Source organism: Curtobacterium sp. Arg-1, assembly GCF_025643395.1.
In the GTDB taxonomy this organism is placed as follows: domain Bacteria; phylum Actinomycetota; class Actinomycetes; order Actinomycetales; family Microbacteriaceae; genus Curtobacterium; species Curtobacterium poinsettiae.
Genome location: NZ_CP095731.1, coordinates 2,221,104 through 2,336,446 on the forward strand (window position 1 = coordinate 2,221,104; position 115,343 = coordinate 2,336,446).

Consider the following 115,343-nt stretch of genomic DNA (forward strand, 5'->3'; position numbering starts at 1 on the left):
CCCGGTCGCAGGGGGGCCGCTGCGCGGTGACGTCGCGCTGCCCGGGTCGAAGTCGCTGACGAACCGGGAGCTCGTGCTCGCGGCCCTCGCCGACGGCCCCTCGACGATCCGGCTGCCGCTGCACTCGCGCGACTCCGCACTGATGATCGCCGGCCTCCGGGCGCTCGGCGTCGGCATCGAGGAACTCGCGCCCGCAGCCGGCACCGCCCCGAACCCCTACGGCCCGGACCTCCGGGTCACGCCCGCCCCGATGCACGGCGACGTCCGCCTGGACTGCGGGCTGGCCGGCACCGTGATGCGCTTCCTGCCGCCGCTCGCCGCCCTGGCCGTCGGGCCCGTCACGGTCGACGGCGACCCCTACGCCCGCAAGCGGCCGATGCACGCCATCGTGCAGGGCCTCGTGGACCTCGGTGTCGACGTCACGGACGACGGCGGGGGCTCGATGCCGTTCTCGTTCACCGGCACCGGCTCGGTGCGCGGGGGTGCACTGACGATCGACGCGTCGGCGTCCTCGCAGTTCGTCTCCGGGCTCCTGCTGTCGGCACCCCGCTTCGACGAGGGACTGCACCTGACCCACGTCGGCGAGCGTCTGCCGAGCATGCCGCACATCGAGATGACCGTCGCGGCGCTCCGTGCCCGCGGCGTCCGGGTCGACGAACCGTCGGTCGGCGAGTGGGTCGTGCACCCCGGTCCGATCGGCGCGCGCGACGTCACGATCGAGCCCGACCTGTCGAACGCCGCTCCGTTCGCGGTGGCCGCGCTCGTCGCGGGCGGTACGGTCCGCATCCGCACCTGGCCCACCGAGACGACGCAGGTCGGCGCCGACCTCGAGACGCTCCTGCCCCTGTGGGGGGCGACCGTGGCCCGTGACGGTGACGACCTGCTCGTCGACGGCGGCGTCGGGATCCGCGGCGGGGCCTCCTTGCCGGGTCTCGAACTCGACCTGAGCCGCGGCGGCGAACTCGCACCGGCGCTCGTCGCGCTGGCCGCGCTGGCCGGCGGGCCGAGCGAGATCACCGGCATCGGGCACCTGCGGGGCCACGAGACGGACCGCCTGGCCGCGCTGGCGGCGGACCTCAACCGGTCTGGAGGCGCAGTGCACGAACTCGACGACGGCCTGCGGATCGAGCCGGCGCCGCTCCACGGCAGCGCATGGGGCGCGTACGACGACCACCGGATGGCGACCGCTGGGGCGATCGTGGGCCTCGTCGTCGACGGCGTCGCCGTCGACGACATCGGGTCGACGGCGAAGACGCTGCCGCAGTTCCCGGAGCTGTGGGCGGCACTCGTCGCTTCCTCGGTCCGTGCTGCACCGGTGAGTGGGGACTGACGCATGAGCTGGTGGGACGACGCCGACGGTGACGACACCGACGCGGACGAGCCGTACGGGCAGTACGACGAGTCGAGCGTCCGGGTGCGTCCGAACCCGAAGGGCAACCGGCCACGCACGAAGACCCGGCCGACCTACGACGACGCCCCCGTCGGGTGGGTGACGAACGTCGACCGCGGGCGGTTCGGGGTGCTGATCGACGACCACGTCATCACGGCCACGAAGGCCCGCGAGCTCGGCAAGAAGTCCGTGGTCACGGGCGACCACGTGTCGCTCGTCGGGGACGTCTCCGGGGACCCCGGGTCGCTCGCGCGCATCGTGAAGGTCGCCGAACGCACCACCCTGCTGCGCCGGAGCGCCGACGACTCCGACGAGGTCGAGCGCGTCATCGTGGCGAACGCCGACCAGATGCTCATCGTGGTGGCCGCCGCCGACCCCGAGCCGCGCACCCGCCTGATCGACCGGTACCTGGTGGCGGCGTTCGACGCGGGGCTCGACCCGATCCTCTGCATCACGAAGACCGACCTCGCCGACCCGGCTGCGTTCCTGGCGCACTTCGGCTGCCTGGACCTGCGGATCGTGACGAGCCGTTCGGACGACGTCCCGCTCGAGGCGCTGCACGAGCTGCTCGACGACAAGGTGACCGTGACCGTCGGGCACTCCGGCGTCGGCAAGTCGACCCTGGTGAACGCGTTGACCGGGTCCACGCGGGCGATCGGCGTCGTGAACTCCGTGACCGGCCGGGGGCGGCACACGTCCTCGTCGTCGATCGCGCTGCGGGTCCGTGACGGTGGCTGGATCATCGACACCCCGGGCGTGCGGTCGTTCGGCCTGGGGCACGTCGACCCCGCGAACGTGTTCCGGGCGTTCGCCTCGCACGCGATCCCGGTGCTTCCCGCGCGGGACGGCATCCCGTTGGCGCAGGCGCACGACTGGGAGATCGTCGACCGGGTGCAGGACGGGGAGCTCGGGCCGACCGGTGTCGAGCGGCTCGACTCGTTCCGGGCGCTGCTGACCGGGATGGGCGCGTCGGACCCCGGTTCGGAGTAGCGCGAGGGGCGGTGGCTGCGGGCGCTGGTCGGCGGCCGGTCGGCGCTCGGCGGTTGGTCGGCGGCTGGTCGGCGCTCGGCGCTGGTCGGCGGCTGGTCACGACACCCCGCGGTGTGTGCGTCGAGCGGTCACGAACTGTCGGCTGGCGGCGCGGCATCCGACAGTTCGTGACCGCCCGAGCGCCGGCGCGCGGTGAGTCGTGACCACTCAGCCCGCGCCCGCCCCGTCGCACCGCGCAGACCTCGCACCGTGCGAGGGGCTCTGAACGGTGCGAGGTCGCGCGCTCCGTGCGGGCTCGCGGCCTCGCACGGAGCGGGCAACCTCGCACCGGACGACGACTCGACTCCGGGCCTGCGTCGACAAGCACGCACCGGCGTTGTACAGTTGGCGATCGTGTCCGAAGTTGCAAAGTACAACTTTGCGCCGACCCCCGCTGTCGACGCCCCGTCCCCGAGCACGACGACGACGTCGCACGCGCACCACTCCCCCACGCACAAGTCCTCGCGAGCCCCGAAGCCGCAGGGCTCCGACAGCATCCTGCGCCCGGCCGGCCTCGGTCGCGTGCTGCTGACGTTCGCCTCGCACATCCTCGTGCCGCTGTTCCTGGCCGCGGGCATGGGCCTGGCGTACCTCGGCGCCTTCCACGCCCCGGCGCCGCACGAACTCCCCGTCGGCATCGTCGGCCAGGGCGCCGCCACCCAGGTGTTCGCCCAGACCGTGACCGACCAGTCCGGCGGCGCCCTCGTGGCCCACGTCGTCGCCTCGACGAAGGCCGCCGAGCAGCAGGTGCGCGACCGCGACCTCGCGGCGGTCTACGCGCCCACCGCGACCGGTGCCACGCTCTTCGTCTCGACCGCCGCGTCGGAGACGACCGCGAGCGCCGCACAGAAGGTGTTCCTGCCGATCGCCTACGACCAGCACGTGCCGTTCCGGGTCGTCGACGTCGTGCCCACGGGCAGCCAGGACACCACCGGCCAGGGGCTGTTCTTCCTGCTCGTGGCCCTGAGCGTCGGCGGGTACGCGTCCGCGATCGCCGTGGCCTCGGTCGCGACGAAGCTCCGTACCGTGTGGACCGCGGTCATCGGCCTGGCCACCGCCGGGGTCGTCGCGGGGATCGGTGTGGTCGTCGCCGGCCCGGTCTACGGCGTCATCACCACGCACCACTGGCAGGTGTTCCTGTTCGCCTGGCTCTACGACGCGATCATCGTCGCGCTCGGCGTCGGGCTGCACCCCGTGCTCGGACGGTGGACCACCCCGATCCTCACGATGCTGTTCGTGATGCTGAACTTCACGTCCTCCGGCGGGATCTTCCAGCCGGCGTTCCAGCCGGGGTTCTTCGCCGCGCTGCACACCTTCTGGAGCGGCGCGGCGTGGTTGCAGGCCGCACAGGACCTGCAGTAGCTTCCCGGATGCGTCGCTCGGCCGGCCGTCCCTCGTGCTCGCCCTCTGGCTGGCGGCGGCGCTCCTGCTCTGTGCCGTCGTGCACGGGCTCGTCGCACGCCGGACCCGCATCGCCCGCGAACGCGAGGTCACCCGGCTCGAGGAAGAAGAGGTCGTCGCCGCGTAGCGACGGTAGGTTGGGCGACGTGGACCTCAGCGCCGACCTGGACTTCGCCCGCTCCCTCGCCGACACCGCCGACGCGATCAGCCTCGAGCGCTTCCGTGCCGCCGACCTGCACGTGACGAAGAAGGCCGACAGCACGCACGTCACCGACGCCGACCAGGCGGTCGAACGGGCCCTGCGCGAGCGGCTCGCCGCCGAGCGACCGGACGACGCGTTCCTCGGTGAGGAGACCACGGCCGACACCGGAGCCGAGGCCGTCAGCGAAGGGCACCGGCAGTGGGTGGTCGACCCGATCGACGGCACCGCCAACTACCTGCGTGGCGTGCCGGTGTGGGCGACCCTGATCGCGCTCGCGGTCGACGGTCGCCCGGTGCTCGGCGTCGTCAGCGCTCCGGCCCTCGGCAAGCGCTGGTGGGCGGCCGAGGGTTCCGGTGCGTTCTCGTTGGACGGACCGCTCCGGGTGTCCGGGGTCGCCGACCTGGCCGACGCCAGCCTGAGCTACAACAGCATCCAGCAGTGGGACGACGACGACCGCCTCGAGCCGCTCGTCGACCTGTCCCGCCGGGTCTGGCGCACCCGGGCCTACGGCGACATGTGGTCGTACATGATGGTGGCCGAGGGCGTCCTCGACGTCGCCGGCGAACCCGACCTGAAGCCGTGGGACATCGCCGCCCTCGTCCCCATCGTCGAGGAGGCCGGCGGTCGCTTCACCTCGCTCGACGGCGACCCCGGGCCCTGGCACGGCAGCGCCCTCGCCACGAACGGCCTGGTGCACGACGCCGTCGTCGAGGTCATCCGCCGCGAGTCCTAGGCCGGCGGCAGAGCGGATCGGCCGCCCTCGAGCGGATCGGCCGCCCTCGAGCGGATCGGCCGCCCTCGAGCGGATCAGCCGCGGTCGGCGGGCTCCGCAGCCGCGTCGGAACGCTCGGACTCCCCCTCGGACCGCCGCGCCGCCCGGCGACGTGCCACCAGGTCCGCGCCCGCCAGCACCAACGCCAGCGCCATCAGCGACACCGTGAACGTCGTGCCGCTGCGGAACGCGTCGTGGTACGCGTCGAGCCGGCTGCCCGGACCGGACCCGCCGGACCCCGACCCCGCCGTCTGGCTCCGGACGATGCCGTAGAAGATGCTCGTCGCGACCGCGGTACCGATCGCCGTCCCGACCCGCTGCCCGAGCTGCTGCATCGAGCCCGCGACACCGGACTGCTCGACGGGGATCTCGGCCAGGGTCAGCGTCTGGTTCGGTGACACCACGAACCCGCCACCGAGACCACCCACCAGGAACGCTCCGGCCATCGCCCACGGGGTGACCTCCGGCGGAGTGGCGACCGCGGCGAGCATGAGCAGCAGGAAGCCGACGACGACCATCCCGAGCCCGGCGACGACCAGCGCCCGCCCGACCCGGTCGACGATCCGTCCGCCGATGTACGAGCCCACGGCACTCGTCGCCGCGAAGGGGATGCTCACCATGCCGGCGAACAGCGGCGAGAGGCCGAGGCCCTCCTGCAGGTAGAGCGTCACCATGAGGAAGGACGCCGGCAGCGCCGCGAAGTAGACGGCGACGATCGACAGTCCGTTGCGGTACGACGACAGTCGGAAGAGCTCGAAGTGCACCACGGGCGACTTGCCCTGCCGCTTGAACCGCTGTTCCCAGAGCACGAACAGCACGAGGAACACCGCGAAGCCGACCAGCCAGAACCAGCGCGTCGCGGAACCACCACCGCCGCTGGTCAGCACGAAGGGCAGCATCAGGGTGACGATGGCCGCACCGAGCAGCAGGATGCCGACGACGTCCAGTTCGCGGTCCTGCGCCGTCCCCTGAGCCCCCTTCGGCAGCAGGCGGATGGCGAAGACGAGCGCGGCGATGCCGAGGGGCACGTTCATCCAGAACAGCAGCCGCCAGCCGGACTCCTCGCCGCCGATCGCGATGAGGCCACCACCGATGGTCGGGCCGAGTGCGGTGGAGATGCCGATCATCGCGCCGAACAGCCCGAACGCACGGCCCCGCTCCGGCCCCCGGAACAGCTGCTGCACGAGTCCGATGACCTGGGGCATCTGGATGCCGGCGGCGAAGCCCTGCAGGATCCGGGTGACGATCAGGACCTCGATGTTCGGCGCCACGGCGCACAGCAGACTCGATCCGGTGAACGCGCTGAGCCCCACGATGAACATGACCCGTCGGCTCTTCAGGTCGCCGAGCCGGCCGGCGGGCACGAGGGCGAGACCGAAGGCCAGCGCGTACCCCGCCACGATGAGCTGGAGCGACGAACTGGTGGCCCCGAGGGACTGCTCGATCGAGGGCAGCCCGACGTTCACCTTCGACAGGTCGAGGATCGTCAGGGCCGCGACCGCCACGCAGACGGCGAAGGCGCGCCACCGGGTGCGGTCATCGAGGCGGGCGTCGGTCGGTTCGGCGTTGGACATCCCGTCCGTGGTACACCTGCGGCGACGAACACGGTCCGGACAGCCCTGTACCCCGGTTGGCTCCGACGGCCCCGATCGGCTCGTTCGGACACCCCGCAGCGAGCGGAAGAGGGGCCCCCTCGTGGCCCCCCGTACTGGGGGCACGGATGTGGACATCCGTCCGCGCGAGTCCGCTCAGCGGGACGAGACCTGAGTTATCGTGCTCCAGACGGCAGGTCACGTGACGCCCTCGGATTCCCTAGATCCGAACGGTGGAACCGACCCGTCGTGTTCGTCCGAAGACCCTAACCCGAGGGGTGATACAGACGATGACATCATCGTTCCCGAGCGGAACCGAGTGCACCCTCACTCGACGACCGCATCCAATCCACGACAGTTCCGGCGCGCGCTCAGTCGCCGCCTCTCGTCCGCGCTCCGCCACGGTCACCCGCCGTGCAGCAGCCCGGTCCGCCGCAGTGCGCCCCGTCGCAGCGACCCCCGTGTTCGCCGACGCCCTCCTCGCAGCATCCGCCTCCGGACCCGGAGGCCGGTGAGTCATGGCACTCACCGGTCGACGTCTCGAGGTCGACCGGATCGCGACCCTCGCAGTGCTCCCACGGGAGTCCGCGATGGTCGTGGTCGGCGACCCTGGTTCCGGACGCAGCAGCGTCCTCGACGCGGTCTCGAACCGCGTTTCCCTGCCCATCGTCCGGGTCGGTGTCAACGGGAGTGAATCCCGCTGGCCACTGGCCGGGGTGACCTCCCTGTTCACCGCGCTGGACGACCCACGAGCGACCGCGCACATCGCCCACCTGCTGCAGGCCGGTGGGACCGCGGCCGCTGTGACGGCCGGACTGGCGGCGGCGCACGACTTCCTCGACGCCGTGCACGCTCTGACCCTGCCGCCGACGCTCGTCCTCATCGACGACCTCGACCGGATGGACACGGAGAGCCAGGAGCTCATCGCGTTCCTCGCCGGACGACTCGCGGGCACCGCCCTACGCGTCGTGGCGACGGTCCGCTCGGTGCCGTCGGACGGTCCGCTCGCGGCCCTGCCGACCCTGCGCATCGAGCCGCTGCCGTCGGACGAGGCCCTGCTCCTCGCCCGGTCCATGGCACCGGCCGAGGCGAACGACGGCGTCCTCGCCGTCCTCGCCGAGGAGACCGGCGGCAACCCCGGCGCGCTCCGCGAACAGCTCGCGGTGCTCACCCGGGAGCAGCTCACCGGTGCCGAGCCGATCGTGCTCCCGCTCCGCCCCACTCCGACCACCGAGGCCATCGCTGCGCTCGCACTCGAGCCGGCCGCAGGACGCGATCTGGACGTCCTCGCGAAGCTCGCCCTGGTGCCCGTCGCGAAGACCACGGCGTGGGACCGGGACGAGCTGGACGACCTGGTCGGGGCCGGTCTCGCGACCGTCCGCGGGCAGAGCGTCACCGTGCGGCATCCGCTGGTCCGTTCCGCGCTCTACTGGCGGATGCCCGCCCGTGACCGCCGCGCGGCACACGCCGAGCTGGCCACCGCGAGCGCCGAGACCGACCCGCGGTCGGCCGCGTGGCACCGGAGCTTCGTCGACGACGTCCCCGACGTGGTCGCACTGCTGCAGGCCGCACGGTCGTACGTCGTGGACGGTGCCGTGCACGCCGCGATCGCGCTGACCGAGCGTGCCCTGCACATCGGTGGCGGGACCGAGGACGAGCACGTCGCGCTCCTCGGGGTCGCGGAGGCCATGCTCGGCAAGCGTCTGCTCGGTTTCGCCGCGCGGTACCTGGCGGCGCTCCGTCCGTTCCGGACGACGCCGAACGAGGTCCGCCGGCTGCGTCTGCAGTACTCGGCCGAGTACCTCAGCGGTGACGCCGTGCACGCGGACGAGTTGCTCGTCCCCGTCGACGCGACCGACCCCACCGAGGTGGACGCCGTCGCCGGACTGATGGCCATGGTGGCGTGCTTCCGCGCCGAGGCGTGGGAGCTCGACCAGGCGAAGGACCTGCTGCACCGGATCGAACCGCTCGAGGCGTCGGCGTCCGCGCACACCCTCGAGATCACGACGACCGCGCGCGAGCTCATCGCCGCGGTGGACGGCGTGCTGCCGCCCGACACCGAGCTGCACGACGGGCTCGCGACGTCGGCGCTCGTGGCGATGTCCGACCCGGCCCTGCTGCTCCTCGCCCACGCGCTGAGCATCGGCGAGCGCTACCGGAGCGCGCGACGGGTGTTCGCACTCGTGCTCGCCCGTGGGCAGGAGTCCGCGGCGGTGTGGAACGAGGCGGCCCGGTACCTGACGTCCGAGAACGAGGTGCGCTCCGGCAACTTCCGGCAGGCGCTCCGCGCGATCGACGTCTGGGAGTCCGGCTCGTCCGTCGCCGAGCGGCTGCGTGAGCCGTCCCGGGCGATCGCCGTCGCGTGGCGGCACTTCGCTGAGGGCCGGTCGGCCGAGGCGCTCGACGTGGTGGACCGGTGCCTCGAGCACCGTTCGACGAGTCGGCTCTGGGGTGCGACGGCGAAGCTGCACGCGCTCCGCGGCAAGGTCCTGCTGCTCGACGGTCGGCTCGACGAGGCAGCGACCGCGCTCGAGGCCGCCGACGCGATCGGCCGGTCGCTCCGGAACCCGGCGGTGCTCCGGCACCTCGGTGACCTGGTCGAGGCGTACGTGCGCCTCGGTCGGATCGACGATGCCCGGACGATCACGGCCCGTCTCGCTGCGGACCACCACGCCCGCCCGGGTCGGTGGGGTGCCCTGGTGCTGGCGCGGAGCCTGGCGCTCGTCGCCGACGACACCACCCGCGAGTCGGCTCGTCGCCGCGCGCTGGAGCTGTTCCAGCCGCACGACTCGCAGTACGAGCGGGCCCGGACGTTCGCGGCGCTGGCCGCGGTCGGCAACCCCGCGGAGCGTCCGCGCCTGGGTGCGGCGGCCGCAGCGGCCTACGAGGCGGCGGGCCTGCGTCGTCCGCTCGTGACCCCGGCGCCGGCTGCGGCGATGCCGCCGTTCGGCACGGGCTCGTCGTCGGTCCGGTCCGCGCCGGTGCTGTCGCCGGCGTTCCCCGGGACGCCGCGCAGCGCGCCGGACGCGTCGGCGGTGCTCACGTCGCTGACCGCCGAGGAGCGCGCGGTGGTGCAGAAGGTCACCGAGGGGTACCGCAACCGTGAGATCGCGTCGTCGCTGTTCATGTCGCAGCGCACGGTGGAACTGCGGCTCACGCAGATCTACCGCAAGGTCGGCGCGCGGTCGCGATCGCACCTGGTCGCGCTCCTCACGTAGGAGACGCCACCACAGGATGAAGGGGAGGCCCGGTACCAGCTGGTACCGGGCCTCCTGTCCGTCTGCGCTCCACGTCTTCACGCAACCGACCTCGCAGGCTCGGTCGGCGCTGGCGCCGCGCGCCGCTGGCGCGTCGCTCCACGCGAAGCGCGCGCGGTTGCGGGAGTCCGCACGCGCCCGCAGGGCGGTGTGCCCCCGCGCGCGGGGAACCGCAAGAGCGGCCGACCGGTGTTGCCGTGGGGTCGGCGGCGGGTGAGGCTTCTCCTGCACCGACCGCCGTGCCCCTCCCCCGGGGCCAGCCCGCGGTACCCCCGTCCGGTACCCGAGCCCCTCGGCCCAACGACACCGACGTCCGTCCTCGCCTGATCCGAGGACGGGCGCCGGTTCCCTCGCCCAGGGGACCCGGACGCGCGGCAGACCCGACGGCGGTCGGTGCAGCCCCACCGCCCCGTTCCACCCACCCTCGCTCCCCCGAAGGGACAACCGATGTGCGGCATCATCGCGGCCCGCGTGTCTGACGACGCGACCCCCTACCTGCTCGACGGACTCGAACGACTCGAGTACCGCGGGTACGACTCCGCCGGCATCGCCGTCCGGACGGCCGTCGGCGGCGCCGAGACGATCCGCTCGGTCTCCCGCGTCGGCGACCTGCGCACGCTCGTCGCGGCCCGTTCCGGCGACGCGCTCACCGGCATCGGCATCGGCCACACCCGCTGGGCCACGCACGGTGCGGTGCGTGAGGCGAACGCACACCCGCACGCCGACTGCACCGGCCGGATCTCGATCGTGCACAACGGCATCATCGAGAACGCGGAGCGGCTGCGGCAGACGCTCGAGGCGCAGGGGCACCGGTTCCGGTCCGACGTCGACTCCGAGGTCATCGCCCACCTGGTCGAGCGGGCCCTGACGGTCGACCCGGACCTGATGCTCGCGGTGCAGATCGCGACGGCGCAGCTCGAGGGGTCGTGGGCGATCGTGGTGCTGGACGCCCGGGACGGCCGGATGGTCGTGGCGGCGGACCGTTCCCCGCTGGTCGTCGCCCGCTCCGGCCGCGGTGACTTCGTGGCGAGCGACATCGGTGCGATCGCCGAGTGGTGCGAGACGTTCGTGGCGCTCCGCGACGGCGACGTCGTCGAGCTCGGCGAAGCCTGGACCTGGTCGTCCGACGGCATCACGGTGCCCGTGCCGTTCCCCACGGCGTCCCCGTTCGCCGCGGCCGCGCTCGACCTCGGTGACCACACCGACCACATGGCCAAGGAGATCGGCGAGCAGGCCGACGTCGTCGCGACGATCCTGGAACGGGTGGCCCGGCGCACCGCCGACGGCAGCATGTGGGTGGGCCTCGGTCTGGCCGGCTTCCACCGGCTGGCGATCGTCGCCTGCGGCACGTCGTTGAACGCCGGTCAGGTGATCGCGACGGCACTGCGCGGGATCGGCGGGGTGCCGACCGACATCGTCGTCGCGAGCGAGGCCGACCAGGCCGTGCTCGGTCCTGGCACCCTGGTCGTCGCGATCAGCCAGTCGGGTGAGACGGCCGACGTGCTCCGCGCCCTGGACCGGTTCGAGGACCGCCACCCGGTGCTCGCGCTGACGAACAACATGCACTCCTCGCTGGCCCGACGAGCGGACGCCGTGCTCGACTGCCACGCCGGTCCGGAGATCGGGGTCGCCGCCACGAAGACGTTCACGGCGCAGGTCGTCGTCGGCGTCGCGGCGATGATCGCCGCGATGGTCGCCTCCGGCCGCATCGAGCCGTCGCACGCCCAGGTGCTCGTCGACGAGCTGCTCGACCTGCCCGCCCGGATCGAGCACGCCGCGCGGGTGTCCGCCGAGCGGATGCCGCTGCTGGCGTCGAGCGTCAAGGAGGCGACCGGATTCCTGTTCCTCGGCCGTGGCACCGGGCTGCCGTACGCCGCCGAGGGCGCCCTGAAGCTCAAGGAGCTCAGCTACCGCTGGGCCGAGGCCTACCCCGCCGGTGAACTCAAGCACGGACCGCTCGCCCTGGTGGACGAGGGCACACCGGTGGTCGTCATCGACCACGGCGAACCGAAGATCCGGTCGGCGATCGCCGAGGTCCGGGCCCGCGGTGGCTTCGTCATCACCATCGGCGGCGAGTCGGCGGACATCCCCGCGCTCGGCCGCCGTGGCACCGGTGACCTGGCCTGGGGCGCGATGACGGCGCCGTGGGGTCCGCTCGAGGCCGTCGTGCCGCTGCAGATGCTCGCCCGTGAACTCGCCCTGCAGCTCGGGTGCGACGTCGACAAACCCCGGAACCTGGCGAAGTCGGTGACGGTCGAGTAGCCGGGCGCCGACGCGTGAACCGCCTGACGGTGTTCCTCGCTGTCCTCACCGCCCTGGCGATCGCCAGCACCGTGGTCCTGGTCACGGTGGTGCTGACGACCGCCGTGCTCCCCTGACGCCGGTCCCGCAGGATCTTCCTGGGCGGGGCTGCGATGCTGGTGGCTTGACCACCGCAGCCCCGCCCCTCGTCTTCGTCGCGCTCCTCGTCGGCGCCGTCCTGCCGTTCGTGCCGTTCGTCGGCCGTGTGGCACGCATCGCCGCCACCATCGCGCACGAGGTCGGACACGCGATCGTCGTCGTGCCGTTCGGCGGACGCATCCAGCGCATCGAACTGCACCCGGACGGCTCCGGCGAGGCCTGGGTCCAACTCGGACGGGTGCCCGGCGGCATCCGGTGGCTCGTCCGCATCCTCAACCTGTACGCCGGCTACAGCGCACCACTGTGGGCGGGTGTGCTCCTGGTCACCGGGGTGCTGCACGGCTCCCGCTGGCTGCCCGTGGTGGTGCTCGCGGTCATCGGCCTCGTGGCGCTCGCCTTCGTCCGGAACTGGTTCGGCCTGCTCGTCGTGCTCGGCTTCGACGCCCTCGCCCTGTGGGTGGCCGTCCGCCCGTCCGAGGTGACCGTGCTGGTGGTCGCCGCCGTCGGGGCCTTCTTCGTCGTCGACGGCCTGCGGTCGGTGGTGCAGGTCGGTCGCTGGCTGCTCACCGGCGCCCGGGTGCAGACCGACTTCCACATCGCCGCAGCCGAGATGCGGGTGCCGGCGTCGCTGTGGTTCGTGCTGTTCGTCCTCGTCAACGCCGTCGCGGTGTGGCTGGCGCGTGAGCCCCTGCTCCAGGTCTGGGACACCGTCGTCGCCGGGGTCCGCGCGCTCGTCTGAGGGGTGGCGGCCACGTAACCGGGGGCCGCAATCGCCTGTCCGCTCCGAGGGGCTGCGAGGCTACCGCCACACGACCCCCGGAGGTGTCCCATGGCGACCGACGACCACGGCTTCGCGACCGAACAGGTGCACGGCGGCTTCGTGCCCGACGCCGGGCACGGCGCCCGGGTGCCCGCGATCCACATGTCCTCCGGGTTCCTGTTCGACGACTTCGACCAGGCCCGTGACCGCTTCGCCGACACCGACGACGGCTACACCTACACGCGACTCGGCAACCCCACGAACGCCGACGTCGAGCGTCGCGTGGCGCTGCTCGAACGCGGGGTCCAGGCGATCCTGGTCGGCAGCGGCCAGGCGGCGGCGACCGTGGCGTTCCTCGGTCTGCTGCAGACCGGCGACCACGTCGTCAGCGCCCGGAGCATCTACGAGGGCACCCGCGGACTGCTGCTGCAGAACCTCGGCCGGCTCGGCATCGAGGTCGACTTCGTCACCGACGCCCGCGACCTCGACGCCTGGGCAGCCGCGGTCCGGCCGAACACCAAGGCGTTCTTCGCCGAGACGATCCCCAACCCGAAGAACGACGTCCTCGACATCGCCGGCGTCGCCGAGACCGCGCACCGCGCCGGGGTCCCGCTGATCGTCGACAACACCCTCGCCACGCCGTACCTGGTGCGCCCGGTCGAGCACGGTGCGGACATCGTCGTGCACTCGGCGTCGAAGTTCCTGTCCGGGCACGGTGCCGGACTCGGCGGGGTGGTCGTCGACGGCGGCCGTTTCGACTGGTCCGCCGCCCCCGAGCGCTGGACGCACCTGACCAGCCCCGAACGGTCCCTCGGCGGCGAGAGCTACGTCGAGCGGTACGGCAACCGGGCGTTCGCCGTGTTCGCCCGCGACGTCGTCGCCGCACGCATCGGTCCGGCGCCGTCCCCGTTCAACGCGTTCCTGCTCCGCCAGGGCATCGAGACGCTGTCGCTGCGGGTGGAACGCCACTGCGCGAACGCGCTGGCCGTCGCGTCCTGGCTGGACCAGCAGCCGGAGGTGACGAGCGTCGACCATGCGGGCCTGGCCTCCAGTCCGTTCCACGACCTCGCCCAGCGCTACCTGCCCCGTGGGGCCGGATCCGTCTTCGCCTTCACGCTCGCCGGTGGCGGAGCCGCCGCGCGCGCGTTCATCGACGCCGTGCAGCTGTTCAGCCGGATGACCCACCTGGGCGACGTCCGCTCGCTGATCCTGCACCCGGCGACCACCACCCACGCCGGCCGCACGCCGGAAGAACGCGCCGAGCAGGGCATCGACGACGGCCTGATCCGGCTGTCGGTGGGCATCGAGGACATCGCGGACCTGCTCCGCGACCTGGAACGCGGGTTCGCCGCCGTGCGGTCCGCAGCGACCACCGGCCTGGAGGCACGTGGAGCGTCCGACGCGCACCGCTCGTCGGTCGGTGGGCCGGCCCTCGACCGGCGGGAGTGCTGAATGGCCGAGCTGCAGCACTTCGGGTACTTCTTCTCGCGGGGCTTCGGCCCGCAGGCGTGGGGGCGGTCCGACTGGGACTGGGGCCACGACTGGACGAAGCCGGACCTGTACCAGCAGTCCGTCCGGACACTCGAGCAGGCCGGCATGGACCTGGTCATCGCCGAGGACGCCGTCTCGCTCGGGAACCCCGCGACCCTCGACCTGCGCATCCGGCAGGCGTACGGCGGCCCGAAGCACGACCCGCTGCTGCTCGCCCCGTACCTGTTCGCCGCCACCTCGCACATCGGCATCGCGCCGACCGTCAACGCGGGGATCACCCCGCCGTACCTGGCGGCACGGCAGTTCGCGACCCTGGCACACCTGTCCTCGGACCGCCTGGGGATCAACGTCGTCACCGACGTCGGCAGTGCACGGCACGCCGGCCTGCCGCCGCTGCCCCACGACCAGGCGTACGACCGCGCCGAGGAGTGGATCACGCTGCTCCGCCGGCTCTGGCACTCGTGGGGCGACGGGTACGTCGGGGCACCGGACTCCTGGCACTTCGCGGACGGGGACGCCCTCGACGCGTTCCACCACGAGGGCGCCCACTTCACCGCCGACGGGCCGCTCAACGCGTTGCCGCTCGCCTCGGACCCGGTCGTCGTCTCCCCCGGCGGCTCCGGTCGCGGGCTCGCGTTCGCCGGGACCCACTCGGACGTGCAGCTCGCGCTCGCGCCGTTGTCGGCCGCCGCGGTGACGGACTACCGAGCACGGGTGATCGCTGCAGCGGAAGCGGCGGGGCGCTCCGCGTCGGACCTGCGGATCCTGTTCGTGCTCAAGCCGGTGATCGTGTCCTCGCCGGAGGAGGCAGACCGCATCGTCGCGGCGTCCGAGCACCCCACCGACGACGCGCTGCGTGCGGCGGCCATCGCGTGGTCGAGCGACTCCGAGACCGACCTGCTCGCGCTCGACCTGGACGCCCCGGTGCCCGACGGGACCTTCGGTGAGCACGTCTCGGCCGGCACGATCCGCGGGCTGCTCGGGGACACCCCGGACGCACCGCTGCGGGAGCTGCTCACCCGCAAGGCACGGCAGGGGCGGATCGCGTCACGCTCGGGGTTCGTGGGGACCGCCGACGAGTTCGCGGACTTCATCGAGGAGCTCGGCAGCGACGCCGACAACGACGGGATCATCTTCTCGGGTGACCTGCACCCGGCGCAGATCCACCGGATGTTCGGCGACCTGGTGCCCGTGCTCCGGCGCCGCGGGCTGCTGCGACGGGACTACGGCGCCGGAGGGATCCGGGCGAACCTGTTCGACTTCTAGCGGGAGCGGCGGCGAGCTACTTCTTCTTGGACTTCTTGTCGTCGTCCTTCTTGGACTGCTTCTTGCCGTCGTCCTTCTTCGACTGCTTCTTCTTGCCGTCGTCCTTCTTCGACTGCTTCTTCTTGTCGTCGTCCTTCTTCGACTGCTTCTTCTTGTCGCCGTCCTTCTTCGACTGCTTCTTCTTGCCGTCGTCCTGCTTCGACTTCGCCTTGCTCGCACCCGTCGGCAGCGGGAGGACGGCCGACACGGCCTCCGTCTCCGCCTGCGAGGCGTCGGCGTCGGCGTCGTCGGACGCGGCCTCGGTCTCCGGCGACTCCACCCCGTCGATCGGCGCGACGACCACGGCGGAGCCGGTGTCCAGCTCGACGTCGACAGCGTGCTCCTCGAGCACCGGCGCCAGGGCATCGGCGACCCGTTCGACCGTGAGCACCGCGTCCGCCTCGGCGAGTCGGAGCAGCGCCTGTGCGGTCCGCACGCGGGTCGTGGACCGGCGCGCGAGGACGTCGGACCGTGCCCCCTCGAGGAACGTCCGCAGGGCGCGTTCCACGACGGAGCGGCCGCGCGGGGCAGCGCGGTCGAGCCGGTCGAGTTCCCCGGCGACCCCGGAGACGTCGTCGGCGACGTGCTCGTGCCGGACCGACTCGATGAGCGCGGCGATGGCGGCGGCGGCACGTTCCACCCCGGCGGAGCGCTGGTCGAGCACGACGAGCATCTCGACCACCGACCCGTACGTGACGGTCTCGAGCCGCACCGGTTCGGCACCGCGGCCGCGGACGACCAGTCGGGTGTCGGGGTTCGGCAGCCAGGCAGCGAGGGCGGCGACCGTGGCGACGGAGCCCACGATCCGCTCGTACTCGCTGAGCACCACTCGTTCTTGCTCCCGCAGACGGACACGGATCGCGATCTCCTGCACCACGTGCTGACCTCTCGTTCGGGTTCGACGCGAGCGTGTTCTGCGCGCCTGCTCCGCAGCGTAGTCCTCGGACGTGGCGGAACAGGAAACGCCCCGGCACTGTCCAGGGGACGGTGCCGGGGCGTTCAGGTGGCTCAGCGTGACAGCGGTTCGTCGTTCGGCGAATGGTGGAGATGGGGGGAATCGAACCCCCGTCCATCGCTGCAATTCGACGTCTTCTACGGGCGTATCCGGATAGTTCGTTCTGCTCGGCCCCGTCCTTTGCTACCGGCTTCTAGGACGACGGGCCCAGTCTCAGTGCAAGTCCCGCACGGCCCTGAGGCGCAACCGTGCAGCAAGTCCTCTGGATGACGTCGGGATCAGGTTAGGGGACGGTCACCTGGCCGACGGACTTCATGTGCTGGGCTGCTTACGCAGCGAGAGCGAAGTCAGTGCGCTTGGAATTGGCACTTGTTGGTTTCCACGGATCGTTAACGAGATAACCGTGGGTCCTCGGCCCGCTTCCCGTCGGCACACAGGCAATGTCGAAACCGATCATCCCCATGCGGGCCGGACGTGCGAACCGCTGTCACGCTGTTGAGTTGCCAATGCCCCGATCGGAGCAGTCCCCCAGTCTAGCCGAGGACGTGCGTCGGCGCTACTCGCCGACGCGGTTCCGCGTGCGCATGGCCCGCTCGGCCTCACGCTTGTCGGTCTTCTCGCGCAGGGCCTGGCGCTTGTCGAACTCGCGCTTGCCCTTCGCGACGGCGATCTCGATCTTGGCCCGACCGTCGTGGAAGTAGATCTGCAACGGCACCAGGGTGTAGCCACCCTGCGCCGTCTTGTGCGAGATCTTCACGATCTGCTGCTTGTGCAGGAGCAGCTTGCGCTTCCGTCGGGGCGAGTGGTTGTTCCACGTGCCCTCGGTGTACTCCGGGATGTGCACGGCGTCGATCCAGGCTTCGCCACCGTCGATGAAGGCGTACCCATCGACGAGTGACGCACGCCCCATGCGCAGGGACTTCACCTCGGTGCCGGACAGGACCATGCCTGCTTCGTACGTGTCCTCGATGAGGTAGTCGTGTCGGGCGCGACGGTTCGTCGCGACGATCTTCTCACCGCGTTCCTTCGCCATGACGACTCCTCTCGATGGTGACCGGTGCACTGCGCCGGACGGTTCCGCGCAGCCCTACAGACTACTCAACACGAAGCGGGCGGCGCACCTTCCCGGCGCGCCGCCCGCTGGCGGATGCTGCGCTGCGTCAGACCTTCAGGTACCGACGGATGGCGATCGATGCCGATGCCGCTGCGAGGAGCACCCCGATCACGATCACCGCGGGGACCACGATGGCCGCGTCCCCCATGCCGATGAACGCCGTGCCGGTGAAGCGCTCCGCCAGGAAGTTCCGGACGAAGAACCACACCACGGCGGTGATCGCGCCGCCGGCCAGGACGGCTCCGATGGCTGCGGCGATCACCCCCTCGAGCACGAACGGTGTCTGGATGAACCGGTTCGACGCACCCACGAGTCGCATGATGCCGAGCTCTCGCCGTCGACTGAACGCCGACAACCGGATCGTCGTCGCGATGAGCAGCACGGCCGCCACGAGCATGAGCCCCGCGATGCCGATCGCCGTGTACGACGATGCGTTGAGCAGGTTGAAGATCGGTTGCAGGTACCCGCGTTGGTCGACGACGCTCTGCACGCCGGCGACCTTCGACAGGCTTTCGACCAGGACATCGGCCTGCGACGGGTTCTTCAGGTTGACCCAGAAGGTCTCGTTCAGGTACTCCGGCTTGACGAACTCCGTCGCGGCCGAGTCCTTGAACTGCTCCTTGAACCGGGTGAAGGCCTGGTCCTGGTTCTCGTAGTAGGTCTTCTCGATGTAGGGCTTGAGCGTCGACGACTCGAGTTGCGCCTGGACCTGTTCGCGCTGGTCCGCGGTGGCCTTCGCGCCGGTGCAGTTGCCCGTGGTGTCGGTGTCGGTGCACAGGTAGACGGCGACCTGCGCCCGGTCGTACCAGTACCCCTTCATCTGGTTGATCTGCATCTGCAGCAGGATCGCGGTACCGACGAAGGTCAGTGAGATGAAGGTCACGAGGACGACGGAGACGACCATCGACGCGTTGCGCCGCAGGCCCGAGCCGACCTCGGACATGACGAGTCCGAGCCTCATCGGATGAGCCCCGGGATCGTCTGGATGCCGGTGGTGTTGGACACGGTGCCTCGCTGGATCGGGACGGCCTGGGTCTGGTAGCCGCCGGACTGCTCGTCACGCAGGACGGTCCCGTTCGAGAGCTCGATGACCCGCCGCTGCATCTGGTTCACGATGCTGGCGTCGTGCGTCGCCATCAGCACGGTGGTGCCTCCCTGGTTGATGCGTTCGAGGAGCGCCATGATGCCGGCGGACGTGGTGGGGTCCAGGTTTCCGGTGGGCTCGTCGGCCAGCAGGATCGCCGGCTTGTTCACGACGGCGCGGGCGATGGCCACACGCTGCTGCTCACCACCGGAGAGTTCGTGCGGCATGCGGGTGGCCTTGCCGGCGAGTCCGACGAGCTTCAGCACGTCGGTCACGGCTTCACTGATGAAGCCCTTGCTCTTGCCGATGACCTGCAGCGAGAACGCCACGTTGTCGAACACGTTCTTGTTCGGCAGCAGACGGAAGTCCTGGAACACCACGCCGAGGTTGCGTCGGAAGTACGGGACCTTCCGCGACGCCAGGGACCCGAGGCGCTGCCCGAGCACGTGGATCTGCCCGCTGGTGGGCTTCTCCTCCTTGAGCACGAGGCGCAGGAAGCTGGACTTGCCGGAACCGGACGCGCCCACGAGGAACACGAACTCACCCTTGAGGATCTCGAGGGTGAGGTTGTCGAGCGCCGGACTCGGGTTGCCCGAGTAGACCTTGGTGACCTGGTCGAATTTGATCATGACCGGATCAGGGTAGGTCGCCCCGCTTGGAAAGCAAGCGAGGCGCGCGGCTCACGGACCCCTAGTCGGCGACGGATTGCTTGCGCCAGCGGATGCCGGCGTTGATGAAGCCGTCCAGATCGCCGTCGAACACGGCTGAGGGGTTGTTCACCTCGTGCTCCGTCCGGAGGTCCTTGACCATCTGGTACGGCGCCAGGACGTACGAGCGGATCTGGTCGCCCCAGCTCGCCGTGATGTTGCCGGCGAGCTCCTTCTTCTTCGCGTTCTCCTCTTCCTTCTTCAGCAGGAGCAGGCGCGACTGCAGCACGCGCATGGCGGCTGCGCGGTTCTGGATCTGTGACTTCTCGTTCTGCATCGAGACCACGGTGCCGGTCGGGATGTGCGTCAGCCGCACCGCCGAGTCGGTCGTGTTGACGGACTGTCCGCCGGGGCCCGACGAGCGGAACACGTCGACACGGATGTCGTTCTCGGGGATGTCGATGACGGCGGTCTCCGGCATGAGCGGGATGACCTCGACCGCGGCGAAGGACGTCTGGCGCTTGCCGGCGGCGCCGAACGGCGACATCCGGACCAGGCGGTGGGTGCCGGCCTCGACCGACAGCGTGCCGAACGCGTGCGGGGCGTCGATCTCGAACGTCGCGGACTTGATGCCCGCTTCTTCGGCGTAGGAGGTGTCCATCACGGTGGTCTTGAAGTTGTGCTGCTCGGCGTACCGGAGGTACATGCGGAGGAGCATCTCGGCGAAGTCCGCCGCGTCGACACCACCGGCGCCGGCACGGATCGTGATGACGGCCGGACGGTCGTCGTACTCGCCGTCGAGGAGCGTCTGCACCTCGAAGTCGCCGATCATCTTCTGGATCGCCTTGAGCTCGGCGAGGGCTTCGTCGGCCGACTCCTGGTCGTCGCCCTCGTTCGCCATCTCGACCAGCACCTCGAGGTCGTCGATGCGCTGCTCGGTGTCGGTGATCTTCTTCAGCTCCGACTGCCGGTGCGAGAGCGAGCTCGTCACCTGCTGCGCGTGGTCGACGTCGTCCCAGAGGTCCTGGGCCCCGGCCTGCTCGCTGAGGTCGGCGATCTCACGCTGCAGGCGGTCGACGTCGACCACCGAGCGGATGTTGCCGAAGGTCTCGCGAAGGGCGGAGAGCTGCTCGGTGAAGTCCAGTTCGACCATGGTCATCGATCCTACCGGCGCGAGTCCGACTCGGCCGACCGGGGGTCAGTAGTCGATGTGCTCCGTCCGTCCCGACGACAGGGCACGAGTGGCCGCCTCGGCGATGGCCTGGGCCCTGAGCCCGTCCTCCAGGGAGACCGGCGGCTCGGATCCGGACTCGAGCGACGCGACGAAGGCGGCGAGCGTCGCGGCGTAGGTGGGCTGCACACGCTCGAACCAGCCGTCGTGGAGTCCGTCCGCGACGATCTGCCCATCGGTGTAACGAGCGACGTTCCCGCGGTGGTTCCGCCGCGACTCGACGAGTCCGGACGATCCCATGACCTCGATGCGCTCGTCGTAGCCGTAGCCGGTGCGCCGCACGCTGTCGATCTGCACGAGCGCGCCGGAGGGCATCGTGAGAGTCGTGACCGATGTGTCCACGTCGCCGAACTCGCGGATGGCCGGGTCGACGAGCGCCGAACCCGCCACCGCGACCGTCACCGGGTCCTCGCCGGTGATCCACCGCACGAGGTCGAAGAAGTGCACGGTCTGGTCGCGGAGCTGGCCGCCGGAGACCCGCAGGTAGTCGAGCGGCGGCATGGACGGGCCACGGGAGCTGAGCTGGAGGAGTTCGACCGCACCGATCTCCCCCGCGGCGACGATGCGTTGCAACTCGGCGTGGTCACGGTCCCACCGCCGGTTGAAGTCGAGCATCGCCGGCACGCCGCTGGCACGCACGTGCTCCACCACCGCGACCGCGTCGGCGTACCCGGCAGCGATGGGTTTCTCGCAGAGCACGGCGATCCCGGCGTCGGCGGCAGCGCGCAGGTGCTGCGCGTGGGTGTCGGTGGAGGAAGCGACGAAGACCGCGTCGACCTGCGCCGCGTCGAACGCCTCGTCCTGGGTGAGCGCCCGGGTGCCGTGGCGTGCCGCCAGCGACGCAGCGCGGTCACGATCGACGTCGTGGATCCCCACGAAGTCGACGTCGGTGTGCGCTGCGAGGGACGCGGCGTGCACAGCGCCGATGAACCCGGCGCCGACGAGGGCAAAGCGTTGCGTCATGATCAGCCCACCAGGATCGCGGTCAGGTCGTGCATCGTGCGTGCGACGACGGCGGGATCCTGTTCGTTCGCCCGGTCGGAGAACATCTCGGTGACCCACCATCCGTCGTAGCCGGTGGCCTTGATCGCCTCGACCCACTGCTGCAGCGGGATCGCGCCACCGCCGATCACGACGTTGCGGTGGACGGCTTGGTCGGGAACCGTCCGGTCGCGGTCCAGGTCGAACCCGTCCGACAGGTGGACGGCCTTGATGACCGACGCGGGCAGCGCTCGGACCTCGGCCAGCGTGTCCCCGGTCGTCCAGAAGTGCCAGGTGTCGAGTGCGATGCCGACGTTGTCGCGCCCGGCCTCCTCGATGATGTCCAGCGCGTGCCGGCATCGGTTGAGGTGCGCCCACGCGAGGGGCTCCAGGTAGACCTCGAGTCCGTGGTCCGCGGCGATGTCCGCCGCCAGACGGACGTTCGCTCCGGTGATGCGGACCGCTGCGTCCTCGTCGAGCCCCAGCGTCGCCCGGTACCGGGTGTCGTCGTCGGCCAGGCGGCCCGCGCGGTGGTCACGGACGACCGCGGAATCGACCGGCCCGGTGCACAGCTGCACGATGGGCGCCCCGACGGCGGTCGCCACACCGCACATGCGCTCGACCTCCGCCACGAAGTCGTCGCGACCGGCACCCTGACGCTCGATGTCGAGCACCGCACCGAGCCCCGTCACTTCGAGCCCCTCGAGCAGCGGCGGCAGCGTCCGGATGTCGTAGCCGGCGTCGAGGTACCGGTAGAGCTTCGGGCTCTGCAGCTCGATCCCGCCGTACCCGGCTTCCCTCGCCAGTCGGATGTCCTGGACGACGTTGCCGTGGAACGTCGTCGTGACGTTCATGGAGATCTTCGGGGGCATCTGCGCTCGCTTCGTTGGACAGCACTGGAATGAACTGGACCGGTCCAGAATAGGACTAGCCTGCATCCATGTCGAGACCGCACCACGCCCCGACCATCCGGGACGTCGCCGAGCACGCCGGGGTCTCGAAGTCGCTGGTCTCGCTCGCGCTCCGCGGCGACCCAGGGGTCAGTGACGCTCGTCGCGCGGCCGTCGAACGAGCAGTCGCCGAACTCGGCTACCGACCGAACCGCGCAGCCAGGAGCCTCGGTGAGCAGCGGACGGGCACCGTCGGCGTGCTGCTGAACGACCTGCGGAACCCCTGGTTCGTCGACCTGCTCGCCGGCCTGACCGCCACACTCGACACCGTCGGGCTGGCACCCATCCTGGTCGACTCGGCGACCACCCGGCGTGTGGGCGGCTCCCCCGTGGACATGCTCCTGCGACAACAGGTCGACGGGATCGTCGTGGTCGGCACCACCGAGGACGACGCCGCGCTCCGACGGGCCGCCCAGGAGATCCCGGTGGTCCTCGCCGGGACCTACGAGCCTGACGACCTGCACACCGACGTGGTCGTGAACGACGACCACGCCGGCGCGTCGATCGCGACCGAGCACCTCCTCGCACTCGGGCACACGCGGATCGGTCACCTCGTCGGCCCGGGGCGCGTCGGGGAGCTCCGCGAGCAGGGTTTCCGCACGACGATGACCCGCCACGGTGCCGACGCCGTCGTGGTGCCGGCCGGCATGAGCGAGGAGAGCGGGTACGCGGCGGCCCGACGAGTCCTGGCCACGGCTGACCGTCCGACCGCGCTCGTCGCCTACAACGACCTCGTCGCCATCGGCGCGTTGTCCGCGGCCGACGACCTGGGCCTGGCCGTCCCGGACGATGTGTCGCTCGTCGGCTACGACGACACGTACCTCGGCAGCATCCGGCACATCTCGCTGACCACGGTCGACAACGGGACCTTCGCGATCGGGGCCCAGGCCGCACGCTGGCTCGGGGAACGCGTGCACGGCCGAACGCCGGAGCCGCGCGTGCACCGAGTGCCGGTGTCACTGGTGGTGCGGCGCACGACGAGCAGTCCGAGACCGACGGCCGACGACCGCTGACGACGGACGCGCCGACCGTGCGGTGTCCCAGCGCTCCCGCCTGTCCGGCGCGCTGGGAAACGGCAGACCGGGAGGCCCGGCGCAGGTCCGTCACACCGGTCACGGTGACGTCGACCGGGGGCCTGCCACCCGCGTCCGCCCGCGGCGCGACACGCCGGCGGACGCCGCTGTGTCAGGATCGCGTCGCTGGCGACACTCCTGAGGTGAGAGGGGGCAACCGTGGATGACGGTGCCAACGCCGACGCAGCACTGAGGCGTCGACTCGCGAACGGCGAACGTGCGGCGTTGGCTGACGCGTTCGATCGGTACGCGCCCACCCTGACCCGCTTCGCATGGGCCCTGGCCTCCAGCAGCGAGGACGCCGAACGGATCGTGCAGGACACCTTCCTCACGCTCTGGCAGCGCGGCGGAACGCTCCGTCTGGCGACCGACGCCCTGCTGCCCTGGCTGCTCGTCGTGTGCCGCGACCACGCGCGCCGCCCCGGCACGGGTGACGGCGACACCGCAGGTCCCGACGCGGACGGTGCCCGCGTCGGACTGCGTTGGGTCCGCGACGAGATCGATGCGCTGGCACCCGTCGACCGCCGCCTCTGCGAAGCCTGCCTCGTCGACGGACGCTCCTACGCGGACGCCGCCGAGGCCCTCGGCCTCACCGTCGACGCTGCTCCCCGCGGTGCAGCCCGATCCCGTGCCCGACTGCAGAAGGCGGTGATGCACGATGAACACTGAGCCTCCCTCCGGCGACGACCTGCAGCGCATGCTCGTCGCGATGAAGCGCACCGTGCTCACCCGCGCGACCGAACAGCGCCCTGCGCCGCGCCGACGTGGTCGCCGCGCCGCGATCGTCATCGGTGTCGTCGCCCTGCTCGGCCTCGGGATCACCGGTGGTGGCGTCGCACTCGGCGTGATCCCGCAGCCGTTCCCCGCCGACCCCGCCCCCGTCTCCACGCCGGGGCCCACCGAACCGGCCACGACCAGCACCCCGGAGTCCGCTCCGGTCCAGGAGACCCCGGAGCCCACAGCCCCACCGACACGATCCACTGCCCCGACACCGAGCAAGGGCCCCTTCGCGCTCGACGACCCGTCCTCGTGGACCATCTCGGGCAACGAGGTCGGTCCGATCGCGCTCGGCGGCGCCACGGAGGCGGAGAGCGACGACCTCGCGCAGGCGTACCGTCTGGTGCCCGCGACGCCGAGCACGTGCACGGCTCCGGGAACGTGGGCGCGCGACGGCAGCCCGACGCTGCGGATCACCGAGGAGGACGACCGCGTGACCGGGGTCCTGATCGGCACCGAGGGTGACTCTGCCCGGACGACGACGGCTGGGCCGACGACCGCCGCGGGGATCGGTGTGGGGTCGAGCTCCGATGCACTCCGGGCCGCGTACCCGTCACTCACGGAACGGATCTCGACACCGGACGGATCCTGGTCGCGGTGGGACGTCCAGCTGCCCGGCGGCCTCGTCTCGTTCCAACTCGGCGAGGGCGGGGCGAACGTCGAATCGGTGTGGGTCAGCGCGGAGCAGAACCTGCCCACCGCGGTCTGCGACCTCTGAGCGTCGAGGTACCCGGACCGGACCGGCCGGTCATCCACTGAGCGCGGAGACACGACTGGACAGGTCTTGTACATGTACGCTCATGGCATGCCGATCACCTCGAAGCGACGTCTCGTCGCCGACGCGCTCCGCGACGAGATCGCGACGGGGCGGTACCGAGCCGGCGAGCGCCTGCCCGGCGAGCACGACCTGGCCGTGCGCTTCGCCGTCAGTCGTGGCACCGTCCGAGCTGCCCTCGCCGACCTCGCAGACGACGAGTACATCGCCACCCGGGGTGGGATCGGCTCGGTCGTCACGTTCGACGGCGCCTCCCTCGACCCCCGCGGCGGCTGGGCACGGTCCATCGCCGCTTCCGGGACCGAGGTGTCGACCCGCACCCTGCGCATCGAGCGGTTCGAGGACGCAGCGCTCCAGACCGAGGTCGATGCCGCCAGCGCGACGTTCGTCGCGGTCGACCGGCTCCGTGTCGTCGTCGGTGGCAGTCCGGTGTCCCTGGAGCGCAGCGTCGTGCCGCACCTGGGGCGCCTGGCGTCCGCGACCACCGACGGACTCGTCGACGGCTCCCTGACGGCCACGATCGCCGAGACCGGTCTGGTGCCGGCGAGCGCCGAGCAGTGGATCGACGTCGTGCCGCTCGACATCGACGACGCGGCCTTGCTCGACCGCACCGCGGGCACGCCGTTCCTGCGCAGCCGACGCATCGCACGCACGGCCGAAGGCGCGTTCGTCGAGCGTGTGGACAGCCTCCTCGACCCCGACCGCTTCCGACTGCACATGCGCTTCGGGACCACGTCACGACCCCACGACAGGACACCGTGAACCAGCACCGCCTCCGAGACCACGCCCTCGCTGCCCTGACGGGCCTGGCGATCGGCGACGCCCTCGGCATGCCGACCCAGTCGATGTCCCGCGCGCAGATCCTCGCCGACCACGGGGCCATCGCCGGGTTCGCCGACGCCGGACCGCACCAGCGCATCGCCACCGGCATGCCGGCTGGCACGATCACCGACGACACCGAACAGGCCCTGATGCTCGCCGAGCTGCTGCTCGAGGGCAACGGACGACTGGACCCGGTCCGCTTCGCCGAGGCGCTCATCGCCTGGGAGCGCGGGATGGAGGCGAAGGGCTCGCTCGACCTGCTCGGCCCGAGCACGAAGACCGCGGTGCAGCGGATCCTCGACGGCGTCCCCGCGTCCGAGGCGGGCTCGACCGGCACGACGAACGGGGCCGCGATGCGGATCACACCGGTCGGCGTCGCCGTGCCCTCGAACGACCTGGTCCGCTTGGTCGACGCCGTCCAGGACGCCAGCCGCGTCACCCACGACACCGGACTCGGCATCGCCGGAGCGAGCGCGATCGCCGGGGCCGTGAGCGCCGGCATCGACGGGGCGACCCGGTCCGGAGCGCTCGACGCCGCGGTCGCCGCCGCCACGATCGGCGCGGAGCGCGGCCACTGGGTCGCCGGTGCGGACATCGCTGCGAGGACGACGTGGGCGCGTGAGCACCTGCCGACCGTGCCCGCGTCCGCGCAGATCGACACGATCACGCGGCTCATCGGCACGAGCGTGGCCAGCCAGGAGTCCGTCGTCGCCGCACTCGCCCTCGTCGCCCTCGACCTCGACCCGTGGCAGACCCTCTGCGCAGCGGCTGCACTCGGCGGCGACACCGACACGATCGCCGCGATGGCCGGTGCGGTGCTCGGCGCCGTCCACGGGCCGGATGCCTGGCCCGCCGATGCCGTCGCCACCGTGACCACGGTCAACGACCTCCGGCTCGACCGGGTCGTCGACGGACTCCTCACCCTCCGCGCGGGCAGCTGACCCGCCTCCCCCCTCCCCCCACGCTGTGGCGTCGCCTGGACAGGCCGACGCACGGTTTCGCGCACCACCCTTCCGACGACGTAAGAGGAACCGAACCATGTCCCACACGCCCACCACGCTCAGCAGCGGCACGCTGACGACGATCGAGCAGCGGGGCATCGAGCCCGTGCCCCACGACGAACGGACCGGTACGCCCGGCGCGCTGTTCTGGGTCTGGTTCGCCGCGAACATCTCCATCCTCGGTCTTCCGCTCGGTGCGACCCTGGTCGCGTTCCAGGGCCTGACCATCTGGCAGGCGTTGCTCGTCGCGGTGATCGGCGCCGCAGGGTCCTTCGCGGTCGTCGGCGTGATCTCCGTCGCCGGCCGCCGCGGCGGTGCTCCGGGTCTGACCCTCAGCCGAGCGGTGTTCGGCGTCCGCGGGAACATCGGGCCGACGTTCGTGTCGCTGCTGTCGCGGCTCGGCTGGGAGACGGTGAACACCACGACGGCGGCGTTCGTGCTCCTGTCGCTGTTCACGATCCTGTTCGGGACGGGCGGTGACGCGAAGGCGAACCCGGTGTTGACGATCGTCGCGATCCTGGTGTTCGTCGTCGCCACGGTGCTGGTCTCCGGCCTCGGGCACGCGTTCATCGTCGCCGTCCAGAAGTGGGCGACGTGGGTGTTCGGTGCGCTCAACGTGTTCGTCGCGGTCTTCCTCGTGCTGCGCGTCGACTGGGACGTCGTCGGGTCCCAGCCCGCGGGCCCCGTCGCCGCGATGGTCATCGGCATCGGCACGATCGCAGCCGGTACCGGCATCGGTTGGGCCACGGCCGGAGCGGACATCGCCCGCTACACCCGCACCTCGTCGAAGGCCGGCGCGCTCATCGCGTCGAGTGCCGCCGGTGCGGGCATCCCGCTCGTCGTCCTGGTCGGCCTCGGCGCGCTCGTCTCCGCCGGAGACCCGACGCTGGCGCAGGCCGGTGACCCGGTCGCTGCGATCCGCGACCTGCTGCCGAGCTGGATGGCGATCCCGTACCTCATCGCGGCGTTCGGTGGCCTGCTGCTGTCGAACCACCTGTCCGTGTACTCGGCGAGCCTCACCACGCTGACCCTCGGCATCAAGGTCCCGCGCGTGTGGGCGGTCGCGGTCGACGTGGTCGTCACCACACTCGGCGCGATGTACTTCATGCTCGTGGCCGACGGTTTCTACGCCCCGTTCATCACGTTCATCTCCGTCCTCGCCGTCCCGATCACCGCGTGGCTCGGCGTCTTCACCGCCGACATGGTCCGGCGGCGCTGGTACGACCCGGCGGCGCTCCTCGACCTGCGCGCTGGCGGCCGGTACTGGTACCGCGGTGGTGTCGCCTGGGGTGCCCTTACCGCCTGGATCGTCGCGATCGTGATCGGCTTCCTGTTCACCGAGGTGCAGGTCGGTGACGCGGACCCCGTCTTCGTCGGTGCGTTCTCCGCGACCTGGATCGGCGCGAACGGACTCGGCTGGGTGATCACGTTCATCGTCGCTGCCGCGGTCTACCTGCTGACCGGCGGAGCACGCGGCCGGCTCACCGAGCACGAGCCGGCCACCACCACGGACGCCGGGGCGCGCGCCTGATGCCCCGCCTCGTCTCGGTCGGCAACGTCATCGTCGACATCGTCATGCGCGTCGACGCGATCCCGGATCCGGGCGGCGACGTCATCGCCTCCGCGTCGGAGATCACCGCGGGCGGCGGCCTGAACACGATGGTCGCCGCTGTCCGGGACGGACTCGACGTCGCGTTCGGGGGGCAGTACGGCAGCGGGCCGTTCGGCGACGTGGTGCGTCGCGCGCTCGCCACGTCCGGCGTGGACGTCCTGCAGCCCGGTCTCGACGACGTCGACAGCGGGTACTGCGTCGCACTCGTGGACGCCTCGACGGAGCGGACCTTCGTCACGAGCGTCGGCGCAGAGGGGCAGCTCGGCCGCGCCGACCTCGACCGGATCGCCCTCGTCGCCGACGACACCGTGTTCGTGTCCGGCTACGGCCTCGCGCACGCCGTCAACGGGCGAGCGATCGCCGACTGGCTCGGGGGTGTCCCCGACTCAGTCCGCGTCGTCCTGGACCCGTCGCCGCTGGTCGACACGCTGCCCCCGGCGGTGCTCGGCCCCGTCATGGCGCGTGCGGACGTGGTCAGCGCCAACGGACGGGAGGCGCGACTCATGGCTCCCACGTCCGCGGGACTCCCCGAGGCGGTCACCACGATCGCCGCGGCCGCCCGCGGGACCGCCCTGGTGCGCGACGGCGCAGCCGGCTGCTGGGTCGTCGAGCCCGGCGCCTCCCCCGTGCTGGTCCCCGGCTTCCGGGTCGTCGCGGTGGACTCCAACGGTGCGGGAGACGCCCACGGCGGAGTGCTCGTCGCTGCGCTGTCCCGTGGTGCGTCGCTCGTCGAGGCCGTCCGCCGGGCGAACGCCGCGGCGGCCCTCGCGGTCACCAGGAACGGTCCGGCGACAGCGCCGACCGCAGCCGAGACGGACGCGCTCCTCGCCCGGCTGGTGTGACGCGTCGACACGGGTTCCCGGGGGCGGCCGTGCGCTCGATCGGCTACCCGGGACGCCGGTGCGACCGGGAGACGGCGTACCGCCGGAGCCGCACTCCCTCACGCCGTTCGATCGACGACAGGACCGCGTCGTAGTGCTCCAGGACTCGGATGGACCCGGCGTTGTCATCGCGGCAGAGCGCGATCACGGGGTCGATCCCGACTCGCGAGGCGTGGGCGAGCACCTGGCCCAGCGCCCACGTCGCCACGCCGCGGCCCCGTGCTGACGGGCGGATCCCGTACCCGACGTGGCCGAACCGGTGCACGCCGGCGGTGTCTCCCGGAGCCCGGAGTGCGATCCCGCCCAGGACACGGCCGTCCTCGACGATCCACCAGAGCGCGCCGGGCCTGGCGTGCACTCGGCCGACCCAGGTGCGGAACCCGTCCTCGTCACTGACGTCGTCGTGCGCCGTGATCCCGAACCCGTCCTCGTGCAGACCCGGCCCCCACTCGGCATGCGCTTCAGCCCACGCCTCGTACAACGCCGTCTGCGGTCGCACCAACTCGAGCATGTCCAAGTATCACAACGATGCGGGTCGGTCGCGAGGCCCTCGTGGAGATCGCGTCGAGGACGGTCCTGTCGGATTACCATCGGGCCGTGGCTGGAACAGGTCTGCTCGCAGTGAGCATCGCGGTCTTGCTGGGCACCGTCGCGATCGTCCTGTGGCGCGTGCGGAACCCGGCCTGGGTGCGTGACGCTCGGCTCGCCCAGAACGCCAGTCCCGTGTCCAGTCTGCTCATGCTCGCCTTCGGTGCAGTCGTGACGACGCTCGTCCTCGTCCTCGGGGTCTTCTGGGTCGGGACCGGGCACGGCGTCGTCGGGTGGGCGATGGTCGGTCTTGCAGCGACCGGGCTCTCGCACGTCTGGGTCGGTGTGTGGATCCGACGGCAGCCGCTCCCGCAGCCGCGCGCGACCCGCACCCGCCGTGACCCGTAGAGTCGCGAGGCTCTCGACGTCAGGACGAGAACGATGTCCAGCACCGCAACCGTGCCCCGTGGCGTCCAGCCCGACGGAAGAGGCCCTACCGCCCGAGCAGCGGCTCCCGCGACGCCATCCCCGCGGCACCGGCCCGCGCGACCGCATCCGGCAGCGCAGCCAGGAACGCGTCGACGTCGGCGTCGGTCGTCGTGTGCCCGAGTGTGATCCGGAGCGCACCGCGGGCGTCCTGCTCCGACAGCCCCATCGCGAGCAGCACGTGCGACGCCTCGGGCACCCCGGCCTGGCACGCCGATCCGGTCGACACCGCGACCCCGGCGGCGTCGAGCAGGAACAGGAGCGAATCGCCCTCGCACCCGGGGAACGTGAAGTGCGCGTTGCCCGGCAGCCGGTCGGTGGGGTCCCCCATCAGCACGGCTGACGGCACGGCCGCACGCACCCCGGCGACCAGGCGGTCCCGCAGGGCGGCGAGCGCCGGGTGCGGCATCGGCTCGGCGACCACGGCGCCGGCCGCCACGCCGAAGGCCGCAGCCGCAGGGGCGTCCTGCGTGCCGCTCCGCACCTGCCGCTGCTGCCCACCACCGTGGATGAGGGGTTCGACGGTCGCCTTCCGTCCGAGCACGAGCGCACCGATGCCGACGGGCCCGCCGATCTTGTGGGCGGAGACGCTGAGGGCGTCGAGGCCGGACGCCGCGAACGACACGGGCACCTGGCCGTAGGCGGCGACCGCGTCGCTGTGCACGGGCACGCCGGCGGCGTGCGCGAGTTCGACGATCCGTGACACGGGCTGGATGGTGCCCACCTCGTTGTTCGCCCACAGGAACGTGACCAGGGCGACGTCCGAGGCGTCGGCGAGCCGCGCCTCCAGTCCGGCGAGGTCGACGCGACCCTGCGCGTCCAACGGGACCACGTCGACGACGGCCCCCTCGTGCGTCTCCAACCAGGTCAGGGTGTCGACGGTGGCGTGGTGCTCGCCGCCCGGGACGATGATGCGGGGCCGCTGGCGGTCACGCTGGCGAGCCCAGAACAGGCCCTTCACGGCGAGGTTGATGCTCTCGGTGCCGCCGGAGGTGAACACGACCTCGACCGGGTCCGCGTCGAGCGAGCGGGCGACGGCGGCGCGGCCGTCCTCGAGCAGCATCTTCGCGCGCTGACCGGCGCTGTGGATGGACGACGGGTTGCCGACGGTGCCCAGGGCATCGGTGAAGGCGGCGAGCGCCTCCGGCAGGATCGGCGTCGTCGCGGCGTGGTCGAGGTAGACCGACACATGCACCCCCTGGATCGAGCAGTGTCCAGGATACGCGCCGGTCCTCGTACCCTTGTCGCGTGCACGAGACAGCGATCGACCTGACGCCGGGGTTCTCCCTGGGCGGGACCGTCCCCCGGTTCACCCTGCGGTCCGCGACGGCGACGGGCGTCGTCCTGGTCGTGACGAGCGCGGGAAGCGCCGACGGCGCGGACGGGACCGACCGCTCCGACGGCTCCGAGGGCCGGCCGACCCGACACCCGCTCGAGCGCGTGCCGGACACGGACGTGTGGACCGGCGAGGTCCCCGGGGTCGTGCCCGGCGACCGGTACCACCTGCTCGTCGACGGCCCGGTCGGCCCGCGGCACGAGTTCGACCCGACGCGTCCGCTGCTCGACCCGTACGCGCGGGGCATCCTGCCGACGGGGAACGACGAAGCAGCCGGCCCGCGCTGGACCAGCGTCGTCGTCGACGACGCCTTCGACTGGGGCGGCGTCGTGAAGCCGCAGGTCCCGCTCGACCGCGCCGTCGTCTACGAGGCGAACGTCCGCACCCTGACGGCCGCGAACCCGCACCTGCCGGAACACCTGCGCGGCACGTACGCCGGGGTCGCACACGAGAGCACGATCGCGCACCTGCACCGCATCGGCGTCACCACGCTCGAGCTGCTGCCCGTGCAGGCCTTCGACACCGAGCGGTGGCTCCGCGACGCCGGCAGGCAGAACGCCTGGGGCTACAACACGCTCGGGTTCTTCGCCCCGCACGCCGCGCACGCCTCGGCGCCGGCGCAGCAGGAAGGCGCCGACGCCGTCCTGCGCGAGTTCAAGGGCATGGTCCGGCTGCTGCACGAGGCCGGCATCCAGGTCGTCCTGGACGTCGTCTACAACCACACCGCGGAAGAGGGCCTGGGTGGCCCGACGACGAGCCTGCGCGGCATCGACGGTGCGAACCAGTACCGCTGGGCGCACTCCGCCTCGCCGTACCGGGACGGCTACTACGACACCACCGGGTGCGGGAACACGCTCGACACCTCGGTCGAGGCGACCGCGGACCTCATCGTCGACAGCCTGGTGTACTGGGCGCGCGAGGTGCAGGTCGACGGCTTCCGCTTCGACCTGATGGCCGCCCTGGCCCGCGACGGCGAGCACCGGTTCGACCCGTCGCACCCGCTGCTCGAACGCATCCGGAACCACCCCGACCTGCAGGACACCCTGGTGGTCGCCGAGCCGTGGGACGTCGGCCCCGACGGCTGGAAGACCGGGGCGTTCGGTGCGGCCGGGGACCGCACGAGCGAGTGGAACGACGGCTTCCGGAACACGGTCAGGCAGTTCTGGCTCACCGACATCGCCGAGGAGCGCCGCACCGGCCTGCCGCAGACCGGGATCGGCCGGCTGGCTGAAGCGTTGTCGGGGTCGAGGAGTGTCTTCGGCGCCGACCGCGGCCCGCTGGCGAGCGTGAACTTCGTCACCGCACACGACGGCTTCACCCTGCTCGACCTGGTGTCGTACGACGGCAAGCACAACGAGGCCAACGGCGAGGACAACCGCGACGGGTCGAACGACAACCGCTCGTTCAACCACGGCATCGAGGGCGACACCGCCGACCGGGGGGTCCGCGCCGCGCGTGGTCGGTCGATGCGCAACCTGGTGGCGACGCTCATGCTGTCCGCCGGGGTGCCGATGCTCACCGCCGGCGACGAGCGGAGCCGCACCCAGCACGGCAACAACAACGCCTACGTGGTGTCCGACGATCTGACCCCGGTCGACTGGTCCGACGACGAGGACGCCGAGACGATGACCGAGGCCGTCGCCGCGCTGGCCCGGTTCCGGCAGGCGCACCCGTCACTCCGGCCCACCCGCTTCGGCGTCGAGGGCCAGGAGACACCGGGGGCCTCGCGGATGTCCTGGTACGGACCGGACGGGCAGCCGATGACGATCGAGGGGTGGGACCAGCCGGTGCACCGCGCCCTGCAGTACTTCGTCGAGTCGACACCGGAGCACGAGCCCTTCGACCGCGTCCTGGTGGTCGTGCACGGCAGCGGCCGTACCCGCGACCTGACCCTGCCGGTGCGCGAGGACGTCCTCGGGTACCGCCTGGCCTGGTCGAGCGAGAAGCACCGAGACCACGAGCGCCTCCGTCCCGCCGGGCAGGTCTTCACCGCCTACGGCCCCGGCATCCACCTGTTCGAGGTGGCGTAGCGCGAGCAGGCGGGTGCGGCCGGGCACAGCGACCGACAGGCGGACGGGAGGCTCGTGGCGGCCCCGCCACGGGCCTTGCGTCCGGTCCTCCACAGGGTCCACGGCGCGCCCGGCCCCTCCACAGTGGGCGGAATCCGGGGAACGCGGAGCCGCCCGCCGGGTAGCGTCGCTTCCGTGGCCACCGCAGACCGACCCCGACGCCCGAAGATCGGGCGCATCCCGATCACCGAGCTCGCCCCGAGGACGCCGAACGGCTTCCCCGGCAAGGCATTCGACGGCGAGGTGATCACGTTCGGTGCGACCGTCTTCCGAGAAGGACACGGCATCATCGGCGCCGACCTCGTCCTCGAACGCCCAGACGGTGGAACACGCACCGTCCCCATGACCCTCGGTGCCCCCGGCACCGACCGCTACGACGCCACGGTGCAGGTCGACCACGTCGGCGTCTGGACCTGGCACGTCGAGTCGTACTCCGACGACTGGGCGAGCTGGCTGCACGGCGCACGCCTGAAGATCGCAGCCGGCGTCGACACCGAGGCGACGCTGCTCGACGGCGCCGTGCTGCTCGACCGGCTGGCCGACGAGACCGGCTCCCCCGCCGCCACACGCGCCGCCGCACGGGTCCGCGACACCGACCTCGACCCGGCGGAACGCCTGGCCGCCGTCGACGACCCGCGCATCGTCGCCGAGGTCGAGGAAGCCCCCCTCACCTCGCTCCGCACGCACTCCGCCACCCAGCTGCTCGACGTCGAACGCACCCGCGCCGGCGTCGGCGCCTGGTACGAGTTCTTCCCCCGCTCCGAAGGCGCGAAGAAGAACCCCGACGGCTCCTGGAAGAGCGGTGACTTCCGCACCGCGGCCCGCCGCCTGCCCGCCGTCGCCCGGATGGGCTTCGACGTCATCTACCTGCCGCCGATCCACCCCATCGGCACCACCGCCCGCAAGGGGCCGAACAACACGCTCACGCCCGGGCCGAACGACCCCGGCAGCCCCTGGGCGATCGGCTCCCCCGAAGGCGGGCACGACGCGATCCACCCCGACCTCGGCACCGAGGACGACTTCCGCGACTTCGTCGAGACGGCGAAGAACACCGGCATGGAAGTCGCGCTCGACTTCGCGCTCCAGTGCTCCCCCGACCACCCCTGGGTCACCCAGCACCCGGAGTGGTTCACGCAGCGCGCCGACGGCTCCATCGCGACCGCCGAGAACCCGCCGAAGCGCTACCAGGACATCTACCCGATCCAGTTCGACACCGACCCCGAGGGCCTGGTCACCGAGGTCGAGCGCGTCCTGCGCCACTGGATCGCCTTCGGCATCCGCATCTTCCGCGTCGACAACCCGCACACCAAGCCGCTGTGGTTCTGGGAACGGGTCATCCGTGAGATCCGCGACGAGCACCCCGACACCGTGTTCCTGGCCGAGGCGTTCACCCGCCCGGCGATGATGCGCGCGCTCGCCGAAGCCGGGTTCCAGCAGTCGTACTCGTACTTCACCTGGCGCAACACCAAGGACGAGATCGAGGACTACTTCACCGAGCTCTCGCACGAGACGAGCGACTACCTGCGCCCGAACCTCTTCGTGAACACCCCCGACATCCTCACCGAGTACCTGCAGTTCGGCGGCCGAGCCGGCTACAAGGTGCGTGCGTCGCTCGCCGCCACCGGTGCGCCGACGTGGGGCATGTACGCCGGGTACGAGCTGTTCGAGGACGTCGCACGACCGGGCTCCGAAGAGAACATCGACAACGAGAAGTACGAGTACAAGCCGCGCGACTTCGCGCTGGCCGAGGCCGAGGGCGCGTCCCTCGCCCCGTACGTCACGATGCTCAACCGGTTCCGGGCGGCGCACCCCGCGCTGCGACAGCTGCGGAACCTGCACGTGCACGCCGCTGACGACCCGGCGATCGTCGTCTACTCGAAGCACCTGTCGGGTGACTTCATCCGGTCGGGTCGGCCCGACACGGTGATCGTCGTCGCCAACGTCGACCCGCACTCCGCCCGTGAGACCACCGTGCACCTGGACCTCGCCGCACTCGGTCTGCCGACCGAGGGCCTGTTCGACGTCCGTGACGTCGTGACCGGTCAGCGCTGGACCTGGGGCGCGTCGAACTACGTCCGCCTGGACACGTTCCAGGAGCCCGTGCACCTGCTCGTCGTGGAAGGACCCCACCGATGACCCCCGAACCGACCGACCCCACGAAGCGCGGACCGGCCGTGCCGCCGGTACCGCCTCCGCCGCCGGCCGTGCCGCGCTACGAGCCGAAGGTGTCCGCTCCCGCCGAGGACCTGCCCGGTGCCCCTCCGGCCGAGCGCGAGGCGCCCGACCGCGGCGTGGCGGAGTCCGCGACGCTCGCCGGACACCCCGCCGACCCGACGCACCCGCGGCAGCCGTCCGTGGCGGCAGCCTCGTCGTCGGACGACCCGCAGGCCCCGACCGGAGGCTCGGCACCGGTCGTCCGTCCGGCGTCCGTCGACGCCCTGGTCGCCCCCGGCGCCGCTGCCGCCTCCCCGGCTCCGGCCGATGCCCCGGCCCCGGCCGTCGGCACTGCCGGTGCCGCCACGGACCCGCGCCCGGCACCGATCGAGGACTGGCTGCGCCTGCAGGTGGCCGAGGGCCGGTGGTCCCAGCCGCACGACGTGCTCGGCCCGCACCCCGTCGACGGCGGCACGAGCGTCCGCGTCGTCCGCCACCTGGCCCGCGCGGTGCGACTCGTCCGCCCCGACGGCGACGACATCGAGCTCACGCACGAGGGCGACGGGCTCTGGGCCGGCGCCACGGCCGACACGCTCGGTCGGTACCGCGTCGAGTCGGAGTACGACTACGACGCGTCAACGGACGAGGACGACGCCACCTGGACCACCGACGACGCGTACCGGTTCGCCCCGACGCTCGGCGAGCTCGACCTGCACCTGTTCGGCGAAGGCCGCGACGAGCAGCTCTGGCAGCACCTCGGTGCACACGCCCGCACGGTCGACGGGGTCGACGGGGTCGCGTTCGCCGTCTGGGCACCGCGCGCCACCGCCGTGCGTGTCATCGGGGACTTCGAGGGCTGGGAAGGCCGCACCACCGCGATGCGCCGTCTGAGCGACCTCGGTGTCTGGGAACTCTTCTGGCCCGGTGCCGTCGTCGGCCAGCGCTACAAGTTCCAGATCCTCACCGACTCCGGCTGGGTGGAGCGGGCCGACCCGTTCGCCCGCGAAGCCGAGATCGCGCCGGCGACGGCCTCCGTCATCACCGAGTCCACGTACACGTGGTCCGAGGGCGACGCCGCGTGGATGGAGCGCCGTGCGCAGACCACCACGCACGACGCCCCCATGAGCGTCTACGAGGTGCACCTCGGCTCGTGGCGCCCCGGCCTGTCGTACCGCGAGGTCGCCGACCAGCTCATCGGGCACATGGAGTACACCGGCTTCACGCACGTGGAGTTCCTGCCGCTCTCCGAGCACCCGTTCGGTGGCTCGTGGGGCTACCAGGTCACCGGGTACTACGCCCCGACCGCACGCTTCGGTTCACCGGACGACCTGCGCTACCTGATCGACCGCCTGCACTCCGCGGGCATCGGCGTGATCATGGACTGGGTCCCCGGGCACTTCCCGAAGGACGAGTGGGCGCTCGGCCGCTTCGACGGCTACGCCCTGTTCGAGCACCCCGACCCCCGCCGCGGTGAGCAGCTCGACTGGGGCACCTACGTCTTCGACTTCGGGCAGCCGCAGGTCCGCAACTTCCTGGTCGCGAACGCGCTGTACTGGCTCGAGGAGTTCCACATCGACGGTCTGCGCGTCGACGCGGTGGCGTCGATGCTGTACCTCGACTACTCCCGCACCGACTGGCTGCCGAACATCCACGGTGGGCGCGAGAACCTCGACGCGATCGCCTTCCTGCAGGAGACGAACGCGACGGCGTACAAGCGGTACCCCGGCATCGTGATGATCGCGGAGGAGAGCACCTCGTGGCCGGGGGTGACCCAGCCGACGAGCGCCGGTGGGCTCGGCTTCGGGCAGAAGTGGAACATGGGCTGGATGCACGACTCGCTCGAATACGTGCAGCGCGACCCCGCCTACCGCAGCTACCACCACGACGAGATCACGTTCTCGTTCGTCTACGCGTTCAGCGAGCAGTTCACCCTGCCGGTCAGCCACGACGAGGTCGTGCACGGCAAGGGCTCCCTGTACGGCAAGATGCCCGGCGACGAGTGGCAGAAGCTCGCGAACGTGCGCGCCTACCTGGCGTTCATGTGGGCGCACCCCGGCAAGCAGCTGCTCTTCATGGGCCAGGAGTTCGCGCAGCCCGCGGAGTGGTCCGAGGCGAAGGGCCTCGACTGGTGGCTCCTCGACCAGCCCGGCCACCGCGGCGTGCAGGACCTCGTCGCCGAACTCAACCGCGTCTACAAGGACTCCCCGGCGCTCTGGACCCACGACTCGACGGCCGACGGCTTCGAGTGGCTCGAGGGCGGCGACGCACCGCACTCGACCCTCGGGTTCCTGCGGAAGGACGGCGATGACCGCGTCGCGGTGTTCGTCAACTTCTCCGGCGTCCCGGTGGAGCGTCGCTTCGGGCTGCCGACCGCGGGCGAGTGGCACGAGGTGCTCAACACCGACGCGGCCGAGTACGGCGGCTCCGGAGTCGGCAACCTCGGCGTCGTCACCGCCGAGGACACCCCGTGGGCGGGCCGCCCGGCCTCAGCGCACGTCGTGGTCCCGCCGCTCGGCGCCGTCTGGCTGAAGCTGGCCCGGTAACCCGGCCCGCGTCCAGGACGCGACCGACCGACAGACGGGAGGCCCGGTGCCAGCTGGCACCGGGCCTCCCGTCTGTCTCGTTGCGGGTCCGGGCGGTCCTGCTCGAGACGCCGTCGTCCTCGCGACGCCGTCGTGTCCGCGAGACGCCGCGGAAACGCCGAGACGCCGCCGGATCCGGCGGCGTCTCGGCGTGACGACGGCGTCTGCTGCGCCGCACGGACCCGGCAGGGGCTAGTACAGCGCGTTCGCCAGGCGGCGGCGGGCCGCGACCACGCGCGGGTCCTCGGAACCGATGAGCTCGAAGTACTCGACGAGCCGCACGCGCAGGGCTTCACGGTCATCGCCGAACACGGTCGGGACGAGGTCGAGCAGGCGCCCGAAGGCGTCGTCGACGTGTCCGCCCGAGATGTCGAGGTCGGCGACGGCGAGCTGCGCCTGGACGTCGTGCGGGCCTGCGGCTGCAGCGGCGCGGATCTCGTCGGCCGTCCGGCCGTTCAGCCGGTCGAGCAGCGACACCTGCGCGAGCCCGGCGACGGCCATCTGGTCGTGCGGGTCCTGCAGGATGGCGGTCTTGTACTCCTCGATCGCGGTGGCGTAGTCGCCCTGCTCGATCGCGTCGTACGCGGCCTGGTGGTGCGGCGGGAGCGGCTCCGGCTCCGGCTCGCCCTGCTCCGCGTCGACGTCCGCCGCTGCGCCGTCGACGGACACGCGACCGGACACCCCGTTCTGCTCGGCGGCCTGGAGCACCTGCTCGTAGACGTCGCGGACCTGCGCCTCGGGCAGTGCGCCGACGAAGAGCCCGAGCGGGCGTCCGCCGATCACGGCTGCGACGGTCGGGATCGACTGCGCCTGGAACGCCTGCACGAGCTGCGGGTTCGTGTCGGCGTCCACCTTGGCGAGCACCACGCGGCCGTCGTACTCGGCGGTGAGCTGCTCGAGGATCGGTGAGAGCTGCTTGCACGGCCCGCACCACTCGGCCCAGATGTCCACGATGACCGGGACGACGTTCGACAGCTCCAGGACGTCCTGGAACGTCGCGTCGGTGACGTCGATGACGAGCGACGGGACCGTCGGGCCGGCGCCGCTCGCAGTGCCGACGTCGGAACCGGGCGCGGCACCGCCTGCTGGACCCGCCGGGGCCGGAGCGCCGGACGGCTGGGGCGGCCGCTGTGCGCGGTCGACGAGGGACGACAGGTCCACGGCTCCGCGGAGCCCGGACGGGGTCGGGGGGATGTTGCTCATTGCACCTCACTTGCTGCGGTCAGGCCCTGCGTGAACCCGAGCAGGACCACTTTGCCATCCGAGGCGACCGGCGGCACGTAGAAGAGCAGCTGGACGCTGTAGGTGGCGCTGATGCCCTTCTTGCTCGTGTCGACGCCGGACAGTGCCTTCACGGCACCTTCGGTGTTCACCTCGGCGCCCGACGCGGTCGGGGTCACCTTCTCGATCTCGTCCAGGTCGGCGGAAACCAGGGCGCCGGCGTCGTCCGTCGCGATGGCGACGGCGGAGTCGGCGGGGACCTCGGACGAGTACTCGATCTTCGCCGTGTCCGGCAGCGCCTTGGCCTTCTTGTCCTTGTACGCCTTGCCGATGGTCGTGCGGAGTGCGTCACCCTCGGTGGTGAACAGGTCGGCGTACTCGCTGGCGGTGTCCTTCGACAGGATGTCGCCGTAGGCGGTCGCGACCTGGTCCGGCTGGATGGTCAGGAGCTTCGACTCCGGCGCGAGCAGCGCCGCACCGATGGTCGTCGGGGCGAGGCTCGGGATCTTCGCGTCGGCCTCGAGCGACACGTCGTACGCGACCTTGTAGGGATCACGGGCGCTGTCCTGCACCAGGGTCAGGGCCTGCGGCGCCGACTTGGCGTCACAGTCCTCGGCGACGATCGTGAAGACCGTCCGCGGCCAGGTGTCGGTCTGCTGCGGCAGCGCGACGCACACCTGCGCTGCGGAGATCGCCGGCGGCGCCTTGACGTCCGAGTCCTTGCCGCGGATCGAGTAGTTGGCCAGCCGGAGGTCGAGCGCCGCGCCGGAGAACCGGGTGCGGACCAGGTCGCGGTCGCGCGCCCCGTCGGCCTGCTTCGCGACGGCCGCGGCGCGCTGCACGATGCGGGTGATCTGCTGCTTGGTCGCGGCGGTCGGCTCGGTGGGCTCCGCCGCCCCCGTGGCAGTGGCCGTCGGGGTCGGCGTGGCCAGCGACGGGTCGCCGCCCTGCGGCCAGTAGTCCGACGAGCAGCCGGCCAGGGTCAGGGCACCGACGAGCAGCACCGGGACGCCGACGAACGCGCGGGTCCCACGACGACCGGGGCGAGGCACCTGCGCCCCGGCGGCGGCGGCACGGCGCGAGGCACGTACCCGCGGCGGACGGCTGCCACCGCTGCGACGGCGGGGACCGCGGCCACGGCGCTGGTGCAGGAAGGCGAGGACGAGCAGCACGAGGCCTCCGAGGACGAACACGCCGCCGGCCACGAGCAGCGGACCGACCGCCGGCGTTGCGGTGTCCTGCGGCCAGGTGACGGACACGTCGCTCGGTGCGGCGGCCTTGCCGTCGCTCACGACCAGGACCGAGACGTCCTGGGGCAGGCGGACGGTGAACTGTCCGGCACCGTCGTACTCCTGGTACCAGAGGTCGCTGCCCTTCGGCGACGGCACGCTCGTCTCGCTGCCCGAGGTCGACCCGACCAGCGAGCCCTTCTCGGCGTCGAAGCGGAGCGTGGTGTGCTCGGCGTCACCGATCCAGGCGTCGACGTCGGCGGTCTTGCCGTACGCCGCGAACACCTTGCCGGAGCCGGACACGTTGATGCGCTGGTAACCGGGGTTGGCGTTGAGCGTCGTCCCCGGGATCACCGTCACCGGGGCGGAACTGGTCGTCGAGCTCTCGGCCACGAGCGAGGACGGCGGCGCGAACACGGTCCGCTGCCCCACCGCCAGCACCACGAGCAGCAGGCCGATGACGAAACTGACGATCGCCAGGACGAATCGCACGAACACTCTCCCTACCGCGCCGGGGTGGGGATGTCGGCGCGCGAATCAGCGACTCAGGATAGCGAGCATCGCTGGACAGTGCATCAATCCGCGCTGTCGCCGGACTCAGACGACCCGCTCCGGCCGCCACTACAATCGACCGCGGGCCGATCCGGGCCCTCCGCCGAGCACCCAGGAGCGACACGTGGCGAACGACGAGGCCGAGTTCGGAACCGAGCTGCGCGGGTACCGCCGCGACGAGGTGGAGCGTTCACTGAACGACCTGCGCCGCGAGCTCATCAAGTCGAACAACGACCGCGCCGACGCCGCGAAGGAGATCCGTCTCCTGCAGGCCCGCGTGTCCGAGCTGCAGGGCGAGCTGGACGAAGCCGGCACCCCCACGTACAGCGGTCTGGGCACCCGCCTCGAGTCCACGCTGCGTGTTGCCGAGGAACAGTCGACCCGGCTCATCAGCCAGGCCGACATCGACGCCCAGCGGCTCCGAGCCTCGAGCCGCGCCGAAGCTGAGCGCACCGTCCGCGAAGCGCAGGAAGAAGCGCGCGACGCCCTCGAGGACGCCCGCACCCGCGCCACCAACGAGCTGACCCGTGCCCGCGCCGAAGCCGCCGACACCGTCGAGCGCTCCCGCGCCGAGGCCGGTCTGCTCACGCAGGACGCCCGCAACGAGGCAGCCGCCATCCGCGGTGCCGCGGTGACCGAGGCCGCCGAGGTCCGCTCCGTCGCCATCCGCGAGACGAACGCACTGCGCGCCCAGGTCGAGCACGAGGTCGCGGAGCTGCGTGAGATCGCCCAGCGCGAGTCCGCCGACGCCCGCACCGCCGCAGCCGAGCTCGACCGTGAGACCGAGCACCGCCGTTCGGTCTTCGAAGCCGACCACACCCGCCGTACCGAGGACCTCGACCGCGAGGAGACGAGCCGGCGCGAGGCCCTCGAGCGCGAGGTCACCGAGGGCCGCGCCGCCTGGCACCGCGAACGGGACGAGGAGCAGCAGGCACACGCGCTGGCCCTCGAGACCGGTCGCGCCGAACTCGAGTCCGAGGTCGCGCGTCGGCGGGCCGAGCTCGACAGCGAGATCGGTGACCGCCGCCGCGAACTGGACGAGGAACTCGCGGCCGCCCGCGCCGAGTGGGAGCGCGAACTCGCCGTGGCCCGCACCGACCTCGAGCAGGAGATCGAAGCAGCCCGCGCCCAGCTGCGCGTCGACGAGGAACAGACCCGCGTCGAGAACGCGCGCCTGGTGCAGGAGACCGCCGACCGGATCGCCCGCGAACTCGAGCAGCACGACGCCCGGATCGCGCAGGAGCGGGCCGAAGCCGACGCAGCAGCCGAGCGTGCCGTCCGCGAGCACGAGAACGCCATCGCCGCCCGCCGCGAACGCGAGCACGCCGAGGTCGACGCCGAGATCGCCGACCGCCGGACCGCCGAGCTCGGGGTGCTCGAAGCCGAGCGCACCGCCCTGCAGCAGGAGATCGACACCGCCCGCGCCGCCCTCGTGAAGGAACGCGACGAGGTCCGTGCCGAGATCGCCCGGGCACGCGACGAAGCCCGCACGACCCTCGAGTCGGAACTCGCGGCCCGCCGCGACGACGCCGAGCAGGACTACCTGCAGAAGCACCACGAGACCGTGACCGAGACGCAGAAGTACCTGGACGAGGCGAACCTGCAGCTCGCCGAGGCCACGCGCCGCGCCACCGAGGCCCGTGAGCGAGCCGAGCGTCTGCAGCAGGAAGCCGACGACCTCGAGCGCACCAGCACGGCCGAGGCGCAGGAGCACGCACGCACCATCGTCGCCGACGCTCAAGACCGGGTGCACCGGATGGTCGCCGACGCCGAGGAGCGCACCGCCGGTGTCATCGCCGAGGCCGAGGACCGCCTGGCGGCGATCCGCACCGAGCGCGAGGCCGTCGCGGGCTACCTCGAGAACCTCCGCGGGGTCCTCACGAACGCGACCGGCCTGCTCGGCACGGCGCCAACCGCAGCGTCCGCTGCGGACGAGCGCGACGACGTGGAGGCGACCGAGCGCTGACGGTCACCGGCCCGGAGGCCCGACACGCGCCTCCAGGCCGCCCCACCTGCAGCAGGTGGCGGGGCGCACGGCGTGCCGTGGGCGTTGCTCAGACCGGCCAGTGGGTCGGCAGCGGTGCGCTGCCCGGGACGACGAGGTCGGCGATCGCGTCGAGCACGATCCGCACGTACCGCTCCCCCACCCACAGGTGCTTCGCGCCCGCGACGGGCACCACCCGGACGTTGGGAGCGAGCGCGAACCGCGCGGCCGCAGCTTCGGGCTGCAGGAAGTCGTCGTGCTCCGGCACGAGCGCCACGACCGGGACGTCGACGGCGGCCCAGCGGGCGAGCTCGGCGTCCGACGTGCGGTGCAGCGGCGGTGACAGCAGGACGACCCCGGCGACGGTGCCGGCCTCGACGTGTTCGAGTGCGTGCTTGAGGATGACCTCGGTGCCGAACGACCACCCCACCAGCCACGGCGTCGGCAGCCCGCGGTCGACGACCTCGGCGACAGCGGCACGCAGGTCGAAGCCCTCGGAGACGCCGTCGCCGAAGCCCCCTCGGACGTGCCGCGCGGCGACGTGACGGATCGGAAGTTGAACCGCAGCACCGCGATGTCGGCCAGGGCCGGCAACCGGGCAGCGGCCTTCTTGAGCACGTGGGAGTCCATGAAGCCGTGTGCGGTCGGCAGGGGGTGGAGCGTGACGATGGTGCCGCGGGCAGGCGCGTCGGCGGGCTCGGCCAGTTCCCCGACGAGCGTCAGGTGGTCGTCCGTGACCAGCTCGACCTCGGTGCGTCGGGCGGGCAGCTCGGTCGCGGAGCGGATCTCGGTGTCGTGCGTCACGTCGCGCTCGGTCATGCGATGCTCCAGCAGTGGTTGTGCCAGTGCCGACGGGACGCCAGGTCGGCGGCGTCACCCAGGACGCCGTCCGCGCGCCAGACCACCACGTGGGCGGTGCCGGGCGACACGGTGCCACCGCAGCCCGGGCAGATGTACTCCTTCTGCGCCGACGCGGCGGAGATCGGCTGCACCTGGTACTCGCGACCGTGGCGGACCTCGGTGCGCTTCCACGAACTCATCAGCCGATCGAGGGTGGACTCCTCGTCAGGCTCGACGTCGCGACCACGGGGACGCCGCGGCCGATTGCTGCGCGGCACCCGAGCAGCCGATCAGTACCAGTTGTTGGCCTGGCTGTGACCCCACGCACCACAGGGGGTGCCGTACACGCCGGCGATGTAGTTGAGACCCCAGGTGATCTGCGTCGCCGGGTTCGTCTGCCAGTCGGCGCCGGCCGTGGCCATCTTGCTGCCGGGCAGGGCCTGCGGGATGCCGTACGCACCGCTCGGGTTGTAGGCGTTCACCCGCCAGCCGGACTCCTTGTTCCAGAGCGAGACCAGGCAGTTGTACTGGTCAGTGCCCCAGCCGCGGGCCGTGACCTGCTGCAGGGCGATCGCCTGCGCGCTGCCGGGGTCGGGGGTCGCGGCGGTGGCCGCGAGCGTGTTGGCGGCCGAGACCGGCTCGGAATCGGGGGCTGCGGCATCCGCGGCGTCGTCGGTGGCATCGGCGTCGTCGTCTTCGACGACGGGCTTCACGACCTTCGGGGCCGGCACCGTCACGCCGTAGCCGTCGCGGTCGGCAGCGGCCTCGCCGTAGGTGCCGTGTGCGGTGTACTGCTGGGGTGCCGGGGCCTTCACGAGCACCGGGGTGTCGACGGCGGCCTGTGCCACGTCGGCCTGCAGCGGGTTGAACAGCGACCCGCCGACGAACAGGAACACGCCGACGAACGACAGCATCGGGGCCGTCGCGCGCTTGCGGGCCACGGCGTTGACCGACGCGACACGGGCTGGCTCGGCCAGCTTCGGCGTCGTACGGCGCTGGACCGTCGCGGTGCGCTGCTTCGGGGAACGCTGCTCGGCGACGAGCGCGTCGTGGGCGAAGGACGCCACACGCTCGTCCGAGACGCGGTTCGCCGCGACCGACTTCGGCGTGGCCACCGGCCCCGTCGCCGCTGCCTGCGGGGTCACCCCGAACGCCGACGTCTCCGTCGTGCGGGTTCGCTGCATTGCCGCGCGGCGCTCACCGGAAGCCTGGAGGCTGAGGTGCTCGCGGGTATCGCGGTCGGAGCTTGAATCTGCCGTGTGCCTGCCCATGAGTAGGACCAGGGTAACGGAACGATCACGGAAAGCGAAGCACCTGGGGACAGCGCGTCGTCATCGGACAGCGAGCATCACTTCGACGACGGCGTCGAGCACCGCGTCGACCTGCGCCTCGCGGTACCCGCCGTGCTTCGGGCGGAACACGATCGAGCGCACCTCGGTGAGACTGAGCGGCTTGCCTTCGCGGAAGTACCCCGCGAGTCGGGCGGCGAAGGCATCGACGTCCTTCGGGTGGTAGCCGGTGCCGAGGACGCTCACCCGGCTGAACCGCTGGCCGTCGGGCCGCTCGAGGCGTGCCACGACGTCCGACGCCTTCGTCCGCGCCTCGGCGTACCAGGCCTTCTTGCCGACCTCGCTCATCTCCCGCTCACGCTCGCGCGCCGCGAAGGCGTCCTCCAGCCGCTCGAGAGCGGCGTCGACGTGCGAGGTGGAGTAGCCGCCCTTGCGCATCGAGAACGCCGTGGCACGGATCTTCGCAGCCTCGATGCCGGGGGCACTGTCGTCGGCGGAGTACGCGCGCCGGGCGTCCTCGAGGAAACGCTCGACTTCGTCGACGTCGTAACCGAGGGCGGAACGGGCTGCGGTCGGGAAGGTGGTGGCCACGGCGTCATTCTGCCAGTCCCGACCCGTGGCACAACCTGGACGCGCTGAGTGCCACGTACAGCCCGGCCCGGGGGCGGGTCAGTGGTTGACGACCAGGTACAGCACGTAGGCGACCGCGGCCGACGGCAGGATGCTGTCGATGCGGTCGAGCAGTCCACCGTGCCCGGGCAGGAACGACGAGATGTCCTTGATGCCGAGGTCACGCTTGATCATCGACTCGGTCAGGTCGCCGAGCGTGGCCGACCCGGAGATGAGCACACCCAGCACGACACCGGTCCACCAGGGCAGCCCGAGCATGAACACGGCCACCAGGATGCCGACGACGATGCTCGCCGCCACGGACCCGGCGAAACCCTCCCACGTCTTCTTGGGGCTGATGCGGGGTGCCATCGGGTGCTTGCCGAGGTTCAGGCCGGTCGCGTACGCACCGGTGTCGACCGCGACGACCACGAGGATGAAGCCGATCACCCAGAGGTTGCCGTCCCGCTGGGCGGAGAGCAGCACGACGCAGGCACCAAGCAACGAGATGTACGCCTGGACGAACAGCCCGTTCGTCAGGTCACGGACGACGTTGGCGGCCGGGGGCTTCTGCCGGGCGAGGGCGACCTCGACCAGGCGCCAGACGCTGATCAGGACGATGCCGCCGAGCAGCGTGAACAGCGCCGGGGCCTGCCCGTACAGGAACGCCGCCGGCACCACCGCGATCGCGACGGCGACGCTCGGGATCCGCGGGACGTCGCGGCCGGCGAAGCGCATCGCGCTCGTCAGCTCGTAGACGCCGACGCCCAGCAGGAACGCCGCGACCACCATGAAGGACGGCGTGAACAGGAGCAGCGTGCCGAGCATGACGACCGCGAACGCGAGCGCGATGCCGATCGCCGCCGGCAGGTTGCGCCCGGTCCGCGCCGTCAGTGCTTCGTTCCGCGCACCGAAGTCGGCCTTGCGCTGGCGGAGCTGCGCCTCGAAGTCGGTGCGCGCCGCACGTGCGCGCGCATCGAAGTCCTGGCGGAGCCCCTTCTTCACAGGCCCGCTCGTCGCGGGCCCGTGCTCTGCTGTGGGGCGGTCATCGCCCTGGTCGGAGCGACGCATCAGACCTCGAGGAGTTCGGCTTCCTTCTTCTTCAGCGCGTCGTCGATCTGGTCGACGTGCTTCTTCGTCAGGCCCTCGAGGTCCTTGTCGCCACGCGAGATCTCGTCGTCGGAGATCTCACCCTTGAGCGCGTCGAGGTCGTCCTTGGCCTTGCGGCGGATGTTGCGGATGACGACCTTGTGGTCCTCGCCCTTCGTCCGCACGAGCTTGACGAACTCCTTGCGGCGGTCCTTGGTGAGCTCGGGGATCGTCACGCGGACGATGTCGCCGTCGTTCGTCGGGCTGGCACCGAGGTTCGGGAACGTCGCGATGGCGCGCTCGATCTCCTTGAGCGCCGACTTGTCGTACGGCGTGACGATGAGCGTTCGGGCCTCGGGCGTCTGCAGCGACGCGAGCTGCGCGAGCGGCGTCGGGGTGCCGTAGTACTCGACCGGGATCTTCTGGAAGAGCGCCGCGTTGATGCGGCCGGTGCGGACGGTCGAGAAGTCGTCCTTGGCGACCTCGACAGCCTTCGCCATCTTCTCGGTGGCTTCGGTCAGGACATCACTGATCACGGTGTTACTCCTTCGGTACTGGCGTCGAGTCTAGTCAGCGCCGGGGGTCAGTTGCTGACGACGGTGCCGATGCGCTCGCCACGGATGGCGGCCTGGACGTTGCCGTCGCCCTCCATGCCGAAGACGTGCATCGGCATGCCGTTGTCCATGCAGAGCGAGAACGCGGTGGCGTCGACGACCTTGAGGCCCTTGAGCAGTGCGTCCTGGTAGGTCACGTGGTGCAGCTTCTCGGCCGAGGCGTCCTTCTTCGGGTCCGCGGTGTACACGCCGTCGACACCGTTCTTGGCGACGAGGACCTCGTCCGCCTTGATCTCGAGCGCACGCTGCGCCGCCACCGTGTCGGTGGAGAAGTACGGCAGACCGGCGCCGGCACCGAAGATGACGACCCGGCCCTTCTCGAGGTGCCGCTCGGCCCGCCGCGGGATGTACGGCTCGGCGACCTGGGTCATCGCAATGGCGGACTGCACGCGCGTCGCGGCGCCGGCCTGCTCGAGGAAGTCCTGCAGCGCGAGCGCGTTCATCACCGTGCCGAGCATGCCCATGTAGTCGGCGCGTCCGCGGTCCATGCCGCGCTGCGAGAGCTCGGCGCCACGGAAGAAGTTGCCTCCGCCGACGACGATCGCGATCTCGACCTCGCGCGCGGCGACGGCGATCTCCTTGGCGATGGTGCCGATCACGTCGGGGTTCACCCCGAGGGAGCCGGCGCCGAACGCCTCTCCCGACAGCTTCAGCAGAACGCGGCGTCGTCCGGTCTTCTCGTCGGTCATCTGGTCCGCACCCTTCGTCGTGGTCTCGTGGAAATGTACTCGCGGATGTGTCGCGCGCGTGTCGTGTCGGTGCGCGCGAAAAACGGGGCCAGGAACCTCGTTGGTTCCTGACCCCGTCACGGGTTCGTTACGCGCCGACCTTGACGCGGGCGAAGCCCTGGATCGTGATGCCGGCGTTCTCGGCGGCCTTCGCGACGGAGATCTTGTTGTCCTTCGCGTAGTCCTGGTCGAGGAGCGACACCTGCTTGATGTAGGCGTTCACCCGACCCTCGACGATCTTCGGGAGGGCGGCCTCGGGCTTGCCCTCTTCGCGCGTGATCGCCTCGACGGTCGCACGCTCCTTCTCGATGGCCTCGGCCGGGACCTCGTCGCGGGTCAGGTACGTCGGGTTCGCGAACGCGACGTGCTGGGCGATCGAACGCGCCTCGGCGGCGTTGTCACCCTCGTACGCGATGACGACGGCGATCTGCGGCGGCAGGTCCTGGCTGGTCTTGTGCAGGTAGATCTCGAAGGCCGAGCCCTCGACACGGCGGACCGTGCGGACCTCGAGCTTCTCGCCCAGCGCGGCAGCCGACTCGTTGACGACCTCGAGGACGGTCTTGCCGTCCAGCGGTGCAGCGTTGGCGGCGGCGACGTCGGCGGCACCGGCAGCGGCGACCGCACCCAGCACCTTGTCGGCGAGGGTCGTGAACTTCTCGTTCTTGGCGACGAAGTCGGTCTCGCTCGCGAGCTCGACGACCGTGGCGGCGCCGTTCTCGGAGGTCGCGACGACGACGCCTTCGGAGGTGGCTCGGTCGTCGCGCTTGGCGACGGCCTTGGCACCCTTGATGCGGAGCAGCTCGACGGCCTTGTCGTAGTCGCCGTCGGCCTCGACGAGCGCGTTCTTCGCGTCCATCATGCCGGCGCCGAGGTCCTCGCGGAGCTTCTTCACGTCAGCAGCGGTGAAGTTTGCCATTGACTGGAGTCCTTTCTGGACTGTACGTGTGTGGAGAGTGGAGTGCAGTCGGGGCGCCGGACCCGGTGGGTCCGACGCCCCGGCAGCTCACTCGGCGGGGGTGGTCTCCGCGGCTGCCTCGGCCTCGGCCGTCGGCTCCGCGTTCTTCGCCTCGTCAGCGATCGGCTCGCCGATCTCCTTCGCGGCGACCTGCGCGTCAGCGTTGTTCTCCTCGACGGTCGCACCCTCGGGGGCGGCGTCGGCGGACGGGGTTGCCGTCTCGCCACCGAGGAGCTCCTGCTCCCACTCGGCGAGGGGCTCGCTGGCCTCGTCCTCGTCGCCACCGTTGTGGCGGGTCTTCAGGCCCTCGGCCGCGGCGTCGGCGACGATGCGGGTCAGGAGACCGACGGAGCGGATCGCGTCGTCGTTGCCCGGGATCGGGTACGTGATCTCGTCGGGGTCGCAGTTGGTGTCGAGGATGCCGATGATCGGGATACCGAGCTTCTGCGCCTCGTCGACGGCGAGGTGCTCCTTCTTGGTGTCGACGATCCAGAGCGCGCTCGGGGTCCGCGTGAGGTTGCGGATACCACCGAGGGTCTTGTGGAGCTTGTCCAGCTCGCGCTTCTTGATGAGGAGCTCCTTCTTGGTGAAGCCCTTCGTCGTGTCGTCGAAGTCGATCTCCTCGAGCTCCTTCATGCGCGCGAGGCGCTTGGAGACCGTCTGGAAGTTCGTGAGCAGACCGCCGAGCCAACGCTGGTTGACGTACGGCTGGCCGACGCGGGTCGCCTGCTCGGCGATGGAGCCCTGGGCCTGCTTCTTGGTGCCCACGAAGAGGATCGTGCCACCGTGCGCGACCGTCTCCTTGACGAAGTCGTACGCGCGGTCGATGAAGGCCAGCGACTGCTGCAGGTCGATGATGTGGATGCCCGAGCGCTCGGCGAGGATGAAGCGCTTCACCTTCGGGTTCCACCGACGGGTCTGGTGTCCGAAGTGGACGCCGCTGTCGAGCAGCTGGCGGATGGTGACGACGGCCATGTGCCGTCCTCCTTCTGTGTTCTCGGCGCGCAGCCGTGCTCTCGCACGTCGCTGCGGACCTGTTGCGGTTGTGTCGATCGCGACCGTCGGTCGTGATCCCTGGTGTCCTGGCACGCGACCGCCCGCTCGTGAGAGCGGGACCGGTGGTCGGGTACCGAGCCGATGAGGGCCTGGTGGACACGCGAAGTCAGCGCGCATCAGCACGCTGCTGGATAGATGCTAACAGAAGGGAGGCCCGGATCACGCGCGCCTCGCGGCTGACGTGATCCGGGCCTCCTGTCCGGTCGATCCGGCGGATCTCCGCGGCTCCGGCCGTCCTGATCAGGCCTTGGCGTCCACCGTGTCGCCGTCGGCGGAGATGCCCATCTCCTCGAGCGAGCGGCCCTTCGTCTCCGGGATCTTCGCGATGACGAAGAAGAGCGACAGCAGCGCGAACAGCGCGTAGATGCCGTACGTGACCGTGAGGTTGAAGCCCGAGAGCACCGGGAACGAGATCGTCACGATGAAGTTCGCGATCCAGTTGGCGGCGGAACCGATCCCCAGCGCCGTGGCACGGATGCGGTTCGGGAACATCTCACCGAGCAGGACCCACATCAGCGGACCCCAAGTAGCGCCGAAGGACACCACGAAGAGGTTCGCGAAGATCAGCGCGATGACGCCCCACGAGCCGGGGAGGCTCGGGCTGCCGTCGACGATCGTCGCCTGCGAGAACGCGATGGCGACCATGGTGAGCGAGACGAACATGCCCGCGGAACCCGCGACCAGCAGCGGCTTGCGGCCGACCTTGTCGACCAGGAAGATCGCGATGAAGGTCACGGCGACGTTGACCACCGAGGTGATCGTGGAGATGAGGAACGAGTCCTCCTCCTTGAAGCCGACCGCCTGCCAGAGCGTCGTCGAGTAGTAGAAGATCACGTTGATGCCGACGAACTGCTGCAGCACCGCCAGGATGATGCCCACCCAGACGATCGGCTGGAGCCCGAAGCGGTTGCCCCGGATGGAGCCCTTCTTCTCGCTGGCTTCCTTCTTGATGCCGTCCTGGATCTCCTCCAGGCTCGTGTTCACGGTGTCGCGCGGCACGATCTTGCCCATCACCACGCGCGCGTCGTCGTCCCGCCCCTTGGTGAGCAGGTACCGCGGGGACTCCGGCAGCGTGATCGCCAGGACGCCGTAGACGACCGAGGGGATCACCCCGACCAGGAACATCCAGCGCCAGGCAGCCAGGCCCCAGACCTCGGCCGACGCGCTGCCCGCGGTCACGGCGAAGAGCTGGTCGGACAGGAGCGCGGCGAAGATACCGAGCGTGATCGCGAGCTGCTGGAACGAGGCCAGCCGCCCGCGGATCGCCTTCGGGGAGACCTCGGAGATGTACGCCGGTGCGATGACCGAGGCGGTACCGATGCCGAGACCGCCGACGAGACGCCAGACCACGAGGTCCCACGTGGCGAACGCGAACGCCGATCCGATCGACGAGACGAAGAACAGCACGGCGGCCCAGAACATGATCCGGGTGCGGCCGTAGCGGTCGGCGAGACGGCCCGCGAAGTAGGCGCCGAACGCGCAGCCGATCAGGGCCGAGGCGACCGCGAAGCCGCTGGCCGCGTCGGAGAGGTTGAACTCACCCTTGATCGCGTCGACGGCGCCGTTGATGACGGACGAGTCGAAGCCGAACAGGAAGCCACCGACCGCCGCCGCGATGGCGAACAGGGTGACCTTCCCCTTGAACGCACGGTCTTCGCCGTGCCCGGTGGTCGTGGTGGACACGATGCTCCTGGGTTCTGCCGCCGTGCCGGTGTGCAGCACGGTGCCCCGGCGGTCGGCTGGTTCGCCGTCCGAGCGGCGTTGCGTGTTCCGGAGCGGCCCCGACTGTACTCCTCGCCCGGGATGTGGTCATAACCGGGTGCGAGATCGGGACGACTGGTCGGCGTGCCGACGCGGAACGACGGTGTCGCTGTCGGACGACGTCGACTCCGTCGCATCGGCCGTCGCGTCGTTCCTCCCCAGGCCTGGAGGCGCGACTCCCCCTCCACGGATCGCCCCGTGTCCGCCACGGGGCCGGTTCCACGGCCGAGGCTGGGGACATGCGATCGAGCTCCCGTCCCGTCCTGCTGTCCGTGGTGTGCGCGGCGGTGCTGTGCCTAACGGCGGCGTTCGATGCGGGGGTGTTCGGGGCGGCGACGTTCGGTGCTGCGCCGTCGTCGGGGGCCGGGCCGTCGGTGACTCCTGCGGCCGACGCGGACCGAGCCGAGGCCCGCTGGGCCTGGCCGACCGGGTCACGGGTGGTCGAGCGTGCGTGGGAGGCGCCGTCCTCCGACTACGCCGCCGGCCACCGCGGCATCGACGTCCCCGCGGCCCTGGGGACGACCGCGTCGGCGGTGGCGGACGGCACCGTGGCGTTCGCCGGCGCGGTCGGCGGCCGCACCGTCGTGACGATCGACCACGGCAGCGGGCTGGTCAGCACGCTCGACTCGGTGACGCCCCTGGTCGCCGCCGGTGACGAGGTCGTGCAGGGCGATGCAGTCGGGCGCGTCTCGGTCGGGCACTGTCCGGCGACGGCACCGTGCCTCCACCTGGGTGCGCGGGTCGACGGTCGCTACGTCGACCCGATGCCGTACCTGCCGCCTGCCGAGTGGCCGGTGCTGCTGCCCGAGTCGGCGTGGCCCGGCTGAGTCCACCGGCGACCGAGCGTCAGGGACGTCGGCGAAGCGTCAGGCGCGCGGGTGCGCCGTCCGGTAGACCTCGCGCAGCCGCCCCGAAGACACGTGCGTGTAGATCTGCGTCGTCCCCAGGCTCGCGTGCCCGAGGAGTTCCTGCACCGCACGCAGGTCTGCTCCCCCGTCGAGCAGGTGCGTCGCCGCGGTGTGGCGGAACGTGTGCGGCCCGCTCGGGCCCTCGCCCGGCAGGTCGCCGAGCAACCGGGCCACCACGCGGTACGCACTGCGGACGCCGAGTCGGGCGCCACGGTCGCCGAGGAACAGCGCCGTGCTCGCCGGGCCGTCGCTCCGAGCAGCGAGGGCGGGCCGTCCGCGCTCCAGCCATGCCTCGAGCGCGTCCCGCGCCGGAACGCCGAACGGCACCACGCGTTCCTTGCCGCCCTTGCCGAGGACCCACACGGTCAAGCGTCCGCGATCGACGTCGGTCACGTCGATCCCGACGAGTTCGCTGACCCGGATCGCCGCCGCGTACAGGAGCTCGACGAGGGCCAGGTCCCGCAGCGCCGTCGGGTCGTCCGTCGCGGCCCGGGCACCGAGCCCGTCGAGCAGGGTGCGCACCTGGTCTGCGGACACCACTCGGGGCAGGTGCGCTCCACCCTTCGGCGCACGGAGCCGGACCCCGGCATCCTTCGGGGTCACCCCGGTCTCGCTCGCCCACCGGGTGAACGCCCGCACGGACGAGGACCGTCGGGCGATGGTCGACCGGGCCAGCCCCCGCTGGTCGGCGTCCCACAGCCAGTCACGCAGGAGCTCCAGCTCGACGTCGGCGACGCGGTCGACGCTGCGGCCGCCCGCGAAGGCGACGAGCTGCTCGAGGTCGTTGGCGTAGGCGCGGAGGGTCTGCTCGCTGAGACCCCGCGCGTGCCGCGCGTGTCCGAGGAAGGCGTGCACCGCCGCCTCGAGTCGATCGTCCGTCCGCGAAGCCACGACGTCAGCGTACGGCTGCAGACCGTCATGCCCGCCCCCACCCGCCGCCGCTCGGGACGACGAGCCCCTGCAGCTGCGCCAGCGCGAGCGCGTCGGCGACGTCCGCAGTCGACATCCCGGCTCGGCGGGCGATCTCGGCTTCGGGCAGCGCACGACGGCCGAGCGCGTCGAGGACCCGGACCACCTCGGGGTCCTGCCTGCCGGACAGCAACGGCTCGTCCGGCACCGCTCCCCCACCGGTCCCGGACACCGCACGGATCGCCGCGACCGGATCGCCGGGGTGCACGACGATCTCCGCCCGCCCCTGCGCGATGAGCCGGTGGCATCCGACCGACGCCGAGGACGCGAAGGCTCCGGGCACGGCGAACACCGGCCGCCCGAGCTGCGCGGCGTGGTGAGCGGTGTTGAGCGCCCCGGAGCGAGCACCGGCCTCGACCACCACCGTGACGTCGGCCAGCGCGGCGATCAGCCGGTTCCGAGCGAGGAAACGCCACCGCGTCGGTCGTGTCCCCGGTGCCGACTCGGCGAGCAGGGCGCCCTGCCGTGCCACGTTGTGGAGCAGCTGCGCGTTGCCCACCGGGTAGAGCTGGTCGATGCCACCGGCCAGGACCGCGATCGTGGGTGTTCCGGCAGCGACGGCCACGCGGTGCGCCACGGCGTCGATGCCGTAGGCGCCACCGCTGACGACGCGGAATCCGGCGTCCACCGCCGTCGAGGTGATCTCCGCGGTCGCCTCGGCACCGGCCACCGTGTTCGCCCGGGACCCCACGACCCCGAGCACCGGCGTCCCGTCGCCGAGGCGGACGCCGGGGCTGCGCGTCCACAGGACCACCGGGGCGTGCGGCCCGAGGTCGTCCAGCGACGAGGGCCACCCGTCGCTCTCCGGGACGAGCAGACCGGCGCCGACCGCACCGGCGGCCGCGAGGACGTCGCCCACCTCGACGCTGGCCAGCCGGGGCCGCCAGCGCTCCACCGCGGTCCGCAGCACCCCGAGCAGCACCGCGGGGTCCTCGGCTCCGGGGACCTCGGCCTCGACGCAGTCCCCCAGCAGCGCGTCGTGGTCGCCGTCCGCGGCGAGCAACACCCCACCGAGTGCGCGCTCCGGCCCGAGCCCGGCGAGGAGCTCGCCGGCGACGGAGTCCCCGGGTTCGACGATGGCCGACCACGCGACCCGTGCCGCGGCCTGCACCGGGTCGACCGCGGCGCCGCTGCGTCCGAGCAGGCGCGCCACGGTGTCGAGGAGCTCCGTGCCCGCCGGCATCACAGCGCGCTCCGCAGGGCCAGGGCACCCCGGATGTGCTCACCCGTGGGCCGGTCGACGGCATCGAGGTCGGCGAGCGTCCACGCCAGTCGCATCACGCGGTCCCAGCCGCGCATCGTCAGGGTGCCGAGGTCGAGTGCACGGTCGAGGTCCGCGGTCGACCCGGGTTCGATGCGCCCGTCGGCGCGGAGCCAGGTCCCGGTGACCTCGGCGTTGCGGGACCATCCCGTCCCGTGCAGCCGCTCCGCCATGCGGGCCCGCGCTGCCGCGACCGCTGCACGTGCGACCGCCGTGGTCGGCGTGCTGCCGTCCGCGGCGCGCATCCGCCCCGTCGTCACCCGGGGCACGAGCACGCGGATGTCCATGCGGTCGAGCAACGGCCCGGACATCCGCCCGAGGTACCGGCGAACGGTGCTCGGCGAGCACTCACAGGGTTGCCCGTGGGCACCACCGGCGTTCCCGCACGGGCAGGGGTTCGCCGCGAGGACGACCTGGCAGCGTGCGGGGAACTCGGCGGCGCCCGCCGCCCGGTGGACGGTGATCCGACCGGACTCGAGCGGTTGCCGGAGCGCGTCGAGCACGGCCCGGGGGAACTCCGGCGCCTCGTCGAGGAACAGGATGCCCCCGGTGGCGCGCGACACGGCCCCCGGACGCAGCACCCCCGACCCACCGCCGATGAGCGAGACCGCCGAGGCGGAGTGGTGCGGGGCTTCCCACGGTGGCTTCGTGCTCCAGGACGCGGGGCCGAGTCCGGCGACGGACCGGACCGCGGCGACCTCGAGCGCGGTCTCGTCGTCCAGGTCCGGCAGCAGCCCGGGCAGCCGCTCGGCGAGCATCGTCTTGCCGGCACCCGGCGGCCCGAGCAGCAGCGCGTGGTGTCCCCCGGCCGCCGCCGCGATCACGGCTCGGACCCCGACCGGGTTCCCCACGACGTCGGACAGCTCGGCCACGGGACGCGGCACCGACGGGATCGGGACCGGCAGCACCGGGTCGACCTCGACCTCCGGCAGGAGCGCCCCGGCGTCGATGGCCGCCGCCCGCAGCGAGTCCACACCCCGGACCCGCACACCGCTGACGACACGGGCCTCGGTCAGGTTGCCGACGGGCAGCACCACGCGGTCGACACCGGCGTCGCGCGCGGCGATGAGCATCGGGATCACCCCGGGGACCGGACGCACCCGACCGTCGAGGCCGAGCTCGCCGATGTACACGACACGCTCCGAGACGTCCGGCGCGAGTCCCGCGCCGGCGAGCACCGCCATCGCGATGGCCAGGTCGAACCCGGAACCGCGCTTCGGGATCGCAGCGGGGGTCAGGTTCACGGTGATCCGACGGGCGGGCAAGGGGCACCCCGCGTTCGCGGCCGCGGATCGCACGCGTTCCCGCGCCTCGCCCAACGAGGTGTCGGGAAGCCCGATGATGCTGAACGCCGGGAGCTGACTGGTGAGGTGGGCTTCGACTTCGATGCAGCGGCCGGTGACCCCCAGCAGCGCGACCGCGGCCGCGCGGCCGATGCCGGTCACAGCACGCCTGCCAGGTGTTCGACGACGATGCGGGGTCCGTCGACGTGGACCGCGACGACGTCCACGCGGACCGCACGTGCCGAGACCTCGGGATGCGCGTCGAACCACTCGGGGACGAGCCGACGCATCCGGGTGAGCTTCGCTGCGGTGATCGCCTCGAACGGGTGCCCGGTCGCCGCACCGGACCGGGTCTTCACCTCGATGAACGCGAGCGTGCAGGAATCCCACGCGACGATGTCGATCTCCCCGCGCGCACATCGCCAGTTCCGTTCGAGGACACGGAATCCCCGAGCTTCGAGCCAGACCACCGCGCGTTCTTCACCGAATCGCCCGAGTCGGCCGTTCCGGAGCGACCGCCCCGGTGGGCGTTGCACCTGTTGTTCCATGTCGTTGCCTCCACGACAACGATCTCGGGAACGAACAGCCGCATCAGTGACGATGCAGAATCTGTGGAATCAGTGCGAGCAGATTGCCACTGTGGAGGAAAGAAGAAGGACCCGGGCGATCGAGATCACCCGGGTCCTGCTGCGGCGAGCGTCAGTGCGCTGCTGCGTACGCTTCCTGCACCTGCGTCGAGATACGACCACGGGACGAGACTTCGTACCCGTTCTCCTTGGCCCACTCGCGGATCTTGCCGAGCTCTTCCGAGTTGCCGCGCTTGGGTGCGGACTTCGGGGCGGAACCGCCACCGGTCCGACGACCGGAGACCTTGCGCGCCGCGGCGACGTAATCGGAGATCGCCTCGCGGAACTTGTCGACGTTGTCGTTCGACAGGTCGATCTCGTACGACGAGCCGTCGAACGCGAATTCGACCGTCCGGCCTTCACCGGTGGTGATGGGGGAATCGTCGAGGTCGTCGACGAGCTGGACGGTGACCTTCTGTGCCATGGGGTGCTCCTGTTCGTGGGGCGGTTAAATCGCCATCAGAATAGCGCGAACAATTCCACGGCGCTTCGGATCACCGGCGATTCACCGAGAAAGCAGCAGAATGAAAAGCGACGATCACTCGTCGAGTGCGAGTTCCTTCGGCAGTTCGAGTTCCCGCGTCGTGAGCTCCTCGACATTCACGTCCTTGAACGTGAGCACGCGGACACCCTTGACGAACCGGTCGGAACGGTAGACGTCCCAGACCCAGACGTCGTTCATGGTCAGTTCGAAGTAGAAGTCGTGCTCCGTGTCACGGCGCACGAGTTCGACCTCGTTCGCCAAGTAGAAACGGCGCTCCGTCTCGACCACGTAACGGAACTGCGAGACCACGTCTCGGTACTCGCGGTACAGGGCCAGCTCGACCTCGCGGTCGTAGTCGTCGAATTCGTCCTCATCCATTGCGCCCACAGTCTACGGCGACGGACGCCCGAGCGGAGGACCGGTGAGGGCCGCGGGGGCGTCGAGTTCGTCGAACCCGTCCAGCGCGACGCTCGAGGCCTGGTGCAGCCACGACTTCCGGTGCAGGGTGTGCGCCCCGACCGTCCGGATCGCGTCGTAGTGCGCCGTCGACCCGTACCCCTTGTTCGACACCCAGCCGTAGTGCGGAGCGTCGTCGTGCGCCGTGATCATGACGGCGTCACGCGCGACCTTGGCCACCACGGACGCCGCGGCCACCGAGGCGCAGTCGCGGTCGGCCTTGACCCGCACGACGACCTCGAGCGGTTCCGTCGCCGGCCGGAGGGATGCGGGGATGGCCCTGCTCAACCAGTCGAACGAGCCGTCGAGCACGACCACTGCGCCGTCGAGGGACACCCCGTCTGCGACCAGGGAACCGAGCGCCTGCGCCCCGGCAGCACCGAGGGCGGGGACGATGCCCTGCTGGTCGACGAACTCCGCCGAGGCCATGCCGACCGCTGTCCGCGCCCAACGCTGCACGACGGGCACCAGGTCGGTCCGGCGCGCTTCGGAGAGCAGCTTCGAGTCGGCGAGCCCCTGGGGCACACGTCCGATGTCGAGCGTCACCGCGGCCACTCCGACCCCGACCGGACCGGCGATGGCGCCACGGCCGACCTCGTCCATGCCGATCACGGTCACGCGGCCCTCGGCCAGCAGCCGTTTCTCGACCCGGAGCGACGGACGTACGGCGGTCACTCGTCGCGCTCCTCCACGCCGGCGAACACCTCGGGGTGGTCGTCGAGCCAGGTCCACCGGCTCGCGGGCCAGGAGATGACGAACGCGCGGCCGGTGACGTCGGACATCGGGACGAAGCCCTTCGACGGGGTGTCGCCGTTGTACCGGGAGTCCTTCGAGTCGTTCCGGTTGTCGCCCATCACCCAGATGGTGCCCTTCGGCACGGTCACCGAGAAGTCGGTCGCCGAGGCCGGGGCACCGGCGGGCAGCTTCAGGTACGGCTCCTTGATGGGGACGCCGTTGACGGACATCTGCCCGAGGTCGTTGCAGCACGACACCTTGTCACCCGGCAGTCCGATGACGCGCTTGATGAGGTGGTCGTCGCTGTCCCCCGTGCCGAGCCCGACCTGCGTCAGGGCCCAGTCGATGGCCTTGGCGGGCTGCGTGTCCGGCGTGACGTTCGGCACGTCGGAACCGGTGAGCCATCCGCCCGGGTCCTTGAAGACGACGACGTCCCCCCGCTTCAGCGCCACGGTTCCGGGAACGAGCTCGTTGACGATCACGCGGTCGTTGATCTGCAGCGTGTTCTCCATCGACGCCGACGGGATGTAGAACGACCGGATCAGGAACGTCTTCACCAGGAACGACACGAGGAGTGCCGCGATGAAGATGATGACGAGGTCGCGGAGGAATGTGAGGACACCGTTCCGTTGCTTCTCGGCACGTGGCCTGCGCCCCGAATCGTCTGTCGTGTCCGTCATTTCCGCTCTCGTTCGAACCGCTCGCTCTGCCGCAATGGGAAGAGCCCCCCGTCGATGCACAACCGTACATGGACGAGGGGCTCGCAGCGTCGTCCGGCTCGCGGACGTTCACTGTGAAGGCGATCAGGCGTCGCGCTTCTCCTTGATCTTGCGGCGAGCCGCCTTGCCGCGGAGCTCGCGCAGGTAGTAGAGCTTCGCACGACGGACGTCACCCTTGGTGACGATCTCGATGTGGTCGATGATCGGCGAGTGCACCGGGAACCAGCGCTCGACGCCGACCTGGAAGCTCACCTTGCGGACCTTGAAGGTCTCGCCGATGCCGTGGCCCTGACGGCCGATGACGACACCCTGGAAGACCTGGATACGCGAGCGCGTGCCTTCGATGATGTTGACGTGCACCTTGATGGTGTCGCCGGGACGGAAGTCCGGGACGTCGGTCCGCAGCGATGCTGCGTCGACGTTGTCGAGGAGCTGGCTCATGGTGGGTTTCACTCTCTGCGGACGCACACGGGTCGCCGCGGATAGAAGGTTCGGAAAGTGGTGGTGCGTGCCCGGTGTCGGCGACTCCCCCGTGGCAGAGTCCAGCCAGGGCACAGCGTTCAATACTGCCACAGAGAGCGCGCGAGGCAAAACGACGAGGATGGACCCATGATCGAACTCCGCACCCCCGCCGAGCTGGACGGCCTGCGTGTCGCCGGCCGGTTCGTCGCCGACGTGCTCGACGAACTGCTCGAGACGGTCGACGTCGGCGTGAACCTGCTCGACCTCGACCGCGTCGCGGCCCGGATGATCGCCGAGCGCGCGGCCGAGAGCTGCTACGTCGACTACCACCCGTCGTTCGGGATGTCGCCGTTCGGCAAGAACCTCTGCACGTCGGTCAACGACGCCGCCCTGCACGGCCTGCCGCACGACTACGCGCTGCAGGACGGCGACCTGGTGAGCCTGGACTTCGCCGCGAGCGTCGACGGTTGGGTCGCGGACTCCGCCGTCAGCGTCCAGGTCGGGACGCCGCGTGCCGAGGACCAGGCCCTGATCGCCACCGTCGAGCGGGCGTTGGCGGCCGGCATCGCCCAGGCCGCCCCCGGCAACAAGCTCGGCGACGTCTCGCACGCCATCGGACACGTCGCGCACCAGGCCGGTCACGACGTCAACCTGCAGTTCGGCGGGCACGGCGTCGGCCGCACGATGCACGGGGACCCGCACGTGCCGAACGACGGCCGTCCGGGCCGCGGGCTCAAGCTCCGGCCGGGGCTGGTCGTCGCCATCGAACCGTGGCTCATGCAGACGACCGACGAGCTCTCCCAGGACGACGACGGCTGGACCCTGCGCAGCGTCGACGGCTCGCGCGCTGCGCACGTCGAGCACACCGTGGCGGTCACCGAGGCCGGACCCGAGGTCCTGACCCTGCGTCGCGCCCAGCGCGACCAGTAGCGGGCCTGGAGGCGCGGCACCAGCTGGCACCGCGCCTCCAGTCCGTCACGCGTCGCCCCCACCCCACCGAGGCGACAGACCTCGCGGGCCGCGGACCGTCAGAACAGCGAAAGCGACAGGTGTCCGCGGATGTTCCGCGGACGTCTGTCGCTTTCCCAGGACGGGTCGCGCTACGCGTCGGGCAGCAGGTCCGGACGGACGCGCCGCGTCCGCTCCAGCTGCTGCTCGTGCCGCCAGGCACCGACGCGGGCGTGGTGCCCGCTGAGCAGGACGTCGGGGACGTCCAGGCCGCGCCACGACGCGGGCTTGGTGTACGAGGGGTACTCGAGCAGACCGTCCTCGTGGGACTCCTCGACCAGTGACTCGGGGTTGCCTACCACGCCGGGGACCAGTCGACCGACGGCCTCGATGATCGCCATCGCGGCGACCTCGCCACCGTTCAGCACGTAGTCACCGAGGGAGAGCTCGACGACGGTGGCGCGCGATGACGCCCACTCGAAGACGCGGGCGTCGATGCCCTCGTACCGCCCGCAGGCGAACACGAGGTGGTCGGACGTCGACGCGAGCGAGCGCGCGATCGACTGCGTGAAGGGGGTGCCGGCCGGCGTCGGGACCACCAGGGTCGACGAGCCGTCGGGGCGGAAGAGCGCTTCGAGCGCCTGCGCCCACGGTTCCGGCTTCATCACCATGCCGGCGCCACCGCCGTACGGGGTGTCGTCGACGGTGCGGTGCCGGTCGGTGGTCCACGACCGCAGGTCGTGCACGTGCAGGTCGAGCAGGCCGCCGGAGCGCGCCTTGCCGAGCAGGGACACGTCCAGCACGGAGAAGAACTCCGGGAAGATCGTGACGATGTCGATCCGCACGGCAGCTAGTCCGTGACCGTCTCGGGGCGCGAGGTGTCCTCGGGGTCCTCGAACAGGCCCTGCGGCGGCGTGACCGTGACGGTGCCGGCAGCGATGTCGACCGCGGGCACGATGGCGGAGACGAACGGCACGAGGACCTCGCCGCGGGTCGGCGTGTCGATCGCGAGCAGGTCCTGCGCGGGCATGTGGTCCACACGGGCGACGGTGCCGACCTCGGCGCCGTCGCGCAGGACCTTCAACCCGACGAGCTGGTGGTCGTACCAGGCGTCGTCCTCACCGGTCTCGGCGTCGGCGTCCTGCTCGACCCAGAGGATGATGCGTGCCAGGGACTCGGCGCCGGTGCGGTCGTCGATCCCGGCGAAGAACGCGACGGGGTGACCGTTGTACCAGCGGAGTTCGTCCAGCTCGAGGGTCTTGCCCGACCACGGAGAGTCGTCGGGGACCTGGAGCGTGAAGGTGGCGCCCGGGGTGAACCGACGATCCGGGTCGTCGGTGTAGAGCTCGAGCTTGATGCCGCCCTTGAGCCCGTGCGCCTTCGTGATTCGACCCACCCGGAGCTGGGTCGTCTCCCTAGGAATCGGTGTCCACCACGTCGACCCGCACGCGCTTGCCGTCGGCCAGGGCCGTGACGAGGGTGCGGAGCGCCTTGGCGGTGCGCCCGGCGCGACCGATCACGCGGCCGAGGTCCTCGGGGTGCACACGCACCTCGAGGACCTCGCCGCGTGGGGAGGTGGAGCTGGCGACGCGCACGTCGTCAGGGTGATCGACGATCCCCTTGACGAGGTGCGTCAGCGCGGATTCGAGCAAGGACTACGCCTCGGTCGTCTCGTCGGCGGTCTCGGCGTCGTCGGCCTTGGCGGCGGGAGCCGTCTTCTCCGACTTCGGCTTGAGGACGGCCTTCTTCGAGGAGTCGACCTGGAAGGCCTGCTTCGGCTCGGCCACCTTGACCTTGGACTCGGTGTCCTTCTCGCCCTTGAACTTGGCCCAGTCGCCGGTCAGCTTGAGGAGGGCCGCGACCTGCTCGGTCGGCTGCGCGCCGACGCCGAGCCAGTAGAGCGCACGCTCGGACTCGATCTTGATGACCGAGGGCTCCTCGGTGGGGTGGTACTGACCGATCTCCTCGAGGACACGACCATCGCGCTTGGTGCGCGAGTCGGCGACGACGATGCGGTAGTAGGGCGCACGGATCTTACCGAGACGCTTCAGACGGATCTTGACAGCCACAATTGCTCCTGTTTGCTTTCGTTGTGGTTGAACTGGAACCGCGGGCGTGGGGGCACACACGGCGAAAGCTCGAGAGAGATCGCTCACAGCTGGATAGAGGGTCGAGCTGCGGCGATTCGACCGTTCATTCTTGCAGATTCCCGGCCGTGATGCGAGCCGACTCGCTACGGGGCGAGGCGCCGCACCGCTTCGAGGGCTTCGGACGTCGCCCGGACCGCGTCCACGCTCCGTGCGTCCCGCGCGCCGCCGACGACGGCGTACGGCACGCCGGCGGCCTGGAGGCCCGTGGCGAGTCCGTCGGGCGCGTCACCCTCGGTGTCGCTCGCCCGCTCCTGCCCGGCGCAGACCACGACGGTGTCCGCCGGCACGCCGACCTCGTCCCCGTGCTCGTCGCGGATCCAGAGCACCCCGGGTTCGATGCGCAGGTACTCCTGCACGCCGCCGACCATCCGCACGCCGGCGTCGCGCAGCCGACCGATCGCGACCCACCGCGAGGTGATGCCGATCCCGTGGCCGAACTTGCCCGATCGGCGGAGCACCGTCACGTCCGGCCCCGGTCGGGTGGTGCGCGGTGCCGCGGGGAGCCGCTGCGGGACGTCACCGACGAGTTCCTCGGACACGTCGAGGTCCCAGCGCGCCGCGAACCCGGCGGCCCGGACGGCCTCGTCGGGCGACTCGGTCAGGAACGCCGCGGTGTCCACCCCGATGCCGCCGCCGCCGATGATCGCGACGGTGCCCTCGGGGACGCCGTCCCGCAGCGCCCGCTCGTAGGACAGCACGTGCGGCAGGTCGCTGCCGGGGACGTCGATGCTCCGCGGGACCACCCCGGGCGCGAGGACGACGGCGTCGCTGTCGACGAGGTCCCGAGCCGTGGCCGGGCGTCCGAGGTGGATGGTCGCGCCCCGCTCCTCGAGCTCCGTGCGGGCGGACCGCACCGTGGCGGCGTAGTCCTCCTTCCCCGGGACGAGTGCGGCGAGGCCGAACTGGCCGCCGAGACGGTCGGACGCCTCCCAGAGGGTGACCTCGTGGCCGCGGCGGGCGGCGTCCACCGCCGCGGCGAGCCCGGCCGGACCGCCGCCGACGACGTCGACGCGCTTCGGGTCGGCCGTCGGGCGTGCGGGGAACGCGACCTCGCGGCCGGCGCGGGGGTTCACCAGGCACGACACCGGTGCGCCGATGATCGACCGGTCGAGGCACGCCTGGTTGCAGCCGATGCAGGTGTTCACGAGGGCGAACCGGCCGGCCAGGGAGCGGTCGACGAGTGCGGGATCGGCCAGGAACGGTCGGGCGAGGGCGACGGCGTCGAGCAGGCCGTCGGCGAGCACCGCCTCGCCGTCCCGCAGGTCCGTCATCCGGTTCGAGGCGATCACGCGGACGTGCGGGTGCGGGGACGCGCGCACCACCCCGGCGATCCGGGACGCGTACGCCAGCCAGGCCCCGTGCGGCACCGCGGCCTGCACCGTCGGGGTGCGGGACTCGTGCCAGCCGATGCCGACCGAGATGCCGTCGAGCCCGAGCGGCAGCAGGTCGTGCACGAGTGCGTCGACCTCGTCGTCGGTCGAGGAGCCGGGCATCAGGTCGGCGCCGGACAGCCGGATCGTCACTGCGAGGTCCGGGACGGCGGTGCGCACGGCCCGGACGACCTCGATCGCGAACCGCCGACGACGTGCTGCGTCGCCGCCCCACTCGTCGTCGCGCAGGTTCGTCAGCGGCGACTGGAACTGGTTGATCAGGTACCCCTCGGACGCCATGATCTCCACGCCGTCGAACCCGATCGCGCGGGCGGTGCGGGCAGCGGCGGCGAAGTCCTCGATGGTCCGCTCGACCTCGGCCGCCGTCAGCGCGGTCGGCACCACGCCCCGGGCGGCTGCCCACGGCAGGGCCGAGGGCGCCACGACGCGCTGCGGGTCCCCGTGCCGGTCGACCATCCCCGACGCCAGGGCGTACCGACCGGCGTGGAACAGCTGCGCCAGGATCGTCCCGCCCTCGTCGTGCACGGCCTGCACCGCGACCCGGAACCGCTCGTCGGCTCCCCCGACCCCGAACACCGCGAAGTCCGGACCGCCGCGGGCCTCGTCGTTGACCGCGATGCCGCCGGTGATGATGCACGCGGTTCCGCCGGCCGCACGCTCCCGGTAGAACGCGGCCATGCCGGCACCACCGTCGTCCTGCACCTCGAGCCCGGTGTGCATCGACCCCATCACCACCCGGTTCGGCAGGTGCAGGGGCCCGAGGGTCCAGGGTGACGCCACGCTCCGGAGCGACTCCGGGACGACGGGGGCGGAAGCGACGCTGCTCATGCGCCCATTCTGCGGGGTCCGTGCGACCGGCGGACGGATCGTTGTGCGTGTCCGACAACGTTCCGGGCAGGATGGACGGCATGGACATCCGCTTCACCGAGTCCCGCCCGTCGACCATCGGCGTCGAGTGGGAACTCCCGCTGGTCGACCTGTCGACCGGCGACCTCGCGCCCCGCGCCCCTGCCGTCATCGCCGCCGTGCACGAGCGGCTCGGTGACCCCGACCGCGTCACCGAGGAGCTGCTGACCAACACGGTCGAGGTCGTGTCGAGCGTCCACGATCGGGTGGGTGCGGCGACGAGCGAGCTGTCCGGCATCATCGGCGAGGTCATCGACGCCGCCGAACCGCTCGACGCCCAGGTGATGTGCTCCGGCACGCACCCGTTCGCCGTCTGGGACCAGCAGGAGATCACCCCGGACAGCGAGCACTACACGACCCTGATCGACCGCACCCGCTGGTGGGGACGCCAGATGCTCATCTGGGGGGTGCACGTGCACGTCGGCATCGACGACCGCGACAAGGCGGTCCCGATCATGAACGCGATGCTCGCCTACGTTCCGCACCTGCAGGCGTTCACGGCGTCGAGCCCGTTCTGGGGCGGGACCGACACCGGGTACGCCTCGAACCGTGCGCTCATGTTCCAGCAGCTCCCGACCGGTGGACTCCCGCCACAGCTCGGTGCCTGGGCGAACTTCGAGGAGGTCGTGGGCGACCTCACGCACACCGGCGTCATCGACAGCGTGAAGGACCTGCGCTGGGACATCCGCCCCTCGCCCGGCTGGGGCACCCTGGAGAACCGCGTGTCCGACGGCATCTCGACCCTGCACGAGGTCGGTGCCGTCACCGCGCTGGTGCAGTGCCTGGTCACCGCGTGCTCGGACCGGCTCGACGCCGGTGAGACCCTGCCGACGATGCAGCCGTGGTTCATCCGCGAGAACAAGTGGCGCGCGGCCCGCTACGGCATGGAGGCCGAGATCATCACGAACGTCGCCGGTGACGAGCGGCTCGTGACCGACGAGGTGCACGACCTGGTGCAGCGGCTCGACCCGATCGCGGAGCGGCTCGGCTGCCAGGACGAACTGCACCACCTCGACACGATGATCGAGCGCGGCGCCTCGTACCAGCGGCAGCTGCAGGTCGCGCGCGAGAACGGCGGCGACCTGCGCGCGGTGGTCCGCCACCTGGTCACGGAGTTCCGCGACGCGCTCTGACGCACCAACCCGGACCGGGTGTACCCGGTCCAATCGGGCGTACCTGGACGTTCCTTCCGACCAGGTACGCCCGATTCAGGTTTCCAGCGCGCGTGCGATGAGAAGGAACGTCGCGACCGGACGACGGACGGGAGGCCCGGTGCCAGCTGGCTCCCCTCCCTCGCAGGCTCGGTCAGCGCGCCCCGCGTGCCGCTGGCGCGTCACGCTGAGCGGAGCGCGCCCGTCCGTCAGGTGGTCGCGATCGCGAGCCGCGTCAGCGACCCAGGAACTTCTGCAGCGACGCGAGCTCTTCCTCGGTCGGCGCCTTGGAACCCTTGGCGCCACCGAGGCCGAGGCCGGAGCCCTGCGGGGCCTGCTGCGGTGCAGCCGCGGCACCGGCCGCGAGGGCCGCGCGCTTGGCCGGGTTGCCGACCTTCGACTTCTTCTTGCCACCCTGCTGCTGCTTCTTGCCGCCGTGCATGCCCGGGATCGGACCCATGCCCGGCATCTGCGGCACGCCGCCGCGGGCGACGGTCTTCATCATCTTGGCGGCCTGCTCGAACCGGTTCACCAGGGCGTTGACCTCGGTGACGGTCGATCCGGCGCCGCGCGCGATGCGCAGACGACGCGAACCGTTCAGCAGCTTCGGGAGCTCGCGCTCCTGGGGCGTCATCGACTGGATGATCGCCTCGGTGCGGACGATCTCGCGCTCGTCGAAGTTGTCGAGCGCCTCGCGCATGCCCTTGGCGCCCGGGAGCATGCCGAGCATGCCCTTGATGGAGCCGGCCTTGCGGAGCTGCTGCATCTGCTGCAGGAAGTCGTTCAGCGTGAAGTTGTCGGTCGCGATCTTGTCCGCGACCTTGCGCGCCTCTTCCTCGTCGAAGGCACCCTGCGCCTGCTCGATGAGGGACAGGATGTCGCCGAGGTCGAGGATCCGGCTCGCCATGCGGTCCGGGTGGAACGGCTCGAAGTCGTCGAGCGACTCACCCGTCGACGCGAACATGATCGGGCGGCCGGTCACGCTGGCCACCGACAGGGCAGCACCACCGCGGGCGTCACCGTCGAGCTTCGACAGGACGACACCGGTGAAGTCGACGCCTTCCTGGAACGCGCGGGCCGTGTTGACGGCGTCCTGACCGATCATCGCGTCGATGACGAACAGGACCTCGTCCGGGTCGACGGCCTTGCGGATGTTCGCCGCCTGCTTCATCAGCTCGGCGTCGACACCGAGACGACCGGCGGTGTCCACGATGACGGTGTCGTACTGCTGGTCGATCGCGGCCTTGATGGCGTTCTTGGCGACCTTGACCGGGTCGCCGACACCGTTGCCGGGCTCGGGCGCGAAGACGTGCACGCCGGCCTGCTCGCCGACGACCTGCAGCTGCTGCACGGCGTTCGGTCGCTGCAGGTCCGCCGCGACGAGCATCGGGGTGTGGCCGTCCTTCTTGAGCCACTTGCCGAGCTTGCCGGCCAGGGTCGTCTTACCGGCACCCTGCAGACCCGCGAGCATGATGACCGTCGGCGGCTTCTTCGCGAACTCGAGCCGTCGCTGCTGCCCGCCGAGGATGCCGACGAGTTCCTCGTTGACGATCTGGACGACCTGCTGCGCCGGGTTGAGCGCGCGGTTGACCTCGTCGGAGAGGGCACGCTCGCGCACCGAGGCGGTGAACGCCTTGACGACCTCGAGCGCGACGTCGGCGTCGAGGAGGGCCCGCCGGATCTCGCGGACGGTGCCGTCGACGTCGGACGGAGTCAGCCGACCCTTGCTCCGCAGATTGCGGAAGGTCTCGGTCAGCCGATCGGAGAGTGAGCCGAATTGCGCCATGATCCGTCGATTCTACAAGGCTCGCGCAGGCCGCACCGGTCCGTTCACCGCAGGAGGACACCCTCGGTCAGTTCGAGCGGTGCCCCGAGGCCCAGGTCGACGATCACCGGCGCGCTCGACGGACTCCGGTCACCGGTCGGGAACCAGCGCCGGTCGGGCGACACCAGGATCACGAGGCCGTCCACGTCGCCGACCGCGGCGAAGGACTCCCCCGGCGGGTTCGCGTAGGGCTCGAGACCGGCGCGTCGCAGGGCATCGACGGCGCCGAGGACGTCGGGGACGGGGACGCCGACCTCGCTGATGGAGACGAGCGGGACGACCGTGTTCTCGCCCGCGTCTGCGGGCAGGTCCCGCCGCTCGATGAGCTCGAGGAGCTGCTCGTCGGGCCCCTCGAAGTAGACCGACCGCGAGTTCCAGTTCGGCGGCCCCTCGAACTCGTCCTGGTCATCGGCACCGAGCACCGTCGTCAGTCCGGCGATCCAGGCCTTGGCCGCGTCGAACGTCCCGATGGGGATCGTGATCGCCAGGTGCAGGGCTCCGGTCATCTCGGGCAGTTCACGGAACACGAGGAGCGACGACCCCACGACGACGCGCACCGCGGCGTCGACGATCTCGACCGGACACCCCAGCCGTTCGTAGAACCGGGCGGTGTCGTCGAGGGAACGGGTGGCGAGGTGTACCTGGCGGATGTCCATGTCCACATCGGACCATCTCAACCATAGTTGAGGTCAAGGAGACGGTTGTTGGACGCCGTCCAGAAACTGTCGTACGCTCGCCGCATGCCGGAACTCGAGATCGTGCACCACCCCGGGCTGCTCGACTACGCCGACGGTCTCGCTCTGCAGCGGGACCTGCACGCCGCCGTCGTCGCAGGCCGTTCCCCCGGAGCCCTCGTGCTGTGCGAGCACCCGTCCGTGTACACCGCCGGACGCCGCACCGAACCCTCCGACCTGCCGACGAACGGCGCCCCCGTCGTCGACACCGACCGCGGCGGTCGCATCACCTGGCACGGCCCGGGGCAGCTCGTCGCCTACCCGATCGTCCGACTCGCCGAACCCCTCGACGTCGTCGCCTGGGTGCGCGACCTGGAGCAGGTCATCATCGACGCTGCTGCCGCCGTCGGAGTGCACGCCGAACGGGTCGACGGGCGCAGCGGCGCATGGGTGCCGGGCTCGGACGGCTCCCCCGCCGCCAAGATCGGCGCCATCGGGCTGCACGTCGCCGAGGGCGTGACGAGCCACGGCATCGCGATCAACTGCGACAACGCCCTCGACGCCTACCGAGCGATCGTCCCGTGCGGCATCGCGGACGCCGGGGTCACGACGCTGAGCGCCGCCGCGGCGCACCTGGGGCTCGCTCCCGTGACCGTCGACGACCTCGCACCCCTGGTAGCGCACGGCGTCCAACAGACCGTCGACGGCATGCACCGCGGCCACCGGATCAGCACGACAGCCCCCAGCACCAGCACCAGCACCAGCACGAGTACCAGCACCGCGCCCGCCCGACAGGAGACCCTCGTATGACCCTCGCCCCCGAAGGCCGCCGCATGCTCCGGGTCGAGGCCCGGAACGCCGAGACCCCGATCGAGACGAAACCCGGGTGGATCAAGACCCGCGCCACGCAGGGCCCCGAGTTCCGCGAGCTGTCCGCCCTGGTCAAGGACCAGCAGCTGCACACCGTCTGCCAGGAGGCCGGCTGCCCGAACATCTTCGAGTGCTGGGAGGACCGCGAGGCGACGTTCCTGATCGGCGGATCGCAGTGCACCCGCCGCTGCGACTTCTGCCAGATCGACACCGGCAAGCCGGAACCGCTCGACCGCGACGAGCCCCGCCGGGTCGCGGACTCCGTCGTCTCGATGGGCCTGAAGTACGCGACGGTGACCGGCGTCGCACGGGACGACCTGCCCGACGGCGGCTCCTGGCTCTACGCCGAGACGATCCGGCAGATCCACGAGCACTCCCCCGGCACCGGCGTCGAGATCCTGGTGCCGGACTTCAACGGCCGGCCGGACCAGCTCGGCCAGGTGTTCGACGCCCGCCCCGAGGTCTTCGCGCACAACGTCGAGACCGTCCCGAGGATCTTCAAGAGGATCCGACCGGCGTTCACGTTCGAACGCTCCCTGGACGTCATCGCCCAGGGCCGCGACGCCGGACTCGTCACGAAGTCGAACCTGATCCTCGGCATGGGCGAGGATCACATCGAGATCGAGGACGCCCTGCAGCGCCTGCACGACGTCGGCACGGACATCATCACGCTGACGCAGTACCTCCGCCCGTCACCGCGGCACCTGCCGGTCGCGCGCTGGGTCAGCCCTGCGGAGTTCGTCGAGCTCCGCCAGCTCGCCGAGCAGATGGGCTTCGCGGGGGTCCTCGCCGGACCGCTGGTGCGGTCGTCGTACCGCGCGGGTCGACTGTGGGCACGGGCGACGGTGGCCCGCGGCGGCTCGGTTCCCGAGCACCTGGCCCACCTGCTCGACGCGACCCCCGGTCGCCAGGCCGTCTGACGCTCCGGGCGACGCTCCGGACAGACGCCAGGCGCGGTGCCGGCTGGCACCGCGCCTGGCGTCCGTCAGGTGGTGACGGCTACTTCGCGTCGGCTTCCACCGACTCCTTCGGCTCACCCGACGGGGTGAGCCCGCGCTCCTGGCGGCGCTTCGAGACCACGAGCGAGGCGATCGTCGCGACCGTGATCGTCAGGGCGATGAAGCCCAGCGAGAACCAGATCGGGATCTCCGGCGCCCACTCGATGTGCTCGCCACCGTTGATGAAGGGCAGCTCGTTGACGTGCATGGCGTGGAAGACGAGCTTCACACCGATGAACGCCAGGATGACGGCCAGGCCCTGACCCAGGTAGATGAGGCGCTCGAGCAGACCGGCGATCAGGAAGTACAGCTGCCGGAGCCCGAGGAGCGAGAACGCGTTCGCGGTGAACACGATGAAGGCGTCCTGCGTCAGCCCGAAGATCGCGGGGATGGAGTCGAGCGCGAACAGCACGTCGGTGAGGCCGATGGCGACCATGACGAGCAGCATCGGGGTGAACAGGCGCTTGCCGTCGACGCGGGTGGTCAGGCGGTCACCGTCGTAGTGGTCCGAGGTCGGGATGAAGCGCTTGAGGATCCGGATGAGCCGCGAATCGCCCTCGTTGCCGTGGTCGTTGCCGCTGCGGGCCTGCGACCAGGCGAGCCAGAACAGCAGCGCACCGAACAGGTAGAAGACCCACGAGAAGTTCTCGATGATCGTGACGCCGAGGGCGATGAACACACCGCGGGCGACGAGCGCGATCGCGACGCCGACCAGCAGGACCTTCTGCTGGAACTCCTTCGGCACGGCGAAGCTCGACATGATGATGAGGAAGACGAAGAGGTTGTCGACCGACAACGCCTTCTCGGTCAGCCAGCCGGCGAAGTACTCACCACCGGCCTGTCCGCCGCCGAACACCAGGATCCCGATGCCGAACAGGATGGCCAGGCCGATGTAGAAGGCCGACCAGAACGCGGATTCGCGGATGTGGGGCACGTGCGGCGTGCGCACGTGCGAGTAGAAGTCGAACACGAGCAGCGCGAGGATGCCGGCGATCGTGATGAGCCAGACGAAGAGTGGGACGTCCACGGTTTCCTTCAGGTAGGGCGTGCCACTGGTGTGCGGGTACGCCGAGGCCTGAAGGTCTCTTCCGTCGCCCCGCACCGGAACCGGTGCCGCACGACCGGCGCCCCGGGGCCGGATCGTTCCGGACCGTACTGACGGGGTCACCGAGAGGGAATACTCCCCTTCGTGTCCCCGAGCATACCGGGCACAGCGGACATGTGCCGCGCTCTAAGCTGGGAGCATGGCGAGTTCTTGGTCACTGTCCACACGGCTGCGCGGCCTCTTCCAGCGCAAGACGATCGACGAGACCACGTGGGAGGACCTCGAGACCGCCCTGATCGGCGCCGACTTCGGCCCGGACATCTCCGAGGAGATCATCGAGGACCTGCACGCCCGCGTCGACCGGTACGGCACGACCGACCCCGCCGACCTGCAGCGCATGCTCCGTGAGGTCCTCGAGGAACGGCTCTCGAAGCTCGACACCACCCTGAAGCTCAGCGCGCGGCCCGCCGTGGTGCTCGTCGTCGGGGTGAACGGTGTCGGCAAGACCACGACGATCGGCAAGTTCGCCAAGTTCCTGAAGACCTACGACCGCACGGTGCTCGTCGGGGCGGCGGACACGTTCCGCGCCGCGGCGGTCGAGCAGGTCGCCACCTGGGCCCAGCGCGCCGGGGTCGACGTCGTCCGTCCGTCGCAGCCCGGGCAGGACCCCGCGTCGGTGGCGTACCAGACCGTCGAGAAGGCGATCCGCGACCAGACCGAGATCGTCGTCATCGACACCGCCGGGCGCCTGCACACCAAGGCCGGGCTGATGGACGAGCTCACCAAGATCAAGCGCGTCGTCGAGAAGCAGACCGAGATCAGCGAGGTCCTGCTCGTCCTCGACGCGACGACCGGCCAGAACGGACTCGCCCAGGCCCAGGCCTTCATCGAGGGCGCCGGCGTGACCGGCCTCGTCATCACGAAGCTCGACGGCTCGGCCAAGGCCGGCTTCGTGCTCAGCGTGCAGGAGAAGACCGGCATCCCGATCAAGCTCATCGGGCAGGGCGAGGGCATCAACGACCTGACGGGCTTCACGCCGCACGTGTTCGTGCAGAACCTCGTCGGCTGAGCGGGCGCGGTCCCGCCGCGCGAGCGAACGCGATGCGGCGCCGAGGAGTAGCGTCCCGTTCTGGTCCGGGCATCTGCTCGGTCTCGTTCCAGGGATAGGAGACCCTCATGCCCGCACTGCTGATCATCGCGATCATCGTCGGCCTCGTCCTGCTCTTCAGCGGCATCTTCGTCGGCGCCCTGAAGCTCCTGCTCTGGGTGGGCATCGTGCTCATCCTGCTCGGGATCATCGGCTGGCTGCTCCGGACGATCCGCGGTCGCGCGTAGCGACCCGGCGTCCTGTCCGGACGCACCTGACGGAACAGGAGGCGCGGTGCCAGCTGGCACCGCGCCTCCTGTCTGTCGCGGTCGCGACCAGGGCGCCTACGCGACCGCGTCCGCCGGCTCGCGCTTCTGCACCCGCTGCCCGACGACGGCGGAGACGCCGTCCTGCCGCATCGACACCCCGTACAGGGCGTCCGCGATCTCCATCGTGCGCTTCTGGTGCGTGATGACGATGAGCTGCGACGACTCGCGCAGGCGCTCGAACACGGTCAGCAGACGGCCGAGGTTGGCGTCGTCGAGCGCCGCCTCGACCTCGTCCATGATGTAGAACGGCGACGGCCTCGCGGTGAAGATCGCGACGAGGAGCGCCACCGCAGCCAGCGACCGCTCGCCGCCGGACAGCAGCGTCAGGCGGTCGATCTTCTTGCCGGCGGGCTTCACCTGCACGTCGATCCCGGTGCCCAGCAGGTCGGACGGATCGGTCAGGTTGATCGACCCCGATCCGCCCGGGAACAGGATCGGGAAGATGACGTCGAACGCTTCCTTCGTGTCGTTGAACGCGGACTCGAAGATCGTCTGCATCTTCGTGTCGAGCTCGTCGATGATCGTCAGCAGGTCCGTCCGGGTCTTCTGCAGGTCCTCGAGCTGCTCGGCGAGGAACGCGTGCCGCTGCTCGAGCGCCTGGAACTCCTCGAGCGCGAGCGGGTTCACCTTGCCGAGCTGCCCGAGGTCGCGCTCGGCGGCCTTGAGCCGGCGCTCCTGCTCGGCGCGGACGTAGGGGACGGTCTCGACGTCGGCGGGGTCGATCTCGTCGGTCGTGTCGAACTCGGGCAGGGCGGGGCCGCCGGGCAGGGTGGACGCAGGCTCGACGAGGGCCAGGTCGTCGGCCGGCTCGTCAGTGCCGTCGTCGGTGCTCATCTCGGCGTCTGCGTCTTCGTGCGCGTCCGCGCGGTCCGGCTCGGGCACGCCCGCGGCGTCGGCGGCGACGGCCGCCGCTGCGCGCTCCGCCTCGCGGTGCTTCCGCGCGAGCACCCGCGGGTCCACGAGCACGTCGACCGGCACCGGCACGTGCGGCCCGTACTCGGCCACCAGTACCGCCTCGGTCAGCCCGAGCTCGCTCTGCGCCCGGTCGAGGACGCCGGAGACGTGCAGCTTCTTCTCGTAGATCTCCATCTCGAGGGAGTGCACGCCGTCGGTGATGGTCTGCAGGCGGTCGCGGAGTTCACGTTCCTCGTTGCGGATCGTCTGCAGCTCGGTGTTGCGCTTCGACCGCTCGGCTTCCTCGGTCGCCAGCTGCACCCGCGCCTCGGCCAGCGAACGGTCGACCGCGCCGAGCACCCCGGGCAGGTCGGCGAGCACGGCTTCGGCGGTGCGGATCTGTCCGCGGCGGATCACCGCGAGCCGCGCGGCTTCCTCAGCGGCGGCACGCTCGGCCTCCAGCTGGCGTTCGAGCTGGTCGGCGCGGTTTCGTTCGGCGCGCACCCGCTCGCGCACGGTCTCGACCTGGATGCGCTGCTCGACCTCGGCGGCGCGCGCGGCCTCGAGCGCGTCCTGCAGCGCGGGGCGCTCGGACGCGTCGACCACGGGGCGGTCCTGCTCGGTGAAGGTCCGGTGGGCCGACTCGGCCTCGGCCAGCGCCGCCTCGGCGGTCTCGACGGCACCGTCGGTCTCCGCCAGCGCGGCGCGCAGCCGCTCGACCTCGGCCGCGGCGTTCTCCGCCTTCGCCCGCGTCGACGCACTCGTGCGGTCGTACTCGGCCTTCGCCCGCGTGTACGCCCGGGATGCCGCGTCGGCCTCGTCCGCACGACGGCGTGCGTCCTCGACGGCGCTGCGCGCGGCCTGGAGGCCCGTGGCGGCGTCCTCGGCGTCAGTCACGATCGCGTCGCGTCGGGTCACGGCGTCGTCGCGCTCCGCGACGAGCTCGATACGCGAGGTCACGCGTTCCCCGCCGCCGGTCACGCGGACCGCACGGACGAGGTCGCCGGACCGCGTGACCACCGTGGCCTGCGGGGCGGCGGTGAGCACCGCCTCCAGGTCGAGGTCGTCGGTCTCCGCGACCAGCGTGTCGCGCAGGATCGACGCGAGCGCCGGCGGTCCCTGCACCAGGTCGGTGGCACGGCGGACGCCGGCCGGCAGGGTCGCGGGCAGAGCGGTGGAGACGGGCACGGCGTCCGCGACGACGACGTCGATCCGGCCGAGGTCAGCGGCACGGGCGTGGTCGACGGCGTCGAGCGCCACACCGCGGCCGTCGGCGAGCACGGCGTCGGCGAGGCCCTCGAGCGCGGTGGCGATCGCGGCCTCGAACCCGGGCGACACGGTCAGGCTGTCGGCCAGGCGACCGACGATGCCCGCGCGGCCGGCGTCGATCAGGGCCTGCGAGCCGTCACGGACCTCGATCGACATGCCGAGCGCGGTGACCCGGGCGTCCAGGGCGTCCCGCTCGCGTTCGAGGGCGTGCAGCCGGTCGCGCTGCTCGTCGCGCGCGCTCTGGGCCCGTTCGAGCTCGGCGCGCGCCTGCTCGAGGGTCTGCGCGAGTGCGGCCTCGTCGACACCTTCGGACGGGTCGACCCCGAGTTCGGCGAGGGCCGCCGCAGCACGCTCGGCACGCTCCCCGGCCTCGGCGAGAGCCCGCTCCCGCCGTTCACGGTCGGCGACGGCGGAACCGCGCTTCGACCGCGCGACGTCGACGGCACTGGCGAGCCGCTGCGCCTCGAGGTCGTGCTGCGAGACCCGGGCGGCCTGCGCGGCGATCCGCTCGTCGAGGGCGTCGAGGGCGACCCGGGCGTCCTGCACGGCACGGGCCGTCGTCGCCGAGCCGCCCTGCATCTCGTCGGCACGGGCCGCGAGGCGATCGGCCTCGGCGCGGACCCCGGCCACCTGCTCCTGGGTGACGGTCGGGCCCTGCTGCGGGGCGTCGGCCTGCTGCGCCAGGAACATCAGGCGCTGGTTCGCCAGGCTCGACAGGCCGCGGAGGCGCTCCTGCACGCTCTCGAGCCGGTGCACGACGGTGCGGGCGCGGTCGACGTCGTCGCCGACCATGCTCTGCTCGACGTGCTGCTGGCGCACCCGGGTCTGGTCGAGCCGTTCGGTCAGGACGATGCGCTCGGACTTGCGGCCGGCCTCGACCTCCTGGTGGTCGTGCAGCTCGCGGCGCAGGCGCACCACGTCGTCGGCCAGGATGCGGGCCTTGGCGTCGCGGAAGACCGCGGCGACCGACTGGGCCTTGCGCGCGACCTCGGCCTGTCGCCCGAGGGGCTTCAGCTGCCGCCGGATCTCACCGGCCAGGTCGGACAAGCGGGTCAGGTTGGTCTGCATCGCGTCGAGCTTGCGGAGGGTCTTCTCCTTGCGGCGGCGGTGCTTCAGGATCCCCGCGGCCTCCTCGATGAAGCCGCGGCGGTCCTCCGGCGTGGCGTGCAGCACCTTGTCGAGCTGCCCCTGCCCGACGATCACGTGCATCTCACGGCCCAGGCCGGTGTCGCTCAGCAGCTCCTGCACGTCGAGCAGTCGGCAGTTCTCACCGTTGATGGCGTACTCGCTGCCGCCGTTGCGGAACAGCGTGCGCGCGATCGTCACCTCGGAGTACTCGATCGGCAGCAGGCCGTCGCTGTTGTCGATGGTCAGCAGCACCTGGGCGCGACCGAGCGGACCGCGGGTGGAGGTGCCGGCGAAGATGACGTCCTCCATCTTGCCGCCGCGCAGGGTCTTCGCCCCCTGCTCCCCCATCACCCAGGCCAGGGCGTCCACCACGTTCGACTTGCCGGAGCCGTTCGGGCCGACGATGCACGTCACGCCCGGCTCGAACGCGAACGTCGTCGGCTGCGCGAAGGACTTGAACCCCTTGATGGTCAGGCTCTTCAAGTACATGCGGTCTCCGGATGCTCAGGTTGGCGTCAGGCTAACGCGTGCGGGCACGGGGACGCGGTTGGCACACGGGACAGATGTGGCTCGACCGGTTCATGAAGGCCTCGCGGACGATCGTGGTGCCGCAGCGGGGGCACGGCTTGCCCTGCTGGCCGTAGACGTTCAGGCGCTGCGAGAAGTACCCGGACTGCCCGTTCACGTTGACGTACTGGGCGTCGAAGCTCGTGCCGCCGTCCTCGAGCGCCCGGCGCAGGATGGCGCGGACCTCGTCGAGCAGGCGTCGCAGGTCGGCGCGGGTGAGCCGGTCGGCGGCGCGGTCGTAGTGCAGCTTCGCCGCCCACAGCGACTCGTCGGCGTAGATGTTGCCGATGCCGCTCACGACACCCTGGTCGAGCAGCACCCGCTTGATGCCGCTCGAGCGCTTCCGGGCCATCGCGGTGAACCGGTCGTCGTCGAACGCGGGATCGAGTGGGTCACGCGCGATGTGCGACACCTGGCCGGGCACCCATCGGCGCCACACGGCGTCGGGGTCGGTCGCGTCGACCTGCCCGCCGAACCCGGCGGGAGCTCCGTCGATCGTCGGCACCATCGCGTCGATCGCCATCGAACCGAACGTGCGCTGGTCGACGAACTCGAGCTCCACCGGGGGTTCCGGCGCACCCGCACGGTCGGTGCCCGCGGGCTGCACGTCGATGAGGATCCGCCGGTGCTTCGCCGCCTGCCGACCACGGCCCAGCAGGATCTGCCCGCTCATGCCGAGGTGGGCGACGAGTGCCTCGGGGCGGTCCCCGTCGTGCTCGGGCTGCAGCGGCATCCAGAGGAACTTGCCCCGGCGGACGGCGGCGGCGATGGTGCGACCGGTCAGTCGGTCGGCGAAGTCCTCGGCGGGGCCGTCGTGCCGGGTCAGGGCACGGTCGTCGACCACGTCGACGTGCAGGACCCGCGCGCCGCTGACGGCGGGTTCGAGGCCGGCGCGGACGACCTCGACCTCGGGGAGTTCGGGCACGCGGTCAGGCCGCTCGACCGGACAGCCGCGTCCACGCGTCGAGCGCGGCGGCCATCTCGGCTGCCTTCTTGCTCGACCCGGTGCCGGTGGCGATGTCCTCGCCCTGCAGGACGACCGTGGCCGTGAAGGTCTTGTCGTGGTCCGGGCCGGTCTCGGTGACGCGGTACGCCGGGTTGCCGAGCGAGCGGCTCGAGGCGAGCTCCTGCAGGCTCGTCTTCGGGTCCATCGCGGCGCCGAAGCGGTCCGGGTCGATCATGAGCGGCTCGACCAGACGGAGCACGAGCTCGGTGGCCGGGTCGGGGCCGGCCGACAGGTACGTCGCGCCGATCACGGCTTCGACCGTGTCGGCCAGGATCGACGACTTGTCGCGCCCACCGGTCTGTTCCTCGCCCTTGCCGAGGCGCAGGTAGCGGCCGAGCCCGATCATCCGGGCGATCTCGGCCAGCGCCACGGTCGACACCAGGCTCGCTCGACGCTTGGCGAGGTCGCCTTCGTCGAGGTCGGGGAACGACCGGTAGAGCTTCACGGTCACGGCCTGGCCGAGGATCGAGTCCCCGAGGAACTCGAGGCGCTCGTTGTGCTTGATGCCGCCGTGCTCGTAGGCGTAGGAACGGTGCGTCAGGGCGAGCTGGAGCAGCTCGAGATCGATGTCGACCCCGAGGATGCCCTGCAGACGAACGACGTCCGGCCCCGCGGGGCGAGACCCCGCAGCGCCGGACGTTGTCGTCATGCGTTCGGTCCGATCAGACGTCGGCGACCTTGCGGCCCTTGTACTCCATGTACAGGGGCGTGCCGGCCGAGTCCTCGACGACCTTCGCGCGGTGCGGGAGGCTGTAGGTGACCTGACCGTTCTCGATCGTCTTGACGAGCTGGATCGGCGTGGCCTTCCACTGCGAACGACGGGCGTGCGTGTTCGCACGGGACTGCTTGCGCTTGGGAACGGCCATGGTGAATCTCTTTCGGTTGGTCGGTGGTCGGAACGGGGGCTGGCGGTGTCGGGACCTACTCGGTCTCGGCCCGCTCCTCGCCCTCGGTGGTCTTCGGTGCGGTGGTGTCACCGTCGGTGGATCCTGCAGCACTGTCGTCGAGAGCGATCCCGCTGAGCGCTGCCCACCGGGGGTCGATCACCTGACGAGCGGGCTGCTCGCCGAGGTCGGCCAGACGCTCACCCGTCACCGGGTCGAGTCCTGGGCAGTCCGGTCGGCAGACCGGCTGGAACGGCAGCGACAGCACCACCGCATCTCGAACGACCTGTTCGGTGTCCACGTGGTCATCGCGAACGAAGAAGTCGAAATCCTCCGAGGCATCATACGCGAACAGCTCGGCGAAATCGACCTCGATCGGTTCGCTGATGTCGATGAGGCAGCGCGAGCACTCCCCCGCGGCGTCGGCTGAAGCGTGCCCGGACACGAGGACGCCCTCGTGCAGGCCTTCGAGCTTGACGTCGATCCGCAGTTCCGCACCCTGGCGGACGGCGATCAGACCGGCCCCCATCGCGTCGGGCACCTCGATGTCGAGCGAGTGCTCGCGCATCTCGCCCGGCCGGTGCGCGAGGTCGCGCACGCGCAGGGCGTAGGGGCTGTTCACGGGGGAAGACACGATCGACAAGCCTAGCGCGATCCAGGCCGAGAGTCGAGGTGGCGACAGGCGTGTCCGGACGCGGTGCCGCCCCGGGGACGCTCAGCGGGCCGCGAGGGCGTCCGCGACGGTCTTCGGCACGTAGGGCGTGACGTCGCCGCCGAGGGACGACACCTGGCGGATGAGCGAGCTCGACACGTGCGCCCGCGATGCCTCGGGCAGCAGGAACACCGTCTCGACGTCGGCCAGGTGGCGGTTCATGATGGCCATCGGGGTCTCGTACGCGACGTCCTCGCCGGACCGCACGCCCTTCACCAGGACCTTCGCGCCGACCTGCCGGCAGTAGTCGACCAGCAGGCCCGACGTCCATTCGCCGACCGTGACCGTCCCGGGCGCGCCGACCTCGACCAGCGAGTCCCGGATGAGCCGGACCCGGTCGACCGCCTCGAACATCGCCGGCTTCTTGTCGGGGTTGTGCACCACGAGGACGTGCACCTCGTCGAAGAGCCCGGCCGCGCGGCCGATGACGTCGAGGTGCCCGAGGGTGACGGGGTCGAAGGAACCGGGGACCACCGCGATCTGCGCCATGGCAGCGACGATACCGCGCGCGCCGTCGTGCCCCCGGGTCAGTTCTTGCCGAGGAACGCCGCGTCGGACTCGTCGAGGCGCCGGGCGAGCGCGTCGCGGAGGGCCGGCGACCCCTCGAGCTCCGGGTCGGGTTCGAGTACCCGCTCGGCCTCTTCGCGCGCGTCGACGATGAGGTCCGCGTGCTCGACCACCCGGAGCAGGTTGAGCGAGGACCGCCCTCCGGACTGCCGTTCACCCAGGACGTCGCCTTCGCGTCGGAGCTCGAGGTCGATCCGGGCGAGCTCGAAGCCGTCGTCCGAGGCGGCCACCGCGTCGACGCGCTCACGCGAGGTGGTCTCGAGCTCGGCCGTGGTGACGAGCAGGCAGACACCGGCCCACTGCCCACGGCCGATGCGACCGCGCAGCTGGTGGAGCTGCGAGACACCGAACCGGTCGGCGTCGAGGACCGCCATCATCGCCGCGTTCGGCACGTCGACCCCGACCTCGATCACGGTCGTGGCCACGACGACGTCGAGGTCACCGGCGGCGAAGGACGTCATCACGCGGTCCTTCTCGTCGGCGGTCATCCGGCCGTGCAGGACCGCGATCGAGCGCCCCTCGAGCGCGGGCATGGTGCGCATCCGCTCGGCCGTGGCGAGGACGGTCGCAGGAGCGCGCTTCGGGGCGTCGGCCTCGGCTTCGGCGGGTTCCGGCTCCCCGTCGTCCTCGGTGTGGGCGTCGTCGATGGCCGGACAGACGACGAACGCCTGCCGGCCCTTCGCGAGTTCCTCGGCCATCCGCGACCAGATCCGGGGCTCCCAGCCGGGGTGCTCCGCGAGCGGGACGGTGAAGGTCTCGACGCCGGCACGCCCCGACGGCATGCCCGTGATGGTCGAGACGTCGAGGTCGCCGAACACGGTCATCGCGACGGTGCGCGGGATCGGTGTGGCCGTGAGCACGAGCACGTGCGGCGGGGTCGTGCCCTTGGTGCGGAGGGCCTCGCGCTGCTCGACGCCGAAGCGGTGCTGCTCGTCGACCACCACGAGTCCGAGCTCGGCGAAGTCCACCCGGTCGCCCAGGAGGGCGTGGGTGCCGACGACCAGCCGTGAGCTGCCCGACACCGCGGCGAGCAGGGCACGACGGCGTTCGTCGGTGGACTGCGACCCCGTCAGGATCACCGGTCGGAGTTCGGCCGCCAGGTCCGGACCGAGGAACTTCACGATGGACCGCAGGTGCTGCGCCGCGAGCACCTCGGTCGGGGCGATGAGCGCGGACTGCCCGCCGGACTCGGCCACGGTGAGCATGGCCCGGATCGCCACGAGGGTCTTGCCGGAACCGACCTCACCCTGGATCAGGCGGTGCATGGGCCAGGTACGGGCGAGGTCGTGGTCGATGTCGGCACCGACGGCACGCTGGTCGTCGGTCAGCGTGAAGGGCAGGGTGGCGTCGAAGCGTTCGAGGATGCCACCGGGAGCGGCCACGCGCGGCGTCGCCGCGGTGCGACGGGCCGCGATCCGGCGCTGCACCAGGGCGGTCTGCAGCACGAACGCCTCGCGGTAGCGCAGGGCGTCCTGCGCGCGCTTGAAGTCGGCGACCTTCTCGGGGCGGTGCAGCAGTTCGAGAGCCCGGCGGAACGGCACGAGGTCGAGCCGGGACCGCGCGGACGCGGGCACGGGGTCGGGCAGGTCCGGCAGGGTGTCGAGGACGATGCCGATGGACTTCGCGATCTGCCACGAGGTGAGCGAGGCCGTCGCCGGGTAGATCGGGATCGGCTGGCGCGACCACCGGATCGCTTCGTCGGAACCGGGGTCGGCGGTGGCCCGTGGGTCGTCCGGGTCGAACAGCTCGTAGTCCGGGTGGGCGAGCTGCCGGGCACCGCGGTAGTCGCTGACCTTGCCGGAGAAGATGCCGCGGGCACCGGGCACGAGGTCCTTCGTGCGCCATCCCTGGTTGAAGAACGTCAGGGTGAGCAGCCCCTTGCCGTCACCGATCTTCGCTTCGAGGATGGAGCCACGACGCGCGCGCATGGTGCGTTCGCGGACGTCGACCACCTCGGCCACGATGGTGACCGGTTCGCCGATCGCGAGCGAGTCGAGGGCCGTCAGCGCACCACGCTCGGCGTACCGACGCGGCGCGTGCTCGAGGAACTCCCCCACCGTGCGGTAGCCGAAGGCCTTCTCGATCGCGGTCGCCGTCCGACCGCCGAGGACGTTCGCGAGCCGCGCGTCGAGCGGCGCCGGACCGAGGTCGGGCGCGGCCGGCGCAGCGGGGGTTCCGGAGGTGACCACGGTCCAACGGTACCGGGCACGACCGACCCCACCCGCGCCTCCCGAACGGGCCTGTGGAGAACGCCGGAACGGACCCGCCGGGCCGATACGGTGGCTGCATGACCCGCATCATCGCCGGCGCCGCCGGCTCCCTGACGCTCCGCGTGCCGAAGTCCGGCACCCGGCCGACGAGCGACCGCGTGCGTGAGGCGCTGTTCTCGTCGCTCGAGGCGCGGGGACTGGTCGAGGACACGTCGGTGGCCGACCTGTACGCGGGCACGGGCGCGCTCGGGCTCGAAGCGGCGTCGCGCGGGGCCGTCGAGGTGGTCCTGGTGGACCGGGCGTCCGCAGCGGCGCAGGCGTGCCGGGCGAACGCGAAGGCCGTGCAGCAGCGGATCCCCGGTGTCCGGATCGACGTGCAGCCGCAGCCCGTGCTCGGGTACCTGCGCGGAACCGTCCGCACCTTCGACCTGGTGTTCATCGACCCGCCCTACGACGTCACGGAGCACGAGCTCGCCGAGGTGCTCGAGGCGCTGGCGCCCAAGCTGACTCCCGACGCCGTCGTCGTGGTCGAGCGGAGCAAGCGCTCCCCCGAACCCACCTGGCCGACGGGGCTCGCGCCGTTCAGCAAGCGCAGCTACGGCGAGACCGTCGCGTGGGAGGCCGTCGCCGCCGACTGAGGCGCGGCGCGCCTGTGCACGCGTTCTGCGACAGTGCACCTGTCGAACGACGCGTGTCCTGTCGCAACACGGTCCTGCACCGACCGGATCGGGTCAGCCGGGTCAGCCGGCGGCGCCGTCCCAGTCGGCGTAGGGGTCCCAGCCGGTCGTCGGCACCGGGGAGCCGGCGCGCAACAGGTCTGCGTCGCCACGCTCCCGCACGACGCCGATGCGGCGGAAGCCCCCGGGCAGGACGACGTCGGCGGGGAACGTGGCGAGGAGTCCGTGGTCCTCGCCGCCGTGCAGCGCGGCGTCGTCGAGTTCGGCCTCGGCGTCGATCTCCAGCGTGACGCGGCTCGCGCGTGCCATCCGGCCGGCATCGATCGCCAGGCCGTCCGACAGGTCGAGCATCGCGGTGGCCCCCGTCTGCGCGGCGAGCGGGCCGTCGGCGATCGGCGGGACCGGGCGACGCTGCCGTCCGACGTCGGGGTCCGTGTCGGCGCCGCTCGTCACGGTCGCTGCGCGGTCCGGTTCGCCCCGGTCGTCCACGCCGTCGCGGAACAGCCGGGACAGCCCACGTGCGGCACGACCCGTCTCGCCGGACACCGCGAGCACGTCACCGACCCGGGCGCCCGACCGCAGCACGGGTGCGAGGCCGCGCAGGTCGCCGAAGGCGGTGACGGTGACCGTGAACGTGGCCGAGGTGGAGAGGTCCCCACCGACCACCCCGCACCCCGGCGCGAGCGCGTCGACGGCGAGCCGGAAGCCGTCGGCGATGCCCTCGAGGACCGCGACGGGGGTGTCCTGCGGCGCTGCCAGGGCGATCACGAGGCCACTCGGCACCGCACCCATCGCCGCGACGTCGGAGAGGTTCGTGGCGGCGGCCTTCCACCCGACGTCCGTCGGCGACGACCATGCCCACCGGAAGTCCGGACCGTGGACCATCATGTCGGTCGTGACGACGAACCGACCGTCGGGTGCTGCCACCACCGCGCAGTCGTCACCGGGGCCGAGGATCGGCGTCCCGGTCGGCAGGCTGCTCGTGATCCGGTCGAGGACGACGAGTTCGCCGAGCTCCCCCACCGTCGGTCCGTTCCAGGCGTCGTCCGTCGCGTCCACACGAGAACGGTAGCCTGGACGGTGATGGACACCGCGCGCCGCACCCCTCGGACCCTCGCGATCGTCGGGGTCGTGATCACCCTCGCCGCCGGGCTGACCGGGTGCACGAACGCCGTCTCGATGACCGCAGCGCCGTCGGCCGACGCCGCAGCGTGTGCCGCCGTGCAGGTCCGACTGCCCGCGACCGTGGGCTCCGAGTTCGACCTGCGGAACACGAACGCACAGGCCACGGCGGCCTGGGGCGACCCCGAGGTGGCGATCTACCACTGCGGCGTCGCCGTGCCCACCGTGTCCGACCTGCCGTGCTTCTCGCAGGGCGGCGTCGACTGGATCCGCGACGACCGCGGCGACCAGGTCGTCTTCACCACGTTCGGACGGTCGCCGGCCGTGCAGGTCGTCGTCGACTCGACGAAGACCACGTCGGTCGTGCAGGAGCTGTCCGACGCCGTGTCGTCGCTGCCGAAGGACGGACACGAGTGCCTCGACCCGGCGGACGTGCAGGGCTGACCGACCTGGTCAGCGGACGGCGGCGCGACCCAGTTCGATGAGCTCGGTGACCAGCTCGCCGTAGGACACGCCCGACGCCGCCCAGCAGCGCGGGTACATCGACAGCGGCGTGAAGCCCGGCATCGTGTTGACCTCGTTCACGACGAAGCCGTCGTCGGTCAGGAAGCAGTCGACACGGGCCAGGCCCGAACCGCCGATGGCCTCGAACGCGCGCGCGCCGATCGAGCGGATCTCGTCGGTCTGCGCCTCGGTCAGCGGGGCCGGGCAGAGGAGCGACTCGTCGCCGCCCAGGTACTTCGAGGCGAAGTCGTAGAAGCCGTCCTCGGCCACCACGATCTCGCCGGGCAGGCTCGTCCGCGGCGCACCGTCGCGCCCCTCGAGCACGGCCACCTCGACCTCGCGGCCGATCACCCGCGGCTCGATGATGACCTTGGAGTCGTGCTCGAACGCCAGGTCCATGGCGGCACCCAGCTGCGAGGGGTCGTCGACGCGCGAGACGCCCATGCTCGATCCCGCTCGGGCCGGCTTGACGAACAGCGGCCAGCCGTGTGCCGCGACCGTCTCGGCGACGTCGACCGGGTCGGCCGCCCACTGCCGGCGGAGCACCGTGGTCCACGGGGCGACCCGCAGCCCGGCGTGCTCGAGCACGGCCTTGGCGACGTGCTTGTCCATCGCCAGGGCGCTCGCGAGCACGCCGTCGCCGACGTAGGGCAGCCCGGCGATCTCGAGCAGGCCCTGGATCGTGCCGTCCTCACCGAAGGGGCCGTGCAGGATCGGGAACACCACGTCGACCGGGATCGCGGTGACGGTGCCGTCGGGGTGCGACACGACGAGTTCGTTCGTGGCCGGGGACGTCGGGAACGCGATCCGCGTGCCGTTGTCGGCCACGGTCGGCAGCGCGCCGTCGCGGATCGTCCACTGCGCCGGGTCGTCGGACTGCAGCGTGAAGGCACCGTCCTGGGTGATCCCGATCGGCACCAGGTCGTACTCGGACCGGTCGACGACGTCCATGATGCCGCCTGCGGTCACGCAGCTGATCTCGTGCTCGCTCGATCGACCGCCGAAGAGCACGGCGACGGTGGTCCTGGGCATGGGGGTTCCCTCGGGGATCGTGGGCACGGGAGTCCCTTCGTGACTCGGTGCGGGACCGGTCACTCGCCCTGCGGCTCGTCGGTCTCGGTGAGGTGCGGCGCGATGTTGCGCGGATCGAGCCTACCGGCGAGGACCTCGCCCACCTGGCTGACGATGGGCATGTCGACACCGTTCGCCGCGGCCAGCTCGAGGATCGGGGCGACCGAGGCCAGCCCCTCCGCCGTCTGGTTCATCTGGCGGACGACCTCGTCGAACCGGTAGCCCTGACCGAGCAGCCGCCCGGCGGTGTTGTTCCGCGACAGCGGCGACTGGCACGTGGCGATGAGGTCACCGAGGCCCGCGAGCCCGGACAGCGTTGACGACTGCGCACCGAGCGACACCGCGAAGTCGGTCATCTCGGCCAGGCCGCGGGTGATGATCGAGGCCTTGGTGTTCTCGCCGTAGCCGACCCCGTCGACGATGCCGATCGCCACGGCGATGAGGTTCTTCAGCACGCCGCCGAACTCGGTGCCGATGACGTCGGTGTTGATGAACGACCGGAAGTACGGGTTCGTCGCGACGGCGGCGACGTCGGTGGCGGTCTCCAGCGAGGACGACGACACCACGGCGGCGGTCGGCTGCCGGCGGGCGATCTCGAGCGCCAGGTTCGGGCCGCTGGCCACGGCGATGCGATCCTGGTCGATGCCGAGGCCCTGCAGCAGGACCTCGCTCATCCGCAGCCCCGTGCTCTTCTCGACGCCCTTCATCAGGCTGACGACCGGCACGTCGGCGGGCAGCAGCTCGCGGATCGCGGCGAGGTTCGATCGCAGGGTCTGCGAGGGCACCGAGACGTACACCTGCGAGGCACCGTCGAGCACGCGCTCGAGGGACGTCGAGGCGGTCAGCGTGCGCGGCAGGTTGATGCCGGGCAGGTAGTCCGAGTTGCGCTTGGTCTCGGTGATCTCGCGGGCGACCTCGGGGCGCCGGGCCCACACCACGGTGGACGCACCGCCCTCGGCCAGCACCTTCGCGAACGTGGTGCCCCAGCTACCGGCACCGATCACGGCCACCCGGGGCTTGTCGGTCGACTGCATGACCACCCGGATCGCAGCGGTGTCGAAGGCCCCGGGAGCCGCCGCAGCGGGGTCGGGTCGGTCGTCGTGGGGGCGGAGGTCACTCAAACCGGCCGGTCTCCTTCTGGTTGTTCGCCGCCGGGTCCCAGCGGGTCGCGGGTGCCCGTTCACCACGGAGCACCTCGAGCAGCGCGGTGATCTCGCGCATGACGAGTTCGGTGGCCTCGCCGAGCATCTGCTGGTCGATCGGCCGACCGCGGTACGCCGACAGGTCGACCGGGTCGCCGATGATCACGTCGACGCGCGACGGCGGGAACAGCCGGAGCTTCTTGCCGTACCGCGCCATGATGTTCTGCGTGCCCCAGTGGGCCATCGGGATGATCGGGACGTCGTTCTCGAGCGCGATCCGGACCGCGCCCGTCTTGCCGCGCATCGGCCACAGGTCCGGGTCGCGCGTGAGCGTGCCCTCGGGGTAGACGATGATCGCCCCGCCCTGCTCGACGAGCGACCGGCCGCCGCCGAGCGGGTCGCTCAGACGCGTCCGGCCGGAGCGTTCGACCGGGATCTGCCCCATGCCGGACATGAGCTTGCCGACCACGGGGACCGTGAACAGCGACGCCTTCGCCAGGAACCGCGGCGCCCGCTTCGAGATGTACACGGCGGTGCCCACGACCAGCGGGTCGATGTTCGTGAAGTGGTTCGGCGCGAGCACGAACGCGCCCTCCGCCGGCAGGCGGTTCGGGCCGTGCCAGTGGTAGCGCGCCGAGAACCGGAACGTCGGGATGACGATGGAGGCGACGATGCGGAACGCGGTGTTCAGCTCGCCGCGGCGCCACCGGCGCCCACGCACGGGGATGCCGGTCGCGACCTGCGCGTCGGAGCCGCCACGGGCCTCCAGACCGTCGCCCTTGCCTTCAGCCCGCACGGTGCCTACCCAGCGAAGTCGAAGTCGGCGCCGAGCTTGCGCAGCTTCGGGATGAAGTGCTCGTAGCCGCGGCTGATGATGCCGACGTTGGTGATGTGCGACTCACCCTCGGCGGTCAGCGCCGCGATGAGGTGGCTGAAGCCACCGCGCAGGTCGGGGACGCGGACGTTCGCGGCGTGCAGCTTCGTGGGCCCGGTGACGACGGCGGCCTGCTCGAACGGTCGGCGGGCGACACGGCGGTCGTGGCCGGGGAGCCCCTCCTTGTGCACGACGATGTCGGCACCCATCTCGTTCAGGGCGTCGGTGAAGCCGAAGCGGTTCTCGTAGACGGTCTCGTGCACGATGCTCTGGCCGTCGGCCTGCGTCAGCGCGACGACGAGCGGCTGCTGCCAGTCCGTCATGAAGCCGGGGTGCACGTCGGTCTCGATGACGACGGGCTTCAGGGTGTCCAGCTCGCGGTAGAACCGGATGCCGTCCTCCTGGATGTCGAACCCGCCGCCGACCTTGCGGAAGACGTTGAGGAACGTCATGAGCTCCTGCTGGTTCGCACCCTCGACGAAGATGTCGCCGTTGGTGGCGAGCGCTGCGGAGGCCCAGCTCGCGGCCTCGTTGCGGTCGTTGATCGCACGGTGCGTGTAGCCGCGGAGCGACTCGACACCCTCGATGAAGATGACACGGTTCGGCTCGACCGAGACGATGGCGCCCATCTTCTGCAGGATCGCGATGAGGTCCATGATCTCGGGCTCGATCGCGGCGTTCCGCAGCTCCGTGACGCCCTTGGCGAGGGTCGCCGAGAGCAGGACCTGCTCGGTGGCGCCGACGCTCGGGTACGGCAGCTCGATGGAGGCGCCGGTCAGGCCGTCCGGGGCCGTCAGGTGGATGCCGTTGACCTGCTTGTCGACGACCGCGCCCATGGCGCGGAGCGCGTCGAGGTGGAAGTCGATCGGGCGGTCGCCGATGCGGCAGCCGCCGAGGTCGGGGATGAACGCCTCGCCGAGCTTGTGCAGCAGCGGGCCGCAGAACAGGATCGGGATGCGGCTCGAGCCGGCGTGGGCGTCGATCTCGGCGAAGTGCGCCGACTCGACGCGCGACGGGTCGAGGATGAGCTCGCCTCGTGCCGGATCGGTGATGCGCACGCCGTGCACCTCGAGCAGCCCGCGGACCACCTTGACGTCGGAGATGTCCGGCACGTCACGGAGGATCGACGGGGTGTCACCGAGCAGCGACGCCACCATGGCCTTGGTCGCGAGGTTCTTCGCCCCACGGACCTCGATGCGCCCCACGAGGGGCTTGCCCCCGCGGATGACGATCTCGTCCGACGTGAGGCCCACGCGCGCCCCTGCGGCCGCTGCGTCCTGTACGAGAGAGTTCACTACTTCACCGGCAATGTCTTCGGCCGCCAACTGGAGCGGCGGGATTCGAACTCCGTGATCGAGGTCTCGTCACGGAGGGTGAGCCCGATGTCGTCGAGCCCTTCCATCAACCGCCAACGAGTGTAAGCGTCGATCTCGAAGGGGACGTCCACATCCCCCAGCGACACGCGCTGCGTCACGAGGTCGACCGTCGCCTCGACGCCCGGGTTCGCCTCGATGACGGCCCACAGCCGCTCGACTTCCGGTTCGGTCACGATCGCGGTGACCAGGCCCTGCTTGCCGGCGTTGCCCCGGAAGATGTCCGCGAACCGGGGCGAGATCACGACCGAGAAGCCGAAGTCACGGAGCGCCCAGACGGCGTGCTCGCGGGACGACCCCGTGCCGAAGTCGGGGCCGGCGATCAGGACGCGGGCGCCCTGGTAGCGCTCCTGGTTCAGGACGAAGTCGGGGTCCTGGCGCCACCCGGAGAACAGGGCGTCCTCGAAGCCGGTCTTCGTGACGCGCTTCAGGTAGACCGCGGGGATGATCTGGTCGGTGTCGACGTTGGACCGCTTGAGCGGGGCCGCGATGCCGGTGACGGTGGTGATCTTGTCCATCAGAAGGTCCCCTCGGTGGCGGTGGCGGACGTCGCCGCCGCGATCTCGTCGTCGGTCTCCAGGTCCCACGGGCTGGACAGCGTGCCGCGCACCGCGGTGGCCGCGGCGACGAGCGGCGACACCAGGTGCGTACGGCCGCCCTTGCCCTGGCGCCCCTCGAAGTTGCGGTTCGAGGTGCTCGCGCAGCGCTCCCCCGGTGCCAGCTGGTCCGGGTTCATGCCGAGGCACATCGAGCAGCCGGCGAACCGCCACTCGGCGCCGAACTCGGTGAACACCTTGTCGAGCCCCTCGGCCTCGGCCTCGAGCCGGACGCGGGCGGAGCCGGGCACGACCATCACCCGGACGCCGTCGGCCTTGGTGCGGCCCTTGATGATCGACGCGAAGGCCCGCAGGTCCTCGATGCGCGAGTTCGTGCAGGACCCCATGAACACCGCGTCGACGGCGATGTCCTTCATCGGGGTGCCGGCGGTGATGTCCATGTACTCCAGGGCTCGGCGTGCTGCGGCCTGGTCGTTGGGGTCGCTGTAGCTCGACGGGTCCGGCACGTTCTCGGACAGCGAGACGCCCTGGCCGGGGTTCGTGCCCCAGGTGACGAAGGGCTCGAGGTCGTCGGCGTCGATGAACACCTCGGCGTCGAACACGGCGTCGTCGTCGGTGGCGAGGGTCTCCCAGTAGGCGACGGCGTCGTCCCAGTCCGCACCGGTCGGGGCGTGGTCGCGGCCCTGCACGTAGTCGTAGGTCGTCTGGTCGGGGGCGACCATGCCGGCGCGGGCACCGGCCTCGATCGACATGTTGCAGATCGTCATGCGCCCCTCCATCGAGAGCGCGCGGATCGCGGAGCCGCGGTACTCGAGCACGTAGCCCTGGCCGCCGCCGGTGCCGATCTTCGCGATGACGGCCAGGATGATGTCCTTCGCCGTCACCCCGGGGCGCAGCGTGCCCTCGACCGTGATCGCCATCGTCTTGAACGGCTTGAGCGGCAGGGTCTGCGTGGCGAGGACGTGCTCGACCTCGGACGTGCCGATGCCGAAGGCCATCGCACCGAAGGCCCCGTGGGTGCTGGTGTGCGAGTCGCCGCAGACCACGGTGATGCCGGGCATGGTGAGGCCGAGCTGCGGGCCGACCACGTGGACGATGCCCTGCTCCTTGTCACCCAGGGAGTGCAGGCGGACGCCGAACTCCTCGCAGTTGCGACGGAGGGTCTCGATCTGGATCCGGCTCGTCGGGTCCGCGATGGGGCGGTCGATGGCGAGCGTGGGGGTGTTGTGGTCCTCGGTCGCGATCGTCAGGTCGAGGCGACGGACCGGCCGACCGGCCTGCCGCAGGCCGTCGAACGCCTGCGGACTCGTCACCTCGTGCACGAGGTGGAGGTCGATGTAGAGGAGGTCGGGGTTGCCGTCCTCACCCTTGACCACGACGTGGTCGTCCCACACCTTCTCGGCGAGCGTCTTTCCCATGAGCCCGGCCCTCCTCGTCCTCGTCGTTGCGCCGCGACCGCGGCACGATCAGCCGACTCTACCATTGGTATACCAACGCGCGGCACCCCGCCCGTGGCGGGTCCGTCACCCCGCCGTCGCACGCCCGTCACCCCGTGACGGCGCGGCCTGGAGGCCCGAGGCGACTCCCCGACACCTGTCGCGGTGGGAAGATGGGGACGACATGACGACACCTGCGCACTCGACCCGGACCATCAACCTCGAGGGCGCGGCCCGCGCCGCGATCGCCGGTGGCGCACCGCTCGCGCTGCTCATCGCCCTCGGGATGCCCGGGTACGCCGCCTTCGCCATGTTCGCCGGGTTCACCGCCATCTTCGGTGCGACCGAGCCCTACCGGCAGCGTGCCGTCACCACCGGCGTCGCGGGTGCACTGCAGACGCTCTGCATGTTCGCCGGCGTCGGGGTCGGGCTCGTCGGGTCGCCGCTCTGGCTGCAGGCCGTGGGTCTCGTCGTCGTCCTGGTGGTCGCGGTCTGCACCCTCTCCGCGCTCCGGGCGATCCCCGCTCAGCCGATCTTCCCGGTGTTCGCGTTCGTCGTGTCCGCACTCGTCCCGATGCGTCCGGCGGACGTCCCGCTCGTCGCGACGATCATCGTGTGCTCGGTGGTCTGGGCCTGGCTCGTCGCGATGTCCGGTTCGGTGCTCCGCCGGGTGCTCCACCCGCACGCCCCGCACCGGTTCCGCCCGCTGGCCGACCGCAAGCACCGCTCGCTCGCGGTCCTCGGGACCCCGGCCCTGTGGGAGACCGTCGGGCTCAACGTCGTCGGGTCACTCGTCGCCGGTGCGGTCGCGGAGTCGATCCCCGGACTCGGCCACCCGTACTGGGCCGTCATCGCGGTGGTGTCGACGCTGCCGGCGATCCGGCAGCGGCACACCGTCGTCCGCGCCGGGCAGCGTGTGGTCGGCACGATCGGGGGCACCGTGGTCGCGGTCGGCGTCCTGCTGCTCGAACCGTCGGCGTGGTGGATCGTCGTGCTGGCCGTCGTCGGGCAGTTCTTCGCCGAGATCTTCGTCGCCCGGAACTACGCCGTGTGCCTGCTGTTCCTCACCCCGCTTGCGTTGGCGGTCTCGTGGCTGAGCCTGCCCGAGGCGCCCCAGCTGCTCGCGCTCGACCGGATCGCGCAGACCGTGCTCGGTGCCGTGGTCAGCGTGGGGCTGCTGCTCGTCGGGCGTGCGATCGAGCGCCGGCGCGGCCGTGCCCTCGGTGCGACGAGCGCGATCCGCACGGTCTGACGCACCCGGTCGTTCCGGGCGTTCCTGGTCATTCCTTCCGACCAGGGATGCCCGATTCCGCCTGCCATCGCGCGTGACAGGGGAAGGAACGGGCGCGGACGACGGACGGGAGGCCCGTGGCGGGGCCGCCACGGGCCTCCCGTCCGTCCGTGGTCACGACCACCGCGCCCTGCGAAAGCGACAGATCGCTGCGGAACAACCGCGGAAGTCTGTCGCTCTCGCGGACGGGACCGCACCGGGTGCCGCGGGTCTGTCGCTTTCGTGAGCACCGCACGCCCCACCAGCGCGTCAGTCGCGCGGCTGGATGTTCCAGGCGTCGATGACGGGGCGGCCGTGCTCGTAGCCCAGGACGCTGACCGAGGCGGTGCCGAGCTTCAGCACGGCACCGTCCTGCGGTGCGAGCCGGATCCACGCGGCGCCGAGCGCCCGCAGCACGTGGCCGTGCGCGATGAACACGGCGTCGTGGCCCTCGGCGAGCACCGGACGGGCACGGTTCAGGATGCGCTCGACGCGGACCCGGACCTCGGCGGCGTTCTCACCGGGCGTGTCGCCGGCGGGGACCCCGTCGGTCCACAGGTCCCACGGTCCGTGGCGCAGCACCTTGATCTGCGGGGTGGTGAGGCCCTCGTACGCGCCGTAGTCCCACTCGTACAGGTCCTCGTCGAGCTCCGGCTCGACGCCGATCAGGTGTGCGGTGTCGCGGGCGCGCTGCAGCGGGCTCGACAGCGCCAGCGCGAACGACCGGTCCCCGAGGTACCGGCCTGCGCGCTTCGCCTGCTCGACGCCGTTGTCGGTGAGCGGGATGTCGGTGCGGCCGGTGTGTTGCCCGCTCTTCGACCACTCCGTCTCTCCGTGACGGACGAGGACGAGTTCGCCGGGGCGTTCCGAGGTCATGAGTTCCTTCCGATCCAAAGGCCGAGCGCAGCTGCGCCGACTGAGACGACGAGCATCCCGAGGCCGTTCAGGACGGCGAGCCGGGTCTTGCCGGATCGGAGGAGCTGTACGGTCTCGACGCTCGCCGTCGAGAACGTCGTGTACCCACCCATCATGCCCGTCCCGAGCACCGCGACCGTCGAGGCGGGGATGGTGCCGGCCTGTCCGAGGCCCGTCAGCACGCCGAGCAGGAGCGACCCGGACACGTTGATGAGCAGCGTGCCGACCGGGAACCCGGCGAACCGCGAACGGGCCACGCGGCCCTTGACGAGCCCGTCGAGCACGAAGCGCAGCGCGGCGCCTGCTCCCCCGCCGACCGCGACGAGGAGCAGTTCGACGGGGCTCATCGGGCATCCTGCAGCGGTTCGGGGCGGGTGCGGGGCCGGGTGGCCGCGGCGACCCAGAGACCGAGGACGACCGCGGCGAGTCCGAGCACGACCGACAGCAGGGCGTACCCGCTGCCGGCCGTCCACCGGCCGAGGTCGAGCAGCTGCGCGGTGTCGTCCGCGAGCGTGCTGTAGGTCGTGAAGCCGCCCAGGACGCCGGTGCCGACGAACAGCCGGGCCGCACGACGACGACCGACGTCGGCGCCGCGGCGTGCGAGCGCGTCGAGCAGGAACCCGAGGCAGAACGCCCCGACGACGTTGATCGCCAGGATGGTCCAGCTGATGCCGTCGTGTGCGGGGAACGCCGCAGCGAGCAGTGCGCGGACGGTGGTCCCGATCGCGCCGCCGAGGGCGACCAGGGCGATGAAGCCCCATCGCAGGTGTGGTGGGCGCTCATCGGTCATCGGTACTCCTATCGCCGAGCACGCCGGATCGTCTCCGCGCGTGCGGTGTTCGGGATAGGGACCGTTGGCGGCTGGTGCGCGGTTGGGTCCGGCAGGCCCCACTGCCGGGTCTGGCGACGTCGACAGCGTACCGCCCCACCCGCGGCGCCCGCGATCGCCCGCACCTGGACGGTCTGTGGATGCGCACATGTGCCGAGCCGGGTCGACACCGCCTGTCGGAGGGGACGACGAAACCCCCGCAGAGCAGGAGCTCGACGGGGGTTTCGTGTGCTGGTGGGTGCTTGTCAAAACCCGAACTGGCGCGTATTGGCACGGATCGGCGATCCGCTTTCGGGCCCGTATGTACAACGCGACCCTCAGCGCTTGTACACATCGTAACTTTCCCCAGGTCAGGGCCCGGTGTTCGCCGCCGACCTCGCATATCGGGGCAGGTATTCACGGCGCGCCACAGGCCGGGAGTTCACAGCTCTGGCTGCGGCGTCGGGAGGGGGCCTCGGCACGCGTCGTCCGGGGCCCGGCAGCCCGTTCGCGATTGCGCAACTCCCAGCTTGCATCCACCCTCGCGTTGTCGACCTTTCGACCGGTCAGGTGCGCAGCATCGTGCCGACGAACGGAGCGACCGCCGTGTCGCACAAGTGACTCGACAAGTGCGCTTCCAGTCAGCCGATGTCGCGCTCCTCCGCACAGGCGTGCTCGGCGCATTCACCGCGTAAAGCAGCCTCGCTTCCAATGCTTTCGACCTCTCTTGCGGCACAAATAGCCCGGCACCCGTGGTGCTCGTCGCAGCACCGCTATATCAGCAGGGTTGGCCGCGGCCGCTATCCGGGAGCGCTCGCGCAGGCAAACATGATCGGACGGCTCATGGTCACTGTCCCGCCGGCGGCGACACCGAAAGATGCGCGGGGTTCGGTATCGCAGCGGACCGTTGACGATGGCAGCGAACTTGGCCAGACACGTAATCTTGACGCCATCCGCCGCGGCCGTGAGACGAAGGAACAGTTTTGACGTACGCCCCCTCGCCCTTTTCGGGCGATCCGATCGATCAGGCGGCATCAGAGGACCGCGACGCCCCTACACCGCCTCCACGATTGGATCCGTTCGACCCGCTGCCGCTCGGTCAGCTTGAGTGGCCCCGCTTCGAGCAGCTGCTGGTCGACGTCCTGGAGGGCGTCGAGGGCCTCAGCAACGTGCGCCCGTACGGTCGATCCGGCCAGAGCCAGGCCGGGTTGGACATCATCGGCGAGCGTGCGGACGGTTCGGTCGTCGGGGTGCAATGCAAGCGGTACCAGACCTTCTCCCCATCGCAGCTCGCAGACGCGGTGACGACGTTCGTGAACGCGGAGCGTCCGTTCCCAGTCGCGAAGTTTGTCATCGCGACCAGCAGCGCGACGGTGGACAAAGCGCTCGACGACGAGCGGCTGCGCCAGCAGCAGCGTATGCCGGACGTGCCGCTTGAAGTGTGGGGGGTTGAGCGGATCTCGCGGATGCTGCGTAGGGCCCCAGCGACGGTTCGTCGATACTTCGGTGAGCCAACCGTGCAAGCGTTCTGCGACCCGACCGTGTCGGCGCACCCGGTCCCCTACCCCGACGTCGACTCGGTGCAGCTCAGCGATGCCCTGTCACGGACACCGGAAGTTGAAACGGGCGCCAAGGCGCTATTCGACCAGGCGGCATCTCTGCCCGCCGCGGAGGCATTGCCGCTCGTCGAGGAAGCGCAGCAGCGACTCCAAAGCGCCGGTTTCGCGGTGTACTCGGCCGCACACGAGGCGGAGCGGAGTCGATTGCTCATGGAGCTGGACCGCGGTGACGAGGCCGGATCCCGCATCGTGGCGGCCCTCTGGAGCGCTGTGGACGGCGGCAGCGTCAGCCGACTCGGCACCATCCACGCTTCCCTCCACGGTGTCGCCGAGGATCGACCGTCAGCGCACATCCGCTCGCTGCTCACTCTCGTCAGCGCAGTGCAGCGTCTCATCGACGGCCCTGGAGCGCTACCGGCTGACGACGAACTGACGGTAGGGCCGATGTTCGACCGAGCCCGCCTGGTGCTCCTCGCTGCGGAGGTGGCCTTCGCGGCGGACGATGTCGACTGGATCGCTGGGCATCTCGACGTCGTGAGCGCGCACGTCGAGGAGCTGCGTGAGTATCCGCTGCTCCGGCTCCGCCTGAGGCTACTCATCGCCGAGGTCACCGAGGACTGGGTGGACCTGCTCCATGAGGCACGCACGCATCGCTCGGACGGTGGCCTCGACGGCGCCGCGCTCACCCTTGCCCGATGCGCACGCCACGTCGCGCTTCGCGAACGCTTCCGAGAAGCGGACGCCCTATGGGAGGAGGCCGCGATCAAGGCAACTTTGACTAAGCGTTGGCGTGATGCGGCGGCGTGGACGTTCAGCCGCCGCAGCTACCGGCTGTACTGGTCAGTGGGCACGGTCAACACGCTGCTCTCTCTGCAACAGACGTTCCGGTCCCAAGGCGACGCTGCGCGAATCGTTCCCGGTGATGACGAGGCGATCGAGGCGGCGCTGCGGATGCTGCGCGAAGACACTGTCGGGGCGGCCCGGCGTGGGCTGACGAGCGCGCGGCAGGCGTTGCGAGACGCGATGGTCCGCGGCTATTGGGGGCAGGAAGCCGAGGCGCGGCTCATTCTCGGCGACCTGCTCGCCAAGCTCGACGACCGCGAAGGCGCCGCCCATCAGTATGCGGTCGCCGCGAACAGCGCGGGCAAGAAACTGCTCAACGCGTCGCCCGACGCGTTCATCGACAATCTGTCTGACCTCACCAGCGGCAACTACTGGACGAGGGGGACTGCGTTGCAACTCCTCGCCACTGAAGCCGACATGATCCCGGACGATCGGGTTCCGACCGTGATCGCAGCGATCGAGGCGGCGATAGCGCGCGCGGACGCTGGTGCGCCCGATCAGCCAGCATTCGCGTTCTCCCACTACAACGGGGCTGTCGCCGCGTTGGCGGGGATCGCCGAGCGGTTGCCGGCCGAGTTCGCCTCCCGGATGCTTCGGCACTTCATGGACCAGCCACCTCTCGACGCAAACAGCTACCGCTTCCACGACGAGAATGAGGCGCGCGCCGTCGCGGGCATCGCGCAATCTCACCCAGCCTTGGCTTCCGACGCCATCGCACACCTCGTCCGGCTACTGGCGAGATCGCAGCCGGCACGGAATGACCAGACCTACCGAACTCTCGACGAGTTGCGGTCCATCTCGGAGCCGCTCCTACGCGACCTTGCAGGCGGCGGCGACCGGTGGGCTCGCGACTTCCTCGCCGGCGCCAGCGATCCCCACGTGGCCGACGCCGATGCATCGGCGGCGATGGAGCGACTCAGCACGCCGCTAAAATTCAGTCCGGGCGTGACGACGGTCGGCACGCGTGCTCCCGAAGATGCAGTGCTTGCGCTGGGGCGTCCGAAACCCGAGATCGACGCCGCGTGTCAGGAACTCGTGGCCCGCGGCAGCGACCAACGAGTTGCCTGGATGGACCGAGTCGATTACTTGCGCGCTGCTATCACCCTCGCACCAGGGCTCTCCGAGACGTCATGTTCCGCCCTCTTGCCAAAGGCGGAGCTGCTCGCAGTGGCACCTACCCCGACCGATGAGTCCGCCGGTCCGTTCGCATCGCCCGACTCGGTGACCGTCGACCGCTCTGGGCGCGTGCGCCTCGAAGCGATCCACCTTGCCGCGATGCTGGCACGATCGGACGTGGATCGCGCGCGTCTGAGGAGCATTGCCCTCGGCTTCGTCCGCGGGCAGAATTCCGATCGACAGGCCGTCCGAGCGTTGGACGTGCTCGGCAATCTCACCGAAGCCGACGTGGCGTTCCTCTCCGGACAAGGGGAATACGCGCGGGCGCGAGCGGCGATGGCGTGGGCAGACCAAGTGCAAGCGAATCCAGAGAGTCCCCTCGCACACCTCGGCGTCCGACTTGCCGTCGATCCACACCCGCTGGTCCGGCGCAGCCTCGCGAGGCAAGTGGCCGAGATCGTTGCGCCCGTAGCGGCCGTAGCTGAAGTCGGCCAACGGCTAGCCGACGATCCTCGGTTCAGTGTCCGGCGACTGATTGCACCGTGATCGTCGGTCTGACCACCGCGGCGCTCAAAAGCTGCCGCAGACCATGGCCCGGTAACTGGCTCCACAGCGGGGCGAGCGCTTCGAATCGGACTGCCGTTCGAATATTCGAGGTCTTGATGTTATGATAGAGCCATGCCTTCAGATCTTGCCGACCGCGCAGCACTCCTGCGCACCCTTCGGCTCGCCCATGGGCTGACTCAGGTCGACCTCGCTCAGGTGACCGGTGTCTCTCAAGCGGCCCTCTCGAAGGCGGAGCGGGGTCGCGAAGACCTTGAGGCTGACCGGTGGGCGACATTGGAGCGTGCCCTCGCCGTGCCCGCCGGGACACTCATTGATGCTCCTGGGCTCCCCACGGACGCACGCATCTTCCACCGCCGACAGAAAACCACCCCCGAAACGGCACTGAAGCGAGTGCGAGCCGAACTGGATCTGGTGAGCCTTCGGATGGGTGGGCTCCTTGGTGAGTCCGTTCCCCCGCTCCAGCTTCGTCGTCACCCGGTTCCGGACGACGGGTTCGACACCCCCGCCGATATCGCTGCGATGGTGCGCCGCGACCTCAACCTCCCCGACGGTCCGATCCTGGATCTCGTTGCCGTTGCTGAGGACGCTGGCATCGTCATTGTCACCGCCGATCTCGACTCCGTGCAGGTCGACGCGATCGCGGGATGGCCGGAACAAGCGTCGCCTATCATCCTCGTCTCTCGGCACGCATCCGCGGAACGACAACGTTTCACAGTCGCGCATGAACTGGGGCACGCGGTCATGCATTCTGCGGAACCGTCGCCGTCGCACGAGCACGAGGCAGATGCGTTCGCGAGTGCGTTCTTGATACCCGCGTCTTCCTTCCGCAACGACTGGGCCGGTTCCGACCTCGATGCGCTGCTGCGTCTGAAGCGGCATTGGCGTGTGTCGCTCGCCGCGGTGATCCGACGCGCGTTCGACCTCGACCTGATTAGTGACCGCGAGTACCGATCGCTGAACGTCACCCTGGCGACGACTGGGATGCGGCGACGTGAGCCGGAGCCGCTGCCCGTGGAGAAACCGCACATGCTTCGACGCGTAGTTGACGATGCCTTGAAGCGCGGCGCGACCTTGTCCCAACTTGCCCACAACGCCTACATGCTTGAACCCGAGTTCCGCGCCACCTTCCTGGAGGAGCAGGCCGATGCCTAACCAGTACAGCGTGATCAGCAACCAGAATCTCCGCTCTGCCATCCCGGCGCCGGCGTCACCTCGTCGAGTCGAAGTCGGTAGGGCGCGAGACCTCCTGCGAGGCCGTCAGCTCTTCATTCTCGGTGAGGACGTCGTCGAGGCCGCACCGTGGGTGAACACACCGTGCACCGGTATCGTCACAACCGGCGCGTACGGACCGCGGCAGGCACGGCAGCTGAAGGACGCACACCCCGATCAGGCACTGATCGTCGAGCCGTCGCGCATCGAGGGCGAACATGGCTACTGGGCCACGCCAGAAGATCCCTTCTTCCTTGGGAACTCGGACATGCTCATCCGCCCCACTCTCGGCGACGCACTGGACGAGCTGCGTGCCGCCCACAGCATGATCGCGATCACGCCGACCGGACAGATGCGCGCCGGAGACACAGAAGCACTCAAGGCTGCCCTGGCCCTCTCAAACGACATCGACCGTGAAGACACCGCGTTCTTGATCCCTATCGGCGGGAAAGTGCTCGATCGGGACGACACGGTCCAGCAGCTGATCGCGGTCATCAATCGCAGTCGTCACCCCGTCCTGCTCGCCCTGTCTTCGGACACGAACCCGGTGCACAACGACCGCCGCCGACGCGCCTACCGCCGCGTCTTCCAGGAAGCGACGAACATGGTCATCCCCTGGCGCACAGACATCAGCGGGTTCGACGCCCGCGCGTACGGCGCGGCTGGGATGGCGATCGGCGTCATCCCCTCGAAGCGGCGATTGACACCGGTCGGTAGGACCGGCGGACAGTCCGCAGACCCGTCCGACAAGGCCCCTCACATGTTCATCGGCGACCTGCTCCGGTTCGTTCGATCGACCGAACTGCGCCGGCACTGGTTTGTCGATGTCGAGAGCATCAGCTGCACGTGTGGAATCTGCGAGGGTCAACCAATCGACCGGCTCTTCCACAGTGACGAAGACCGGCTGATCGGACACCTCCACAACGCGTTGGACCTTCAGCGGCTGCACGCGCAGACTCTCGAGTTCATCGACGCCGATTTGCCGACCTGGTGGGCCGCGCAAGCAGCTGCGGCACTGGATGCGTACGCGCAGCTGCAATCACACCTGGGTCGTGCCGTCACGATTCCTGATGACGTCACGTTCTGGAGCCAGCGTTGAAGTGGTTGTCTTAGACGCCTCTAGCTGTGCCGTGGGTGCCGGATGGCGTGGGCGAACTGTCGGTACACCGTCTCCGCCACGAGCCAGCGAGACGTGGTGAATCGTCGCGGGGCGTAGTCGGCCGCTTCGACGACGTCACGGTAGCCAAGCGATTCCTGAATCGTGAGCCCAATGCCGTAGTAGCTTGCTTCGGTCGCCGCCGCCTGCTCGTTCCGAAGCGGGGTCGTCATCACGATGCGGCGCCGCCCGTAACCGTTCCACAGATGCGCTGTGCGGATCGCCCGGGCCCAGCGTGAGGCACTGATACGTATCTCAACGATGCGCACAGGGACGTCTGCCAGCCGCTGCCCCCAGACATCACCGTCCGGATCGGTCACAAGCTCGACTACTCCCTCGCGAGTGCTCGCGAGCTGCGCTGCCGAGTCCAGGAAACGCGAAGGTACCGCCGAAAGGTCGTGCATTGGCAGAGCCAGCAGCGTCGCGAGGTCCCGTTCGTCCTCAATCGCGGTCAGACCTACCCGCTCACGCCGCTTGTGCTCCGCCGCGTCGACGGCGTACATGATCGTCACCTCGGAGCCGAGGACAGACGCCGTGTGACGGCAAAGAATCTCGCCTGGGTGAAGCATCTCCGCGTCCTGGAGAGACACCGTTTCCAGCTGCACGATGTTCACCTCTCAGCCTCAAACGACGCGGTCGACAGCGCGATGGCAGCCTCCCAAAACGGATGCCCTTCCGCGCGACGATACCGTTGCGGCTCAGTGCGCGTACCGCGTTCCAGTCGGTCCAGCAACCGCACCGCCTCCAGGTCGACGATCACGCGTCGCACAGCGGGCTGTGTCAGTTTAAGGTCCGCTTGCAGGACAGTCGCATCGGTCTCCGCGGGCCCCTGGCCGATGGCAGTTGCTACACGCAAGAAGTGCACATCGTTGAACAAGGTCTTCGACCACGTTCGTGCGGTTGCTGCGTCTCGCTGTGACATGCCCTCATTGTAATACGAAAAACGTTTTTCGATTTCCGAACGATGCCGGTGACTCTTCGGAGGCGTCCGCCGCTCTCCCTCACCATGCACGAGGGCGCCGGCGAACTCGTGCGCGACACCTCGGACCGCCACAGCCGTCAGTGTCGGTGTCGGTGTCGGTCCCCAGGTTGCTTCGCGACGCTTACCGCGAGGATCCTCGATCGGAATGCGCTCCGGCCATGGGCTTAGTTCCGGTGCCGCCTCCTTGCTGAGCGCCCTCGTCAGTTCCGCGGTTGGGCTGCGCTCTGACTCGTCCGGCGCACCTCGCCCGCGCGCCTCGCCAAGCAGGTAGTCACGTAGCTCAACGACCTACTCGGCAGCCCGACGAACCGGCCGTCGTCGGCAGACCGTCAGGGCTCACCCTCGCAGAGCTATTGACTCACCGTTGTTGACCGCAACACCGTGAATCGGCGAGTTCGTCTGCGAGAGCGGACGGGCCCTGCACCAAGTCACCCCGGACGGATGAGAAGCCCCGGCCCGGACGCAGACGCCGTGTCCTCGCACGCCCGTGGTGGCGCTGTCCTTTCCGGGAAGCGACTTCGAAGCGATGTGGGCGACTGCTCCTGGAGGCCCTTGCCAAAGCCAGCTACTGACCGCCAGGGGCTTACGGCGACACAGGCCGCGCTCATCCTCGACCGCGATCATTCACGACGTGCTCAACTAAGAGCGCTGGGACAAGGACGAAGCCGTCTGCAGGGGTGGTCAGCTTGAGCGAGGGACTTCTTCCAAGGACCCTGCCACGAACGGCCCGGCCCTCAGCTCAGATGGCTTCACTCGCCCAGGACACGTCTCCGGGCAGGTAAAGGCTTCACCGTGTTGAACGCCTCTCGCCGCCGACGCCTTCTACAGGTAGGGTTGCCAACGCTGAACGCCTAACCGCGCGCGACCAGCCGAGCGAGCTTATGGGGGAAAGATGCAGTTCCGCTACGAGGATGGATCAGTCGTTCCCACGAACGAAACCGACGTACTGTTCGTCCGGCCCCTGAGGTGGAACGACTGGTGGCAATGGAAAACTTCCTTCTACGTCACCTACGTGGACCCCGACGGCACCAAAATTGATATCGGCGGAGTCAAGATAGCCAAAACCGACCAGGAATACGTACGCTCTACTCTTACAAACGGTGATCGAACTGAGCTCAAGTCTCGCTTCACCACCCTTAACTCTAGCTACTTATCAGTCGGCCAGGATGAGTCGTATTATCGTAATTTGCATTCCGCACTAGGCTCTGAGCGATTCCACCAGGTGCTAGGCGACCTCAAAGATATCGCATACAGACCGACTCTACTTGATAAGTACCGCGCAACGCCAGTTGTTCAAGAATCACTGCTGCGCGACGTTCCGGAGACTTCCGTCAGAGGAGTTTTCCGACGGATCATTGATGGGGTCGCTGCAGCAGCAACTTACCAGTTCAAATACACTCGCCCGAGTGCAGCACCATCATGGCTGGCGAATCCCCTCGAATTGGACTTCGAAGTTCGCCCGGAATCGAAGCCGCCAACAAACGTTCACGTGCTCATCGGACGCAATGGATCTGGCAAAACGACCTTGCTGAGTTCACTAACTCGCGTACTGCTCGGCATTGGCAACAAGATGGATGGTGAGGTTGTTGGTGCGGATGGGCAGCCGCCGCAACTGGCCAACCTTGTCCACATCGGATTCAGCGCCTTCGACGTAGTTGACGTACCGGTTCGCGACGATCCGCGCGCTTACAACATCGCGTATTCGTACGTAGGTCTTCATTATATTGGGAGTAAACGAAAAAGCGCGGCCGACTTTGATCACGGAGACACCGAAGACCTACGCCAATCGAAACGAACTCGTCCTGCAGAGGATCTCAATCGAGCATTCTCGGAAAGCGCTTGGCGCGTCATTGGAGCCAAATCGCGAGATCTCTGGCGTGACGCGCTCGGCAATCTCGAGTCCGATCCGAATTTCGCGGACGCACAAGTGAGCGCACTAGCCGACTATTCACTGGATGATGGAGAGCGAGCGTTCAAGGCTGACGCAAGCGAACTTTTCGGACAATTGAGTTCGGGGCACAAGATCGTGCTTTTGAGCGTCACGAGATTGGTTCAAACCGTCACTGAGCAATCTATCGTACTCATCGACGAGCCCGAAGGGCACCTGCACCCACCACTACTCGCAGCATTTATTCGCACCCTCTCGGATCTGATGCAGGTGCGCAACGGTATGGCGATCATCGCAACGCATTCACCGGTAATTCTCCAGGAAGTGCCCCGCAAATGTGTCTGGCGGGTTGGCAGAAATGGGAACATACAAACAGCCGACCGGCCAGATCGCGAGACATTCGGCGAGAACGTCGGAGTTTTGACCAGCACAGTCTTCGGGCTCGAAGTGACCGCATCCGGTTTCAACAAAATGTTGATCGACGAAGCTCTTACCCTTGGGTCCTATGACGCGGTAGTTCAAGCGTTCCACGACGAGCTTGGCTTTGAAGCTCGCGCTCTGCTCCGTGCTTGGTTCGCGAATCGTGTAGAACGATGAGGCGGCAGGAACCCCCGATTTTCCGGACAGAGCACGTCATCAGTGCTCTTGGCAATGGCGCACGGCTCAATCGGGTCAAGAAGGTAGCCGATGCCGTCATTGCGGGCGAGGTCGAGTATTTAGAGCGTGCGGCGCGGCTGGAGTTGAGCGCCACCGACATCCATCATTCGGAAATAACATCGCAAGTTGAAAGCGACATCGAGCACGTGTACGACAGTGCGATGTCGAACAAGAAGGGATCAGCGCGGACCTTCTATAACTTATTGCGTACCGTTCCCTATAACAAATGTCTAATCTGCGTTGCCCGCGACGCTGGGGCTCTTGATCACTATCTGCCCCGAGAGCGCTGGCCTCGTTTGGCGATCGTCCCGGCCAACCTGGTAGCCATTTGCGACGAATGCAATCGGCTGAAGGGGTCAAAGTGGGGGGATACCCCGGAGACGCAATATCTGCACCCGTATTTCGATGACCTGGGGACCGGAGCCTGGCTGCGAGCTGAGGTCTTGGAAGAGCCGCTTGCGCCGCTAATCTGGTCCGTGCAACGCCCGTCTGATTGGGACGATTCGACCTACGAGAAGGTGGAAAAACACTTCGAACGATTCGAGTTAGCCGAACTGTATGCACAACATTCAGCATCACTCTTGGCTTCTCTACGTCCTCGGATGATCGAGATCTATCAGGCCGGCGGTGCGGGCTCCCTGAAGGAAGACATTCTAGGGCATGCACGGAGCTTCCGGATATCAGCCGTGGACTATTGGTCAGCGAGTGCAATGCAGGCTTGGGGAGAAAGCGATTGGTTCTGTAACGGCGAGTGGGATACGGCATTCCACGAGCCCGTTACACCGGCAGATTCAGGTGCTGTGGCATAAGCATCAGGCTGTCTGGCTTCCATCCACGTGATGATCATTGGCGTTAGGCAGGCCGCAGTTCGACCTTCCAAACCATAGAAATTATAGGGGTTGGTGAGTTATGAAGGTCGTGGTCATTTTCGGTCGGTGCAGAACGGCGCGGCTCAGCGCTGGTAGAGACATCGCATGGGCATGCTGCTCGTAGCTGCTGAGCAAGCTGCTTGTCGACAGCTCGGTTCGCCGAGCAGATCTCTAGCGACCTCGGTCGCCGCAACTACATGCACGATGGTCCCGTGGATACGCGCCAAAGGTCGCCAATAGCTGCATCCGTTGCTTAAGCGGCGTGACGCCGTCGCATGAGCGCGGCGTCGCTCCCGCAGATTAGGCATCAACGCGACTCCGTCCGAGGAACCCAGGGAGGTGTTTGTCGGCAGGACGGGCATGGGACCTCGGCGATATCCCGGGAAGCGTTGCACCAGGTACATGTGTATGTCAGCGCGCTCGAAGCGTCCCCGTCCGCGTGATAGCGCACGGTAGCGTCGGTGTCGAGCTGCAGCTGCGCGGACGCGGCCGCGTAGTCGCCGGTTAGTTGCTCCGCTATCACGGCAAGCGCTGACCGGTGCGCGCTGCTGCCTGCAAGAGCTTCGTGAACGGCTGCAGACTCGCGCTCGGTGTTGGCTAGGACAGCGAGATACGAATAATACTGACCGGTCCACGATGGATGCGGAGGCAGGCGTGCGACACCCTCGGCGACCGGCGGAAGCTTCGCGTTTAGCACCAGCAACAGGGCCTGCTTCACGATCCACAGCGACTCGGACGTAAACGCCTCCACCAGTGCTACAGCGAGGTCGGCGGAAATCTGCTGGGCGCCGGAGATCGGAGTGAGGCTAGGAACGACCGCCAGGCTCGTAAACTCCGCCGCCTCATCCGCTGATGCCAGGACCGCGGCAGCTTCGGCCGAGACGTAGTGGCGGTTCAAGGTATGCGCGTCAATCACAGCCTCAAACCAGGTCGTGACGACGCGCGGATCCTCCTTAGCAGCGGCCCGCCACTCGGGAATCGATTCGTCCCCCCATCCGATGGCCTCGAGCAGCTTCAGCAGTTCGCGCATTCGCCACCGTTCAACGGGGCTCTCCGCCGGCGTGGCGTGACCGAGCGACACAACGACGCGGAGCAACCATCCCAGGCCGTGGAAGTCTTCAAACGCTTCCTGAAGCAACCGCACGATCGGAACGATTTGGGGTGGCGCGGGGTCGGTGTACCCCAAGTCTGTGAGGCGGCCACGAACGGTGTCATACGTCTTCATTGACAGCTGCTTCGCCATCGCGAACAGCGCGTCAGCCGCTCCTTCCCGCAGCTCGCCCAGGTGATCGACTGCAAGTTCAAGGATCTCGTCGACTCCCGAAACATACTGTTCCTTGCGATCGATTATCAGCACACCGTTCGTGGACTGCGAAGATACTGCTGGCATTGGTCGAGGTCCAAAGACGAGGCTCTCCAACGAGTTCCGCTCGTCATCGGTCAACAAGCGGCTGTGCTTGTGCGCGTGACGAAGGCCCGCGAGCAAGTTGACGAGTGCGCGCCGCGAGTCGGACAGGTCTAGCGCCGCGATCTGTTCGTCGCGAACCGTTGCGAGTTTTTCCGGAAGGTCAGCGCGTACCAGCGCAAGCACGCACCGCCACCCGTCCCCATCGGTGCGGCTTTGCGACCTCGCGATCCACGACGTCACACCGTGGTCCGCTTCGATCGGAGGAAGCTTGTTGCGTGCCCCAGCAGCAAGCGCGTGAATAATCCTGCGGGTAAGGGCGTCGTCTGCGGAACCCCAGGTGGGCCAAAGGTCGGCGATCCATTGCACAGCTTGAAGTCGTCCCATGGACTGATCGTCGCGCTCCGCGACCCCGACGAGCAGCTCGCGCAGAGTCTCATCCTTTTCGGTGGCGAGTTGCACGATGTTCTTCGAGTCTGCATCCTCCACCGCCGCGCTCACCCATGTCTGCTTTTCGGGCATCGGACATGTCTGAAGCCAGGTGACGGTTGCAAGCTCCGCGAACTGTCGATTCCGAGCGAACAGTTCATCGCCTTCGGAGACAAACACCCCGACGCGCTCATCCCAAAAGTGGACAATTTCGGCAGCGAGCTTCGCGCACAGACGCTCTGGATGTCCCCACCCCGTCAGTGTCGCCGCCACGGCCTTAGATGCAACCTCGATGCGCACCCGCGGGCTATCCGTGAGGAGGCGTCCGATCGCCACGAACCCGTCGGTAAGCATGTCACTGCGCAAGGCCAAGTCGAAATCGTCACGGCCTGCGGTTCTCTTAATCTCCCATCGCTCCACACTGTCGGAAATGACGTCTTGCAGCAGCTCTGCCGAGGAGGACGTAGCCGGTCGATCGCTCCCGATGCGGACCGTGGCGAGGCTGGCAAGCAGCGGGATTTTCCAGATGTCAGAGACAGAGTGGGAGGCGCTGGCGAGAAGGAGTTCGCGGCCAGTGAGCCACGCGTCGCGTTGCGTGTCGGGTTGGTCGGCTGCGAGTGCCACTAGCAACGCCCGCAATGAAACGTCGAGCCGTTGTGGAGGCTGCAAGCGCAGCACCGGGAGATCGAGGACTCGCAGCGCGTCGGCAGCGCTCGGGCGGGTCGACACGATGAACCCAACGTCGGTGGGCAGCTCGTCAAGGACCGCTTTCAGCCCTACCGCGACGGCACCTCGACGCTCTCGGGCTTCGTCGAGGCCGTCGACAATCAGGACGGCTTCGCCCCGTAGCACCGCATCGTGCAGCACTCGCACCATCACCTCCGCCGAGACGCTCGCTGCGGTCTCCGCCGGTTTTCGCAGCAGCGCCGAGAGCGTGATGTTTGTGCTGATGGCGGCAGCGAGCACGTCCTCTCGGAGATTGATGGCGATTGGCAACGGGGCTTCTGGATCCGCTGCCATCCGTGCCGCGATTTGCCGCAATGCTTCCGACTTGCCGACGCCGGGGTGCCCTGTGAGGCAGAACCGGTCATTCCGGCGCGCAACGTTCCACAGGTCGCTCGACGACTCCATGTCATGGCTCGTCACGTGCGGGCTGGTGGGTACGACAGTCCAGGAGTCAAGCAGCTTGTTGACCTGCACTGAGCCGACCCCAGGAGCGAGGAGCGACATGTCAAGTCGATCGAGCTTTGACGCGACCGCCGCTCGGTACGCCGTCAACGCTGCATGCTCCGCGGCTTCCTGGTTCCCTGGCGTTCCGTCGAGGTTGCGGATTACGTCGATGTCAGCGGCTGCGATCGCCCTGATCCAGTCCGCCGGCCCCGTCCACTCCTGACGGGCCGCGGCCTCTTGCATGAACGTCCGCAGTGCTCGGAACGCGGCGGGCGCCGACCGGTGAGAGACAATCGTGTCCGCGAGCAACGCCACAGCATTGTCGTGCTGCGCGTCCCCGTCCGCTTCCACCGCGCATTGCAGTAGCTGCACATGCGGAAGCAGCGTCGCCGCGTCGCCACCCCGCTGCGTCAATACCGCCGCGAACTTGTCGACGTCGGCCTGCGCCACCTTCCCAAGGTCGACTCGACGTCTGGAGACGCTTCGGTCGATCTTTGGCTGAAGGTTGCGCAGGATGCCCCTTAGCTCCCTCGACACCAAGGCGACGCGATCGTCCGGTTTCAGCGCTTGAGCGATCCATTGGTCGACCGCGTCCCGAAGCGCCTTATCGTTGCCGGCAACCCGTTTGCTTTGTATGAACCACGTCGCTCCCGATGCCATCTGGCATTCGATGTCATCCACGGCCGCACCCGATTCGAGGTGCAGCCCGACCGGCACTGAGTCGGGCCTGCCAGCGACATCCCTACCGACCAACCCGTGCACCGCCAACCACGCTGCAACGCCGGCACGGTGGATGCTGCCCAACTCGTCGGAGGCACCGCCGCTGCTGCTCCGTTGCGTCATTGAGTTCCTCCAGTTCCGTCGCAAGCTTCGCAACACGGCGAAGCTCCGGGACAGAACTCAGTATCGCAATGTCTAGCAGGCGCCCGTTAACGAGTCAGTGGATGCACCGCACCGCCCCCGCTCGCGTCTCACGGTAGCCATCGGAACCCACGCCCCCGGTAGAGCGGACTCTGCATCGCCGATGACAGGCTCGGTCTTGGGCCTCCTGACGAGCTGCTTCGGCCATCCCTTCCAGGGCAAGTACCGCTGTGACCAACGCCCCCGACACGAGCTGTTGAGTGGGTGCGGCTACGCGGACAACGCAATGAGTGACGAGCATTTGAGTTGCGGCGGTAGCCCCCAGCTCCGTCAGGGTCGTCACGCCCGGAAACAGCGGCAGCGACCCTCACTTGACGCTTCAAGTTGGCGCCAGCACCGTCCGCACCTGGCGGGCGCGCAGCTCCCGCCAGCCTGCGCCACCCATCCGCCAGCGGCAGCTATGAGGTCATCGCGTAGGCGCCGACCCTCGGAAGCGTCGAGACCGTCTTCCTCCGCGAGCTGAGCGAGGTGCGTGTCAAGTCGGGCCCCGTTCAATGGATGATGCGTCCAAATAGCGTCACGGAGGAGCGATGCGACGACGTCCTGGTCGAGGCCTTGCCTCAGACCATCGACGAGGGATGCCTCAACGGATCGATACGGGAAGTCACCGAATCGCCACACCGTGTCCTCCGGGGGCGTGATCACGTCAGGCTGAAGCGACACGAAGTCAGACGTGACTGTCGGCAGGCTCACACCAGGAGGGATGGAGAGGACCGTGTCGATCGGCGCGTAGCCGAAGCCCCACCGATCGTAGGCCGGTCCGCCGCCCAGCACCGGCGTCGGCGCTGGTTCATGTTGGTGTTTCACCCACCGTTCCGTGAGCGTCCTTGCCGGGTCGGTGAGGAGCCAGAGGGCTTCCGCTTCCTTGATCGGCGAGACGCTGGTTACCACTGCAGCGTGCGCCCATACACCCGGTAGAACCGGGTGTAGGTCGCCCGTCGAAGTCATCCTGCGAAGGGTCTGTTTCGTGGATCTGGTGCCATGGTGTGCCGCGATCTGCGCCGCGACCACCAGGCCGTGTTGCGCCGCGCAGAAGCGAAGGATGCTGTGTCGGGCGGTGGCGTCCATGAGCGGAAGAATACGCACAAGAACGTCTCGCTGGAATCACTCGCGGCTAGATGCGTACTTTACTCGCTGAGTCGGGAACAATGCATGATATTGACGTGACGGTTCGCCGAGGTGGTGACTGCGCGTATTCTTGTCGCACTTTTCTTCAAGCTTGCTGATGAGCATTGAGGTTGCTTTCGTCACTACCTTAGAGTCTAGCGCAAGATGAGAGGCGACCTGGCGATGACGCGGATGAGCGAAGACGAAGCGCGCGCGATTCGAGAGGGCCCGGCGAAGGCGATAACCGCGGGATGACATACAGCGAGACCGAACTTGAGAGGTGGGATCAGCAGCTCCGCCGTGCCCGAGCGCTTCCACTGCCTGACACGCTGACGCCCGCAGAACGCGACGTGTGGCCAACGGCCGATGGTCTGCCCTCTCACGACCTGAGCGTGGCGGGTGAGACACGCATCGCCGTCGCCGGGGATTGGGAATCGCAGGATCGCACCGTATTTCCCTTGCTCCGCCGCCTGAAAGCAGCGGCGCCGGACATCCGCACCATCGTGCAGCTCGGCGACCTGCAATGGCGACCGCCAATTGCACCTGCGAAGCGGAGCCGCCTCCAGGGTCAGAACTTCGTGCAGAGACTCGACCAAGAACTTCAAGCGAACGACATCGACCGCGTTATCGTGATTCCTGGCAACCACGACTGGTGGGAACGTCTACACACTGAGTTCAGTGCCCACCCCGACCGATTCCTCCGCGCCGGACAACGCATCTGGCTTGCGCCCCGCGGCAAGCGGTTCCAACTCGCAAACCATTCCTACCTGTGCATGGGTGGTGCCGCATCCCTCGAACGAGACGGCGGCCCATACGAGACACCGACCGAGGCAGACATCGACCATGCCATAAGTGGCGGATCCACGGACGTGCTGCTCACGCACGAGGCGGTGAACGCTGGAATCGGAGCAGTCGAGGACGCCATCAGGGCTCCTTCAACCTTCACCGCACACCGGCGGCACCGGTCACGCATCTCCCGGGCGAGGGTCACGCGTCTGTGGAGTGCGCTCCAGCCTGGGCTGACGTTTCATGGGCACATGCACGTTGCGGGGTCGGCTGTGCGGTCTGACGGCCGAGTGGTCCACAGCCTGAACCTGGTCCGCCAGCCCCGACATGTTGCCATCCTCACCCTCGCCGATCTCGGCGTGACGTGGCTGGACGACCTCTAGACGCTAGTAGCTCTCCGCCGTCCGACGCCCGCGAGTGCCACGCCGAGCAGCGGTCCACCTCACGTCGGCCTGAAATTTGACAGCGGGCGTGGGGCAAGTCAGCCTGAGGCGGAGCAGCTAGAAGAAATTTTTTGGCAAATCGTGCCGGCTTTCAATCGATCGCTCGATCCGCAGCAGCAAGCCGATCGGGGCGCTTGACGCCCCTCAGGACGCGCGGGAACGGTCAGTTCCGGCATACAGTACACATTTTGCACCCGTTGTCAACGCCACGATGATCTCCCTAACGACCTTACGAGGCTGAAGGGAGTCACGCCGGTGACGACGACGCTGCAAGCGGCCACAGAACGGCTGACCCGCGAACAGGTAGTTCTTCTCGCGGAGGAACAGGAGCGCTGCGCATCCGCTGGCGCCTACCCCTTCGAAATCGACTGGGTGCAGGTTCGCGATGCCATTCCGGGCGCAGCACCCCGGTCCCGGCACGCCCTCCGAGCGGCAGGCGTTCAAAACCTCGCCAACGAAGTCGCGCAGGCCGTTGAGGACGGCGTTCGCACTCCCCAGCAGATCACCGCGACGCTGCGCGCCCGATTCGGCGACGCGCTGCAAACGGACCAGATCCACCGCGCCCTCTACAAGCTTGTCCGCCAGGGCCTCGTCGTCCGGGTCGGACCTGCCCAGTACGAACCGACGAAGGGATAACCACGAACCCATGACCACCCGCCATTGTGCGGGGTGCGCGAAACAACAACCTCAACGACTGTGTCGGAGGCGGGCATGCGAAAGCCTCTCCGACTGGGTTACCGCCCATGGTGTCGAGAGAGGCTTTCAAAGGTCCTGGAACGGGATCTATCACCATCGTAGCGGTCGCACGCTCCGCTGGCAACGCTCGGCGAACACTTCAGCGCGCCCATTTCACCGCACCGCCATCGCCCGTCATACCCGAGCCCCGAATGCCACGAAGAGGGCACCAGGGCTGGGTACCGCATGAGCGCCCGGAAGCAGGGCGCATCGGTCACGCGGCAACCCGTCGCACGCCGGATCAACGGTGTGCTCTGCCGCACCGGCCTCGACGCGATCAACGCATGGCACCCGGAGAAGAAGCGCGCCGCGTTCTGGCGTCAGCACGCCGAGTTCATCCGCGCCGCGGCAGCGAAGGTTGCCTCCGAGTCCCCGCTGTCCGGCCAGAACCAAGTCCTCGCACTCGAAGCATTCGTCCGTTGGGCTGTTGAGTCGCACGTGTCCCTCGACACGGAAGTTCTCTTCCACCCGGACACCGTCGAACGCTACGCACTCCACGGTATGAGGCACCTGTCCCAGACCAGCCGCACCACCCGACGGTCCGTCATCGGAAAGATCGCAGCCGCGAACACCCGACGGGCGCCATGGTCTCCCCCTCCGAAGCGAATGGGCCGCCACGCCATCCCCGTCCCGTACACGGAACGGGACGTCGAGCTGCTGCTGCGCGCCGGACGCGAACAGCCCTTCCAACGGCGGCAACGTTCCGTCCTCGGGATGATCTACCTCTGCGCCGGCGCAGGCGTCTCCCCATCCGACGTTGTCCGCGTCCGCGGTGTCGATGTCATTGAAGACGACGGGTACGTGCGTGTCCGTGTCGGCGGGAAACACCCCCGCATCGTCACCGTCCGCGACCAGTTTGCGGCACCGCTGGTCGAACTCGCCCGCGATGCCGGCGACACATGGCTGCTCGGCGCGAACGTCGACCCCGACGGCAAGAGCCCACTCGAAGTGCATCTACACGGCATCCGCAAACCCCACTGGATGCCCAAGCTGTCGAGCCACCGACTCCGCTACACGTGGATGGTCGCAGTCCTCGATGACGGCATCCCTTTCGCCGACTTCATGGACGCCGCCGGCCTCACCACAGCCTCACAACTCGGTGAACTGCTGCCACTCCTCAACCGCCACGACACGAATGCCACCAACGCTCTGATGGCGGGCCGCCATGGCTAACGCGCAGAATCGCCGCCAGCCCCTGTCTACAACGTCAGCGATCCGCCTCGCCATCAAATGGGTTGATCGCAGCGGCCTTGTTCCCTTCCTCAACCAGCACCTCGTCAAGCGCACCGGCCGGCCCCTCACCCTCAGCTGGCGGGCGGTGCTCTACACCTACTGCGCGTACCTCCTCGCGAACCGGACCGCGGAATTCGTCCTCGCCGACCTCGACGAATGGGCGGACAGTCTCACCCATGGCCAACGACTCAACCTGCTCCTCCCCGGCAAACGGCAGGACTACCGCACCCTGCAACGCGCACTGCAACGCATCGGTGGTCTGTTTGACGAGCACACTGGCCTCTGCGTGAACCAACGCACCGGCGAACTGATGTCTACCATGACCATCGACGCGTTCAGCAACCGTCTCATCCAAGCCGCACTCCCCGACTGGCTGCCCACGCCCCGCACCGTCGCCATCGACGGCGTCGACCATGAGACCTGGGCTCGACGCCAATCCCAAGTCAAACTCGCCGACGTCGACCAGGACAACATCCCAGCCGACGCCAAAGCATCCCAGAAAACCCGACGCGAGTACGTCAACAACAAGTACGGACTCCCCCGACTCGGCCCGGACGAACGTCTCCAGCACTCACTCGACCCCACCGCACGAGAAGGTCACAGAACCGTCAACAACGGAGTCGGCAGCAGCGGCATGTACCTCGGACACGAAGTTCACGACGCCGTCCTCACCCGCGAACTCGACGGCCCCATCGTCCCCCACGTCGCCCTCGGCGCGGTCCTCACCCCAGCAGGCAGCAATCGCGCAGCCGGCGGCCTCACACTCATCGACCAGCTCGCCGTCCGACCCGACATGCTGCTCGCAGACCGCGGTTACACCTACCACCGATACGAGAATTGGGGCTCCAAGCTCCACGCGCGAGGCATCAGACAACAGTTCGACCTTCACCCAAGGCAACGCCGCGTCGAATCCGGCCCCGTACCCGGCACGCTCCAGATCGACGGCGCGTTCTACTCCGATGCCCTCCCCGAAGAACTCCGCGACCTCCCCACCCGCAACTGGCGCTCCACCATGGAAGCGAAAGTCGCCCTCAGCAAACGGTACGAAGAACGACGCCCGTACGAGTACCGTCCCTTCTCACACAAAGCGAACGGCAAGTACCGCATGCGCGGCCCCGCATGGACCGGACAAGTCCGCTGCGTCAACCACCCCGAGTCCATGCGCGGCAGCCTCAACCGCCCCACAACCAACTGCCGCCGCGGCACAAAATGCGGCTGCGACGGCACCTTCACCATCGACCCCAACACGTGGGAATCTCGGCCCGACATCGCATGGCGCGAACTCCAACAGCCGACCTACGGGACGGCCGAACACGCCAAGAGCTACTTCCGGCGCGTCGCCGTCGAGTCCTTCCACGCAGAACTCAAGACCCACCGCGGCAAACTCGGCCGCTACTTCACCCGCATCTTCGGCAAGAACC

At 70.0% G+C, this 115,343-nt stretch carries 99 protein-coding genes, 1 other RNA gene and 1 pseudogene (2 of these 101 cut by a window edge); 41 read left to right on the forward strand and 60 right to left on the reverse strand.

All coding sequences use genetic code 11. The annotated features are described in order from the left end of the window. From aroA to hisN, 5 genes are all read left to right on the forward strand, one after another. On the forward strand, positions 1-1,330 hold the 3' portion of the coding sequence (gene aroA, locus MXD64_RS10575; RefSeq protein ID WP_263136403.1) for a 3-phosphoshikimate 1-carboxyvinyltransferase. 56 nt of this gene lie to the left of the window's left edge; the window shows 1,330 of its 1,386 coding nt (coding positions 57-1,386); the start codon falls outside the window, past its left edge; the stop codon is at positions 1,328-1,330. A 3-nt stretch (positions 1,331-1,333) separates the two neighbouring features. After that, positions 1,334-2,380, forward strand: a complete 1,047-nt coding sequence (gene rsgA / locus MXD64_RS10580; protein ID WP_017888202.1) for a ribosome small subunit-dependent GTPase A — start codon at positions 1,334-1,336, stop codon at positions 2,378-2,380. Positions 2,381-2,773: 393 nt separating this feature from the next. Beyond that, on the forward strand, positions 2,774-3,781 hold the full coding sequence (locus tag MXD64_RS10585) for a hypothetical protein (RefSeq protein WP_263136404.1): 1,008 nt from the start codon (positions 2,774-2,776) through the stop codon (positions 3,779-3,781). Between the two features lie 34 nt (positions 3,782-3,815). After that, a complete protein-coding gene (locus MXD64_RS10590; protein WP_263136405.1) occupies positions 3,816-3,947 on the forward strand; it encodes a hypothetical protein in 132 nt (43 codons plus the stop codon). Between the two features lie 19 nt (positions 3,948-3,966). Beyond that, positions 3,967-4,755, forward strand: a complete 789-nt coding sequence (gene hisN, locus MXD64_RS10595; RefSeq protein ID WP_017888204.1) for a histidinol-phosphatase — start codon at positions 3,967-3,969, stop codon at positions 4,753-4,755. 74 nt (positions 4,756-4,829) lie between these two features. On the opposite strand, the gene MXD64_RS10600 is transcribed toward hisN, so the two are convergent. Beyond that, entirely contained in the window at positions 4,830-6,368 is a 1,539-nt protein-coding gene (locus tag MXD64_RS10600) for an MFS transporter (RefSeq protein WP_042539629.1), read from the reverse strand. A gap of 536 nt (positions 6,369-6,904) precedes the next feature. On the opposite strand from MXD64_RS10600, the gene MXD64_RS10605 reads away from it, so the two are divergent. From MXD64_RS10605 to MXD64_RS10625, 5 genes are all read left to right on the forward strand, one after another. Next, complete coding sequence (locus MXD64_RS10605) at positions 6,905-9,604, forward strand: helix-turn-helix transcriptional regulator (RefSeq protein WP_056068912.1); 2,700 nt, start codon at positions 6,905-6,907, stop codon at positions 9,602-9,604. A gap of 486 nt (positions 9,605-10,090) precedes the next feature. Further along, the gene (gene glmS / locus MXD64_RS10610; RefSeq protein WP_263136406.1) at positions 10,091-11,905 is read left to right on the forward strand and encodes a glutamine--fructose-6-phosphate transaminase (isomerizing); all 1,815 of its coding nucleotides are present in this window, start codon (positions 10,091-10,093) and stop codon (positions 11,903-11,905) included. Positions 11,906-12,068: 163 nt separating this feature from the next. Then, on the forward strand, positions 12,069-12,782 hold the full coding sequence (locus tag MXD64_RS10615) for a M50 family metallopeptidase (protein WP_017888209.1): 714 nt from the start codon (positions 12,069-12,071) through the stop codon (positions 12,780-12,782). A gap of 90 nt (positions 12,783-12,872) precedes the next feature. Then, positions 12,873-14,255 carry an O-acetylhomoserine aminocarboxypropyltransferase/cysteine synthase family protein gene (locus MXD64_RS10620; RefSeq protein WP_263136407.1) on the forward strand — a complete coding sequence of 461 codons (1,383 nt, stop codon included), beginning with the start codon at positions 12,873-12,875 and terminating at the stop codon, positions 14,253-14,255. Beyond that, a complete protein-coding gene (locus MXD64_RS10625; RefSeq protein ID WP_263136408.1) occupies positions 14,256-15,560 on the forward strand; it encodes an LLM class flavin-dependent oxidoreductase in 1,305 nt (434 codons plus the stop codon). Between the two features lie 16 nt (positions 15,561-15,576). Here MXD64_RS10625 and MXD64_RS10630 read toward each other — a convergent pair whose 3' ends face one another. The 8 genes from MXD64_RS10630 to MXD64_RS10665 all read right to left on the reverse strand — a co-directional run bounded on the left by MXD64_RS10630 (position 15,577) and on the right by MXD64_RS10665 (position 22,483). Beyond that, positions 15,577-16,476: a hypothetical protein gene (locus MXD64_RS10630; RefSeq protein ID WP_263136409.1), complete on the reverse strand. Its 900-nt coding sequence runs from the start codon at positions 16,474-16,476 to the stop codon at positions 15,577-15,579. 162 nt (positions 16,477-16,638) lie between these two features. Then, positions 16,639-17,015, reverse strand: a transfer-messenger RNA (tmRNA) gene (gene ssrA / locus MXD64_RS10635). Between the two features lie 95 nt (positions 17,016-17,110). Next, complete coding sequence (gene smpB / locus MXD64_RS10640; RefSeq protein WP_017888213.1) at positions 17,111-17,587, reverse strand: SsrA-binding protein SmpB; 477 nt, start codon at positions 17,585-17,587, stop codon at positions 17,111-17,113. A gap of 127 nt (positions 17,588-17,714) precedes the next feature. Continuing rightward, a complete protein-coding gene (gene ftsX / locus MXD64_RS10645; RefSeq protein ID WP_017888214.1) occupies positions 17,715-18,629 on the reverse strand; it encodes a permease-like cell division protein FtsX in 915 nt (304 codons plus the stop codon). Continuing rightward, positions 18,626-19,381: a cell division ATP-binding protein FtsE gene (ftsE, locus tag MXD64_RS10650; protein ID WP_017888215.1), complete on the reverse strand. Its 756-nt coding sequence runs from the start codon at positions 19,379-19,381 to the stop codon at positions 18,626-18,628. Before ftsE ends, ftsX begins: the two co-directional genes overlap by 4 nt. A gap of 61 nt (positions 19,382-19,442) precedes the next feature. Continuing rightward, complete coding sequence (prfB, locus tag MXD64_RS10655; protein WP_017888216.1) at positions 19,443-20,552, reverse strand: peptide chain release factor 2; 1,110 nt, start codon at positions 20,550-20,552, stop codon at positions 19,443-19,445. A 45-nt stretch (positions 20,553-20,597) separates the two neighbouring features. Beyond that, entirely contained in the window at positions 20,598-21,593 is a 996-nt protein-coding gene (locus MXD64_RS10660) for a Gfo/Idh/MocA family oxidoreductase (protein WP_194590475.1), read from the reverse strand. Positions 21,594-21,595: 2 nt separating this feature from the next. Then, a complete protein-coding gene (locus tag MXD64_RS10665) occupies positions 21,596-22,483 on the reverse strand; it encodes a sugar phosphate isomerase/epimerase family protein (protein ID WP_140448172.1) in 888 nt (295 codons plus the stop codon). Positions 22,484-22,551: 68 nt separating this feature from the next. Here MXD64_RS10665 and MXD64_RS10670 point away from each other — a divergent pair, with 68 nt between their 5' ends. The 7 genes from MXD64_RS10670 (at position 22,552) to MXD64_RS10700 (ending at position 29,463) form a co-directional block, all read left to right on the forward strand. Further along, positions 22,552-23,574, forward strand: a complete 1,023-nt coding sequence (locus tag MXD64_RS10670; protein ID WP_017888219.1) for a LacI family DNA-binding transcriptional regulator — start codon at positions 22,552-22,554, stop codon at positions 23,572-23,574. A gap of 285 nt (positions 23,575-23,859) precedes the next feature. Next, positions 23,860-24,303, forward strand: a complete 444-nt coding sequence (locus MXD64_RS10675) for an RNA polymerase sigma factor (RefSeq protein WP_228500798.1) — start codon at positions 23,860-23,862, stop codon at positions 24,301-24,303. Beyond that, the gene (locus MXD64_RS10680; RefSeq protein WP_214585170.1) at positions 24,293-25,129 is read left to right on the forward strand and encodes a hypothetical protein; all 837 of its coding nucleotides are present in this window, start codon (positions 24,293-24,295) and stop codon (positions 25,127-25,129) included. The genes MXD64_RS10675 and MXD64_RS10680 overlap by 11 nt, the downstream gene beginning before the upstream one ends. 87 nt (positions 25,130-25,216) lie before the next feature. Then, on the forward strand, positions 25,217-25,948 hold the full coding sequence (locus tag MXD64_RS10685; RefSeq protein WP_214519717.1) for a GntR family transcriptional regulator: 732 nt from the start codon (positions 25,217-25,219) through the stop codon (positions 25,946-25,948). Then, positions 25,945-26,949, forward strand: coding sequence for an ADP-ribosylglycohydrolase family protein (locus MXD64_RS10690; RefSeq protein WP_214533116.1), 1,005 nt, complete (start codon positions 25,945-25,947; stop codon positions 26,947-26,949). The genes MXD64_RS10685 and MXD64_RS10690 overlap by 4 nt, the downstream gene beginning before the upstream one ends. A gap of 97 nt (positions 26,950-27,046) precedes the next feature. Next, a complete protein-coding gene (locus MXD64_RS10695; protein WP_262117673.1) occupies positions 27,047-28,540 on the forward strand; it encodes a purine-cytosine permease family protein in 1,494 nt (497 codons plus the stop codon). After that, positions 28,540-29,463, forward strand: coding sequence for a PfkB family carbohydrate kinase (locus MXD64_RS10700; RefSeq protein ID WP_071250905.1), 924 nt, complete (start codon positions 28,540-28,542; stop codon positions 29,461-29,463). The genes MXD64_RS10695 and MXD64_RS10700 overlap by 1 nt, the downstream gene beginning before the upstream one ends. 43 nt (positions 29,464-29,506) lie before the next feature. Here MXD64_RS10700 and MXD64_RS10705 read toward each other — a convergent pair whose 3' ends face one another. Next, positions 29,507-30,001 carry a GNAT family N-acetyltransferase gene (locus tag MXD64_RS10705; RefSeq protein ID WP_201300461.1) on the reverse strand — a complete coding sequence of 165 codons (495 nt, stop codon included), beginning with the start codon at positions 29,999-30,001 and terminating at the stop codon, positions 29,507-29,509. Between the two features lie 98 nt (positions 30,002-30,099). On the opposite strand from MXD64_RS10705, the gene MXD64_RS10710 reads away from it, so the two are divergent. Further along, positions 30,100-30,438 carry a hypothetical protein gene (locus MXD64_RS10710; protein ID WP_139179675.1) on the forward strand — a complete coding sequence of 113 codons (339 nt, stop codon included), beginning with the start codon at positions 30,100-30,102 and terminating at the stop codon, positions 30,436-30,438. 85 nt (positions 30,439-30,523) lie between these two features. On the opposite strand, the gene MXD64_RS10715 is transcribed toward MXD64_RS10710, so the two are convergent. Then, positions 30,524-31,705 (reverse strand): cysteine desulfurase family protein, encoded by a 1,182-nt coding sequence (locus tag MXD64_RS10715; RefSeq protein WP_262117675.1) that lies wholly within the window; start codon positions 31,703-31,705, stop codon positions 30,524-30,526. A 59-nt stretch (positions 31,706-31,764) separates the two neighbouring features. Between MXD64_RS10715 and MXD64_RS10720 the strand changes: the two genes are divergently transcribed. The 3 genes from MXD64_RS10720 to glgB all read left to right on the forward strand — a co-directional run bounded on the left by MXD64_RS10720 (position 31,765) and on the right by glgB (position 38,618). Then, positions 31,765-33,882 (forward strand): glycogen debranching protein, encoded by a 2,118-nt coding sequence (locus MXD64_RS10720; protein ID WP_071250899.1) that lies wholly within the window; start codon positions 31,765-31,767, stop codon positions 33,880-33,882. Between the two features lie 174 nt (positions 33,883-34,056). Beyond that, positions 34,057-36,057, forward strand: coding sequence for an alpha-1,4-glucan--maltose-1-phosphate maltosyltransferase (locus MXD64_RS10725; protein WP_263136411.1), 2,001 nt, complete (start codon positions 34,057-34,059; stop codon positions 36,055-36,057). Further along, entirely contained in the window at positions 36,054-38,618 is a 2,565-nt protein-coding gene (gene glgB / locus MXD64_RS10730) for a 1,4-alpha-glucan branching protein GlgB (RefSeq protein WP_259552736.1), read from the forward strand. The genes MXD64_RS10725 and glgB overlap by 4 nt, the downstream gene beginning before the upstream one ends. 231 nt (positions 38,619-38,849) lie before the next feature. Here the strand turns inward: glgB and MXD64_RS10735 are convergent, their stop codons facing one another. After that, a complete protein-coding gene (locus MXD64_RS10735; RefSeq protein ID WP_056068945.1) occupies positions 38,850-39,860 on the reverse strand; it encodes a tetratricopeptide repeat protein in 1,011 nt (336 codons plus the stop codon). Then, on the reverse strand, positions 39,857-41,599 hold the full coding sequence (locus MXD64_RS10740; RefSeq protein ID WP_031260296.1) for a hypothetical protein: 1,743 nt from the start codon (positions 41,597-41,599) through the stop codon (positions 39,857-39,859). The genes MXD64_RS10735 and MXD64_RS10740 overlap by 4 nt, the downstream gene beginning before the upstream one ends. A gap of 184 nt (positions 41,600-41,783) precedes the next feature. Here MXD64_RS10740 and MXD64_RS10745 point away from each other — a divergent pair, with 184 nt between their 5' ends. Beyond that, entirely contained in the window at positions 41,784-43,625 is a 1,842-nt protein-coding gene (locus MXD64_RS10745) for a hypothetical protein (RefSeq protein ID WP_017888234.1), read from the forward strand. Positions 43,626-43,713: 88 nt separating this feature from the next. On the opposite strand, the pseudogene MXD64_RS10750 reads toward MXD64_RS10745, so the two are convergent. From MXD64_RS10750 to MXD64_RS10795, 10 genes and pseudogenes are all read right to left on the reverse strand, one after another. Further along, a pseudogene (locus MXD64_RS10750) lies at positions 43,714-44,462 on the reverse strand (alpha/beta hydrolase). Next, positions 44,459-44,761: a hypothetical protein gene (locus MXD64_RS10755; protein ID WP_031260297.1), complete on the reverse strand. Its 303-nt coding sequence runs from the start codon at positions 44,759-44,761 to the stop codon at positions 44,459-44,461. The pseudogene MXD64_RS10750 and the gene MXD64_RS10755 overlap by 4 nt, the downstream one beginning before the upstream one ends. A gap of 12 nt (positions 44,762-44,773) precedes the next feature. After that, positions 44,774-45,667: a transglycosylase SLT domain-containing protein gene (locus MXD64_RS10760; RefSeq protein WP_017888237.1), complete on the reverse strand. Its 894-nt coding sequence runs from the start codon at positions 45,665-45,667 to the stop codon at positions 44,774-44,776. 147 nt (positions 45,668-45,814) lie between these two features. Then, the gene (locus MXD64_RS10765) at positions 45,815-46,363 is read right to left on the reverse strand and encodes a DivIVA domain-containing protein (protein WP_017888238.1); all 549 of its coding nucleotides are present in this window, start codon (positions 46,361-46,363) and stop codon (positions 45,815-45,817) included. A gap of 78 nt (positions 46,364-46,441) precedes the next feature. Beyond that, entirely contained in the window at positions 46,442-47,386 is a 945-nt protein-coding gene (locus MXD64_RS10770; RefSeq protein ID WP_017888239.1) for a phosphatidate cytidylyltransferase, read from the reverse strand. Positions 47,387-47,451: 65 nt separating this feature from the next. Then, on the reverse strand, positions 47,452-48,006 hold the full coding sequence (gene frr, locus MXD64_RS10775; RefSeq protein ID WP_017888240.1) for a ribosome recycling factor: 555 nt from the start codon (positions 48,004-48,006) through the stop codon (positions 47,452-47,454). Between the two features lie 47 nt (positions 48,007-48,053). Beyond that, on the reverse strand, positions 48,054-48,773 hold the full coding sequence (gene pyrH, locus MXD64_RS10780) for a UMP kinase (protein WP_017888241.1): 720 nt from the start codon (positions 48,771-48,773) through the stop codon (positions 48,054-48,056). Between the two features lie 127 nt (positions 48,774-48,900). After that, on the reverse strand, positions 48,901-49,728 hold the full coding sequence (gene tsf, locus MXD64_RS10785) for a translation elongation factor Ts (RefSeq protein ID WP_027465873.1): 828 nt from the start codon (positions 49,726-49,728) through the stop codon (positions 48,901-48,903). Positions 49,729-49,815: 87 nt separating this feature from the next. Next, positions 49,816-50,742, reverse strand: coding sequence for a 30S ribosomal protein S2 (rpsB, locus tag MXD64_RS10790; protein ID WP_017888243.1), 927 nt, complete (start codon positions 50,740-50,742; stop codon positions 49,816-49,818). Positions 50,743-51,063: 321 nt separating this feature from the next. Further along, complete coding sequence (locus tag MXD64_RS10795) at positions 51,064-52,506, reverse strand: sugar porter family MFS transporter (protein ID WP_042539727.1); 1,443 nt, start codon at positions 52,504-52,506, stop codon at positions 51,064-51,066. Between the two features lie 317 nt (positions 52,507-52,823). Between MXD64_RS10795 and MXD64_RS10800 the strand changes: the two genes are divergently transcribed. Continuing rightward, the gene (locus MXD64_RS10800) at positions 52,824-53,411 is read left to right on the forward strand and encodes a M23 family metallopeptidase (protein WP_159557915.1); all 588 of its coding nucleotides are present in this window, start codon (positions 52,824-52,826) and stop codon (positions 53,409-53,411) included. A 39-nt stretch (positions 53,412-53,450) separates the two neighbouring features. On the opposite strand, the gene MXD64_RS10805 is transcribed toward MXD64_RS10800, so the two are convergent. The 9 genes from MXD64_RS10805 to rplS form a co-directional block, all read right to left on the reverse strand. Further along, the gene (locus tag MXD64_RS10805) at positions 53,451-54,383 is read right to left on the reverse strand and encodes a tyrosine recombinase XerC (RefSeq protein WP_263136412.1); all 933 of its coding nucleotides are present in this window, start codon (positions 54,381-54,383) and stop codon (positions 53,451-53,453) included. Between the two features lie 25 nt (positions 54,384-54,408). Further along, positions 54,409-55,644: a DNA-processing protein DprA gene (gene dprA, locus MXD64_RS10810; RefSeq protein WP_031260304.1), complete on the reverse strand. Its 1,236-nt coding sequence runs from the start codon at positions 55,642-55,644 to the stop codon at positions 54,409-54,411. Continuing rightward, positions 55,644-57,167 carry a YifB family Mg chelatase-like AAA ATPase gene (locus MXD64_RS10815; RefSeq protein WP_017888248.1) on the reverse strand — a complete coding sequence of 508 codons (1,524 nt, stop codon included), beginning with the start codon at positions 57,165-57,167 and terminating at the stop codon, positions 55,644-55,646. The genes dprA and MXD64_RS10815 overlap by 1 nt, the downstream gene beginning before the upstream one ends. Continuing rightward, positions 57,164-57,553: a YraN family protein gene (locus MXD64_RS10820; protein ID WP_042539661.1), complete on the reverse strand. Its 390-nt coding sequence runs from the start codon at positions 57,551-57,553 to the stop codon at positions 57,164-57,166. The genes MXD64_RS10815 and MXD64_RS10820 overlap by 4 nt, the downstream gene beginning before the upstream one ends. Before the next feature lie 151 nt (positions 57,554-57,704). Continuing rightward, entirely contained in the window at positions 57,705-58,055 is a 351-nt protein-coding gene (locus MXD64_RS10825; RefSeq protein WP_056068961.1) for a histone-like nucleoid-structuring protein Lsr2, read from the reverse strand. Between the two features lie 114 nt (positions 58,056-58,169). Next, positions 58,170-58,493: a DUF2469 family protein gene (locus MXD64_RS10830; protein ID WP_017888251.1), complete on the reverse strand. Its 324-nt coding sequence runs from the start codon at positions 58,491-58,493 to the stop codon at positions 58,170-58,172. Positions 58,494-58,505: 12 nt separating this feature from the next. Then, a complete protein-coding gene (locus MXD64_RS10835) occupies positions 58,506-59,246 on the reverse strand; it encodes a ribonuclease HII (protein WP_056068963.1) in 741 nt (246 codons plus the stop codon). Beyond that, positions 59,243-59,986 carry a signal peptidase I gene (gene lepB, locus MXD64_RS10840; protein WP_017888253.1) on the reverse strand — a complete coding sequence of 248 codons (744 nt, stop codon included), beginning with the start codon at positions 59,984-59,986 and terminating at the stop codon, positions 59,243-59,245. Before lepB ends, MXD64_RS10835 begins: the two co-directional genes overlap by 4 nt. A 123-nt stretch (positions 59,987-60,109) precedes the next feature. Beyond that, positions 60,110-60,466, reverse strand: a complete 357-nt coding sequence (gene rplS, locus MXD64_RS10845; RefSeq protein WP_017888254.1) for a 50S ribosomal protein L19 — start codon at positions 60,464-60,466, stop codon at positions 60,110-60,112. Between the two features lie 168 nt (positions 60,467-60,634). Here rplS and map point away from each other — a divergent pair, with 168 nt between their 5' ends. Next, on the forward strand, positions 60,635-61,417 hold the full coding sequence (gene map, locus MXD64_RS10850) for a type I methionyl aminopeptidase (protein ID WP_159557909.1): 783 nt from the start codon (positions 60,635-60,637) through the stop codon (positions 61,415-61,417). A gap of 170 nt (positions 61,418-61,587) precedes the next feature. Here the strand turns inward: map and trmD are convergent, their stop codons facing one another. The 5 genes from trmD to MXD64_RS10875 all read right to left on the reverse strand — a co-directional run bounded on the left by trmD (position 61,588) and on the right by MXD64_RS10875 (position 65,804). After that, positions 61,588-62,280 (reverse strand): tRNA (guanosine(37)-N1)-methyltransferase TrmD, encoded by a 693-nt coding sequence (gene trmD / locus MXD64_RS10855; protein WP_017888256.1) that lies wholly within the window; start codon positions 62,278-62,280, stop codon positions 61,588-61,590. A gap of 5 nt (positions 62,281-62,285) precedes the next feature. Next, positions 62,286-62,831, reverse strand: coding sequence for a ribosome maturation factor RimM (gene rimM / locus MXD64_RS10860; RefSeq protein WP_200942672.1), 546 nt, complete (start codon positions 62,829-62,831; stop codon positions 62,286-62,288). 19 nt (positions 62,832-62,850) lie between these two features. Beyond that, positions 62,851-63,087 carry an RNA-binding protein gene (locus MXD64_RS10865; RefSeq protein ID WP_017888258.1) on the reverse strand — a complete coding sequence of 79 codons (237 nt, stop codon included), beginning with the start codon at positions 63,085-63,087 and terminating at the stop codon, positions 62,851-62,853. Positions 63,088-63,090: 3 nt separating this feature from the next. Beyond that, on the reverse strand, positions 63,091-63,504 hold the full coding sequence (rpsP, locus tag MXD64_RS10870) for a 30S ribosomal protein S16 (protein WP_017888259.1): 414 nt from the start codon (positions 63,502-63,504) through the stop codon (positions 63,091-63,093). Positions 63,505-63,668: 164 nt separating this feature from the next. Next, positions 63,669-65,804: an oxidoreductase gene (locus MXD64_RS10875; RefSeq protein WP_263136413.1), complete on the reverse strand. Its 2,136-nt coding sequence runs from the start codon at positions 65,802-65,804 to the stop codon at positions 63,669-63,671. Between the two features lie 71 nt (positions 65,805-65,875). Between MXD64_RS10875 and MXD64_RS10880 the strand changes: the two genes are divergently transcribed. Beyond that, a complete protein-coding gene (locus MXD64_RS10880; protein ID WP_175470751.1) occupies positions 65,876-67,015 on the forward strand; it encodes a glutamate--cysteine ligase in 1,140 nt (379 codons plus the stop codon). 253 nt (positions 67,016-67,268) lie between these two features. On the opposite strand, the gene ffh is transcribed toward MXD64_RS10880, so the two are convergent. After that, positions 67,269-68,819 (reverse strand): signal recognition particle protein, encoded by a 1,551-nt coding sequence (gene ffh, locus MXD64_RS10885; RefSeq protein ID WP_017888263.1) that lies wholly within the window; start codon positions 68,817-68,819, stop codon positions 67,269-67,271. A 44-nt stretch (positions 68,820-68,863) separates the two neighbouring features. Then, positions 68,864-69,514 (reverse strand): hypothetical protein, encoded by a 651-nt coding sequence (locus MXD64_RS10890; protein ID WP_263136414.1) that lies wholly within the window; start codon positions 69,512-69,514, stop codon positions 68,864-68,866. 84 nt (positions 69,515-69,598) lie between these two features. Between MXD64_RS10890 and lipB the strand changes: the two genes are divergently transcribed. Both lipB and lipA read left to right on the forward strand, forming a co-directional pair. Then, positions 69,599-70,342: a lipoyl(octanoyl) transferase LipB gene (gene lipB, locus MXD64_RS10895; protein WP_263136415.1), complete on the forward strand. Its 744-nt coding sequence runs from the start codon at positions 69,599-69,601 to the stop codon at positions 70,340-70,342. After that, on the forward strand, positions 70,339-71,322 hold the full coding sequence (gene lipA, locus MXD64_RS10900; protein ID WP_263136416.1) for a lipoyl synthase: 984 nt from the start codon (positions 70,339-70,341) through the stop codon (positions 71,320-71,322). Before lipB ends, lipA begins: the two co-directional genes overlap by 4 nt. 79 nt (positions 71,323-71,401) lie before the next feature. On the opposite strand, the gene MXD64_RS10905 is transcribed toward lipA, so the two are convergent. Beyond that, a complete protein-coding gene (locus MXD64_RS10905; RefSeq protein ID WP_017888267.1) occupies positions 71,402-72,427 on the reverse strand; it encodes a TerC family protein in 1,026 nt (341 codons plus the stop codon). Positions 72,428-72,644: 217 nt separating this feature from the next. Between MXD64_RS10905 and ftsY the strand changes: the two genes are divergently transcribed. Next, on the forward strand, positions 72,645-73,514 hold the full coding sequence (gene ftsY / locus MXD64_RS10910) for a signal recognition particle-docking protein FtsY (RefSeq protein WP_017888268.1): 870 nt from the start codon (positions 72,645-72,647) through the stop codon (positions 73,512-73,514). Between the two features lie 107 nt (positions 73,515-73,621). Continuing rightward, a complete protein-coding gene (locus MXD64_RS10915; protein ID WP_017888269.1) occupies positions 73,622-73,780 on the forward strand; it encodes a hypothetical protein in 159 nt (52 codons plus the stop codon). A 96-nt stretch (positions 73,781-73,876) separates the two neighbouring features. Here MXD64_RS10915 and MXD64_RS10920 read toward each other — a convergent pair whose 3' ends face one another. The 7 genes from MXD64_RS10920 to MXD64_RS10950 all read right to left on the reverse strand — a co-directional run bounded on the left by MXD64_RS10920 (position 73,877) and on the right by MXD64_RS10950 (position 83,077). Further along, on the reverse strand, positions 73,877-77,641 hold the full coding sequence (locus tag MXD64_RS10920; protein ID WP_263136417.1) for an AAA family ATPase: 3,765 nt from the start codon (positions 77,639-77,641) through the stop codon (positions 73,877-73,879). Between the two features lie 31 nt (positions 77,642-77,672). Further along, positions 77,673-78,644, reverse strand: coding sequence for a bifunctional DNA-formamidopyrimidine glycosylase/DNA-(apurinic or apyrimidinic site) lyase (mutM, locus tag MXD64_RS10925; protein ID WP_017888271.1), 972 nt, complete (start codon positions 78,642-78,644; stop codon positions 77,673-77,675). A 4-nt stretch (positions 78,645-78,648) separates the two neighbouring features. After that, positions 78,649-79,374 (reverse strand): ribonuclease III, encoded by a 726-nt coding sequence (rnc, locus tag MXD64_RS10930; protein ID WP_017888272.1) that lies wholly within the window; start codon positions 79,372-79,374, stop codon positions 78,649-78,651. Between the two features lie 13 nt (positions 79,375-79,387). Then, positions 79,388-79,591: a 50S ribosomal protein L32 gene (gene rpmF, locus MXD64_RS10935; RefSeq protein WP_017888273.1), complete on the reverse strand. Its 204-nt coding sequence runs from the start codon at positions 79,589-79,591 to the stop codon at positions 79,388-79,390. A 55-nt stretch (positions 79,592-79,646) separates the two neighbouring features. Next, complete coding sequence (locus MXD64_RS10940; protein WP_017888274.1) at positions 79,647-80,231, reverse strand: YceD family protein; 585 nt, start codon at positions 80,229-80,231, stop codon at positions 79,647-79,649. A gap of 93 nt (positions 80,232-80,324) precedes the next feature. Continuing rightward, positions 80,325-80,810, reverse strand: coding sequence for a pantetheine-phosphate adenylyltransferase (gene coaD, locus MXD64_RS10945; protein ID WP_017888275.1), 486 nt, complete (start codon positions 80,808-80,810; stop codon positions 80,325-80,327). A gap of 38 nt (positions 80,811-80,848) precedes the next feature. After that, positions 80,849-83,077: an ATP-dependent DNA helicase RecG gene (locus MXD64_RS10950; protein WP_071251635.1), complete on the reverse strand. Its 2,229-nt coding sequence runs from the start codon at positions 83,075-83,077 to the stop codon at positions 80,849-80,851. 98 nt (positions 83,078-83,175) lie between these two features. On the opposite strand from MXD64_RS10950, the gene MXD64_RS10955 reads away from it, so the two are divergent. Continuing rightward, a complete protein-coding gene (locus tag MXD64_RS10955) occupies positions 83,176-83,736 on the forward strand; it encodes an RsmD family RNA methyltransferase (RefSeq protein ID WP_017887148.1) in 561 nt (186 codons plus the stop codon). A gap of 102 nt (positions 83,737-83,838) precedes the next feature. Here MXD64_RS10955 and thiL read toward each other — a convergent pair whose 3' ends face one another. Beyond that, positions 83,839-84,834 carry a thiamine-phosphate kinase gene (thiL, locus tag MXD64_RS10960; RefSeq protein ID WP_263136418.1) on the reverse strand — a complete coding sequence of 332 codons (996 nt, stop codon included), beginning with the start codon at positions 84,832-84,834 and terminating at the stop codon, positions 83,839-83,841. A gap of 24 nt (positions 84,835-84,858) precedes the next feature. On the opposite strand from thiL, the gene MXD64_RS10965 reads away from it, so the two are divergent. Next, positions 84,859-85,341, forward strand: a complete 483-nt coding sequence (locus tag MXD64_RS10965) for a DUF3515 family protein (RefSeq protein ID WP_071251633.1) — start codon at positions 84,859-84,861, stop codon at positions 85,339-85,341. Positions 85,342-85,350: 9 nt separating this feature from the next. Here the strand turns inward: MXD64_RS10965 and MXD64_RS10970 are convergent, their stop codons facing one another. The 6 genes from MXD64_RS10970 to leuC all read right to left on the reverse strand — a co-directional run bounded on the left by MXD64_RS10970 (position 85,351) and on the right by leuC (position 91,836). Beyond that, positions 85,351-86,433 carry a D-alanine--D-alanine ligase family protein gene (locus tag MXD64_RS10970; protein WP_042539679.1) on the reverse strand — a complete coding sequence of 361 codons (1,083 nt, stop codon included), beginning with the start codon at positions 86,431-86,433 and terminating at the stop codon, positions 85,351-85,353. Positions 86,434-86,492: 59 nt separating this feature from the next. Further along, entirely contained in the window at positions 86,493-87,506 is a 1,014-nt protein-coding gene (locus tag MXD64_RS10975) for an NAD(P)H-dependent glycerol-3-phosphate dehydrogenase (RefSeq protein ID WP_031259730.1), read from the reverse strand. Positions 87,507-87,585: 79 nt separating this feature from the next. Then, complete coding sequence (locus MXD64_RS10980) at positions 87,586-88,410, reverse strand: lysophospholipid acyltransferase family protein (protein WP_017887143.1); 825 nt, start codon at positions 88,408-88,410, stop codon at positions 87,586-87,588. A gap of 5 nt (positions 88,411-88,415) precedes the next feature. Further along, the gene (gene murA / locus MXD64_RS10985) at positions 88,416-89,783 is read right to left on the reverse strand and encodes a UDP-N-acetylglucosamine 1-carboxyvinyltransferase (protein WP_031259726.1); all 1,368 of its coding nucleotides are present in this window, start codon (positions 89,781-89,783) and stop codon (positions 88,416-88,418) included. Beyond that, positions 89,783-90,379: a 3-isopropylmalate dehydratase small subunit gene (gene leuD / locus MXD64_RS10990; protein ID WP_017887141.1), complete on the reverse strand. Its 597-nt coding sequence runs from the start codon at positions 90,377-90,379 to the stop codon at positions 89,783-89,785. Before leuD ends, murA begins: the two co-directional genes overlap by 1 nt. Next, positions 90,379-91,836 (reverse strand): 3-isopropylmalate dehydratase large subunit, encoded by a 1,458-nt coding sequence (leuC, locus tag MXD64_RS10995; RefSeq protein WP_056068985.1) that lies wholly within the window; start codon positions 91,834-91,836, stop codon positions 90,379-90,381. The genes leuD and leuC overlap by 1 nt, the downstream gene beginning before the upstream one ends. Positions 91,837-92,038: 202 nt before the next feature. Here leuC and MXD64_RS11000 point away from each other — a divergent pair, with 202 nt between their 5' ends. Continuing rightward, positions 92,039-93,106, forward strand: a complete 1,068-nt coding sequence (locus MXD64_RS11000) for an FUSC family protein (protein WP_042539685.1) — start codon at positions 92,039-92,041, stop codon at positions 93,104-93,106. 288 nt (positions 93,107-93,394) lie between these two features. Here MXD64_RS11000 and MXD64_RS11005 read toward each other — a convergent pair whose 3' ends face one another. Genes MXD64_RS11005 through MXD64_RS11015 form a run of 3 tightly spaced genes read right to left on the reverse strand, consistent with a single transcriptional unit; the run spans position 93,395 to position 94,829 of the window. Then, on the reverse strand, positions 93,395-94,000 hold the full coding sequence (locus MXD64_RS11005) for a histidine phosphatase family protein (RefSeq protein WP_017887138.1): 606 nt from the start codon (positions 93,998-94,000) through the stop codon (positions 93,395-93,397). Further along, a complete protein-coding gene (gene crcB / locus MXD64_RS11010; protein ID WP_042539687.1) occupies positions 93,997-94,386 on the reverse strand; it encodes a fluoride efflux transporter CrcB in 390 nt (129 codons plus the stop codon). Before crcB ends, MXD64_RS11005 begins: the two co-directional genes overlap by 4 nt. Further along, on the reverse strand, positions 94,383-94,829 hold the full coding sequence (locus MXD64_RS11015; protein ID WP_017887136.1) for a fluoride efflux transporter FluC: 447 nt from the start codon (positions 94,827-94,829) through the stop codon (positions 94,383-94,385). The genes crcB and MXD64_RS11015 overlap by 4 nt, the downstream gene beginning before the upstream one ends. A gap of 1,088 nt (positions 94,830-95,917) precedes the next feature. On the opposite strand from MXD64_RS11015, the gene MXD64_RS11020 reads away from it, so the two are divergent. From MXD64_RS11020 to MXD64_RS11030, 3 genes are all read left to right on the forward strand, one after another. Continuing rightward, positions 95,918-98,911: a restriction endonuclease gene (locus MXD64_RS11020; RefSeq protein ID WP_263136419.1), complete on the forward strand. Its 2,994-nt coding sequence runs from the start codon at positions 95,918-95,920 to the stop codon at positions 98,909-98,911. Between the two features lie 132 nt (positions 98,912-99,043). Then, a complete protein-coding gene (locus tag MXD64_RS11025) occupies positions 99,044-100,084 on the forward strand; it encodes a helix-turn-helix domain-containing protein (RefSeq protein ID WP_263136420.1) in 1,041 nt (346 codons plus the stop codon). Then, positions 100,077-101,240 carry a hypothetical protein gene (locus MXD64_RS11030; protein ID WP_263136421.1) on the forward strand — a complete coding sequence of 388 codons (1,164 nt, stop codon included), beginning with the start codon at positions 100,077-100,079 and terminating at the stop codon, positions 101,238-101,240. Before MXD64_RS11025 ends, MXD64_RS11030 begins: the two co-directional genes overlap by 8 nt. Positions 101,241-101,260: 20 nt before the next feature. Here MXD64_RS11030 and MXD64_RS11035 read toward each other — a convergent pair whose 3' ends face one another. Together MXD64_RS11035 and MXD64_RS11040 are read right to left on the reverse strand one after the other, a co-directional pair. Then, positions 101,261-101,911 (reverse strand): hypothetical protein, encoded by a 651-nt coding sequence (locus MXD64_RS11035; protein WP_263136422.1) that lies wholly within the window; start codon positions 101,909-101,911, stop codon positions 101,261-101,263. Next, positions 101,908-102,219: a hypothetical protein gene (locus tag MXD64_RS11040; protein ID WP_263136423.1), complete on the reverse strand. Its 312-nt coding sequence runs from the start codon at positions 102,217-102,219 to the stop codon at positions 101,908-101,910. Before MXD64_RS11040 ends, MXD64_RS11035 begins: the two co-directional genes overlap by 4 nt. Before the next feature lie 952 nt (positions 102,220-103,171). Between MXD64_RS11040 and MXD64_RS11045 the strand changes: the two genes are divergently transcribed. Beyond that, on the forward strand, positions 103,172-104,764 hold the full coding sequence (locus MXD64_RS11045; protein WP_263136424.1) for an AAA family ATPase: 1,593 nt from the start codon (positions 103,172-103,174) through the stop codon (positions 104,762-104,764). Continuing rightward, positions 104,761-105,633, forward strand: coding sequence for a hypothetical protein (locus tag MXD64_RS11050; RefSeq protein ID WP_263136425.1), 873 nt, complete (start codon positions 104,761-104,763; stop codon positions 105,631-105,633). Before MXD64_RS11045 ends, MXD64_RS11050 begins: the two co-directional genes overlap by 4 nt. Positions 105,634-106,000: 367 nt before the next feature. On the opposite strand, the gene MXD64_RS11055 is transcribed toward MXD64_RS11050, so the two are convergent. Then, positions 106,001-109,378: an NACHT domain-containing protein gene (locus tag MXD64_RS11055; RefSeq protein WP_263136426.1), complete on the reverse strand. Its 3,378-nt coding sequence runs from the start codon at positions 109,376-109,378 to the stop codon at positions 106,001-106,003. A 1,598-nt stretch (positions 109,379-110,976) separates the two neighbouring features. On the opposite strand from MXD64_RS11055, the gene MXD64_RS11060 reads away from it, so the two are divergent. The 4 genes from MXD64_RS11060 to MXD64_RS11075 all read left to right on the forward strand — a co-directional run. Continuing rightward, positions 110,977-111,894, forward strand: coding sequence for a metallophosphoesterase family protein (locus tag MXD64_RS11060; protein WP_263136427.1), 918 nt, complete (start codon positions 110,977-110,979; stop codon positions 111,892-111,894). Between the two features lie 315 nt (positions 111,895-112,209). Beyond that, on the forward strand, positions 112,210-112,590 hold the full coding sequence (locus tag MXD64_RS11065; RefSeq protein WP_263136428.1) for a hypothetical protein: 381 nt from the start codon (positions 112,210-112,212) through the stop codon (positions 112,588-112,590). 285 nt (positions 112,591-112,875) lie between these two features. Beyond that, a complete protein-coding gene (locus tag MXD64_RS11070) occupies positions 112,876-113,862 on the forward strand; it encodes a hypothetical protein (RefSeq protein ID WP_263136429.1) in 987 nt (328 codons plus the stop codon). Further along, positions 113,855-115,343, forward strand: the 5' portion of a protein-coding gene (locus tag MXD64_RS11075; RefSeq protein WP_263136430.1) for a hypothetical protein. Its footprint extends 203 nt past the window's final position; the window shows 1,489 of its 1,692 coding nt (coding positions 1-1,489); the start codon lies at positions 113,855-113,857; its stop codon lies beyond the right edge, outside the window. Before MXD64_RS11070 ends, MXD64_RS11075 begins: the two co-directional genes overlap by 8 nt.

Bases quoted from the DNA above. Each gene is read 5' to 3' on its own strand.
- MXD64_RS10875 (WP_263136413.1), bottom strand. From the start codon at position 65,804: ATGAGCAGCGTCGCTTCCGCCCCCGTCGTCCCGGAGTCGCTCCGGAGC.
- MXD64_RS10920 (WP_263136417.1), bottom strand. From the start codon at position 77,641: ATGTACTTGAAGAGCCTGACCATCAAGGGGTTCAAGTCCTTCGCGCAG.
- ffh (WP_017888263.1), bottom strand. From the start codon at position 68,819: ATGGCGCAATTCGGCTCACTCTCCGATCGGCTGACCGAGACCTTCCGC.
- glgB (WP_259552736.1), top strand. From the start codon at position 36,054: ATGACCCCCGAACCGACCGACCCCACGAAGCGCGGACCGGCCGTGCCG.
- MXD64_RS10605 (WP_056068912.1), top strand. From the start codon at position 6,905: ATGGCACTCACCGGTCGACGTCTCGAGGTCGACCGGATCGCGACCCTC.
- MXD64_RS10670 (WP_017888219.1), top strand. From the start codon at position 22,552: ATGTCGAGACCGCACCACGCCCCGACCATCCGGGACGTCGCCGAGCAC.
- MXD64_RS11015 (WP_017887136.1), bottom strand. From the start codon at position 94,829: ATGACCGATGAGCGCCCACCACACCTGCGATGGGGCTTCATCGCCCTG.
- MXD64_RS10965 (WP_071251633.1), top strand. From the start codon at position 84,859: ATGGACACCGCGCGCCGCACCCCTCGGACCCTCGCGATCGTCGGGGTC.
- MXD64_RS10665 (WP_140448172.1), bottom strand. From the start codon at position 22,483: ATGCCCCCGAAGATCTCCATGAACGTCACGACGACGTTCCACGGCAAC.
- MXD64_RS10660 (WP_194590475.1), bottom strand. From the start codon at position 21,593: ATGACGCAACGCTTTGCCCTCGTCGGCGCCGGGTTCATCGGCGCTGTG.
- MXD64_RS10620 (WP_263136407.1), top strand. From the start codon at position 12,873: ATGGCGACCGACGACCACGGCTTCGCGACCGAACAGGTGCACGGCGGC.
- MXD64_RS10625 (WP_263136408.1), top strand. From the start codon at position 14,256: ATGGCCGAGCTGCAGCACTTCGGGTACTTCTTCTCGCGGGGCTTCGGC.
- rpsB (WP_017888243.1), bottom strand. From the start codon at position 50,742: ATGGCCGTCGTCACCATCCGCCAGCTGCTCGACAGCGGCGTCCACTTC.
- MXD64_RS11030 (WP_263136421.1), top strand. From the start codon at position 100,077: ATGCCTAACCAGTACAGCGTGATCAGCAACCAGAATCTCCGCTCTGCC.
- ftsY (WP_017888268.1), top strand. From the start codon at position 72,645: ATGGCGAGTTCTTGGTCACTGTCCACACGGCTGCGCGGCCTCTTCCAG.
- leuC (WP_056068985.1), bottom strand. From the start codon at position 91,836: ATGGGAAAGACGCTCGCCGAGAAGGTGTGGGACGACCACGTCGTGGTC.
- MXD64_RS10685 (WP_214519717.1), top strand. From the start codon at position 25,217: ATGCCGATCACCTCGAAGCGACGTCTCGTCGCCGACGCGCTCCGCGAC.
- MXD64_RS10735 (WP_056068945.1), bottom strand. From the start codon at position 39,860: ATGAGCAACATCCCCCCGACCCCGTCCGGGCTCCGCGGAGCCGTGGAC.
- MXD64_RS11025 (WP_263136420.1), top strand. From the start codon at position 99,044: ATGCCTTCAGATCTTGCCGACCGCGCAGCACTCCTGCGCACCCTTCGG.
- smpB (WP_017888213.1), bottom strand. From the start codon at position 17,587: ATGGCGAAGGAACGCGGTGAGAAGATCGTCGCGACGAACCGTCGCGCC.
- MXD64_RS11050 (WP_263136425.1), top strand. From the start codon at position 104,761: ATGAGGCGGCAGGAACCCCCGATTTTCCGGACAGAGCACGTCATCAGT.
- rnc (WP_017888272.1), bottom strand. From the start codon at position 79,374: ATGACGACAACGTCCGGCGCTGCGGGGTCTCGCCCCGCGGGGCCGGAC.
- MXD64_RS10830 (WP_017888251.1), bottom strand. From the start codon at position 58,493: ATGGATGAGGACGAATTCGACGACTACGACCGCGAGGTCGAGCTGGCC.
- leuD (WP_017887141.1), bottom strand. From the start codon at position 90,379: ATGGACAAGATCACCACCGTCACCGGCATCGCGGCCCCGCTCAAGCGG.
- MXD64_RS10600 (WP_042539629.1), bottom strand. From the start codon at position 6,368: ATGTCCAACGCCGAACCGACCGACGCCCGCCTCGATGACCGCACCCGG.
- MXD64_RS10800 (WP_159557915.1), top strand. From the start codon at position 52,824: ATGCGATCGAGCTCCCGTCCCGTCCTGCTGTCCGTGGTGTGCGCGGCG.
- MXD64_RS10880 (WP_175470751.1), top strand. From the start codon at position 65,876: ATGGACGGCATGGACATCCGCTTCACCGAGTCCCGCCCGTCGACCATC.
- ftsX (WP_017888214.1), bottom strand. From the start codon at position 18,629: ATGAGGCTCGGACTCGTCATGTCCGAGGTCGGCTCGGGCCTGCGGCGC.
- MXD64_RS10680 (WP_214585170.1), top strand. From the start codon at position 24,293: ATGAACACTGAGCCTCCCTCCGGCGACGACCTGCAGCGCATGCTCGTC.
- MXD64_RS10890 (WP_263136414.1), bottom strand. From the start codon at position 69,514: ATGGACATCCGCCAGGTACACCTCGCCACCCGTTCCCTCGACGACACC.
- lipA (WP_263136416.1), top strand. From the start codon at position 70,339: ATGACCCTCGCCCCCGAAGGCCGCCGCATGCTCCGGGTCGAGGCCCGG.
- dprA (WP_031260304.1), bottom strand. From the start codon at position 55,644: ATGCCGGCGGGCACGGAGCTCCTCGACACCGTGGCGCGCCTGCTCGGA.
- MXD64_RS11060 (WP_263136427.1), top strand. From the start codon at position 110,977: ATGACATACAGCGAGACCGAACTTGAGAGGTGGGATCAGCAGCTCCGC.
- MXD64_RS11000 (WP_042539685.1), top strand. From the start codon at position 92,039: ATGACGACACCTGCGCACTCGACCCGGACCATCAACCTCGAGGGCGCG.
- MXD64_RS11005 (WP_017887138.1), bottom strand. From the start codon at position 94,000: ATGACCTCGGAACGCCCCGGCGAACTCGTCCTCGTCCGTCACGGAGAG.
- prfB (WP_017888216.1), bottom strand. From the start codon at position 20,552: ATGGTCGAACTGGACTTCACCGAGCAGCTCTCCGCCCTTCGCGAGACC.
- MXD64_RS10955 (WP_017887148.1), top strand. From the start codon at position 83,176: ATGACCCGCATCATCGCCGGCGCCGCCGGCTCCCTGACGCTCCGCGTG.
- rplS (WP_017888254.1), bottom strand. From the start codon at position 60,466: ATGAGCCAGCTCCTCGACAACGTCGACGCAGCATCGCTGCGGACCGAC.
- MXD64_RS10695 (WP_262117673.1), top strand. From the start codon at position 27,047: ATGTCCCACACGCCCACCACGCTCAGCAGCGGCACGCTGACGACGATC.
- lipB (WP_263136415.1), top strand. From the start codon at position 69,599: ATGCCGGAACTCGAGATCGTGCACCACCCCGGGCTGCTCGACTACGCC.
- map (WP_159557909.1), top strand. From the start codon at position 60,635: ATGATCGAACTCCGCACCCCCGCCGAGCTGGACGGCCTGCGTGTCGCC.
- MXD64_RS10970 (WP_042539679.1), bottom strand. From the start codon at position 86,433: ATGCCCAGGACCACCGTCGCCGTGCTCTTCGGCGGTCGATCGAGCGAG.
- ftsE (WP_017888215.1), bottom strand. From the start codon at position 19,381: ATGATCAAATTCGACCAGGTCACCAAGGTCTACTCGGGCAACCCGAGT.
- glmS (WP_263136406.1), top strand. From the start codon at position 10,091: ATGTGCGGCATCATCGCGGCCCGCGTGTCTGACGACGCGACCCCCTAC.
- rsgA (WP_017888202.1), top strand. From the start codon at position 1,334: ATGAGCTGGTGGGACGACGCCGACGGTGACGACACCGACGCGGACGAG.
- pyrH (WP_017888241.1), bottom strand. From the start codon at position 48,773: ATGACCGACGAGAAGACCGGACGACGCCGCGTTCTGCTGAAGCTGTCG.
- crcB (WP_042539687.1), bottom strand. From the start codon at position 94,386: ATGAGCCCCGTCGAACTGCTCCTCGTCGCGGTCGGCGGGGGAGCAGGC.
- MXD64_RS10975 (WP_031259730.1), bottom strand. From the start codon at position 87,506: ATGCAGTCGACCGACAAGCCCCGGGTGGCCGTGATCGGTGCCGGTAGC.
- MXD64_RS10760 (WP_017888237.1), bottom strand. From the start codon at position 45,667: ATGCAGCGAACCCGCACGACGGAGACGTCGGCGTTCGGGGTGACCCCG.
- MXD64_RS11070 (WP_263136429.1), top strand. From the start codon at position 112,876: ATGAGCGCCCGGAAGCAGGGCGCATCGGTCACGCGGCAACCCGTCGCA.
- coaD (WP_017888275.1), bottom strand. From the start codon at position 80,810: ATGGCGCAGATCGCGGTGGTCCCCGGTTCCTTCGACCCCGTCACCCTC.
- MXD64_RS10915 (WP_017888269.1), top strand. From the start codon at position 73,622: ATGCCCGCACTGCTGATCATCGCGATCATCGTCGGCCTCGTCCTGCTC.
- MXD64_RS10700 (WP_071250905.1), top strand. From the start codon at position 28,540: ATGCCCCGCCTCGTCTCGGTCGGCAACGTCATCGTCGACATCGTCATG.
- MXD64_RS10825 (WP_056068961.1), bottom strand. From the start codon at position 58,055: ATGGCACAGAAGGTCACCGTCCAGCTCGTCGACGACCTCGACGATTCC.
- MXD64_RS11045 (WP_263136424.1), top strand. From the start codon at position 103,172: ATGCAGTTCCGCTACGAGGATGGATCAGTCGTTCCCACGAACGAAACC.
- MXD64_RS11040 (WP_263136423.1), bottom strand. From the start codon at position 102,219: ATGTCACAGCGAGACGCAGCAACCGCACGAACGTGGTCGAAGACCTTG.
- MXD64_RS10820 (WP_042539661.1), bottom strand. From the start codon at position 57,553: ATGGAACAACAGGTGCAACGCCCACCGGGGCGGTCGCTCCGGAACGGC.
- rpmF (WP_017888273.1), bottom strand. From the start codon at position 79,591: ATGGCCGTTCCCAAGCGCAAGCAGTCCCGTGCGAACACGCACGCCCGT.
- lepB (WP_017888253.1), bottom strand. From the start codon at position 59,986: ATGACGGACACGACAGACGATTCGGGGCGCAGGCCACGTGCCGAGAAG.
- tsf (WP_027465873.1), bottom strand. From the start codon at position 49,728: ATGGCAAACTTCACCGCTGCTGACGTGAAGAAGCTCCGCGAGGACCTC.